Raw genomic sequence first — 115343 nt, forward strand, 5'->3', positions numbered from 1 at the left:
CGGAGCTGAACAGCAGGCGGCCGCCGTACTGCGCCAGCTCGGCCGCTTCCGGATTGTCCGCGTCCTCGTGCTCCTTGCCCTTGACCACGATCTCCGGCTTCAGGCGCGCAATCAGGGCCGTCACGGGCTCGTCGAGGATGAAGGCCTCGTCCACCTGGCTGATGCTTTGCACGCTCTCCAGGCGCATGCCCTGGGGCACGTGGGCGCCGTCGCCCGCCATGCGGTCGGAGTACACGGCCACCACCAGGCGGTCGCCGCATTCGCGGGCGAAGCGCAGCAGGCGCAGGTGGCCCGGATGCAGGACATTGAAGTTGCCCGAGACCAGAACAGTTTTTGCAGACATAGCGTTCTATTTTTTCCTGGTTAGAGACCCTTGCGGCGGCGGATTTCCGCGATGGCGCCGCGCACGTCCTGGAAGTCGATGCCCTTGAGTTCGCTGATATCGAACTCCCACCACTTGAGCTCCAGCAGCTCGGCGATCACGTCCGCCTCGAAGCGGTAGCGCAGCACGCGGGCGGGGCTGCCCACCACGATGGCGTAAGGCGGCACGTCCGCCACCACCACGGCGCCCATGCCGATCACGGCGCCGTCGCCGATCTTCGTGCCGAAGCGGATGCAGGCATTGTCGCCGATCCACACATCGTTGCCGATTTCCGTGGTGGGGTTCTTCGGCGCCAGGTTCACGCCCTCGTCCACGATGGATTCCCCGAACACGTTCTGCGTGCCGCGGTACTGGAACTCGTGGATCGAGAGCCAGTCGGTGGGGTGGGAGAAGGCGCCGATGGACACGCGCGAGCCGAAGGTGCAGTAGCGGCCGATGCGGCTGTTCGTCACATAGGAGAAGCAGCCCAGGCCGAAATACTTGCCCAGGGTGCTGCGGCTCACGGTCGAATGCTTGTCCAGCACCAGGTTGCCCGGCGACTCCACATTGAAGACGCCCGCGCCCGGGTTCAGGCGCACATAGGGCTGGTCCTGGACGAAGACTTCGAAGCTGGGGTTGTTCTGCGTGATCAGCATGGCTTAGCGCGGGGCGATGGGGCGCAGCCAGTCGGCGTGCTCCACGAGATAGGGCAGCCTGCCGCCCGCGCCCAGGCGGGACACGCTGGCCGGGTCGCTGGTGTCCTGTTCGGCCACCACGCGCGCCAGGCGCTGCAGCTCCTCCACCGACTCGTCGTAGGGAATGATGAACTCGTTGAGCGGGGAATCGAGCGCCAGTTCTGGCGACATGTACAGGTAGGAGCCGATGATGGGCGAACCCTTCTGCTGGTAGGGCGCGCGGTAGCCCAGGGAGGAATGGCCCACCTGGATATCCTTGGACTGCGGGATGAGCTGGGTCATCTTGAAGGTCTTCAGCCCGCCCAGCATCATGAAGAAGGACATGCCGTTGGTGCCCGTGACCACGCGGCCGCACAGGTGGATGAAGGGGATCACCAGCTCCATCGGCAGGTCCACCGGGGTGGTGCCCTCGATGGGCATGGTGTGCAGGCCGTTGAAGGGATTCAGGCCGCCCACATTGGTCAGCACGGTGTAGCCCAGTTCGTTCAGGCGGGCGGCCAGGGCGGCCCAGAACTCGTAGGGGAACTTGGAGGCGGAATTGTTGATCGGGCACAGCAGCACCGTGCGGCCCAGGCGCACGCCGCATTCGCGGCTCAGCTGCCAGGCGCGCTCTTCCATCTCGGGGCTGATGCGCGGCGCTTCCCAGCGCGCGTTCCAGGGCAGGCGCATGATGAAGCGCGCCATGTCCGTTTCGCTGATGCCGCCCCGGCCCGCGTACTGGGTCAGGTACTTGATGCCGTCGCCCGCACGGAAGCCGCGGTCGATCCAGCAGGCGCTGATGGGCATGTTCAGTTCGAAGCGTTCCTGCGGAATGTAGTCGCTGCGCAGGAAGGCGCGCATCATGTCGTCCGTCATGACGACGATCTTCAGGAAGCGGTGGCTGTACATGCGCGCCAGCGGCGCGTGCTTTTGCGTCACCACGAGGATGATGCCGTGGCCGTGGTGCTCCACGAAGGCCTCGGCCAGGCCCAGCACTTCGGCGGTTTCGCCGATGTTGTAGCCGCACAGCAGGATCCAGGCGGGCACGCCGGGAATGCGGATATTGTCTTCGACGATCTGGTCCAGCTGGGCGTGCAGGGCGGCGAAGGCGTTCTGTCCGGCGTCCGCCGGTGCGGTATGTTCCTGTCCCGTATCAGACATGGGAATTCTCCTGGTTGGGCAGTACGAAGCGCAGGCCGCTGCCCGCCAGGCGGGCGGCGATGCGGCGCGCGATCGCGGGATTCATGGGCAGCAGCAGGCTGGCGCCGGCCGGCACCTGGTCCACGCCGAGGATCGGCAGGCCCATATGGCTCTTGCCGATGCGCTGGCTGTCTTCGTCCACGAAGAACTGGATCTTGCCGGGCACTTCGCTGGCCAGCCAGGTGGCCGAGATGGACGAGCCGAAGATGCCCACCACGCCCTCGGCCTCTTCGGCCGCCTGCTTGAGGCCCGCGAACAGCTGGAGGTGGCCGCCCGCCAGGGCGGCCAGCTGGGCCGCGTCGGCCGCAGGCGCCGCGCCGCGCGGCTGCAGCAGCAGGGACAGCTCCTTGGGCACATTGGTGTCCGAGATGGCGAGCAGGTCGAAGCCCGCGGGCGACAGCAGGGCCACCAGGGACTCCACCGAGAAGTGCGAGACATGGTCGGCAATCAGCAGATCGAAAGGCGATTCCTTGACGTTCGGCACCTGGAGGAAGATGCGTCCGCCCGGCTTCAGCCTGGCCGCCGCTTCGCGCAGCAGGCTCACGGGGTCCACGATGTGTTCCAGCAGGTGGATGGCCACCACCAGATCGAACTGGCCTTCCAGCGTATCGAGCCCGCCGCAGTGCAGGCGGGTGTTGGGAATGGCCTCGATCACGGCGCGGTTCTTGTCGTCGAACTCCGTGCCCGTCAGTTGCCAGCCGGGCTGGGCGGCGCTGAACTTGCCGAGGAAGGCGCCGTTGCCGCAGCCGATCTCCAGCAGGCGGCCGGCGGCGGGCAGCGGGGTTGCGCGGCCGAGCCAGGCAATGATCTGCTCCGAGCGCGCCAGGCCGCCGCCGTCGGCCGTGAACACGGCCTGCTCCGCGCCGCCGCTCTGGGCGTAGATGGCGTAGCTCTGGTAGATGGCCGTGGTCTGTTCCAGGTAGGCGGCATCGATCTGCTTCTGGATCAGGCCGCAGGCGCCGCAGACGGCAAGCTTCAGGGGATAGTTCCAGGGCCTGCAGTCCGAGGTCACGGAGGTGAAGGCCGCGGGCGCGCTGACCGGCTGGAGGGCCGGGCGGTGGCAGGCGTGGCAGGTATTCGGCATAAAGGTCGTCAGTGAATTGTGCAGGGCCGGGCCGGGCGGGGCCGAGGCGTCCTGCGTGGCTTCGATCAGGCGCAGCGCGTCGGGACGGCCCGCGAACCAGCGCTGCGCAAACTCGTAAAAGGACAGCTCGCCCTCGCCGCCCAGCTGATAGAGCCCGCCCTGCCGGGCCGCGATCAGCAGGCGCAGGCCATCCACGGCCTGTTCCAGCGGCAGGGGCGAGAGCAGCTTGTTGGTGAAGGCCCGCACGGGCTGGCCCGCCGCCGCGGCCGCCTCCCATTGTTGCAGGAAAGGCGTGCGGGGGCCGATCACCTTGCCTATCCGCAGCACGGCGGCCTGGCCGGGCGCCTTGTCCAGCAGCGCCTCTTCCACGGCCAGCTTGAAGCGGCCGTAGTTGGACACGGGCGAAGGAGGCTCGTCCCGCGCCACGAAGGCCTTGCGGCCGTCGAACACGGCCGTGCTGGACAGGAAGACGAGGAAGCAGCCCGCCGCCAGGCAGTCGTCCGCCAGGCTCAGGGTGTTGCGCACATTGAGGCGTTCGCACTCCTCCGCCTCCGCTTCGCAGCGCGCCATGCTGGACACGGCGGCGCACAGCACCACGCTGCCGAACTGTTCCAGGGGCAGCGCGTGGCGGCCTGCCGCCAGGTCGAAATGCAGCACCGCGCCGCCGCAGCGCTCCGCGTGGCGCGAGGTGGTGGCCACGGCCACGCCCTCGCGGCGCAGCCGCCCGGCCAGCGCCTCGCCGATGGGGCTGTCGCCCCCCACGATCAGGACGCTTTGCTGGCGGGCGGACGCGTGCGGCATGCTCAGCCCTGGCGCGTGAGCAGGATGCCCAGTGCGGTGTTCACGGCGGTCTGGATGCGCGCGGCCTCGATGGCGCCGTTCTTGATGTCCTCGTGCATGGAGGTCATGTACCACATGCAGGTCATCAGCTTGCTGGTCAGCATTTCCTGCAGGGCCGGACGGTCCACCAGGAACTTGCCCTGCAGGTGGGCGTCGCACAGCAGCTGCAGCCATTCCACATTGGACTCGATGCGCACGCGGTTGTTGCGCTGGTCCTGGCCGCCGTGGATGCGGAAGTAGCTCAGCGCCTCCGGCAGGTAGACCACGTCGGCCCGCGTCATCACCTGCAGCCAGGTGGCCACGTCGGACAGGCTGGTGTACTGGCGGCCCAGGAAGACGCCGAACTGGCCGTCCAGCAGGCTGCGGCGGAACATGGCCGTGGTGGGCTCGCCCACCAGGTTGGTGCCGTTGCGCAGGATCATTTCGGCGAAGGACACGCCGTTGATGGCGGTCGGCTGCTCGAACAGGCGCTCGGTGCCCGTCAGCGGCGGCAGGAAGTTGCCGTCCGCGTCGATCAGCTGGCGGAAGGAGGTCACCAGGCCCACGTTCGGGCCGCTGGCCATGGCCAGCATCATGCGGTTGATCTTCTCCGGATGGTAGAGGTCGTCATCCATCAGGAAGTTGACGAACTCGCCGCGCGAACCGTGGAAGCAGTTCATGAAGTTGTCCATCACGCCGCAGCCGGGGGCCCGCAGGTAGCGGATGCGCGGGTCGCGCGCCACCAGGGGCGCCAGGCGGCGCTCGGTGTCGTCGTTCTCGCTGTTGTCGCTGATGACCACTTCCAGGTTTGGATAGTTCTGGGCCAGCACCGACTGCAGGGCCAGTTCGCAGTAGTCGGGGCGGTTGTGCGTGGGAATGAGCACCGACACCAGCGGCAGGTCGAGCTGCGGCGGCAGCGGCACGGCGGGCTGGGGCTCGCCCTTGAGCGCCACGCGCTCGAAGGCGTCCTCCAGGTCGCGCACGAAGCGCGGCGTGTCGAACAGGTCGCTTTCCAGGCGGGTTTCTTCCAGCTGGCGGCGCAGGGCCAGGGCGCGCGCACGGTCCAGGCCCAGGGCCACGGCCTTTTCCTCGTAGGCGTCCAGCTCGAAGGTGATGAGCTCGGGCAGGCCCACGGCGCGCAGCAGGCTGCCCGCCATGCGCGAGGAGAAGGTGCGTCCGGCGCAGGTGAGCACCGGCAGGCAGGCCCACAGGGCGTCACTGGCCGTGGTGCCGCCGTTGAAGGGGGCGGTGTCCAGGAACAGGTCGGCCACCTTGTAGCGGGCCAGGTATTCGGCCGGAATGGCGCGTTCGACGAAGATCAGGCGCTCGGCGGCCACGCCCGCCAGCTCGGCGCGGCGCAGCAGGTTGGTGTTGACCTGCTCGTTGTCGGAGAGCAGCCACAGCACGCTGCCCGGCACCCGCTTCAGGATGCGCATCCAGGCGCCGAAGAAGTCTTCCGTGATCTTGAAGTTGTTGTTGAAGGCGCAGAAGACGAAGGCGTCCTCCGGCAGGCCCAGGCTGGCGCGCGTGGGCGCCGGGCCCACTTCGCGCTGGCGGTCGTTGATCTGGAAGCAGCGCGGCAGGCGCAGGGGCTTCTCCGTGAAATACGGCTCCAGCTCCGTGGGCAGCACGAAGTCGTCCGCGATCACGTAGTCGATCTCGGGGTGGCCTGTCGTGCCCGGCAGGCCCAGCCAGGTCATCTGCACCGGCGCCGGGCGCAGGCTCAGGATGTCCGGGCGCGCGCCGCGCGTCAGGCCGTGCAGGTCGACGAGGATGTCGATTTCCTGCGAGCGGATCAGCTGGGCGACGTCGCGGTCGCTCATTTCCGCCACGCGGAAGTGGCGGTCGAAGCCGGCCACCACGCGGGCGCGGATGGCCGAGCCGTCCTCGCGGCTCCAGTCGAAGCCGTAGACCTCGACCCGGTTGCGGTCGTGCAGGCCGTACAGTTCGGCCGTCAGGATGGACACGGCATGCCAGCAGAGGTCGCCCGACATGTAGCCGATGCGCAGGCGCTCATGGCCGTAGCCGCTGCGCTTGCTCAGGTAGTCCGTGGTCAGCTTGACCTTGTCGCGGATGAAGCGCTTGGCCGAGGCCAGCTGCATGGCCGGATCGGGCGAGCCGCTCAGCATGGCCAGCGCGGAGGTCGCTTCCATCAGGTCGGGCAGGGCCACGCCGGACAGGGCGGTGTCGAACACGGGCCAGCGGCACTGCTTCTGGCGCAGGTGCACCCAGTGCGTGATCACGTCCGGCTGCTTGGGGTTCAGGCGCAGGCTGGAGGTCATGACCTCCTCGGCGCCCGGATAGTCGCGCTGGATCTCCAGCAGGCGGCCCAGGTTGTTCAGGGCCATGATGGCCTGGGCGCGCTCGGCCTCGACCTCGGTGTTGGCGTAGCTCACCACCTGGCGCCAGGCGTCCAGCGCCTCGTTCGGGCGCTGCAGGCGCTCCAGCAGGGTGCCCAGGTTGAGCCAGCCTTCGCTGAAGCGGGGATTGTGGGCCACGGCCGTGCGGTAGCAGGTCTCGGCGGCGGCGGAGTCGCCCCGGTCGCTCAGCAGCACGCCCAGGTTGAACCAGGCCGCGTAGGCGATGGGGGAATTGCTGTTGCCCAGCCAGGTGCGGTAGAGCTCGACCGCCATGCCCGACTGGCCGGCCGCCGTCAGTTCCTGGGCGGTGGAGAACAGGTCGATGATCGAGAGCTGGCCGGCGGTGGCCTGGGCCATGGCGCTGCGGTGCTTGGCGGCGGCGTCGGAGAAGAGGGAGGTCATGCAGTGCTCTCCCGCTCAGGCCTGGACCGCGTGCTGGCGCAGCAGCTCGGCGTGCTTTTCCCGGTGCAGGAAAAAGAAGTTGGTCGGAATGGTGTTCTCGTCCATGGTGCCGAAGGGCTGCAGGCGGCCCCCGTTGCTGGTATAGGCCTCGTAGCCCAGGGCGCGGAACAGGGTGAAGATCTCGTTCGGGCTGTAGCCGAACTGGGCCGACCACTTGCGCAGGATTTCGGCCAGCACGATGGGCTTGTCGCGCGCGATGGTGGCGTGGCCGCCCTTGAACACGAGCAGCTCGGCGCCTTCCACGTCGCACTTGATGAAGTCCACGCGTACGCCCGTTTCCTCGGCGAAGGCGTCCAGGGTGCGCACGGTGCACTGGGCGGTGCGCACGTCGCCGCGGCCCGTCAGGTTCACCGCCGAGGCGTTGCCCGAGCCTTCGGCCGGGTAGTAGAAGGTGAACTCGCCCGGCTGGTCGGACAGGCCGAAGTTGAAGGGCTTGATATTGCTGGTGGCGTTCAGGGCCAGGTTGGTCTGCAGGCGCTCGTAGGTATCCGGGATCGGCTCGAAGGCGTACACCGTGGTGGCGCGGCGCGAGGCGGCGATATTGATGGAGTACCAGCCGATATTGGCGCCGATGTCGAAGAAGTTGTCGCCGTCGGCCACCAGCTTCTCCATCATGTCCGACTCTTCCTTCTCGTAGTCGAAGAAGTTCAGCGTTTCCATGGGCGCCACGCGGTAGTCGCCGGGCGTGCAGGCGATGCGGATGCCGCGGTCGCGCGAGGTCATGATGACGCGCCCGTCCTCGACCTCGATCTTCTTCACATTGGTGCGCGGCAGGTAGGCCGCGTAGTCGAAGAAGACCGCGTGGTGCGCCTCGTACATGGTCTTGATGAAGGTCGGCTTGTCGATCTTGCCTTCCTGGAACTGGGTCAGCGTATCGGTGACAGAAATCATGGGGGCACTCATGGGAAGGGTTTCAGGACTGTCCGGCAGGCCAGTCCCGCAGGGTCAGCGACATCTGTTCGCGCAGGTAGTCCTGCGTACCGGCGCTGCTGATGAAGGCATTCGGGATCGCAATCCGCTTCACGGCGGGCAGGGCGGCCAGCCTGCCCTCGGACAGCAGGTCGTGCAGGCGCTCCAGGATGGCCGAGCCGAAGCCGCCGTTGGCCTGGTGCTCTTCCAGCGTGGCGATCTGGCTGTAGCGCGCGGCCAGCTCGGCCAGCTGGGCCGTGTCGATGGGATTGACGAAGGGGAAGCTGTACAGGTCCGCCGCCAGGCCGTGCTGCTCGATGTAGCGGCTGGCATAGCCCACCATGTCGCCCGTGGCGAAGACGGCGGCGCGGTGCGCGCCCTGCTTCAGCGCCAGGGCGCGGCCCAGGCTCACCTCGGGCGGCGCGGCGTGCAGGCGCGGCTCGCCCGCCTTGTTCAGGCGCATGTAGCAGGGGCCGGGATGGCTGGCGATAAAGCCCGTCATGGCCGCCACCTCGGACGGATCGCCGGGCGCCGTCACCACCAGGCCGGGAATGGTGCGCAGCATGCCCAGTTCCTCGGTGGTGTGGTGGGAGGTGCTGAGGGGGCCGTAGGCATAGCCGCCGCCCACGGCGATGATCTTCACGTTGGCCTCGTGGTAGCACACGTCGTAGCGGATCTGCTCCATCGCGCGCAGGGTGGGGAAATTGCCGATGGAGTAGCAGAAGACGGTATAGCCTTCCATGCTCAGGCCCGTCGCCAGGCCCACCATGTTCTGTTCGGCGATGCCCACGTTCAGGAAGCGCTCGGGGAAGCGCCGGGCGAAGGGCTCCAGCACGGAATAGCCCAGGTCCCCGCACAGCAGGAAGATGCGCTCGTCCCTTTCGGCCAGGGCCAGCAGGCTGTCGATAAAGGTGGTCCTCATGCTGCGTGTCCTTGCGTCAGTTCCTCGCGCGCCGCCGCGAACTGGGCGGCATCCGGCGACTTGTAGTGCCAGGCCAGCTGGTTTTCCATGAAGCTCACGCCCTTGCCCTTGACGGTGTGGGCCACCACCACGCGCGGCTTGCCGGGCTGGCGGCCCGTCTTGGCCAGGGCGGCGGACAGCTGGCCGTGGTCGTGGCCGTCCACCTCGATGCAGTCCCAGCCGAAGGCGCGGAACTTGTCGGCCAGCGGGTCGAGGTTGAGCACCTCGGCCGTGCTGCCGAAGCTCTGGATCTTGTTGTAGTCCACCACCAGGGTCAGGTTGTCCAGCTTGTGGTGGGGGGCGAAGAGAATGGCTTCCCAGTTCGAGCCTTCGTCCAGCTCGCCGTCGCTGACGACGGCGAACACATGCCAGTCCGCCTGGCGGCGCTTGCCCGCCAGGGCCGTGCCCGCCGCCACGGAGAGCGCGTGGCCCAGGCTGCCCGTCGAGAGCTCGACGCCTGGCACCTTGTGGTTGACGTGGGAGGTGAAGTAGCTGCCGTTGTCGGTGAAGGTCTCCAGCGCGGCGTGCGGGTAGTAGCCCGTTTCGGCCAGCACGGCGTAGAGGGCGGTGCAGGCGTGGCCCTTGCTGTAGAAGAGGCGGTCGCGCTGGGGCGCCTTGGGCTGGGCCGGGTCCTTGTGCAGCACACTGCCGTACAGCACGGCCAGCACGTCGGCGACAGAGAGGGCGCCGCCCAGGTGCGATGCGCGCTTGTTAAAGCACATCTGCAGGCATTGCAGCCGGATGTTGCGGGCCAGGTCTTGGGTGGTGGTCATGATCGGTCCTGTGGCGTGGCGGCGCGGCGCGCCGTCACAGATAGCTTTCGATGGTGCGGCGGAAGCCGTCCGCCAGCGAGGTGCGGGGCTGCCAGCCGAGGGCCGCGGCGCGGGCGATGTCCGGGCAGCCGCGCGACACGGCGCTCGGCATGTAGACGTCGCCTTCCTTGCGCTCGACAAAACTGACGGTCAGGCCCTTCTCCGGATACATGCCCACCAGCAGCTGGCCCAGGCCGCGCATGCTGATCTCGCCGTCCGGGTTGCCGATGTTGTAGGCCGTGGCCGGAGCGCCGTCCAGCAGCACCTTCCAGAAGCCCGCCACCGCGTCCGCCGAATAGCAGAAGGCGCGCGTGGCCAGGCCGTCGCTCTTCAGGGCGATAGGCTCGTTGCGCAGGATGCAGGCGACGAAGTCCGCATACACGCGGCCGTCGTCCAGCAGCATGCGCGGGCCGTAGGTGTGGAAGGGGCGCACGATCTTCACGGGCACGCCGTGCTGGTGGTGCCAGGAGACGCACATGTTCTCGCCCATGCGCTTGCTCTCGGCATAGCAGGCCCGCACGTTCGTCGGGTCCACCACGCCGTAATCGTCTTCGGCGGTGGGCACGCGCGAAGGCTGGCCGTAGACTTCGCTGCTGCTGAAATACAGGAAGCCTTCGCTGCCGCTGGCGCGGGCCAGCTCCAGCAGGGCGGCCGTGCCCAGGGTGTTGGCGCTCAGGGTGCCCACCGGGTCGCTCGAATAGTATTTCGGGCTGGCCTGGCTGGCCGCGTGGATGATGTAGTGGGGCTTCTCGTCCAGCGTGAAGGGGCGGCTGATGTCCTGCTCGATGCACACCAGGTCCGGACGGCCCGCGTGGTGGGCGAAGCGGCGCTCGAAGCCCGCGCGGCTGCGGGCCATGGCCAGCACGCGGATGCCGAGCTGGCGCGTTTCGTTCAGGTAGAGCAGGCTTTCCACCATATAGGACGGCAGGAAGCCCGCCGCGCCCGTGATGCAGACGGTCTTCCCGCCCAGCTTCTCCCACTGGAGGCCGAAGCCGGCCGTGATGGCCTGCATGTCGGCGGTTTCGACGGCGTGGCGTGGCATGCGTGCTACCCGCTCAGAAGCCGACGCCGAAGAACTCTTCCAGCTTGGTGGCGGTAAAGTCCAGCATTTCGCGGGTGAGGCCGGGGAAGACGCCGATCCAGAAGGTGTCGTTCATCACGCGGTCGGTATTGGTGAGCTCGCCGGACACGCGGTAGTTGCGGCCGATCATGTAGGGCTGGCGCGTCAGGTTGCCCGCGAACAGCAGGCGGGTGCCGATCTTGTGCTGGTCCAGGTAGGTCAGCAGGTCCACGCGCGACACGTTCGCTTCCGGCTTCAGGGTCATGGGGAAGCCGAACCAGGACGGGTCCGAGCCTTCCGTCGCTTCCGGCAGGATCAGGAAGTCGGCGCAGGACTGCAGGCGCTCCTTCAGGTAGGCGAAGTTGTCCTTGCGCGCCTGGATGAAGCCCGCCGCGCGCTCGATCTGGGCCAGGCCGCAGGCTGCCTGCATGTCGGTGATCTTCAGGTTGTAGCCCAGGTGGCTGTAGGTGTACTTGTGGTCGTAGCCTTCCGGCAGGGTGCCCAGCTTCCAGCAGAAGCGCTTGCCGCAGGTGTTGTCCTTGCCCGGCGGGCAATAGCAGTCGCGGCCCCAGTCGCGGAAGGATTCGGCGATCTGCTTGAGCTCATAGTTGTTGGTGAAGACGGCGCCGCCCTCGCCCATCGTGATGTGGTGGGCGGGATAGAAGGACATGGTGCCGATGTCGCCGAAGGTGCCCACCATCTGGCCGCGGTAGGTCGAGCCCAGGGCGTCGCAGCAGTCTTCCACCAGCCACAGATTGTACTTCTTGCACAGGGCGGTGATCACGTCCAGGTTGTAGGGATTGCCCAGGGTGTGGGCCAGCATGATGGCCTTGGTCTTCGGGCCGATGGCCGCTTCCAGCTTGCTCACGTCGATGTTGTAGGTGCCCAGCTCCACATCCACGAAGACGGGCACGGCGCCGAACTGGATGATGGGGTTCACGGTGGTGGGGAAGCCCGCCGCCACGCCGATCACTTCGTCGCCCGGCTGGATGGCGCGCGCGCCCAGCTTGGGCGAGGTGAGGGTGTTGAAGGCCACCAGGTTGGCCGAGGAGCCCGAGTTCACGGTGATCAGGTGCTGCACGCCGATCAGTTTGGCCAGCTTCGCCTCGAACTGGTCGTTGAAGCGGCCCGTGGTCAGCCAGGCGTCCAGCGAGGCTTCCACCATCAGTTCCATTTCCGGGGCGCCCACCACCTTGCCTGCGGGCGGCACCACGGTCACGCCGGGCTCGAAGGCGCGCGGCTGGCTGGCCAGGGCGCCGTACTGGCGCACCAGCGCCGCGATCTGCTCGCGCAGTTGTTCTTTGCTTTGTTGCTCGCTCATGTTCAGCCTTGTTCGATTGCAGTATTTTGATAGGTGGCGATCTGGCCCAGCGTGAATGCATGCATGTCCTGGCCGGCGGCGTGCGCCTTGTGCCAGGCCACGATGTGGTCGATGGTCTGGCCGAGCTGCCAGCGCGGCTGCCAGCCCAGGCGGCTGCGCGCCTTGGAGCAGTCCAGCTTGAGGTAGGTGGCCTCGTGCGGCTGCGGTGCGCCGTCCAGCTCCCAGGCCGCGCCCTCGCCCCAGCGCTGGCACAGGCGGCCAATGATCCATTCTACCGGGCGCGCGTCCGTGTCATGCGGACCGAAGTTGAAGCCCTCGGCATAGGCCGCGCCTTCCTCGAAGAGGCGCTCGGCCAGGGTCAGGTAGCCCGACAGCGGTTCCAGCACGTGCTGCCAGGGGCGGATCGCGTGCGGGCTGCGGATCTTCACGGACGTGCCGCGGCTGATGGCGCGGATCATGTCCGGAATCAGGCGGTCTTCCGCCCAGTCGCCGCCGCCGATCACATTGCCGGCGCGGCCGGAACCCAGGGCCACGCCGTGCTCGGCATGGCGCTCCGGATTGAAATAGGACGAGCGGTAGGCGCTGGTCACCAGTTCGGCGCAGCCCTTGCTGTTGCTGTAGGGGTCATAGCCCCCCATCGGCTCGTTCTCGCGGTAGCCCCAGGGCCACTCCTTGTTATCGTAGCACTTGTCGCTCGTTACATTGACCACGGCGCGTACGCCGGGCGTGGCGCGCACGGCCTCGAACAGGTGCACCAGGCCCATCACGTTGGTGGCGTAGGTCTCCACCGGGTTGGCGTAGGAATAGCGCACCAGGGCCTGGGCCGCCATGTGGATCACGATCTCGGGGCGGGCCGCCTGCAGGGCGCTGCGCAGGGCGTCGGCGTCGCGGATATCGCCCTGCACGGACTGCATGCCGTCCGCCACGCGGGCGGTCTCGAACAGGCTGGGCGTGCTGGGCGGGGCGAGGGCGAAGCCCGTGACCTGGGCGCCGAGGGACTGCAGCCACAGGCTGAGCCAGCTGCCCTTGAAGCCGGTGTGGCCGGTCAGGAAGACGCGCTTGCCGTGCCAGAACGAGGGGTTCATGGCCAGCGTTTCCAGGGCGCCTTACCGCTCTGCCACAGGTCTTCCAGGTGCATCTTGTCGCGCAGGGTGTCCATGGGCTGCCAGAAGCCGCCGTGGAAATAGGCGTTGATCTGGCCGTCCTGGGCCAGGCGCTCCATGGGCTCCTTTTCCCAGGTGGTGGCGTCGTTGTCGATCAGGTCGATCACTTTCGGCGAGAGCACGAAATAGCCGCCGTTGATCCAGTTGCCGTCGCCTTGCGGCTTTTCCTTGAAGCTGAGGATGCGGTTGCCGTCCAGCTCGATCGCGCCGAAGCGGCCCGGCGGCTGCACGGCCGTCATGGTGGCCAGCTTGCCGTGCTGCTTGTGGAAGGCCACGGCCGCCGCGATGTCCACGTCGGACACGCCGTCGCCGTAGGTGAAGCAGAAATCCTCGTCCGGGTTCAGGTACTTCTTCACGCGCTTGAGGCGCCCGCCCGTCATGGTGCTGTCGCCCGTGTCGACCACGGTGACCTTCCAGGGCTCGGCGTTACGCGCGTGCACTTCCATGGTGTTGTACTGGATGTCGAAGGTCACGTCGGACATGTGCAGGAAGTAGTTGGCGAAGAACTCCTTGATCACATAGCCCTTGTAGCCGCAGCAGATCACGAACTCGTTGATGCCGTGGGCCGAATAGCTCTTGAGGATATGCCACAGGATGGGCTTGCCACCGATCTCGACCATCGGCTTCGGCCGGGTCGAGGTCTCTTCACTGAGCCTGGTGCCCAGACCGCCGGCGAGTATGACTGCTTTCATCTGCTTCCTTGTGTGCCTTTTATCGTTATCCCCTTTGGGGAGCCATTCATCTATTGTGAATCAGCCCGCGAGTATTCTAAACCGAAAGCAAGACCCATAGCGAAGGCTTTATCGGCGCTTGCCGAATGAAGGCATGATCGGACTGACAAGAAAAATGCCGGTAAGATCATGCTTTTCGCCACCTGCCGAGACCGTCATGCTGCACACCCCTGCCAGCTTCCAGCCCCTGCTCCTGCCCCAGGACAGCGAGGCCCCCCTGAACTTCGTGCTGCGCCAGGGCCAGCTGCTCCTGAACGGGCCGGAGCTGGCGCTGCCGGACAACGCGGCCCTGCGCCGCCTGGGCCTGGACGAAGCGGAGGCCCACCCCCTGGGCCTGTGGGACGGGCGCTACTGCCGGGTGATCGCCGCTTCGGATGAGTCGCTTCCCGACAACAGCCATGCCTGGCATGGCCTGCGCGCCCTGTTCGGGGTGAAGGACGACGCCTTCATCGGCATGGCGGGGCGGGCCAGCCAGCTGGTGGAATGGGCGCGCAGTCACCGCTACTGCGGCGTTTGCGCCACGCCGATGGAGCGTTTGAGGGGGGAGCGGGCGGCAAAATGTCCCGCCTGCGGCTTCACGGCCTACCCGCGCATTTCCCCGGCCATGATGGTCCTGATCCGCAAGGGCGACGCCGTGCTGCTCGCCATGCACGCCCAGAGCCCCTACAAGCGCTACACGGCCCTGGCCGGCTTCCTGGAAGCGGGCGAATCGGCGGAAGACGCCGTGCACCGGGAGGTCTGGGAAGAGGTGGGGCTGCGCGTGCACAATCTGAAATACTTCGGCAGCCAGAGCTGGCCCTTCCCCCATTCCCTGATGCTGGCCTACACGGCGGAATACCTGGACGGCGACATCAAGGTCGACCCGGCGGAGATCTCCGAGGCGCGCTGGTTCGGCCCCGGCGACGACTTCCCCGAAATCCCGCCCGGCGTCTCCATCGCCAGCGAGCTCATCAACGCCCACCGCCCCCGCTAGCGCCCAGCCCGTGTCCAACTCTGGTGCCAGGGAAGATTTTTGGACACGAGCTCTTCTGTAGCGGGCCTAGGGCCGAGCTCGTGTCCACTTTTCTTCCCTGGCACCAGAGTTGGACACGGGCTCGGCCGGTGAGGGAGCCGTATTTTCTGTATACTGGCCGCCACTTTTCTGTTTGGGTTTCATCATGTCTAAAGACGCATTCTCCGAAAACGACTGGCGCCGCCTGCTGCAAAGCCTGGGCGAGGACCCTGAGCGCCCAGGCCTGGCGGAAACGCCGCACCGCGTGGCCAAGGCCTGGAAGCACTGGACTTCCGGCTATGAGCAGGACCCGGTCGAGCTGCTCAAGGCCTTCGAGGATGGCGCCGAGGAGTACAACGAGCTGATCGTGGTGCGCAATATCCCCGTGTACAGCCATTGCGAACATCACCTGGCTCCCTTCTTCGGCAAGGCGACGGTGGGCTATCTGCCGAACGGCAAGATCGTCGGCCTGTCCAAGCTGACCCGCCTGGTGGACTGCTTCGCCAAGCGCCTGCAGGTGCAGGAGCGCATGACGGTGCAGATCGCCAATACGCTGATGGAGGTGCTGGAACCCAAGGCCGTGGGCGTGGTCGTGAAGTGCCGCCACATGTGCATGGAGAGCCGCGGCATCCGCACGCCGGGCGAGGAGACCATTACCTCGGCCATGCTGGGTGAGCTGCAGCCCAACCTGGCCCTGCGCACCGAGTTCCTGGCCCTGGCGCGGGACTGAGCCGTGGCAGGCGCAATCGCGTGGCAAGGCGGCGATTTCGATGCCGCCCTGGCGCAGGCCCGTTCCACCGGCCGTTCCCTCTTCCTCTACTGGGGCGCCAACTGGTGCCCGCCCTGCAACCGGGTGAAGTCGGAGATCTTCGCCCGCACTGAGTTCGCCCAGCGCATGCAGCAGCTGCTGCCTTTCTGGCTGGATGGCGACGCGCCCGGCGCCCAGGCCACGGCCGAGCGCCTGCGCCTGCGCAGCTATCCCACCCTGGTGCTGTTCACGCCCGGCGGCCGCGAAATCACGCGCCTGCCCTGCGAGCTGGATGGCGAGCTTTTCATCGAAGCCCTGGATGCCGCCCTGGACGCGTCCCGCTCCGCCGCCGAGTCCCTGCAGGCCGCCCTGGACGGCAGCCGCGAGCTGGCCCCCGAGGAGTGGACCCTGCTGGCGAATTATTCCTGGGATACGGATGAAGGCGTGATCCTGGGCCAGCGCGAGCTGGCGCCAACCCTGCAAGCCCTGGCCGCGGCCAGCACGGACGCCAGGGCCGCCGCCCGCCTGCGCCTGCATGCCCTGGTGGCCTCGGCCGCTTCGGGTCTGGATGCGGAGGCAGCCGCCTTCGTGCAGCAGGTCTGCGCCGATCCGGCCCTGGCCCGCGCGAATATGGATATCTTCGGCAACAGCGGCCACCTGCTGGCCCGCGCCGCCGGTCCGCAGCAGGCCGCTCTGGCGCAGTCCATGGCCACGGCCGCGAAGGCCTGGGCCGCCGACACCTGGCTCTCCCAGCCGGACCGCCTGACCGCCACCCGCCTGCAAATGCGCATGGCCCGCCTGGGCGCCGACCTGCCCAACATGCCGGAGCGGGTACGCGCCGCCGTCCAGGAAGCACTGGCGGATGCGGAAAGCCCCTACCAGCGCCACACCACAGTGAATACGGCAGTGAGCGCCCTGAACGACGCGGGCCTGCACGCCGAGGCGGAGGCCCTGCTGAAGGACGAGCTGGCGCGCGCCCACTCGCCTTACTACTTCATGCTGAGCCTGGCGGGCGCGGCCAGGCGCCGCGGCGACACGGCCGCCGTCCTGCACTGGTACGAGCAGGCCTGGCGCGGCGCCACCGGTCCCGCCACTCGCCTGCAATGGGCGGCCACCTGGCTGCTGGCGCTGGCCGACCTGGCGCCGGAAAGGCTGGAGGCAGCCGCCGAAAGCGTCATGCCGGATGTGCTGGCCGCGGGCGGCCTGCACCAGCGCAACCGCACCCAGGCGCAAAAGATGATGTCGAAACTGGCCGGCCAGCCCGCCCAGGGCCCGGCCGTGGCGGCCTTGCTGAAGGCCCTGCAGGCCTAGTTGGCGGAGGCGGGAGGCGCCGCTTCGGCGGGAGCTTCCGCCGCTTGCGGTTCCGCCGCCGGGATGGCCGGGGCGGGCGCGGCGGAGGCTTCGAACTGCATGTGGTCGCGCTCGGCATGGAAAACGCCGACCGGCTGTCCCGCCGCTTCGCCGCCTTCTCCCGTCAGCGAGCAGCCGTTCGTTTCCACCTGCCACACCCTGCTTCCCGAGCGCAGGCTCCAGTGGTTGTCCCCCGCCGCGAACAGCTCGAACTTGCTTTCTTCCAGCGGCATCTCGCCCAGCGGGATCTGGCGCTGGCAATCCGGCAGGCGCGTCGCCATGAGGGTGTAGCGGCCCTGCTCGCTCCAGAAATAGTCCTGCTGGCGGCGCACGGTGAGCGTGTGCTCCTGCGTGCTGTCCGCATAGAAAGTAGCCGAGTCGTTGTAGCAGCCGGCGAGCAGCAGCGGGCTCAGGAAGATCAGCAAGGCGCGCATGGTGGCGGGACGGGTTGTCATGGTGCATTGATTATAGCGGTCCCGCGCAAGGGTGCGCACGATTCCAATTTGACAAGTGGTCAACATTGCAATTGGGCTAAACTCGTTCTTTCGACAAATCCAGCGTTCCCTTCATGACCGGCCAGCCCTCGATCGACGATTCCACCTTCAAGCGCATCCTCGCCCGCAATGTCACCCTTCCCCTCGCCGCAGGCGTGGTCACGGCCGGGGTATTCGTCGCCGTCTTTGCCTTCCTGCTCAACGCCATGAGCCGGGTCGAACACAGTGAACGGGTGATCGGCAATGTCCAGGAGCTGCGCAAGCTCACGGTGGACATGGAAAGCGGCTTGCGCGGCTTCCTGCTGACGGGCGACGAGGCCTTCCTCACCTACTACAAGCTCGCCAGGCCCAAAGTGGAAGCGGCATTCGCCACCCTGGCCGAACTGTCGGAGGACAATCCCGACCAGGTGGCGCGCCTGCGCAATACGGAGGCGCAGCAGCGGCAGTGGGACGCCGTGGCGCAGGACATGATCCGCCTGCGCCGCAGCGGCGGCGATTACCTGACCCTGGTGCGCCAGGGCCGCGGCAAGACCGAATTCGACGAAGTGCGCAACCAGTTCCAGGCTTTCGTGGCCACCGAGGAGCGCATGCGCGCGGAGCGCAACAAGGATGCGCGCGACATTGCCTTCGTCACCGTGACCGTTTTCCTGATGGTGAGCCTGATCCTGAGCGGCTCCCTGGCGTGGTTCGGCCGCCGCGAGTTGCTCCGGCTTTCCGAGGCCTACGGCAAGGCCCTGCGGGAACAGACTGCGCATGCCGAAAAGGTGCAGGCCCAGGCCTGGATGCGCGCGGGTCAAAGCCAGCTGGCGGAACAGGGCATCGGACAGCACGCCCTGCCGCTGCTGGCCAATGCGCTCCTGCAGTTCCTCAGCCGCTACCTGGATGCACCGGTCGGCGCCCTGTACGTGCGCGAGCCGGAAGGCCAGTTCCGGCGCGCCGCCGCCTATGGCTTCAGCAGCGAGGACGAAGCCTTCGGCCTCGTGCAGAAACCGGGCGAAGGCTTGGTGGGCCAGGCGGCGCAGTCCAGGCGCCTGATGCAGCTGGACGATCTGCCGCCGGATTACCTGCGCGTTTCGACGGCCCTGGGCAGCGCCCGGCCGAAGCAGGTGCTCGTGCTGCCCGTGAACAGCGAGGGCGAGGTGAACGGCGTGGTGGAACTGGGGTTCATGCATCCCGTGGGCGAGCGCGAACGCGAGTTCCTGGAGCTGGTGGCAGGGAATATCGGCACCGCCATCGAGACCACGCTGGCGCGCTACCGCCTGCAGGAGGTGCTGGCGGAGACCCAGCAGCTGAACGAGGAACTGCAGGTGCAGCAGGAAGAACTGCGCACGGCGAACGAGGAACTTGAGGAGCAGTCGCGCGTGCTGGAGGAATCCCAGGCGAGCCTTGAAAACCAGAAGGCGGAGCTGGAGCAGACCAACGAGCAGCTGGCCGAGCAGGCCGTGGCCCTGGACCAGAAGAACACGGCGCTGGACGAGGCGCGCAGGCAGCTGGAGGAGAGGGCGAAGGACCTGGAGCGGGCCAGCCAGTACAAGTCCCAGTTCCTGGCCAATATGTCGCACGAACTGCGTACGCCGCTGAACAGCTCGCTCATCCTGGCCAAGCTGCTGGCCGAGAATGGCGCAGGCAACCTCAATGAGGAACAGGTGCGCTTCGCCCAGACGATCTACTCGGCCGGCAATGACCTGCTTAACCTGATCAACGATATCCTCGATATCTCCAAGGTGGAGGCGGGCAAGCTGGAACTGGCGCCCGAGGACCTGCGCCTGTCGCAGGTGGTGGAGGGCCTGGGGCAGGTATTCAGGCCGCTGGCGGAGCAGAAGCGGCTGGAATTCTCCATCGACATGGCGCCCGGCCTGCCGGAAACGATTTATACCGATTGCCAGCGCCTGGAGCAGGTGCTGAAAAACCTGCTGTCCAACGCCATCAAGTTCACGGACGAAGGCAAGGTGCAGCTGCGCGTTGTGCCCGGTCCTGATGGGCAGGTGCTGTTCTCCGTGCAGGACTCGGGCATCGGCATCCGCGAGGACCAGCACGAAGCCATCTTCGGCGCCTTCCAGCAGGCGGACGGCACAACGAGCCGCCGCTATGGAGGCACGGGCCTGGGTCTGTCGATCTCGCGCGACCTGGCCACCCTGCTGGGCGGCACCATCACGCTCGCCAGCCAGCCGGGCAAGGGCAGCACTTTCACGCTGGCGCTGCCCGTGCAGTGGGCTGCTCCCCCGGCTGCTCCCCGTACCACCACCCTGAACGCGCCGCCCGCGGCGCCCGTGCCCGTGGCGGCCCCGCCGCAAGCGCCCGCCCCGCCGCCCGCGCAAAGCCTGCCGCGCGCCTTCGACGACGACCGGGCCAAGGCTCCGCCGCCCGAGCGCACGGTGCTGGTGATCGAGGACGAACCGGCCTTCGCCCGCATCCTCTACGATCTCGCACATGAAATGGACTACCGCTGCCTGGTGGCCTTCGCCGCGGAGGAGGGACTGCAGATGGCCGAGCAGTACCAGCCGCAGGCCATCCTGCTCGATATCCGCCTGCCGGACCGCTCGGGCCTCTCGGTGCTCCAGCTGCTGAAGGACAATCCGCGCACCCGGCATATTCCGGTGCACGTGGTGTCCGCGTCAGAAGCAGGCGAGGCGGCCATGCACATGGGCGCCATCGGCTTTGCCCTCAAGCCCACCACGCGCGGCGAGCTGCTGGACGTGTTCGCGCGCCTGGAGCAGAAATTCACGCAGAAGATCAAGCGCGTGCTGCTGGTGGAGGACGACGCGCGCCAGCGCGACAGCGTGGTGGAGCTGATTGCGGACGAAGACATCCAGATCGAAGCCGTGGCGTCGGGCGCCGAGGCCCTGGCCCTGCTGCGCAGCACCATCTTCGACTGCATGATCATCGACCTCAAGCTGCCGGACATGCAGGGCAGGGAGCTGCTGGAGCGCATGGCGAACGAGGAGATCGCCTCCTTCCCGCCGGTGATCGTGTACACGGGCCGCAACCTCACCCGCGCCGAGGAGGCGGACCTGCAGAAGTATTCGCGCTCCATCATCATCAAGGGCGCCCGTTCGCCCGAGCGCCTGCTGGACGAAGTGACGCTCTTCCTGCACAAGGTGGAGTCCGAGCTCTCCAGCGAGCGCCAGACCATGCTCAAGGCCGTGCGCAGCCGCGACCGCGTGTTCGAAGGCCGCCGCATCCTGCTGGTGGACGACGACGTGCGCAATATCTTCGCCCTCACCAGCGCGCTGGAGCAGAAGGGCGCCATCGTGGAGATCGGCCGCAACGGCTTCGAGGCGCTGGAGAAGCTCGAGACGGTGCCCGATATCGACCTGGTGCTGATGGACGTGATGATGCCGGGCATGGACGGGCTGGAGGCGACGCGCCGCATCCGCGCCGACCAGCGCTTCCAGCGCCTGCCCGTCATCGCCATCACTGCCAAGGCCATGAAGGACGACCAGGAGCAGTGCCTGGCGGCCGGTGCGAACGACTACCTCGCCAAGCCCATCGACCTCTCGCGCCTCTATTCCCTGCTGCGGGTGTGGATGCCCGCCCTGGACCGCATCTGACGGCGAAGCATCATGACGCACAAGCCCGGCCACAGCAGCACCGACATCGAGCTGAGAATGCTGGTGGAGGCCATCTACCTGAAGTACAGCTACGACTTCCGGGAGTACACGGCCGCCTCCCAGAAGCGCCGCGTGCTGCATGCGATGCGCGAGATGGGCTGCGAGACCATTTCGCAGCTGCAGTCGCGCGTGCTGCATGAACCGGCCGCCTTCGCCGAGCTGCTGCAGTTCATGACGATACCCGTCACCGAAATGTTCCGCGACCCGAGCTACTACGCCGCGCTGCGCGAGCACGTGATGCCGGTGCTGAGCACCTACCCCTCGCTCAAGATATGGGTGGCCGGCTGTAGCACCGGGGAAGAGGTCTACTCCCTGGCCATCCTGCTCAAGGAGGAGGGCCTGCTGGAGCGCAGCATCATCTACGCTACGGACATCAATCCGCAATCGCTGGAGAAGGCGAAGAAGGGCGTTTTCCCGCTCGAGAACATGCGCGGCTACACGGAGAACTACCAGGCCAGCGGCGGCAGGCGCGCCTTCTCGGAGTACTACACCGCGGCCTACAACGCCGCGCGCTTCGACCGTTCCCTGTGCGAGAACGTGACCTTCGCCGACCACAGCCTGGCCACCGATGCAGTGTTCGCGGAGACCCAGTTCATCAGCTGCCGCAACGTGATGATCTACTTCAAGAAGCAGCTGCAGGAGCGGGCCCTGGGCCTGTTCCACGACTCGCTGTGCCACCGCGGCTTCCTTGGCCTGGGCAGCAAGGAAAGCATCGACTTTTCCGTCTACGGGCCGCGCTTCGAACCCGTGGTCAAGCGCGAGCGCCTGTTCAGGAAGCTGTGATGGATGCGCCCCTGGAAACGGCCCTGCAGGGCCGCCATATCGAGGCCGTGGTGATCGGCGCCTCGGCCGGGGGCGTGCATGCGCTGCTGGACCTGCTGCCCGCCCTGTCCGCCAGCTTCCCTTGCCCGCTGGTGTGCGTGCTGCACGTGATGAAGGGGCGCCAGAACCAGCTGGCCGAGGTCTTCCAGCAGCGCATGGAAATGACGGTGCGCGAAGCGGGCGACAAGGATGCGCTGCTTCCCGGTAATCTCTACTTTGCACCGCCGGGCTACCATCTGCTGGTGGAAGAGGACTTCAGCTTCTCCCTGAGCTGCGACCCGCCACTGCATTTCGCCCGTCCCGCCATCGACGTGACCATGGAGTCGATGGCGGACGCCTATGGGGATGCCCTGCTCGGCATCCTGCTGACCGGCGCGAACATGGACGGTGCGGAAGGAATGGCGGCGATCGGCAGCGCCGGCGGACTGACGGTTGTCCAGGACCCGGCCGAAGCGCAGGTGGCGGTAATGCCGAAGGAGGCCATCCGCGCCCGCCAGCCCGGCCTGGTGCTGCCGCTGGCGCAGATCCGCGCCCTGCTGCTGATGCTGGAGAAGAGGCGATGAAGAAGGAAGCGACCAAACTGCTGATAGTGGACGATCTGGCGGAGAACCTGCGCGCCCTGGAGGCCATCATCCGCGCGGACGACCGCATCGTGCTCCAGGCGGGCAGCGGCGAGCAGGCCCTGGCCCTGCTGCTCGAGCACGACGTCGCCCTGGCCATCGTGGACGTGCAGATGCCGGGCATGGACGGCTTCGAGCTGGCGGAGCTGATGCGCGGCACGGACAAGACGCGCCACATCCCCATCGTCTTCGTCAGCGCGGCAGGCAAGGAGCTCAATTACGCCTTCAAGGGCTATGAAACGGGAGCGGTGGACTTCCTCTACAAGCCCCTGGAGCCGGACGCGGTGAAGAGCAAGGTGAACGTCTTCGTGGACCTGCATTGCCAGCGCCAGGAGATCCGCCGCCGCGCCGAGGAGCAGGAGGCGCTGGTGCGCCAGCTCAACGCGGCGCAGGACGAAATGCGGCGCGCCCTGCGCATGCGCGACGAGTTCATGTCCATGGTCGCCCACGAGCTGCGCACGCCGCTGAATACCTTGTATCTTGAAACCCAGATGCGCAGGCTGCAGCTGGAGCGGAACAACATGGCCGCTTTCGGCCCCGAACAGCTGCAGCGCATGGTGGCGCGCGACGACCGCCAGATCCAGGCCATGATAAGGCTCATCGACGACATGCTGGACGTATCGCGCATCCGCAGCGGCATCCTCTCCATCCGTCCCGGCTGGACGGAGCTGGGCGGGCTGCTGCGCCGCCTGGTGGGCGACCTCGCGCGCCAGGCCAGCGACGCGGGCTGCTCCATCACCCTGCACGCGCCGCAGCCGGTCAGCGGCTGGTGGGACGAATTCCGCATCGAGCAGATCGTTATCAACCTGCTCACCAACGCGCTGCGCTACGGCGGCGGAAAACCGGTGGACGTGCACCTGAATGGCGACGGCAAGCAGGCGACTATTGAAGTCGTGGACCGGGGCCGCGGCGTGCCCGCGCATCTTCAGCCGCGCATCTTCGATCCCTACGAGCGGGGCGACGGCAACGCGGCGCCCGCCGGGCTGGGCCTTGGGCTCTACATCTCGCGCCAGCTGGCCGAGGCGCATGGCGGCTCGCTGAGCCTGCGCAGCAAGGAAGGCGAGGGTTCCGTCTTCGTCCTCACCCTGCCCTGCGGCGAGGCGCCGGAGCTGTAATGGCTTCGCGCCCGAAACTCGCGCGGCCGGGCGACGCGATCCGCGCCGCGGACCTGGCAGGCGCCGTGGACCGCCTGGTGGCCCTGGCCGGAGAGTTCTGCGACAGCGTGGGCGAGAACGCCACCTTCACCGAACAGCGCCAGATCCTGCGCCGCACCCACAGCCTGCTCAACCTCTCCGTATGGCTGGACGGCGGCCTTGACGTCCCGCTTGCGCCCGGCCAACTGCACGTCACGGCGGCGCAGGTAAGCGACGCCCTCGATTACACGGCAGCTGCCCTGCGCCGCACGCCCGCCCTGCAGGAACGCCTGGCCCTGGTGGACCTCCTGCTCGACTTCTTCCAGTCCGTGCTGGGCGGCGCGGGCGATGCCATCCTTGCTTCCGCCCAGCGGCTGAAGGCAGGCGCGGACGCACCGCCAACGCCCGCCTACCGCTTGGCGGATTTCCGCGCCCGCTCCTGGGAAGCGGCCCAGTATGTGCTGTTGCCTGTGCGCGGCCTGCGCTCGCCGGAGCTGGCCGCCCTGCAGCACGCGGTGCAACCCGTGCCGCCTTCCGCCGCCACCTCGGCGCCTGCATCGGCCAGCGTGATCGCCAAGGTGGCCGCATTGCCGCCCACCGCTTCCGCCGCGGTGGCGACGCCGCAGATCCTGCATTCCACGCGCGAGGACGGCCCCAAGCTGGCCGCGCTCACAGGCGCGGAAGTGCTGGCGCTGAAAGCCAGCGCACCCGGCGTGCGCGCCCTGCCGGTGGTGATGTACGAACTGGCCCGCCGTCCCCTGCTGCAGCTCGACCCTGAGCTGAAGGCGGCGCAGATAGAGCCTGCGCTGGCCCTGACCCTGCAGATCGTGCGCGAGGGCGGCACGGAGCCGGTGGCGGGCGCACGCGTGATCGCCTTCACGTCCTTCGAGCAGCGCGCGGGAGCCGAGGCGCTGAGCGATGCAGGCGGCATGGTGAAGCTGGACCTTCCTGCGTCCGTCAGCGTCGAGGTCCTGGTAATCTACGGCCCGCATGGCTACTGGGGCCTGCACCGCAGCCAGCTCAAGCTGGCGAAGGGCGATGTACTGGCGCTCAAGCCCGTCGATCTGGCGCAGGAGGACTATGCGGCCGAACTCTATGGCGGCTACGAAGCCGGCGCGGGCAAGGGCGTGACGGTCGGCGTCATCGACACGGGCGTGGATGGCAGCCATCCCGACCTCGCCGTGGCGGGCGGCGCGGCCTTCGTGGTGGCGGAGGAAGATGCGGGCAGTTCCGGGCCCGCGGCGGTGGATGGCGACCATGGCAGCCATGTGGCGGGCATCATCGCCAGCCGGGGCAAGGCGCCCACCGGCAAGCGCGGCGTGGCGCCCGGGGTGAAGCTCATGAGCTACCGTGTCTTCCCCAACGCCGGTGGAGGCGCCAGCAACTACGACATCATCCGCGCCATCGACCGCGGCGTGAGCGACGGCTGCGACCTGCTGAACCTGAGCCTGGGCGGCGGCGAGCGTGACGAAGCGGTGCGCGAAGCCATTCGCGACGCTTTCGAGCGCGGCACCCTGTGCTTCGCGGCGGCGGGCAACGACCGGCGCGGCCCCGTCAACTTCCCCGCCCGCTGGCCGGACGCGGTGGCCGTGTCGGCCCTCGGGCGGCGCGGCAGCTTCCCGGACGATTCTTCCGAAGCGCTCGACGTGCAGGCGCCCTATGCGCCGCTGGACGAGCAGGTTTTCGTGGCGGGCTTTTCGAACATCGGCCCCGAGGTGGACCTCGCCGGACCCGGCGTGGGCATTGTCTCGACCGTGCCGGGCAGCGGCTACGGCGTGATGAGCGGCACGTCCATGGCCTGTCCCGCTGCCGTGGGTGCGGCGGCAGCGCTGCTGGCGCGCCACCCCGAGGTACTGGACATGCCGCGCGGCGAGGAAAGGGCCCTGGCCATGCTCAAACTGGTCAATGGCGCCGCCGCTACCCTCGGGCTGGACCGCGAATACGAAGGACTGGGCCTGCTGCGCTAACGCTGGCCGCTTCTGTGGACTACACTGTCAGCATGCGCCTCATTCTCCGCCAGACCCGCCAGTCCACACTCTCCGCCGACGAGGCCGAGGGCATCGTGCGCAGCTGCGCCGACGTCCAGGTGGTGTCGCGCGACGGCAGGACCATGCTGGTGGATGCCGGCCCCTGCGGCATGGAGTCGCTGCGCGAACGCCTCAGCGGCTGGCTGGTGAGCGAAGCCGGGCCGCCCAAGCCAGTGCCGGACGCCTGCGTGCACGTGAAGCGCTGATCAGAACTGCTCCCACTCGTCCGCCGCTTCCGCCTTGCGCACGGCGACCTGGCGGCTGGGCGAAGGCGCGCGTGCCGCAACGCGAACCGGTGCAGCAAGCGATGCCGAGGCGCCCGTCTTGAAGAAGCCCACCACGCTGGCAAGGTTGGCCGCCTGTTCCTGCATGCTCTGCGAAGCCGCTGCCGCCTGCTCCACCAGCGCCGCGTTCTGCTGGGTCACCGCGTCCATCTGGCCGATGGCGAGGTTGATCTGTTCGATGCCCGAGGTCTGCTCGTGCGTGGCGGCGGTGATCTCGCCCATGATGTCCGTCACGCGCTGGATGCTGTCCACGATGTCGCCCATGGTCCGTCCGGCATCGTCCACCAGGCGCGAACCTTGGTCCACGTTGGCCACGGACGCCGTGATCAGCTCCTTGATCTCCTTCGCCGCTGCGGCGGAGCGCTGGGCCAGGTTGCGCACCTCGCTTGCCACCACCGCAAAGCCGCGCCCCTGTTCGCCCGCGCGCGCCGCTTCCACGGCGGCATTCAGCGCCAGGATGTTGGTCTGGAAGGCGATGCCGTCGATGACGGAGATAATGTCCACGATCTTGCGCGAGGACTCGTTGATGGTGCCCATCGTATCCACCACCTGCGACACGATGGAGCCGCCGCGCACCGCCACTTCGGACGCGCTGCGCGCCAGCTGGTTCGCCTGGCGGGCATTGTCCGCGTTCTGCTTCACGGTCGCCGTCAGCTCCTCCATCGAGGACGCGGTTTCCTCCAGCGAGCTGGCCTGCTCCTCGGTGCGCGAGGAAAGGTCCATATTCCCGGACGCGATTTCCGCCGAGGCGGTGCTGATGGTGTCCGTGCCCATGCGCACCTGGCTCACCACATTGAGCAGGGCGTCGTTCATGGATTTCAGGGCGGAGAGCAGGCGGCCCGTTTCATCCTGCCGATTCACTTCGATTTGCGAGGAGAGGTCGCCTGCGGCCACGGTCTCCGCCACCCCCACTGCCTCCTCGATGGGGCGCGTGATCGAGCGCGTGACGAGATAGGCCACGGCCGCGCCCACCGCCAGGGCCAGCAGGCCGAGAATGATCATGGTGGTCTGCGAGCTGTCGTACACCGCCGTGGCGTTCTCCGCCGCCTTGCGCGCTTCCGCGCCTTCCAGGTCGATCAGCGCGTCCAGCGCCTTCAGCACGGCGGCCAGGCTGGGACCCGTTTCGCGCATGAGGTATTCGGCGGCATCCTGCACCTCGCCTTCCTTGCGCAGCTGGATCAGGCGGTTGTTCTTCTCGGCGCCGGACTTGAGGGCCTCGTCCACGGCCGCCATCAGGGCTCGTTCGCGGTCGGTGCTGAGGCGCTTGCGCAGCTGTTCGCTCGCCGCCGCATACCGCTTGCGGGCCTCGGCGATCTTCTGCACTTCCGCGTCCACCGCCGCGCTGCTGGGCGTCACCAGCATGGTGGTGAGCGACAGGGCGATATTGCGCACCTGGTCCACCATCTGGTTGGCGGCCTCCATCTTCACGTTCTTGTCCTGTACGATGTCCTGCGTGTGGGCGCCGATGCGCGACATCGAAGTGAGCCCGAGTACAAGCACTGCGATAAGCAGGCCGAGGGTGGCTGCAAATCCGGCGCCAAGCCGGGCGCCGATGCGGAGGTTGGCAAGCGTCATGTCGTCCCCAAAGGTATGCTCTGTGAGGCTATTGTCCCGAAACCCGCAGCCGATAGAAAGCACCGCCCCAATCTGCCCGCAAAGTGTCGCGGGAGAGCAACATCAGGCCTTCACTGCTGGGCTGCGCCGCCGCCGCGCGGCTGGTCGTACAATGGCGAAAAACGGGGGGCAGACGTGCAACGCGATATGCCGGACACAGGGGAACGCAGGGAATGGCTGCTGAAGCGGAACTGTTCGCTCACGCCGCGCCAGACCATTGCCGCCTGGTCGATCCTGATGGGGCTCTCGGCCGGCACAGGTATCTTCTTCGCCCTGCATGGCGCGTGGCTTGTACTGGCTTATTCCGCGCTCGAAATGGCGGCCGTCAGCGTGGCCTTCCTAGTCTACTGCCGCCATGCCGCCGACCACGAACATATCGTGCTGGAGGACGGCTCCCTGCTGATCGAGAAGGCCGTGGGCGGCAAGGTGCTCGCCACGCGGCTCGACCTGTACTGGATGCGCATCGAAGCGCCGGGCGAACTGATCACCCTTGAGGCGCGCGGGGTGAAAGTGGACGTGGGCGGCTACCTGCCGGAAGCGAGCCGCCGCCGCTTCGCCCGCCAGCTGCGCGAGGAGGTCAGCGCACGCGGCATGCCGCCCCGCTGATCAGGGCATGAAGGCAATCTCCGGGTAGTCCGCCATTACGGCGGCCAGTTCGGCCTTGGCGGACGCCGCATCGTCCTTCAGGTAGGGCAGGAAGAAGGCCTTGACCAGCGCCGCCGTCATGGCGATGCCGCGCTGGCCGTCGATGCTGCCGTAAGGGCGGTTCTTGTTGAGCTCCGGGTGGATTGCCCCGTCCTCGAAATTCGCGTGCAGCATGCCGCGCACGCGCAGGCGGCAGGGCGCGGCAGACTTCGAACTCACGTCTTTCCATATCCCTTCGCGCCGGTGTTCCGACTTGCTGTGGGACCAGCGCTCCATCCATCCTCCGCCAGCGGGCGGCTCCGTGACCAGGTAGCCCAGGGGCTGGCGCGGCCTCGCGTCCAGCGTGTTGTCCGAATAGTCGCCGTCCAGGTTCATCGCCGCGACGATGCTGCTGTCGTAGTCCGCCGCCAGTGCGGAAGCGGCGCCGCCCAGCGAATGGCCGAACGCGGCGTAGCCTTTGACGTTGATGCGTCCGCCCAGGGGGCTGTTCCTGTCGCGCGCCAGCGCCTGCATGCGGCGCGCCATGGCCAGAATGTCCTGCGTCATCGTCAGGTACTCGCTCTGGTTATGGTTGCGGGCGGGCTTGGCCGCGCGCACCGCCGCAACGACGAAGCCCTGGGCGGCCAGCATTTCCAGCAGCACGGAGTAGTCCCCCGCGAGCTTGCTCATTCCGGGCGCGAAGACGAGGAAGGGATAGCGGCGCGCCGCCTCGTGCACGCCGCCATCGCGGGCAGGGTAGTACACGACTGCGGTGTGGCGCCGCATGTTCTCCATCCATTCGGTGCGGAGCTGACCAACGGCGTAGCCGCTGCCAGCGGCTTTCGCTTCCGGGGCAATGCGGTATGCCCCAACGGCCAGCGCTGCTGCAAAGGCAAGTACGGTGCGTCGTTCCATCATGTTCTCCCATCGTTATGGACGAGCATACCCAGGAGCCCGACTGCGGGTCTCGGCGGTGCGACAGAATGCAGGATGGCGGGGCTGGCCCGCAAAAAAACCTGCCGGCGGCCGGAGCCGGGGCAGGTAAAGGCTGGAGAAAACTTGTATGGATGATCAGAAGCGGTAGCCCACGCCGACGCCGACAAGGACGGGGTCGACCTTCGCCCTGCTGACCCGCGCACCGCCAAGCAGCACGTCGCTACGCAGGCCGATCTTCTTCACATCCACATTGAGCGACCAGTTCTGGCCAAGCTTCACATCGAAGCCTGCCTGCGCCGCGAAGCCGAAGCTGTCATGCTCCAGGCTGCCCTGGCCGCCCAGGAAGCGGTTGGCCGAGAAGGTGGTCCAGTTCACACCCGCGCCGATGTAGGGGCTGAAGGCGGATTGCGGCGAGAAGTGGTACTGGGCCAGCAGGGTGGGCGGCAGGTGCTTGAAGGTGCCCACTGCCTTGCCGTCCAGGAGCACATCATGTTTCTGCGGGTAGGTGAGCACCAGTTCCGCCGCGAACTGCGGCGTCACGAAGTAGCTGATATCCACCTCGGGAATGGTCTTGTTGCTCACGCCGATGCGGTTGGCCGCGCCGGCGCCGCCCACGGGGTCAGACTTGTCCGCCGGGTCGATATGCACGGCGCGCACGCGCACCTGCCAGGGCGTAGTTTCGGCCGAGGCGTGCGTGCCGGCCATGGCGGCGGCAAGGGCGATTGCTGCGAGTACTGCGTGTTTCATCATTTCCTCTCTTTTTCATCAATTGGCAAGCGCAGTCTATTGATCTGTCTCAACAAAAACTTTGATCCAAGTCAAAATTGACTGATTGATTACGCCCGGCCAAAAAGCGGAGTAAGATAGCTGCGCTTGGCACCCGGACAACCCACTCTCAGGAGACAAGAATGAAGTTGAACGTCAATGGACAGGTACGTGAATTCGAGGCGGAGGAGGACACGCCGCTGCTCTGGGTGCTGCGCGAGCAGTTGGGGCTGACCGGCACCAAGTACGGCTGCGGCATCGCCCAATGCGGCGCCTGCACCGTGCATATCGACGGCGAAGCCACCCGCAGCTGTGTGCGTCCCGCCTCCACCGTGACTCCCGAGCAGAAGATCGTCACCATCGAAGGCCTGTCCCCGGACGGTTCGCATCCCGTGCAGAAGGCATGGGCGGCGCTGGACGTGCCGCAGTGCGGCTTCTGCCAGTCCGGCATGATCATGGCCGCCACTGCCCTGCTGAAGGAAAAACCGAAACCAACGGATGCGGATATCGACGCGGCCATGACCAACATCTGCCGCTGCGGCACCTACAACCGCGTGCGCAAGGCGATTCACGTCGTTGCGCGCGGCGGCGACCCGAAGACGGCCGGCCTGGCCATCGAGCACGTGGAAGGGAGCAAAGCATGAGCGCCAAACTCGCCTCTCCGTCGCGCCGCAGCTTCATGGGCCGTTCCGCCGCCGCTGCGGCGGGTCTCATGGTCGGCTTCCACATTCCCTTCGAGGCCATGGCGCAGGATGCAATGCCGCCCGAAGTCAACGCCTGGGTAGTGGTGAAGCCGGACGACACCATCGTCATCCGCATTGCCCGTTCCGAAATGGGCCAGGGCACCCTGACCGGCCTGGCCCAGCTGGTGGCCGAGGAACTGGACGCCGACTGGAGCAAGGTCACTACCGAATATCCGACCCCCGGAACCAACCTGGCGCGCAACCGCGTCTGGGGCAGCTTCTCCACGGGCGGCAGCCGTGGCGTGCGCGAGTCGCACGACTATGTGCGCAAAGGCGGCGCTGCCGCCCGCGCAATGCTGGTGCAGGCAGCGGCCACACAGTGGAATGTGCCTGCGGGCGAATGCTTGGCTGCGAACAGCACCATCACGCACACCCCGAGCGGCCGGAAGGTGACCTACGGCCAGGTGGCCGCCGCAGCGGGCAAGCTGCCGGTGCCCACGGACGTGAAGCTCAAGGACCCGAAGGACTGGAAGATCGCGGGCAAGCGCCTGGCGCGCCTGGATACGGTGGACAAGACCACCGGCAAGCAGGTCTACGGCATGGACCTCAGGATGCCGGGCATGCTGAACGCCGCCATCAAGGACTGCCCCGTCTTCGGCGGCAAGGTGAAAAGCTTTAACGCGGACGCCATCAAGGACAAGCCTGGCGTGAAGAAAGTGCTGCAGGTGGGCGACAGCGCGGTGGCGGTGGTTGCCGACACCTGGTGGCGCGCCCGCACGGCGCTCGAAGCGCTGCCGATCGAATGGGACAAGGGCGCGAACGTCAAAACCTCCAATGCCGACGTGGCAGCGATGCTGAAGGAAGGCCTGGATGCAGGCGGTGCGGCAGTCGGCAACAGTAATGGCGACGCCCGTGCGGCGCTGGCAGGGGCAGTGCGCAAGATCGAATCGGTCTATTCCTACCCGCACCAGAACCACGCGACCATGGAGGTGATGAACGCCACTGCGCGCTGGACGCCTGAGCGCTGCGAGGTCTGGACCCCAACCCAGAACGGCGAAGCGGCGCTTGCCGCCACGTCGGAAGCGGCCGGCCTGCCCCAGAAGCAGTGCGATGTCTACAAGGTGCACCTGGGCGGAGGCTTCGGCCGCCGCGGCGCCACGCACGACTGGGTGCGCCAGGCGGTGCTGATCGCAAAGGAAATGCCAGGCACGCCGGTCAAGCTGATCTGGACGCGCGAAGAAGACATGATGCACGGCCGCTACCATCCAACGACCCAGTGCAAGCTCAGCGCAGGCCTGGATGCGAAAGGCAACCTGACAGCGCTGCACATGCGCATTTCGGGCCAGTCCATCCTTGCGGACGTGATTCCGAGCGCGATCAAGGACGGCAAGGATCCGGCAGTATTCCAGGGCCTGAATCCCCCGGGCCCGGAATCCTCTTTCGCCTACAGCGTGCCGAATCTGCTGATCGACCACGCCATGCGCAATCCGCCTGTTCCTCCCGGATTCTGGCGTGGCGTGAACCTGAACCAGAACACGATCTATGTCGAATGCTTCCTCGACGAGATCGCCCACGCCACGAAGCAGGACCCGCTAGCCTTCCGCCGCAAGCTGATGAAGGACAGTCCGAAACACCTGGCAGTGCTGAACGCGGTGGCCGAGAAGGCTGGCTGGGGCAAGCCTGCGAAGAAGGGCGTCTACCGTGGACTGGCGCAGGCAATGGGCTTCGGCAGCTACGTGGCCGCCTGCGCCGAGGTTTCGGTGAGCAAGGACGGCAAGCTGAAGATCCACCGCATCGTTGCCGCCACCGATCCGGGCCACGTGGTGAACCCGCAGCAGGTGGAGGCGCAGATCGAAGGCTCCTTCGTCTACGGCTTGTCCGCCGCGCTCTACGGCGCCTGCACGCTGAAGGAGGGCCAGATCGAGCAGACCAATTTCGACACCTACCAGGTGCTGAAGATGGACGAGATGCCTGCGGTGGAGTCCATTCTCATGCCGTCGGGCGGCTTCTGGGGCGGTGTCGGCGAGCCGACCATCGCCGTGGCGGCGCCCGCCGTGCTGAACGCCATCTTCGCTGCCACGGGCAAGCGCATTCGCGACCTGCCCCTGAAGAACCACAGCCTGAAGAAGGCCTGAGGACTGGCGCGAAAGCGATGATCCGTTCAGCCCTGGCGCTGGCCTGCCTGCTTGCCGCAGGAAGCGTGGGTGCGCAGCCCACGCTGGCCGTGCGCGATGGCGGCATTCCCGACCCCCTGCCGGGCGCCTCGGCAGGGGATGCTGCCCGTGGCCGCGCCATCGTCGCCAACCGGCAGCTCGGTCTCTGCCTGCTGTGCCATAGCGGGCCGATTCCCGAGGAGCGCTTTCAGGGCGACCTTGCGCCGGACCTCGCGGGCGCTGGATCGCGCTGGAACGCCGCGCAGCTGCGCCTGCGCATCGCCGATTCAAGCCGCATCAATCCCGAGACCATCATGCCCGCCTACTTCCGCAGCACCGGCCTGGCGCGCGTAGCGCCCGCGCACCAGGGCAAATCCATCCTGAGCGCCCAGCAGATCGAGGACGTGGTGGCCTACCTGCTTACCCTGCGCGGGGAGGCGAAGCCATGATCGGCCGCCGCGAGGTTCTCGCAGGGCTGGTGCTGACGGCGTTTGTGCGGCCCGCCTCAGCCACGCCGGAACGCATGGCCGCCGCCATCGCAGCCTTCTCCGGCAACGCAACACCGAAACCGGGCCGCATTCACCTGGAGATCGCGAAGCTGATCGACAACGGCAACACAGTGCCCATCACAGTGACAGTCGAAAGCCCGATGAGCGCTGCCGACCACGTGACCGATATCGCCATCTTCAACGAACGCAATCCCGAAACGGAAGTCATTCGCTGCATGCTCGGCCCCCGCGCGGGCAAGGCTGAAGTCTCCACACGCATCCGCCTCGCCACTTCGCAGAAGCTTGTTGCCATCGCCCGCATGAACGACGGCAGCTGCTGGACGCATACGGTGGACGTGATCGTGGCGCTGGCCGCCTGCCTGGAAGGGGAGGCGCCGTAATGGCCCGCGCCCTGATCCACATGCCTGCTACGGCGAAGAAGGGCGAGATCATCGAGATCCGTGCCCTGATCGCGCATCCCATGGAAACGGGCTACCGCCCCGGCAGCGATGGCAAGCTGCTGCCGCAGGACGTGATCCGCCGCTTCAGCTGCAGCTACAACGGCGAACGCATCTTCGCCGCCGAGCTGCATCCCGCCATCTCGGCCAATCCCTATATCGCCTTCTTCACTGTCGCCACCGACAGTGGAACGCTAGAATTCAGCTGGGCAGGCGACAAGGGCTTCGCGCAGACCGAGCGCATGTCCCTCACGGTGAGCCCCGCATGAAGCGCGTAGTGACGGCTCTCGCGCTTGCGGCGGCCGTGTGCGCCCATGCGCAGGACCCGCGCCGCTCCGGCGCCGAGTTCATGAGCGAATCGACAAAAGCCATGCAGCGCGACGACCTGCAGAACCCTGCCATGCTGTGGGTCGCCAATGGCGAAACCCTGTGGAATGCGAAGGCGGGAAAGGCGGACAGGAGCTGCGCCGCCTGCCATGGCCCCGCGAAACAGAGCATGCGCGGCGTAGCGGCGCGCTACCCGGCCTTTGACAAGCAGGCAGGCCACGTCGTCAATCTCGGCCAGCGCATCAACCAGTGCCGGGTGGGCGCGCAGAAGGCCGCCCCGTTCAAGCCCGAATCCGAAGAGCTGCTTGGGCTGGAAGCCTTCATCGCCTTGCAGTCGCGCGGCATGCCGATAACCCCGCCGAAGGACGCAGCCACAAGCGCCGCAGCGGACCGCGGCCGCAAACTGTTCGGGCAGCGTATCGGCCAGCTCAACCTGTCCTGCGCCCAGTGCCACGACAGCAACTGGGGCCGGAAACTGGCGGGCGCGCCGATCCCGCAAGGGCATGCGGGCGCCTACCCCATCTACCGCCTTGAATGGCAGGGCATGGGCAGCCTGCAGCGCCGCCTGCGCAACTGCATGAACGGTGTGCGGGCCGAAGTGCCGCCCTTCGGCGCGCAGGACCTTGTCGATCTCGAAACCTGGCTGGCCTTGCGCGCGCAGGGCATGCCGCTTGAAGCACCTGGAGTCCGTCCATGAAAGGAGTCCCGATGATACGAACGACGCTATGCATGCTCCTGCTGCCCCTGGCAGGCATCGCCGCAGCGGCCGACGCCAACCTGGCGCCGCGCCTTGCCGCCACATGCAGCGGCTGCCACGGCACAAACGGCAAAACGGTCGGCAACGCGCTGCCCGCGCTGGCAGGCCAGCCGCGCGATGTGCTCGTGGCCAAGCTCAAGGCCTTCAAGGCGGGCAGCGCGCCATCCACCATCATGAGCCAGCTCGCGAAAGGCTATACGGACGAGCAGCTGGAACAGATCGCAGCGTGGTTCGCCACGCAGCGCAAATAGGAGCGCGCCATGGAACGCCGCCAATTCCTTCTCGCTTCCGCCCTCGCCGCCACCGGCTGCGCCAGCGTAGCGGTGCCCGCAAAGCCTCACGTCGTCGTCATCGGCGGCGGCTACGGCGGAGCGACGGCCGCCAAGTACATCCGCATGTGGAGCGGTGGCGAGATCGACGTCACCATCGTGGAGCCGAACGCCACCTTCATTTCCTGCCCCCTGTCGAACCTGGTGCTGGGCGGCTCGAAAAGCATCCACGAACTCACCATGAGCCACGAATCGCTGGTGCGCAATCACGGCGTGCGCATCCTGCGCGACTCCGCCGCGCGCGTCGATACGCAGAAGCGCACCGTGGTGCTCACGGGCGGCAGCATGCTGCTGTACGACCGCCTTATCGTTTCTCCCGGCATCGAATTCCTGTGGAACGAACTGCCAGGCATGATGAGCTCCACCGCACAGGACAAGGTGCTTCACGCCTGGAAGGCCGGAGCCCAGACCATCGCCCTGCGCGCCCAGCTCGACGCCATGCCCGACGGCGGCGTATGCGCGATCACGATTCCGCTTGCCCCCTACCGCTGCCCTCCGGGACCGTATGAACGCGCCTGCCAGATCGCCTTCTACTTCAGCCGCCGCAAGCCCAAGTCGAAGGTGCTGGTGCTGGACGCGAACGAAGACGTGGTGTCCAAGGGCGCGCTGTTCAAGCGCGTGTGGAAGGAGCGCTATGGCGGCATCGTCGAATACCATCCCGGCTTCCGCACCGTGGACGTGGACGCGCCAGGCAACGCAGCGATCTCCGAACTGGGCGACAGGCAGGCGGCCGATGTGCTGAACGTGATTCCCCCGCACCGGGCGGGCGCCATCGCCACGCAAACGGGCTTGATGAAGGAAGGCCAGCGCTGGTGCGAGGTGGACTTCCGAACCTTCGAATCGGTGCTCGCGCCGAAGGTCCACGTGATCGGCGACGCCATCCAGGCAGCGCCGCTGATGCCGAAGTCGGCCCACATGGCCAACCAGCACGCGAAGGTGTGCGCAGCCGCAGTGGTCGATCTGCTTAACGGCCGCGAGCCCCAGGCCGTGCCAATGTTGACAAACACCTGCTACAGCTTTGTCAGCGACAAGGACGTGATCCATGTCGCCTCGGTCCACGCCTACAACGCGGAGAAGAAAACCCTGCTGGTGGTTCCCGGCTCGGGCGGCGTATCCGGCGGGCCCAGCGAAACGGAAGGCGTGTATGCGATGAGCTGGGCCAGGAATATCTGGTCCGACACGCTAAGCTAGCTCAGGCCCCGGATGAACGCGCTGATTACCGGCGCGTTGGTCAGGTCGATCAGGAAGCCACCGGTGGGTGGAACGATGGTGGTGGCGCGCGGCGCGGGCCCACGTTGGCGCGTGATCGCGTCCATCGCCGCCACGGCGGTGGCGGTGGAGCCTATGCCGTAACCGGCAAGGCCCGCGGTGCCCACGCCCGCTTCATGGTCGCGGCCAAGCAAAGGCCAGATCACCAGCGCTGCGAAGAGCAGCGTGAGCGCAATGTTCACAAGCAGAATGAGAAGCATCGGTCCCGCCACCTTGGCCAGGTCGGCCAGGTTCAGCGAGGCGAGCGTCACGGCGAGGAAGAGCGGCAGAAGCACCGCCGCCCAGCGGCCGATAACGCTGCCATCCAGCCAGCGCCACCCAGCGGCGTCGTGAATGGCGCGAATGATAAAGCCGAGGAGCAGCGCCCCCATATAGGCAGGCAGCGCAAGGCCTGCCTTGTCCAGGCCGAAACTGACCCACGCACCGGCCTTGATGCAGAAGGCGATGAGCAGGCCGTGAAGCAGCGCGCTACGCCCCAACGCAGCAAGGGCGCGCGCATCACCGAGGAAGCTGGCCACACTGGTCCGCGCCGTGTCGCCCGCGGCCGGAGACTGAACGGCGCGGCCGCGCAGCAGCCAGGCTCCCAGCGGACCGGAAAGCAGCGCACCCGCCACGAGGCCGAAGGTGGCCGCCGACGCGCCGATGGCGGCTGCCGACTCGAGGCCCGCCTGCTCGAAGCGTGGGGCGAATCCGAGCGCCGTGCCATGGCCCCCGACCAGCGTGAGCGAACCGCAGGCCACGCCCAGCAGGGCAGGCGCGCCGATGGCCGATGCGACGGCAACACCTGCGGCATTCTGCAGCGCAGCCAGGACGGTGGTGCCGACCAGGAGCACCACGAGCATGCGTCCACCGCCAAGCAGCGTTCGCAGCGGCGCGCCGAGGCCCACGCAGGTGAAGAAGCCGATCAGCAGCGGCAGGTTCAGGTTTTTCGCGGGACGCGACAGCCATTCCGTATCCGGCGTCACCAGCCAGGTCCACCAGCCTTCGCTCACCTTCGACCCGAAAGATACCGTGCCCCAGCCCGCGAGCTGCACCAGCAGGCAGAGAAGGCTGAACAGAAGTCCTCCCACCACCGGCACCGGGATATTGAAGCGTGCAAGGACAGGAACGCGGCGGAGAACGAATTCACCCAGAAGGAGGACCGGGACGGCCAGCAGGAGCAGGAACCACGGAGAGAGAGGCGCAGTCATAGTAGCCAGGGCAGGAACGGAATCCGGCCAGTATTCCCGAGCGTCCTGGCGATGTCAAACCGCGGCTGACCTTTGGCAAAAAGCGGAAGAAGCCAAAAAATATGACCGGCAGCCGCGGGCGCACGTCTACAATAGGCCGAATTTTGAAACCACCTGTCACCTGAATGAGCCACGCCGCCAACGTTCCGCCCCGAATCCGCCGCAGCCAGACTTTGGCGCTGGTGCTGCTTGTAGTTTGCGGCGTCATCAACTACCTGGACCGCGCCACCTTGGCCGTCGCCAACGAATACATTCGTGCCGACCTTGGCCTCTCCCTCGGTCAAATGGGCCTGCTGCTCTCGGCATTCTCGTGGAGCTATGCGCTGTGCCAGCTGCCAGTTGGCGCGCTGGTGGACAAAATAGGACCGCGCTGGCTGCTCGGCATGGGCCTTGTGGTGTGGTCTCTGGCGCAGGCTGCGGGCGGCCTTGCATCGACCTTCAGCTACTTTGTGATTGCGCGCATCGCACTCGGCATCGGCGAGGCGCCGCAGTTCCCGGCGGCGGCGCGGGTAGTAAGCAACTGGTTCCCCGCCCGTTCGCGCGGCACGCCCACAGGCATTTATAACTCGGCCTCGCCGCTGGGCGTTGCGCTTGCGCCCCTGCTGCTGCCTCCCCTGATCGCCGCATCGAGCTGGCACTGGGCCTTCTTCGTAACGGGCGCGCTGGGCCTGGTGGCAGCGCTGGTGTGGGTTTCCCTCTACCGCGACCCGGTCCGCGAGCGCATGTCCGACGATGAGCGCGCATACCTGGAGGCGGATGCGCCGGGCGAAGCCGCACCGAAAACCAGCTTCGCCGCGTGGTGCGCCCTGTTCCGGCACCGTGCCACCTGGGGCATGATGCTCGGCTTCTTCGGCTCCGTCTACCTGAACTGGGTCTATCTCACCTGGCTGCCGGGCTATCTGCGCACGGAGCGCCACATGGACCTTGCCTATGCGGGCGTGGCAGCATCCATCCCCTTCCTGTGCGGCTTCGCAGGAGCCCTCATCGCGGGCTGGACTTCCGACCGGGTGACCAGGAACGCAGCGTCGCCTGTAACGGGCCGCCGCAAAGCCGTGGTGGCATCCATGCTGGGCATGGTGGCGTTCACGATTCCGGCTGCACTCGCCGAGAGCAATGTGGTGGCGGTTGCATGCATCTCGATTGTGATCTTCCTCGCCAACGCTTCGTCGGCCTGTGCGTGGTCGCTGGCTACGGTGGTTGCCTCGCGCAGCCGCATCGCATCGCTCGGCGCGATCCAGAACTTCGGCGGCTTCCTGGGCGGCGCACTCGCGCCGGTTCTCACGGGCTACATCGCGCAGGGCTGGTCTTTCGTGCCAGCCCTGCTGACCGGCGCCGCCATCGCCTTCGCAGGCGCCATGTCGTATCAGTTCCTCGTGGTGAAGCCCATCCCCGAGAACGATTAAGACGTCTCCAGATCGCTGACGACGTAGCGCACGTAGCGATAGTCGCGGATGAAGGTGATCTGGCCATCGCGCCATTCGAGCCACATGAAGTAGCTGGGCTTCGGATCGCTGCGGTCCTCGAAAACGAGAATGACCTCGCGGTCGTCGATCCACGCAGGCGTGAGCCACAGGCCTTCGATCTTGGCGTAGATGGTGAAGAAGTGACCCACATCGTCGCGGCCTGAGCGCAGAGGATGCGCGGACTCGCGCAGCTTCACGTCATCCGCCAGCAGCGCACGCAGCCCGTCCCAATCGCGCTGATTGAACAGGGTAGCGTACTGCGCGACTGCGTCGGACGGTGGACGCGCCGCCCGGGGGGCGCTGGCCTGGGCATTGATCGTCCGAAGCTGCGCGCGCCCGCGTGCCAGATGGCCTTTCACCGCATCGACGGTGAGGTTCAGGAGGGCCGCGATCTCGGCCAGCGATTCGTCCAGCACGTCCTTCAGGATCACGACGCTGCGCTGGTGAAGCGGCAGCTCCGTGAAGTGCGACACGGCAGTCCTGACCACGTCTTGCCGCAGCAATGCCTCAGCAGGGTCTGGATTGTCCGGGTCCACGATGTCGTTGGCAGTGTCGATAGGTTCGGCGTTGCGGATCGCACGGCTGCGCAGCAGGTCCATCGCCCGGTTGTGCGCGATCCGGAACAGCCAGGGACGAAGAGGCGTGGCGTCGTCCAGCTCTGGCAGGGCTTCGAGAGCGCGGACGAGCGCATCCTGCACCACGTCCTCACCCTCGATGATGGACCCCATCAGGCGCGCGCAGTAGCGGTGCAGCTCCGGCCGCAATTCATTGGCCAGGGCTGCAAGTCCCGCGTCGCGTGTCGTTGAAGACTGTTCTGTGCTCAAGCTGGCGCTTCCTCCAGGACGTTGATGCCATCGCCGTTGATGCCGAAGGCAAGGCCTCCAGCATACTGCGGATCGTCCAGCACGGAAATCACTTTATCGCCGAACTCGCGCGGAGACATCACAGGAAAGCGCGCCAGGAACTCCTCGCGCCGGATGCTCATGGAAACCGCATAGGCTTCCGCTGCCGTATCGCCGATGCCAGTGCCGCCGACCATCTGCATCGGCAGAATGGCCTGGAACCGGATGCCGAGGCCTTCCTGCTGTGAAATGCTGTTGGCATATTTCGCCATAAACCAGAGCATGCGCTTGGCGCCGGCGTAGCCGCCGGAGAGCAGCGACCCGCCGTGCCCCGCGCCGCTCGACCCGACGAGAACGCGGCTCCCAGGCTTGAGCGGCAGCTTGAGCGCCGCCTGCAGCCAGTACAGCCCTGCTTTGACGTCGGCGTTCCAGGGAGCGGAGAAATCCTCCCAGCTCAATTGATCCAGCCGTCCCATGCGAGGTTTCGCGCCCGCATTCAGTACCAGGAGGTCCGGGCTGGTTTCCGTAAGGATGCGCTGCGCCGCCTCCCGGTCGGTGATATCCGCGCTGATGGTCGATACGCCCAGCCGGGTGCGTACCGCGTCCAGCCCGATCGCGCCGCGCGCGACCACAGTGACCTTGGCGCCCTGTTCGACCAGCGCCTCCACCAGGCCCAGGCCCAGGCCCCGGCTCCCGCCGGTCACCACTACGTGCTTGTCCCTGACGTTCATGCCTTGCCTCCTTCCGCACTGAGGCCTTCGGCGTGAAGCGCTTCCTGCACTTTCGGGCGCTCGGCGATTCGCTTCATGTATGCGCGGAGATAGGGGTAAGGCGCCAGATCGATGTTCACGAAATTCGTCCAGTTGACGATGGTGAAGGCGTAGGCGTCAGCGACGGTGAAGCTGCTGCCGGTCAGGAAAGGCTGTTTTTCGAGCAGCGCATCGAGCTCCGCGAACCGGATGGCGAGCTTCTCGTGAATTGCCTGCCGGGTGGATTCAGCCGTGGTGGACTGGAAGAGCCACGGGCTGATCGCTTTGTGCACCTCCAGCGAGATGAAGCTCAGCCATTCTTTCATGCGCTGGCGCTCCGCCGTGCCCCTGGGAGGCATCAAATGGGCTTCCGGCGCCATCTCGGCGAGGTACTGCACGAGCGCCGCCGATTCGGTATGCACTTCGCCGTCCACCTCCAGCGCAGGGGTGTAGCCGCGCGGGTTGATCTTGTAGAAATCCTCCCCGTCTGCAGTCTTGTGGGTCGCCAGATCGACCCGCACGAGTTCAAACGGAAGCGATGCCTCGCGGGCAACGATATGCGGGGCCAGCGAGCATGAGCCGGGACTAAAGTAAAGCTTCATTACGACCTCCAGAGGTTTTGACTAGGGATATAGCCAGGACGTTTGAGGCCAGCAAAAAGAGTCAACTGTCACAAATTTCTTCCGCGGACCGTCTAACAGGTATGGGGAGACCCCTGGAGCGTGTTCTTAATCTAATCGAAAGGCAAATCATGAAGATCGTCGTCATCGGCGGTACCGGGCTGATCGGCTCGAAGGCCGTCGCCATTCTGCGGCAGGGCGGGCACGAGGTGGTCGCTGGCTCACCCAGCAATGGGGTGAACAGCATAACGGGAGAGGGGCTCCGGGAGGCCATGGCCGACGCTCAAGTGGTAATTGACCTCGCCAACGCCCCGTCCTGGGAAGACCAGGCGGTGCTGGAATTCTTCCAGACGTCCAGCCGCAACCTTCTGGCGGCGGAAGCTGCGGCCGGCGTGCGGCACCATGTGGTGCTGTCCATCGTCGGAACCGACCGGATGCCCGGTAATGGCTATTTTTCCGCCAAGGTTGCGCAGGAGAAACTGGTTGAGGCTTCGGGCATTCCATACACCATCATCCGATCAACCCAGTTCATGGAATTCCTCGGCGGCATTGCCGCGTCGAATACGGATGGGAACGTGGTCAGGCTGTCGCCAGGCTTCTTCCAGCCCATCGCGTCGGACGACGTTGCCGCCTTTGTTGCCGACTTGGCCCTCGCGGCGCCGAGCAACGGGATCGTCGAGATCGCCGGCCCGGAGCGCGCGCCGTTCAATCAGTTTGTCGCCCGCTATCTGAAGGCGGTCGGCGACCAGCATGAGGTGGTGCGGGATCCGGAGGCGCGATACTTCGGCGGCCGCGTCGAGGAACATTCGCTTGTGCCCCTGGGCGAGGCGCGCCTCGGCCGCATTGGTCTCGACGAATGGCTCCGCCTCGCGAAGGCAGGGGCTGATTCCGCATCCACTCACTGAAATCGGCGGCAGATGCAATGACAAAAAAATAGGGGCATGCGCCCCTATTTTTTACCGTGAAACCGCTATGACAGCGCTTACACGTCGATATTCCCTGCGCGCAGCGCGTTCGATTCGATGAAGTTGCGGCGTGGTTCCACGTCGTCGCCCATGAGGGTGGTGAAGATCTGGTCGGCGGCGATGGCGTCTTCGATCTGCACTTTCAGCAGGCGGCGTACGGTCGGGTCCATGGTGGTTTCCCACAGCTGCTCGGGATTCATCTCGCCCAGACCTTTGTAGCGCTGCTTGGACACGGTGCGCTCGGCTTCGTCGCGCAGCCACTGCATGGCCTGGTGGAAGTCCACCACGGCGCTTTCCTTGGTGCGCTCGCCTTCGCCGCGGCGCACGAAGGCGCCTTCGCCGATCAGGCCCGTGAAGGTGGCAGCGGCCTTGGCCAGCACGGCGTAGTCCGCACCTTGCACGAAGTCGGCGTCGATGACGCTGACTTTCACGTTACCGTGATGCATACGCTCGATCACCAGCGCGTGTTTCTCGGACATTTCGTCCGAACGCACGGAGACTTTCACGCTGCTGTCGTTCATGTTCGCTGCCAGTGCCTGTGCCGATGCCTGGGCGCCGTCCACGGTGTCCAGGTTCAGCGCCACGCCGGTCATGATGGCGGTAAGCGCCGCGCGGTCGATCACGCGGGTCAGGCGGGTCATCACGGCATTGGCCAGGTTGTACTGGCGCGCCAGTTCGCCCAGCGCTTCGCCCTGGATCGGCTCCGCGCCTTCGCGCGGGGTGAGCACGGCGGTGTTGAGCGCCACGTTCATCATGTAGCCCGCTTCTTCCAGGTCGTCCTTCAGATAGCGCTCGTCGCGGCCGGCCTTCACCTTGTACAGCGGCGGTTGGGCGATGTAGATGTGGCCGCGCTCCACCAGCTGCGGCATCTGGCGGTAGAAGAGCGTGAGCAGCAGGGTGCGGATGTGGGCGCCGTCCACGTCCGCGTCGGTCATGATGATGATGCGGTGGTAGCGCAGCTTGTCGGCGTTGAATTCATCCGGGCCGATGGAGGTGCCCAGCGTTGCGATGAGAGTGGTGATCTGCTCGGAGGAGAGCATCTTCTCGAAGCGCGCCTTTTCCACGTTCAGCACCTTGCCGCGCAGCGGGAGGATGGCCTGGAATTTGCGGTCGCGGCCCTGTTTGGCCGAGCCGCCTGCGGAGTCACCCTCCACGATGTACAGTTCGGACAGCGCGGGATCCTTTTCCTGGCAGTCGGCCAGCTTGGCCGAGAGGCCCAGGCCGTCCATCACGCCCTTGCGGCGGGTGAGGTCGCGCGCCTTGCGGGCCGCTTCGCGCGCACGCGCCGCTTCCACGATCTTGCCGCAGATGATCTTGGCGTCGTTCGGCTTCTCCATCAGGAAGTCCGTCAGCGTCTTGGCCACAATCTCTTCGACCGGGCCGCGCACTTCGGAAGACACCAGCTTGTCCTTGGTCTGCGAGGAGAACTTCGGCTCCGGCACTTTCACGGAGAGCACGCAGGTCAGGCCTTCGCGCATGTCGTCGCCCGAGATTTCCACCTTGGCCTTCTTGGCGAAGTCGTTCTCGTCGATGTACTTGTTGATCACGCGCGTCATGGCGGCGCGCAGGCCGGTCAGGTGGGTGCCGCCGTCGCGCTGCGGAATGTTATTGGTGAAGCACAGCACCTGTTCGTTGAAGGCGTCGTTCCACTGCATGGAAACGTCTACCGAAATGGTGGTGCCCTGGTCCGACTGGCGCTCGCCCGTGGCCTGGAACACGGTGGGGTGCAGCACGTTCTTGGCCTTGTTGATGTACTCCACGAAGCCGCGCGTGCCGCCCTCGAAGGCGAACAGCTCTTCCTTGCCGGTGCGCTGGTCGGAAAGCTTGATGTTCACGCCGTTGTTCAGGAACGAAAGTTCGCGGATACGCTTGGCCAGAATCTCGTAGTGGAATTCCACGTGCGTGAAGATTTCTTCGTCGGCCCAGAAGTGCACGTCGGTGCCGCGCTTGTCGGTTTCGCCGATCACCTTGATCGGGGATACGGCCACGCCGTCGACCATTTCGATTTCGCGGTTCTGCGGAATGCCGCGCACGAAATCCATCTGGTGCACTTTGCCGTTCTGGCGGATGGTTACGCGCAGCAGTTTGGACAGCGCGTTCACGCAGGACACGCCCACGCCGTGCAGGCCGCCGGACACCTTGTAGGCGTTCTGGTCGAACTTGCCGCCCGCGTGCAGCTCGGTCAGCACGATTTCGGCGGCGGAGCGTTTCGGCTCGTGCTTGTCGTCCATCTTCAGGCCCACGGGAATGCCGCGGCCGTTGTCGGTGACGGAGATCGAGTTGTCCGAGTGGATGGTGACGTGGATTTCCGTGCAGTGCCCGGCCAGCGCTTCGTCAATCGAGTTGTCCAGCACCTCGAACACCAGGTGGTGCAGGCCGGTGCCGTCCGAGGTGTCGCCGATATACATGCCGGGACGCTTGCGGACTGCTTCCAGACCCTCCAGGATCTGGATCGACGAGGCGCCGTACTCTTCGGACTTGGCCTGGACTTGTGGTTCGTTTTGGCTTTCGGACATGGACTGCTTTCTCAAATAACTTGATTGAATCGGGAGCTGCTGGCCGGCGGAGTTCAGATCCGCATCGGCATCACGACGTACTTGAAGTCAGGATTGTCAGGAATCGAGATCAGGGCCGAGGAGTTCGAATCGCCCAGCGCCACGTTCACCTGCTCGCACTTGAGGTTATTGAGCACGTCCAGCAGGTAGGTCACGTTGAAGCCGATGTCGATGGCGTCGCCGCCGTAGTCGATTTCCAGCTCTTCCACCGCCTCTTCCTGGTCGGCGTTGGTGGACGAAATCTTCAGCGAGCCGGGGCTGATGATGCAGCGCACGCCCTTGAACTTATCGCTGGTCATGATGGCGGCGCGCTGCAGGGAGCGCAGCAGCTCGTCGCGGCCGATGGTGAAGTCGTTCTTGTAGCCCTTCGGGATCACGCGGGTGTAGTCGGGGAACTTGCCCTCCACCAGCTTGGAGATCAGTTCGATGTCAGCGAAGGTGAGCTTGACCTGGCTGCCCGCGATATCCAGCTGCACCGGCTCGTCGTTCTCTTCCAGCAGGCGCTGGAGCTCGATGATGGTCTTGCGCGGGATGATCACTTCCTGGCGCTCGAAGGCCTGCTCGGTCTCCACCTGGCAGAAGGCCAGGCGGTGGCCGTCGGTGGCCACGGCGATCACGTTCTTGCCGTCCAAAACAAGCAGCAGGCCGTTCAGGTAGTAGCGGATGTCCTGCTGCGCCATGGAGAAGTGCACCATGTTGAACAGGTGCTTCAGGGTCTTCTGCGGCAGGGTGAAGGAGGCGTTGAAGCTGTCCGCTTCCTGCACGGTGGGGAATTCCTCGGCGGCCAGCGTCTGCAGGGCGAAGCGCGATTTCCCGCTTTGCACGGTGAGGCGCTTGTTCAGCAGCGTCATGGACACGTCGCCCGATTCCGGCAGGGCGCGCAGGATGTCCAGCAGCTTGCGCGCGGCCACGGTGGTGCCGGTCACGTCCGCGCCGGAACCGATGTCGGCGCGGGTCGTGATCTGCACTTCGGTGTCGGTGGAGAGGAAGGAAACGCTTTCGCCGTCCTTGCGGATGAGGATATTGGCCAGAATCGGCATAGTGTGCCGACGCTCGACAATACCGCTCACGATCTGCAGTGGCCGGAGAAGCGTGTCTCGGGTGGTTTTGACCAGTTGCATAAATATCCTCGAATGAAAAGTTAAGTCAGTCTGTTAATTCTTTTGCATCTCTTGCGCTTTAGCACGACAGTTTAGCAAATCGCTACGCCACCACCTCAGCCTTTCAGGGTCTGCTCCAGCACATGCAGCTCGTGGTTGCATTCCGGGTTCTTGGTACGGTCCTGGGCGATCTTGCGCACGGCGTGCAGCACGGTGGTGTGATCGCGGCCGCCAAACAGCTCGCCGATCTCCGGCAGGCTCTTTTGCGTGAGCTCCTTGGCCAGGTACATGGCGATCTGGCGCGGGCGGGCGATATTGGCCGGGCGGCGCTTCGAATACATGTCCGCCACCTTGATGTTGAAGAAGTCCGCCACCGTCTTCTGGATGTTCTCCACGCTGATCTGGCGGTTCTGCACCGAGAGCAGGTCCTTCAGCGCTTCCTTCACGATGTCGATGGAGATGTCCTTGCCGTGGAAGCGCGAGTAGGCCAGGATCTTGCGCAGGGCGCCTTCCAGTTCGCGCACGTTCGAGCGCAGGTGCTTGGCCACGAAGAATGCCACGTCGTCGGACAGGGTCACGCCTTCCGATTTCGCCTTCTTCAGCAGAATGGCCACGCGCATCTCCAGCTCCGGCGGCTCGATGGCCACCGTCAGGCCCGAGTCGAAGCGCGAGATCAGGCGGTCGTCCATGCCCGTGATCTCTTTGGGATACGTGTCGCTGGTGATGATGATCTGCTTCTTGGCCGCGATAAGCGCTTCGAAGGCGTAGAAGAACTCTTCCTGGGTGCGGCTCTTCCCGCCGAAGAACTGGATATCGTCGATCAGCAGCATGTCCAGCGAGTGGTAGTAATGCTTGAAATCGTCGAAGCCCTTGCGCTGGTAGGCCGTCACCACGTCGCGCACATACTGCTCGGCGTGGATATAGCGGATGCGCGCGCCCGGCTGGTCGGCCATCACCTGGTTGCCGATGGCGTGAATCAGGTGGGTCTTGCCCAGGCCAACGCCGCCGTAGAAGAACAGGGGGTTGTAGGACACGCCGGGGTTGTTCGCCACCTGGATCGCGGCGGCGCGCGCCAGCTGGTTGGCCTTACCCGTCACGAAGCTCTCGAAGGTCAGGTCCGTGTTGATGCGGCTCTGCTCCCGGCCGCGCGAGTTGGCGTATTCGTTCCCCGCCGTAGCGGCGGCCGAAGGCGGCATGTCGCCCGCGCGGGATTCGGGGGTGTGCACGGCGGGCGCCGCCACGCCGTTGGCGGCAGGGGCAGCCGGCTTCTTGGCCGGGTTGGTGCGCGGGTCGAGCACGAACTGCACCTCGGTGGGCGCTTCCCAGTATTGCGAGGCGAGGGCGGTAATCCGGCTGGCGAACTGCGTCTTGACCCAATCGAGCTTGAAACGGTTGGGTGCCGCGATGCGCAACTTGCCATTCTCATAATCGAGCGGCACGAGCGGTTTTATCCACGCGCTGAATTGCTGCGGCGTCAGCTCAAGTTCCAGTTGGGCGGAACAGGTCTGCCAGAAATTATCCATGAATCGTCTATCTGCAAAAGCTGGGGGAGGCGTTCCGAACGCCACACGTAACACGCTATTCTAACTCCTAACCTGCCGAGTTATCCACAGGCATTTGCGGATTTTTGGCATCGTTCCCCGCCCGGGGAAATGGCCGGGCTGTTGACAACCGGGCCCCAAATGCTGATAATTCAGGGTTCCCCGCCCGTACTCCGTGATTTTGCAGTTTACGATCAGCGCGGATGAAGCGGGCGATGAGATTGGCAGCTTGTGCCGGAAGTGTGTGGCATAAGTGCGCGAAATGTCATTGGCACCAATAACTGAAGGGATCCGCTGGCGCGCCACAGGTGAGCCAGGCCCGATTTTGCATTTTTTTGCTTCTTTAGCGAGACCAACATGAAACGTACTTACCAACCTTCCGTTGTGCGTCGCAAGCGCACCCACGGCTTCCGCGCACGTATGGCTACCCGTGGCGGCCGTCAGGTTCTGAACGCACGCCGTGCAAAGGGCCGCAAGCGTCTGGCTGTATAAGCCTCAAGCTTGTTAGCTGATCGCGTGGACAGCTGTTTGAACGGCTCGACAGGCGAAGGTTCCCACGACTTCGCGCGCGCTCGGCGCATCGTTAAAACGGATGAATTTTCATCCGTTTTTCGTTTGCGCCCTGCCCAGAAAAGCGCGCATTTCGTGCTCTATACCCGCCAGAATCAGCTGCCACATGCGCGGCTGGGCGTGGTCGTTGCCAAACGCCTGGCGCCGCGCGCCGTCACGCGCAACACCATCAAGCGGGTGAGCCGGGAGCTGTTCCGCACCAGCAGCCTGCCCGCCATCGACTGCGTGGTGCGCCTGGCCAAGCCGGTCAACAGCAAGGCCGGTCCAGCGACCACTGCCCGGCTGAAGACGGAACTGCGCCAGGAACTGGCGCGCCTGTTCGCCTCGCAAAACAAGATCCGGCCTGCGCGATGAAAGCTGTACTCACTTTCCTGCTGCGGTTTTATCAAGTCGCCATCAGCCCGATGATGGGACCGCGCTGCCGTTTTTATCCCAGCTGCTCGAACTACGCCATCGAAGCGCTGCGCGTGCATGGCGCCGCGCGCGGCAGCTGGCTGGCCGCACGCCGCGTTTGCCGCTGCCACCCCTGGAATCCGGGCGGCCACGACCCCGTGCCCGCCGCCAAGCATTCTCCAACAGCCGCTTGCGGCTGCAACCACTCCTGACTGTACCCAATGGATATCAATAAACGCACCATCCTGTGGATCGTCTTCGCCGTTTCGCTGGTCTTCCTGTGGAACGAGTGGATGGTCTACACCGGCCAGCCATCGATGTTCGGCCCCGCGCCGGCCAAGACCGCGAGCGCGCCAGCCGCGGCCAACACCGCCGCCACCCCGGCGCCGGCTGCCCAGGCCACCGCCGCGGGCGCCGCTGCCGTGCCGGGCGCCGCCGCGCCCTTCAAGAGCGAGACCGTGACCATCACCACCGACGTGTTCAAGGTGGATATCGACACGCTGGGCGGCCAGATCAAGCGCCTTGAGCTCCTGAAGTACAAGGACGGCATCGACCCGACGAAGAACCAGCTGCTGTTCCAGCAGGGCGGCAACCGTGTCTACCTGGGCCAGACGGGCCTGGTGGGCGCGCCCGGCCTGCCGAACCACAACACCGGCTTCACCGTGCGCCCCGGCGCACGCACCCTGGGCGACGCGAACCAGATCCAGCTCGTGATGGACGCGGAGCAGGGCGGCGTACGCCTGACCAAGACCTTCACCTTCAAGCGCGGCGACTACGTGGTGGACGTGCGCCACGACGTGACCAACACCGGCGCTTCCCCGCTGGCGCCTGAGCTCTACATGCAGCTGGTCCACGACGGCAACAAGCCGGAAGGCTCGTCCTGGATGAACCCGAGCTTCATCGCGCCCACGCTGTACACCCAGGCGGACCACTACAAGAAGCTGAGCTTCGAGAAGATCGAGAAGCAGGACGCGGCCCAGAAGGAAAACCCGTCCAAGCCCGTAACGCCGGACCATCCGGTCAAGGCCGACAACGGCTGGATCGCCATCTCGCAGCACTTCTTCGTGTCGGCCCTGGTGCCGCAGCAGAAGGTCATGCACGACATCTTCACCAAGAAGGTGGACACCAACACCTACGCCATCGGCGTTGTGCAGCCGCTGGGCACCCTGGCGCCGGGCGCCACTGTGTCCAACAGCGCCAAGCTGTACACCGGTCCGCAGGAAGAGAAGGCGCTGGAGAAGGTGTCGCCTGGCCTGGAGCTGGTGAAGGACTACGGCATGCTCACCATCATCGCCAAGCCGATGTACTGGGTCATGGAGCACATCCACAGCGCGCTGGGCAACTGGGGCTGGACCATCATCGCCTTCACCATCCTGATCAAGCTGATCTTCTTCCCCCTTTCGGCCGCCAGCTACCGCAGCATGGCCAAGATGAAGGTGGTGACGCCGAAGATGACGGCCATCCGCGAGCGCTACAAGGGCGACCCGCAGAAGATGAACCAGGCCATGATGGAGCTGTACAAGACCGAGAAGATCAATCCCCTGGGCGGCTGCCTGCCGATCCTGGTGCAGATGCCGGTCTTCATCGCCTTGTACTGGGTGCTGAACGCCTCCGTGGAAATGCGCGGCGCGCCGTGGCTGGGCTGGATCACCGACCTGACCAAGCCGGACCCGTATTTCGTGCTGCCGGTGCTGTACGCGATTTCCATGTACATCACCACCAAGCTGAACCCGCAGCCCGCGGACCCGATGCAGGCCAAGATGATGATGTTCATGCCCCTGGCCTTCTCGCTGATGTTCCTGTTCTTCCCGTCCGGCCTGGTGCTGTACTGGGTGGTCAACAACGTGCTGTCGATTGCACAGCAGTGGATCATCACCAAGAAAATCGCCCCGGCCGAAGCGAAGTAAGCGGCGGCTGTTGCAGAAAAAACCCGTGCTTTGGCACGGGTTTTTTTATAATCCCATCATGAACCTCGATTCCTCCCCCATCGCCGCCATCGCCACCGCCCCCGGGCGCGGCGGCATCGGCGTCGTGCGCGCCTCCGGCAAGAACCTGAAAGCACTGGCCCAGGCCCTGTTCGGCGGCGTGGACCTGAAGCCGCGCCACGCCACCTACATCCCCTTCACGAATGCGGACGGCAGCATCATCGACCAGGGCATCGCCATCTACTTCAAGGGGCCCCATTCCTATACGGGAGAAGATGTGCTGGAGCTGCAGGGCCACGGCGGCCCCGTGGTGCTGCAGATGCTGCTGCAGCGCGTGCTGCAGGCAGGGCACGAGCTCGGCCTGCGCCTGGCCGAGCCGGGCGAATTCACGCGCCGCGCCTACATGAACGACAAGCTCGATTTGGCCCAGGCCGAAGCCGTGGCCGACCTGATCGACGCCTCCACCGAAGCGGCCGCCAAGTCGGCCTCGCAGAGCCTCTCCGGCGCCTTCTCGCAGACCATCCACGCGCTGGTCGAACGCGTGACGCACCTGCGCATGCTGGTGGAAGCCACGCTCGACTTCCCGGAAGAGGAAATCGACTTCCTCGAAAAATCCGACGCGCGCGGCCAGCTCAAAGGAATTGTGGAAGCGCTGGACGCCGTGTTCCGCCAGGCTTCGCAAGGCGCGCTGCTGCGCGAAGGCTTGAACGTGGTGCTGGTGGGCCAGCCGAACGTGGGTAAGTCCTCGCTGCTGAACGCCCTGGCAGGCGCGGACGTCGCCATCGTGACGCCCATTGCGGGCACCACGCGCGACAAGGTGAGCGAGACCATCCAGATCGAAGGCATCCCCCTCAACATCATCGACACCGCGGGCATCCGCAGCCACGATGAAGCGGTGGACGTCGTGGAGCGCATCGGCATCGAGCGCACCTGGGGCGAGGTGGGCAAGGCCGACGTCATCCTCCACATGCTGGACGCCGACCACGGCCCCACCCGTTCGGACGAATCGATTGCCGCAGGCTTCCCGGAAGGCGTTCCCGTCCTGCGCATCTGGAACAAGATCGACCTCTCGGGCCACAAGCCCGCGGTGGACACAATGGAAGACGCCACGCACATCTACCTGTCCGCCAATGCCCACCTGGGCATCGACCTGCTGCGCGCCGAACTGCTGCGCATCGCGGGCTGGCAGCAGACGGGCGAATCGCTTTATCTCGCGCGCGAACGCCACCTCATCGCCCTGAAGAACGCCGCGCGCCACCTCGACTTGGCGGGCCAGCACGCGGCGCAGACCGACCAGTCGCTCGACCTGTTCGCCGAAGAGCTGCGCCTCGCCCAGGTCCAGCTCTCCAGCATCACCGGCGCCTTCTCGTCCGACGACCTGCTGGGCGTGATCTTCAGCCGCTTCTGCATCGGAAAGTAGAGTGATTTCTTAGAGGGTCCGAGGTTATCTAAAGCCTTAGGATTTCCCTAGACACGGGGAGGAGCGGTTCTCTAAAGCGGTCCAAAGTTTCCCATGGACATCCGGCCGTTTTAGGTACACAATTTGGAACACATCTGTCCTCTAGATCGACACGTGTACCAAAAAAGGAGCTGTGTCTATGCCGCGTCAAGCGACTCCCCTAACTGATACCAAGATCAAGTCTCTTAAGGCCAAAGCTCAGCGCTATCGCGTCAGTGATATTGGTGGCTTGATGCTCGAAATAATGCCGAGTGGTTCGAAAATTTGGCGCTATCGCTACCAAGTCCATGGCGTTCGACAGCCAGCCCTTACTATAGGCCCGTATCCCGAAATTTCGTTGGGAGCGGCGCGCACCCAACGTGACACCTGGGCGGCGATGGTCGCTCGCGGGGAGTCACCAAAGCGAGCGGTTCAGATCGCGAAGTCGGCCATGCTAAACACGGTGTCTGCCTTTGGGGGGCAATGGCTTGACGAACAAATGGTTGGTAAATCGCAGAGCTACGTGACAACCATGCGCCGATTGATGACGAAGGATGTCTACCCGTCTTTAGGAAGCCTGCCGCTCTCTGAAGTTAAGCCTGCCGACATCATGGCGCTGTGTGACAAGATTAAGTCGAGAGGTTTGAATCGCCATCATTTCTCTAGACACTCTGCAGCCGTAGAGAATGCCGCTTTTCGAATTCGATCGGCGAAAGCCTTTCGCTGAATCCATGGCGACGCTTTGGATTGTAGAACATCTCAATGTAGTCGAAGACATCCTGCCTGGCCTCGTCGCGGGTCGAATAGGTCTTGCGCCGTATTCGCTCGCGCTTTAGCAACTGGAAAAAGCTCTCAGCCACGGCATTGTCGTGACAATTGCCTCGTCGGCTCATGCTTTGCACGAGGCCATGTGCCGCCAGGAAGTCGCGCCAATCGTAGCTGCTAAATTGGCTCCCCTGATCTGAGTGGACCATAACCTCTTCAGTCGGTTGTCGGCGCCATACAGCCATCAGCAAAGCGCTCATCGCCAGCTCGCGGTCGATCCGTGAACTCATCGACCATCCGATTACCTGACGAGAGAACAGGTCCAAGACAACTGCCAGGTAGAGCCATCCCTCACAGGTTCGCAGGTAGGTGATATCGGTGACCCACACCTTGTTTGGTTCAGTAACATCGAACTCCCGTTGCAGGTGGTTGGGTGCGACGACCGATGGTGGGCCGCCGCGCTTCGACTTCCGCTTGGCGTAGCCCGTTTGAGAACGTATGCCCTCAGATCGCATCAGGCGATGAACTCGGTTGATCCCGCATTGCTCACCAAGCTCCTGCAAGTCATCGTAGACCTTGCGGTAACCGTAGACCGCGCCGCTCTCCAGCCAAGACTGCTTGATATGGCCAAGCAGCCGTCGGTTCTCTTTCTCACGCGGACTTTCGGCAGTGATGCACCAAGCGTAATAGCCGCTGGGGTGAACCTTGACCATCTTGCACAGCCGCCGGACTGAATGCACGGCCTGGTGCTCGCGAATGAAGGCGTACCTTACCCGGACGTCTTGGCAAAGTACGCCGCGGCCTTTCGCAAAATATCGCGCTCCTCGGTGACGCGTTTCAGTTCGGCCTTCAGGCGCCGCATTTCCTCTGTCTGGGCGTCGTTGGCCTTGCGCTCGGCCTCGGGAACGCCGTAGCGCTTGATCCAAGCGTAGATGCTGTGAATGCTCACGCCGAGGCGCTCAGCCACCTGCGCTGCTGGATGCCCGCGATCCAGCACCTGCTTGACCGCCGCAACCTTGAATTCTTCCGTGTACCGCTTTCCGCTCATGATGACTCCTTTGCCTAAATTATGGCTCAGGAGTGTCTAGTGGTATGGTGGCGATTCACAGACTGCGGCTAGTGCCTTGCTGGTATGAAAATTTTGCACTAGAGTGTCGCAGATTACCTTTGAGCGAGCCTTGTTGGCCTAAAAATGTCGAATTCCGATGTCGTATTGACAATAAGGCAGGTCGCCGAATATTTGAAGGTAACCGAGCGGACGATTTATCGGTTAGCCGCGTCTAAAAAAATTCCGGCTTTCAAGGTCGGGGGGGCATGGCGCTTTAGAAAGGCTGACATTGAGGGCTGGATTGGGGCACAGGCTACGCAAGCGGAGGAACGTCAAGATTGATCTCTGCTTACCATGCCAAGTACTACGCCCATGAGTTGACAAGGCGGCATATCGCCGACAGCGTAGGCCGCCTCTCGCAGTCGCTTTTTGACGCGAGCGTCGATCTCAATCCGCACCAGATAGAGGCGGCACTGTTCGCCCTGCGCAACCCTCTGCAGGAAGGCGTGCTGTTGGCTGACGAGGTGGGCCTGGGCAAAACTATCGAGGCCTCGCTAGTAGTTTGCCAGTACTGGGCAGAGCGTCGCCGTCGGCTGCTGGTCATCTGCCCTGCCAGCCTACGAAAGCAATGGGCGCAGGAGCTGCAGGACAAGTTCGCCGTACCCACCGCCGTAATGGATGCAGTTTCACTGCGCACGCAGTCCGCTGGGGACACGCTCGCCACGCTGCAACGGCAGGTTGGCAAGGCAGTCGTCATAATGTCCTACCAGTTCGCCGCCAAGCTGGAAGCCGAGTTGCGGGCCGTGCCTTGGGATGTCGTAGTCCTCGACGAAGCGCACAAGCTGCGCAATGCCCACCGCGCCAGTAACCGCACCGGGCAGGCACTAAAGCGCGCATTGCACGGCCGTAAGAAACTCATGCTCACGGCTACGCCGTTGCAGAACTCGTTAATGGAGCTGTACGGGCTGTCTACGCTGATCGATGAGCACATGTTCGGCGATGAAGCTGCCTTCCGCAAGCAATTCATGAACAGCGGAACAGGGCTTGATGAACTGCGTGTGCGCCTTGCCACCTTCGCCAAACGGACACTGCGCCGTGACGTACTGGAGTACATCAAGTACACCGAGCGCAAGGCACTTACCCAGCCGTTCAACCCGACTGACGACGAGCAGGCGCTGTATGAGCGCATATCGGCCTTTCTGCAAAAGGAAGACTCTTATGCCCTGCCCAAGCAGCAGCGCCATCTCACTGCATTGATCCTGCGTAAACTGCTGGCCTCCAGTTCGCACGCTGTTGCTGCTACTTTGGTCACAATCCGCGAGCGACTGCAAGGCCTACTAACGGCAGACAAAACGGAGGACGACGGCAACCAGTTGGTCGAACAGCTCATCGCCGAAGACGATCTGGAGCAGGACTACCTGGAAGAAGAAGCCAGCGAAGCTGAAGAAGACGCCGAAGCCCCCACGGCTGCTGCAGCCGAAAACGGCAAGCCCTGCGCTGCTAAAGATGCTCAGGCAGCCCGCGTGGCGATCACCGCCGAGATCCAGGAACTGACCGCATTCATCGATGCCGCACGAGCTCTGCAGACCGACACGAAGGCACAAGCGCTGTTGAAGGCGCTCAACCTGGGTTTCGGCAAAATGACCGAGCTGCGAGCGCCACGTAAGGCCATCATCTTCACGGAATCAAAGCGCACTCAGGAATACCTGCACCGCTTCCTCTCAGCCAACGGCCATGCGGGCAAATTGGTGTTGTTCAGCGGGACGAACACCCACGAGGACTCCACCGCTATCTACCAGCGCTGGCTGGAACAGTATAAAGGTACAGATCGCGTCACCGGTTCGCCGCAGGTAGATCGCCGCACCGCGCTGATCGACCACTTCCGCAAGGACGACGGCAAAGGCGCGGAAATCATGATCGCCACCGAAGCGGCTGCCGAAGGCGTCAACCTGCAGTTTTGCGCGCTGATCATCAACTACGACCTGCCGTGGAACCCGCAGCGCGTGGAACAGCGCATCGGCCGCTGCCACCGCTACGGTCAGCGTTTCGATGTGGTAGTCATCAACTTCCTCAATACCCGTAACCAAGCCGACCAGCGAGTTCTGGAACTGCTCACTGAGAAATTCAATCTATTCTCGGGCGTGTTTGGCGCAAGCGATGAAGTGCTGGGCCGCATCGAGGGTGGCCTCGATTTTGAGAAACGCATCCTTCAAATCTACGATACCTGTCGTCAACCCGAGCAGATCGAAGCCGCCTTCAATGCCCTTCAAACAGAGCTGGAAGAAGTCATTGCCGACCGAATCAAGCACACCCAATCACAGCTTCTGGAAAATTTTGATGAGGATGTTCACGACCGGCTTAAGCTGCGACTGCAGGACGCCGAGGCGCGTCTCGACAAGCTGGGGCGCTGGTTTTGGGGCGTCACCTGCTATGCATTAGATGGCCGCGCGCATTTTGACGAACAGTCCTACGCATTCTCATTAAGCAAGCCGCCTACTGGAATATCCGCTGGCCGTTACCAGCTCATTCGAGGTTCGACGCAGCCGGACATGCTGGCGCACGCCTACCGCCTCAGCCATCCGCTTGGGGAGTGGAGCATTGACAGCGGCCTGAATGCTGCGACGCCTGTTGCCACCTTGAAGCTCGACTACAGCAAACACGGGGCACGCATCTCCGTCATCGAGCGACTGCGCGGTATGTCCGGCTGGCTGACGCTGGCGCGGGTAAGAGTCACCGCGTTCGAGACCACGGAGGCGCTGTTGTTCTCAGGCCTCACTGACGATGGTCAGGTGTTAGATCAGGAAGCCTGCGAAAAGCTGATGGCCATTCCGGCAGCTAGCAAGCCCACTCCCTTGAGCACAGCCGTGCCCGAGGCACTTCTGGCCAACAGCCAGCGTGCGATCACCGCTACCATTGCCCGAGTGCTGGAAGCCAACCAGCGCCTCTTCAATGAAGAACGGGACAAGCTGGAACGCTGGGCTGACGACAAGCTGCTGGCCGCAGAAGAAGCCCTGAAGAACACCAAGGCGCGTATCGCCCAGTTGAAGCGCGACGCCCGCAAGGCTGTCACTTTGCACGAGCAAGACGGCATCCAGCGCGAACTGTCTGAGCTGGAGCGCAAGCAACGACGTCTGCGTCAGGAAATTTTCTCCGTCGAGGACGAAATCATCGCCGAGCGTGACCAATTGATAGTGTCGCTCCAGCAGCGCTTACAAGAAAAAACAAGCAACGAGACCCTGTTTAGCGTGCGCTGGCAGGTTAACTAATTGAGCACAAGAGAAAGCATGACAAGTCCAGCCGATCAAACAAACGCTACCTCCGACCTGGGGTACAGCCCCGACCCCTTGGCCCAGCGCCGCGCCGAACTGCTGGCCCTGCTGAGCCAGACTGCGCCCGAGCTGCTGAGCGACAATCAGCAGATCAATGTCGACAAGCTTAAGGCATTACTTGGTGAAGAACACACAGCGGGCGGCGAACATTACGAACTGAGCTGGGCTGGCAAATCAGCCGCCCGCCGCGAGATCCAAAAAACGAGCAGCCACACCCTGCTGCCCGACGCCAACAACCCGGTTCAAGCGCAGCACATTTTCATCGAGGGTGAAAACCTGGAAGTGCTGCGCGTGCTGCAAAAAAGCTATTACGGCAAGGTCAAGATGATCTACATCGACCCGCCCTACAATACCGGTAACGACAGCTTTGTTTACCCCGACGACTATTCGGAAACGCTGGAGGAATACCAAAAGCGTACCGGTGAGAAAAACGAAGCGGGCTATCTGAACAAGCAAAGCCTGTGGAAGAAGAACACCAAGGAGAGCGGGCAATACCACAGCGCCTGGCTGTCCATGATGTATCCGCGTTTGTATTTGGCACGAAATCTGTTGCTTGATGATGGAGTGATCTTCATCAGCATTGATGACAATGAGGCAGCGAACTTGAAGTTGCTGTGCGATGAGGTTTTTGGTGAAGAAAATTTGCTATGTCAATTTGCTTGGCGAACTGATGGCAACTTCGATAACCAGGCTAAGTTCAAGCAGTGTCATGAGTACATTCTCGCGTATGCAAAAAATGAAAGTGCGTTTCCTCATCCATTAATAGTTGATCCCAATACTCCAAGCAACAGTAAAATTTTTAAGCCGGAAATAAGAAATACGATAGTCAAAAACGGGCCGAAGAATCCACCAAGCGAAGTCCTTCTCCCAGCAGGCTTTCCCGCAGCATTTCAAAATGGGGTGATTGAGGCCCGAAAAGATTCTTGGCCACAAGTCCTCGATGAAATAAGGGTAATAGATGGGCGATTGACTCACGCCGCAAGGGTTTTCAGTGGTTGGAGTTCAAAAGATTTGCTTGAGGCATTCATCGCCAATGGATGCAAAGAAATAGTTGACGCAAAAGATCAAGCGACGGCATTTGAGATTTCCGCAACAGGAGCAATAGAGGCGGTTAAGGTGAGAGGCGAGCCAAGCCATGTCATTTCAATTCTATCGGGATTCGGTGGGCCACAAAAAGCAACGGCAAGTCTACAGGCCCTGGAGGTACCCTTCACGGACTACCCAAAGCCAGTTTCCCTAGTGAAATATTTTTCAAATATGGCAAACGGCAACGATTTTATTGCAATGGATTTTTTCGCTGGAAGCGGAACAACGACGCAAGCAATTATGGAACTGAACTGTGACGACGGTGGATGTCGTCAATCCATATCGGTCCAAATGCCCGAACTCCTCGACGAAGACAGCGAGGCCTATAAATCCGGTTACCGTACAATCGCAGACATCACCCGAGACAGAATCGACAAGGTAATCGCTAAGCTGAAGGCAGAGCACCCGGACAAAACCGCCGACTTGGCCTGTGCGCATTTCAAGCTGGCCCCGTCCAGCTTCAAGGTCTGGCGCGGCGACGTGAACGACGCGCAGGCCCTGCGCGACCAGCTGGCCCTGTTCCAAAGCACTGAAAAAACCGGGCAGGCCCCGCAAGAGGTGGACGCGCAAACCGCCATGCTGACGGAGTTACTGCTCAAGCACGGCCTGGGCACCTTGGGTGTGCACGCCATCAGCAAGCCTCTGCAAGTGGCGGGCGTGACGGTGCATCGGGTGTTGACGCACGACGACAAGCACATGTGGCTGTGTTTTGAGCCTTACACCGAGGCGCTGAAAGAGGAAATCGTTCGCTCCCGCCCAGCGCAGGTGGTGATGCTCAACTCCTGCTTTGCGGGCAAGGATGGACATGGGGCCGACGAGATGCTGTCGAATCTACAGCTGGAGCTGGCAGGGCTGGACATTGGCCTGACGGTGATTTGAGAGAGCCATCGCCATGAGTCAAACGATGAAACTCCAGTTTTCACACCAGGACTACCAAACCAAGGCGGTGGACGCCGTCGTCAAGGTCTTCGATGGCCAGCCCCTGGCCAAGAGCGATTTTGCACTCGCGGGTCAGAATGGCAGCGTGACCTATGCGGCCAATGGCAGCATTGGCAACGCGTTACAACTCTCGGAAGAGCAAGTGTTGGCCAACGTGCAGGCAGTGCAGAAGGCTAATAGCCTGCCCGTGTCTGTCGAACTGGTGGCCTCGCTGTCGGACAACGGTAAAGAGGTGTTTTGCCCGCTGAACTTCACCATCGAGATGGAGACGGGCACGGGCAAGACCTATACCTTCATCAAGACCATGTACGAGCTCAACAAGCTCTACGGCTTTAAGAAGTTTGTGGTGGTGGTGCCCAGCGTGGCCATTCGCGAAGGCACGATGAAAAATCTAGAAATCACGCGAAGCCACTTTGCGGCCGACTATGCGAACGTTCCCTGTGTGCCGATTCTGTACAACGGCGATAAGCTCACCGAATTGCGCCACTTTGCCCAGTGCGATGCGTTGAGTGTGCTGGTGATCAACATCGACAGCTTCACCAAGGACAACAACAAGATCAAGCAAAAGGGCGAGCGTGCGTTTGCCCCCATCGAGTACATCAAAGCCGTCAACCCTATTGTCATCGTGGACGAGCCACAAAACTTTGAAACCGATGTCCGCCGTCGTGCTTTGATGGACTTGAACCCACTCTTTACGCTGCGTTATTCAGCCACCCACAAAAACCCCTACAACCTCTTGTATTCGCTCAATCCGGTGCAGGCCTATGACCTAGGGCTGGTCAAGCAGATCGAGGTGGACGGTGTGTTGGCGGACGAGGATCACAACGAGGCGTTTGTGGAGTTAATCAGCATCGACGCCAAAGCGAAGGGCATCACGGCCAAAGTGCGCCTGGATGTGAATGACAAAACTGGCCCCAAGCGCAAGGAGCTGACGCTCAAGCTGGGGGATGACCTTTACGACAAGTCGGGCAGGCGGGACGTCTATCGCGATGGATACATCCTGAACGAGTTTTTGAGTAACGATGAGATCGAATTTTCGGGCGGTCGTGTGCTGCGGGTGAGCCAGGCGCAAGGTGGCCTGGCCGATGATGTGATGAAGTTCCAGATCGAGCGCACGGTGGCCGCGCACTTTGCCAAGCTGAAAAATTTTCAGCCCATTGGCGTGAAGGTGCTGAGCCTGTTCTTCATTGACAAGGTGGCCAACTACCGCACCTTCGACGAGGAGGGCAACCGGGTGGCAGGAAAGTTTGAGGTCTGGTTTGAAGAGGCATTCAACAAATACACCAGCATGTCCAAATATCGTGGGCTGATTCCCCATGCGGCCAACGAAGTTCACGACGGCTACTTCTCGGGCGACAAAAAAGGCAAGGGTGCCAAGGCTAAAACGGTGTGGGTGGACACCTCGGGCACGGTGGCCAAGGACGACAGCACTTACCAGCTGATTATGAAAGAAAAGGAACGGCTGCTGGGCGCTGACGAGCCGCTGCAGTTCATCTTCAGCCACTCGGCCTTGCGCGAAGGCTGGGACAACCCCAATGTGTTCCAGATTTGCACCCTCAACGAAACCAAGAGCGCTATGAAAAAGCGCCAAGAAATTGGTCGGGGTCTGCGCCTGTGCGTGAACAAGAATGGTGAACGCGTTCAAGATAAGCGCGTGAATGTGTTGACCGTGATCCCGAACGAAAGCTACGAAGCCTTTGCGAAGGCCCTGCAGCAGGAGATCGAGGAAGAAACTGGCGTGAGCTTTGATAAGCGCATCAAGAACGCCCGTGCTAAGGCGCGCATCCAGCGCAAGACACTAAATCCCGAAGAAGAGGCACTGTTCCAGGCGATCTGGAACAAGATCAGCTACCAGACTCGTTATAGCGTGCGGTTGGACACTCCTAGGCTGATTGCAGAGTGTGTGAAGGCGTTGAGTGATCTGAACCAATACCCCGCAGTGAAGCCGCCAAAGATACGCGCCGATAAGGCCAAAATTGTCATGCGTGCTGAAGGTGTGCAAGGCATTCACACCGCGACGAATGACACTGACGCGGTGATGTATGGCACTACGGTGCCCGATGTGTATTCCTACATCCAGAATCGAGTGCACCTCTCCCGGACGACACTATTCGCCATCCTGGACGGATCAGGCCGCTTAAACGAGCTATTGCTTAACGCGCAGGCATTTTTGGACTTGGCAATTTCAGCCATTCGCACGTGCTTGCAAACGCTGATGGTAGAGGGTATTGAGTACCACACCATCAATGGCCGTCGCTATGAGATGAGCCTGCTAAATGAAGAGCTGGAAACGTACCTGAGCAGCGTGTACCCGCCCGCTCAGGACGACATGACGACGCCCATAGAGAAAACTTTGCTGGAAGCCCAGCCGCTGGACGAGCAAAAAGCGCCCGTTGGCGAAGCGTTTTCATGCGTTTTAAGTGACAGCGATACCGAGAGCCAGTTTGCCCATGACTGCACGGTAGATGAACGGGTCAAATTCTTCTTCAAGCTGCCAGGCAAATTCAAGATCCCGACCCCCTTGGGGACCTACAACCCCGATTGGGCTGTGGTGCTGGAGAACGACAGCCGGGTCTACTTTGTAGCAGAAACCAAGTCCACAACCGTCAAAGCCAACCGCCGCCCTGCAGAAAACCTGCAAATTGCCTGTGGGCGCAAGCATTTTGAGCTGGTCGATAACGTGACGTTCAAAGATGTCACGACGTTGGAGGAGCTGATAGCAGGAGGCAGTTAATAGCGCTTGGGATGGATGGGAGCACGTTGTTCGCGCCGAGGCGGCGCTTAGCGTGGTGAACTTCGCTTGGAGTTGGCGATGCAAGCTGCTTGAAGAAGTTGATTGCCACCCTCGTCAACCAACGGATTGCACTTTTGGTACACGCTTTGGTACACAATATGGGAGTGGGGTGTCGGAAGACTTTTATCTAAAGGCATATTGGCGTGCTCTCAACATTCTGCATCGAATAGCTAGTTCCGGCACACGATTTCGAACGTATTCTCTCCGGCATGAACGCCTTTCCGGCCGGTGACTGTGCATTCCATCGTGTTGCCGGGAAGCTGCCGGCTCAGCGAAACCTCGTTGAGCGAGCCATAGTCGCAGGTGAACCATTTCCCTTTGGGGAAGGGACCGTCCAGCGAATATCGAATCACCCAATGGTTCTTCGATTCCTTGATGGTTTCCCCCATCAGGGATCCCAGGTCTTCCGGGGGGCCGTCGATGGGGGCAGCATTGTGCAGGAACAGCGGTGATGAGACATGACCTCGCCATCCCGTTGGCGTGCCGCTCAGTCGAAGCGAGGTGCTGGCAATCTGTGCCGGGCATTCGATTTTGAAGGATGCGGCGCATGCCTCTGTGAAGCTGGCGCATAGCGCCAGCAGGTAGAACCATTTCATCATTCGATCACCGAGTAGGCGTCCGCGTTTTCGGTCGGCCGGATATAGTTGCCCCGGCTGTCCTTGCCCAGTCTTCGTATGAATCTCCTGGAGATCAGGGGTTTTGTGGCGTTGTTCTTCCACTGGTCGACTATATAGACACCATCCGCCACCTGGCTGAGATAGAACGCCGCATGATTGCCGTGAGCGAGCCCGCGCCAGCGGCCGTTGACGAAGGTGGCGATAGCGGTGCCTTCCCGCAGTGCGCGGTTTCCAGCCACAGCGGCGCCTTGCTTCCACGTTCTGGTCATGCCTGCACCCGTGAAGTGTTTAATCAGCGTCACGCATTCACCGTCGCCAATCTTTTCCTGCTTGTCCAGACGGCTCGCTTCCTTGTAGATGAACGCCATATTGTTCTCCGAAGAATGAAGAGCTTCGATTCTGGCGCGACGGCGGGTTGGAACATTGAGCCGCAACAATGGAGTTGTTGCGGCGTCTTGAGCTCACGAATTGTGCAGGGCCCTGATCATCTTCGCCTGTAACACCGCGCCGACGAGGAACAGGACCAGCAGCACCAGGTAAGCGGTCTTCAGGGCTGGCGCTTCAGGGCTCGCCAATAGTGGATTGCCAAGCGGGAGCCGCGTCGAGGTCTCCGTGATGCCGGGAATGAGGCTGAAGAAGAAGGTGGCGGAGTAGCCGATGGTGGCCACATAGGCCGCCTTGCGGCCGAACATGCCAAGGCGCTCGGCGCCGAACGCAAGGAGCAGTGTGGCCAGTGTGACCAGGGCGAATATATGCGGCGGACCGAAGCCGCCGTGTGCGAAGATGCCAAGAGCGCTCACGCAGGTGACAAGGGTCGTTACCACATAGATTCTTCCCAGCGAATTGCGCGAGGTGATCCTGCGATCGCGCCACAAGGCGGCAGCGCCGCTCGCAACGGCGACAAGGCTGATGGCGGTATGGAAGACGCCAAGTTGGGAAAGTCCGAACAGCATTTCGTTCTCCTTGAATAGTCGATGCGTGCAGTGTGCTCGCAGAGGCGCGATCCCGGTATCGGATGAATATCCGATATCATCCGTCCATGGACGATTCGATCTCCGTTTCCGATGCCCTGCTTGCCTTCGCCTTCATGGGCGACTTGAGCATGGGGCAGCCTCCCACGCATTCGCGCCGCGTCGCCTGGCTGGCCCGGCGCATCGCGCAGGACCTGGGGCTGGAAGCTGGCATCGGCGAAGAGGCAGAGCAAGTCGCGCTTCTGCGCTGGGCGGGCTGCACGGCCAACGCCAGCGATGTCGCCGGCGTGATTGCCGACGATGTGCAGGGACGGCGCGCCATGCTCGCCTTGCGTCCGCAGGAGATGCAGGTGATCGTGGCGCCCGAGGACCTCGCCCAGCAGGCGCCGCATATCGCCGCCGTTCACTGCGAAGTGGCCTCGCTCATTGTGTCCGCGCTCGGCCTGTCCCCCTCCATCAATATCGCGATGGACTTCCTCTTCGAAAAATGGAATGGCAGTGGCGTACCGGGCAGGCTGGCGGGGAATGAGATTCCCTTGCCGGTGCTGATCGTCCATCTGGCAGGAGATTGTGAACTGCTGGCGCGCGAACACGGTCTGCCGCAGGCGGCCGCATTGATCGCTCAGCGCGCCGAAGTGGTCTACCCCCGAGCCTTCGCCGAGCTGGCGTGCGCCAGTCTGCAGGCCTGGCTGCAGGAGCTCGATGCAGCTCCGCTTCCCATACCGCTTGCCCAATCGCGCAAGGTGCCGCTCTCGCTGCTGGCGGATGCGATTGACCTGAAGCTGCCCTGGCTGACGGGCTTTTCGCGCGCTTGCGCAAACACCGCTGGCGAGCTGGCCGCACGCCTCCAGCTGCCGCAGGAGGAACAAGCGCTGGTGCGCCGGTCGGCACTGTTGCACAGCCTCGGACGCGTGGCCATCCCAAACAAGGTGTGGAACCGCGAGGGGCCTCTCTCATCCTCCGATTGGGAGCAGGTGCGCCTGGGGCCCTACTGGACCGCCCGTCTCGCCAATCTGGTTCCGGCCCTGAAGAATGAGGCGGAAATGGCGTCCTACGCTTACGAGCGGCTGGACGGCTCGGGCTATTTCCGCGCCGCCTCCGGCGCCGCCACGGGGTCTGCGCTGTGCATTCTGCCGGTGGCCAACTGCTGGATCGCGCTGCAATCTCCCCGCCCGTGGCGCGCGCCCATGCAGCCTGAGGAAGCGCGGGCGCATATGGAGAAGCAGATGGCCCTTGGCCGCTTCGATGCCGCCGTCGTGGCTGCGCTGGACGGAAGAAGCGCCGCACTCGCTGCGCCGAGCAAAACCACACACAGCGTGCAGCTCTCGGCGCGCGAGCGCGAGGTCCTGCAGCGCATCAGCAAAGGCGAAAGCAACAAGGAGGCTGCCCGCCAGCTGGGCCTCAGCCCCGCCACCGTGCGCACCCACCTCGAAAGCGTGTTCCGTAAGCTTGAATGCAACAGCCGTGCTGCTGCAACACTGAAAGCTTCATTAATGGGGCTGCTCTAAGCTGCCGCAGCATTCAGTCTGATGTATTCGATATTCAAGGTAATGCATTCGTTATAGCGCAGAACAAAGTAATCACCATCGATAGGATAGAACCGTTCAGTCAGGTCAGACTGTTGGACTTGGCCACGGGGTTTGTCTACAGTGATCGGCCGACGCATCACCTCCTCCAGAACCAGCCTGTCGAGTCTTCCTTCCGGATCCACAAAGAACTCGTCCACTATTCCTGTGAACAGAATAGCTTCGCCAGCAACGTTGACAATTGCAGACACGACGACGAAGGCGGGTTCATCCTCTCTGTCTGACACTGTCAGCAGGTAGTACCACGGCGCCTGATGAAAACGGAACAGTGAGCTGAACCGCTTACCTGCCCGATCCAGCCGATATTTCGAAATCACCAGTCGGATCGCTTTCGGAATGAAGTAAGAGAAGACAATCAGAGAGATGGCGTAGCCCGCAACATTCGCAGAGTGGCCCGAAATTGCGGCCACCGCCCTTGATTGCGCGTTTGGATCAGAGATGAGCAGGCCCAGGAATGCCGCCGTATCCAGCCGCAGACTCACGGTCGCACTCGCGAGCGTAAGCCAGGCTGTGTGTAGCCCTATCGACCAGAGAACTCCTTCAGTGACGACCTGGCCGAAAGGAGAGTAGTCCAGTGAAGTGCGTTCCGCCCGTTTGATTCGCGAGCGAAAGATAAAGCCGGGGAGAAGAAGCAGGAAGATTACGATCGCAGGGAGTGCGATGTTCATCTCGCCGCCCGTCTAGGATGCCGTGTTCTTCGTGGGGATCGTGCGCGCGCGATAGACTGCTCCGCTGCTGTCTCGAATCAAGGTATCAGGCGCCCCTTCCGGAACGCTCTTGTTCGCAAGGAAGCGGCGCAGATCGGCTTTCGCCACCGGATCGGCGAGCAGTCTGGTTGCCAGTTTGCTTTTAAAGGCTTTCATCGCTTTACTGTGCCACAGGTGCGGTGCGCTGTATAGCGCTCGCGCAAACGGGCAAACGTTGCGTACGTAAGACGCGCCCGCGCCTATCGCACACATGCTTTCCATTGAAAAATTTTTGTCTCCCTCTGACAGCCGGGTTCAGTGTGCGTTTTACGTGCTCTAACGCACATAGCGCTGCCTGTTGACCTGATTTAATCCTGCTATTATTTATTCAAGCAAATGCCACTTTGCCTTGTGCAGGCCGTTGATACCGCTCATGCCTGTGCGCTTCCACCGGAAGTAATCTAAGCTACGTTGGCTTGAAGTGCTGTCTGAAAGGGGAACCTCATGGAACCGGTACAAGACAACCTGCCGATCGAAAGCGCTAGTGCGGGACTGCTGACGACAATGACGCAGCCGCCACGTAACAGCCGCATGCTGCCCGCCAAGGGATCCTGCTGGTATTGCGAAAAGCCGCTCGACAGCGTGCGCCGCTTCTGCGACCGGGAATGCAAGGACTCCTTCGACGAAGAAGCGCAGTACGACGTTTAAGCATTTTGCAGCAAGGGTTTCAGGGCCGCGAGCGCGCCCTCGAAATCGAATTCGTGCGCGGCGGCCGATACGGTCTCATACACGTTGACCCCCAGCGCCGCAGCCAGTACCGAGGCATGCTGTTCCAGCACATCGATCGCCTCGCCGTTCCCTTCATCCAGCATTTGCGCCAGGCGCCGCAGCAGGGCATCGAGCTCGGCTTGAGCGGGCATGGGCGGCGGCATCGTATCCGGCAGCACCGGGCTTTCCAGCAGCTCGCCGTCGATCATCGCCAGCAGGCGGATCAGCGCATGGTCGAGACGGCGCAACGCCGCGCCTTCGCCGCGGGCGATGACTGCATCCGCTTCCTGCGCCAGCGCATACACCTCCTGCCCGCCGATCAGCCCTGCCGCGCCTTTCAGGGTATGGATGGTGCGGCGCGCCGTTTCAACGTCGCCGCCTTCCAGCTGGATGAGCGCGTCCTGCACCGCCGCGGCGTAGTCGTGGCGGAAGCGCTTCAGGATCTGCAGGTAGATGCGGCGGTCGCCCATCAGCCGCTCCATGCCGAGGGCGGTGTCGAGCGGCACGGTGCTGGCAAGCAGGGATGCGGAAAGTCCGGCCATCGTTCCTATTTTGTCGTGAAGGACCAGTTGCGCGTAACGGCGGCGCCGTCCACGGAACCGGCGAAGCTTACATCATAAGTGGTCGCCGCGTTCAATTTCGCGAGCGGGATGATGGCTGCCGCCGAGGCGGGCGTGTTGCTGTCCGTGGACTTGGTCAGCAGGCGCGCGGCAAGGTTGCTGCCGCCGCGCGGCTTCACGGTGAAGCTGGTTACCGCGATGGTGGACGCGATATTGGCATGCACGCTGATCGGGTAGCCCACCTCGTTCTGGTTCGGCACCGGGTCGGGCGCTTCGCTGTCGCTCATGAAGTTGACCGGCACGGCCGTCTGGTCCACGCCCGGATACACCGCCACCGTTCCCCGCGCAACGCCCGCGCCATAGCCGCCGCTCGCCGCCATGGCCGCCGTGAAGTAGGTGTAGTTGCTGTTGCTGGTTGCGGCGCCCGTACCCGCCTCCTTGAACACCGGTTCGAAGATCACGAAGCGGTGGTAGATGGCGGCGATGAGTTCTTCCGCATGGTAGAAGCCCGCACGGTCGCCCGCCGCCGAGATCACTTCGCCATAGGCGTAAGGCGCTGTGACCCTGTAGCCCGCCGCGTTGAAGCGGTCGATCAGGTTCGCGCCCGTGAAGCCGGGATTGCCCGCCACCTGCGTGTGCGACACGGTATTGTTGGTCATCAGATAATTTGCATGTCCCTGGGAGGCAAGGTCCATCTGGGCGTTGCGTGCCAGCGTGGCGAGCCCGATCTGGGAGCGGCGGAAGTTGAACCAGTTGAAGCCGTCCGTCGCGGTGTTGCCGGTGGCTGCGGGCGCGCCGGGCGCGGAAGGCGTAGGCGGCGGATTGGTCGGAGGCGGCGTAACACCGCCGGAGTTCGAGGAACCTCCGCCTCCGCCGCATGCGCTCAACAGGGCAGCCAGCAGGAGGGCAAGAAAGCGGATGTGACGGGTATCGCTTGAGCGCATGATCTGCTCCAGTACTGCCGGAACAGCGTCCGGCCACGAGCCGATTCTATGCCAATTTCCCAGGCGCAGCCGTCCAGTTGCCGTACTGCCAATATTGCATGCCATAGGCTCCCGCCGCGTTAGAATAGCCTGACCAACAATTATTCAGCCCGAGCTTTGAACAAGACCCGCACCGCGCGCATGCAGCGCGCCAAATTCGCCTTGCCCAGCACGGTAACCCTGCTGTCGATTGCCTGCGGCTTCGGCAGCATCGTCATTTCGGTGGACAACGCCCACGTCGGCTTCGCCCAGGACTACCGCCTGGCGGCCGCGCTGCTGGTGCTGGCCGGTATCTTCGACGCACTGGACGGCTTCGTGGCGCGCGCCACCGGCACCAGTTCCGAATTCGGCGTGCAGCTCGATTCGATTGCGGACGTGATGAATTTCGGCTGCGCGCCCGCCATGCTGCTGTATTGCTACGGCTTCGTGCTGATGGGGCCTGCCGATCCCACGCTGTTGCGGGCGGGCGGCATTGCCGCCTTCTTCTTCGTTGCCTGCGGCGCCCTGCGGCTGGCGCGCTTTAATGTGAACGTGGGACGTACCGATCCGCGCTACTTCGTGGGCATGCCGATCACCGCTGGCGCGGCCTGCGTGGCCTCGGTGGTGGTGGCCTGGCCCGAGTCGCCGGAAACGGCCCTGCATGGCTACCTGATCGTGCTGCTGCTCTTCGTGGTGGGCAGCCTCATGGTCTCCACCATCCGCTTCCCCAGCTCCAAGCAGAAGAAAAGCGCCGCCGCCTTCGTGGTGCTGGCGCTGAACATCGGCCTGCTGGTCTGGCTGGGCTACTACTACTTCGTGCTCTTCTTCCTCGTCTACATCGTTGGCACCGTGGCGCTGAACCTGGCCTGGCGCTCCGGCTGGCGCGGCATCGCCCCGCCCAAAACCTACGACGACGAGATTTAAGCCACTTCGCTCTGGCGCGCCGCACCCAGGATATCGAACCACTGTTCGCGCTCCAGGGTGAAGCGCGTCGCCTCCACCGCTTCGGCAATGGCGGCGATGCGGCCGCTGCCCGTGAGCGGAATGGGGCGCGAGGGCAGTGCCATCATCCACGCGAACACCACGCTCGAGAAGGGGCGGTTCAATTCGTTGGCAATCTGCTGGATCTTGCCGCGGAGGGGCTGGAGCTTCGCGTTCTCCTTGTCGAACAGGCGGCCGCCTGCAAGAGGAGACCAGATCATGGGCGCCACGCCCTTGTCCTGCAGGCCGTCGAAGGTCTCGTCGAACATTGGCGCCAGGTGCAGGGGCGAGAACTCGACCTGGTTGGTGGCCAGCGGAATGCGCCGGTGCAGGCACTCGAACTGGTGGCGGCTGAAGTTCGACACGCCGAAATGCTTCACCTTGCCCGCCGCGCGCAGGGCCTTGAAGGCGTCCGCCATCTCGTCGAAGTCCATGAGCGGGTCGGGGCGGTGGATCAGCAGCAGGTCCAGGTGGTCCGTGCGCAGGGCCTTGAGCGAGTTGTCCACCGAGGCAGCGATATGCGCGGCCGTGGTGTCGTAGTGCTTGATCCCGTGGGACGGGCGGGCCGGCCCAACGAGCTTGATGCCGCATTTGCTCACGATCTGCATGCGCTCGCGCAGGGCAGGCCTGAGCGCCAGGGCCTCGCCGAAGAGGCTTTCAACCTGGTAGCCGCCGTAAATGTCGGCGTGATCGAAGCTGCTTACGCCCATGTCCAGGCACTGCTCGATCAGGGCCAGGCGCTGCTGGGGCGTCATCTCCCATTCCTTCATCCGCCACATGCCCGCCACGATACGGGACAGTTCAAGCCCGTCGTCGCTGGTACGGAGGGCGGGGCAGGGCGTCTGGCTCATGGTTCTCGCTCGTCAAATGGTGAAAGCAGGATTATAAGCGGCCCCTGCTGGAAGCGCTTCCAGCCCGGACGTTGCTCCCACAGCTAAATTTTGCCCAGACCCCTGAATTTTCTGATAACTCCATGTATGATGAGGAGATTATTTCCAGTTGGAAGCTTACGGAGGAGCAAGGTGGGTCTGTTATCAATGTTTGGTCGCAAGTCGGGCAGTGGGAAAGAGGAGGCCAGCGTCGAAGAGCTGGACAGCAGCCTGGACTACGATGCCGCAGATGCCATGCTGTGCCGCGACGAGATTACGGACAGCCGCAACCGCCTGTGCGGCTACCGCTTCACCTTCCAGCCCGCTAAGGCGGGCGGCCACGCGCCGGAAGAAGCCTTTTTCGAAGTGCTGGAAGCCACCGAGGTGCCGGCCTTTGCGGCGCGCCGCATGGCCCTGATTCCCGTCAGCGGCGAAGCCATCGCAGAAGGCCGCCATGTGCCGCTGATCGCGCCTTACACCGTTTTCCTGGCGGACTCCCTGCAGGCCACCATGCCTGCCGAGGCGCTGGCGGGCCACCTGTCCGCCCTGCGCAAGTCCGGTCCCAAGGTCGCCCTGAAGGTATCGGGCAAGCAGCTGGCGCCGCAGGCCCTGCTGTCCCAGGCCGATTTCTATTTCGTGGACCTGCATGAAGGCAGCGTCGACGACTTCCAGGTCCTGCTGGGCAAGCTGAAGACCGCCAATGCCAACGCCAAGTTCGCCGTCGACTGCGTGGAAACCTGGGACGAACAGCGCATGTGCCTGTCGCTGGGCGCCGAATTCTGCCTGGGCGGCTTCATGTCCAAGCCGGACGATATCGACCCTGAAGGCCGCCTCGACCAGGGCCGCCTGACCTCGATCCAGCTCCTGAACCTTCTGCGCAGCGATGCCGAGGTGAGCGAGCTGAGCGAAGTGGCCAAGCGCGATCCGGGCCTGACCTTCCAGCTGCTGAAGTGGGCCAACGCGCCGGGCATCGGCTCGACCACGGCGGTGACCAGCCTGAATCAGGCGATCATCGTGCTCGGCCGCAATCACCTCTACCGCTGGCTGACCGTGTCCATGTTCCGCCTGGGCACCGAGAAGGAGCGCGACGAGTCCCTGCTGGAAATCGCCCTGACCCGCGCCCGCTTCCTGGAAACGGCCGGTCCCAAGACCATGCCCAAGGCCCAGCGCGACGAGCTCTTCCTGGTGGGCATGCTCTCCCTCTTCGAGCAGCTGCTGAAGATGCCGATGGCGAAGATCCTGGACGTGATGCACCTGGCCGCGGACATCCGCGAAGTGCTGCTGAACAGCGAAGGCCCTTACGGTCCTTACCTGAAGATGGTGCTGCTGCTGGAGCGCAACCAGGTGGAAAAAGGACTGGCGCTGGCCGACCAGCTGGGCATCGAGGCGGACTCGCTGGCTGAAGCAGGCAGCGGCGCCTTCGCCTGGGCCCAGGAAGCGCTGCGCGCCTCGCAGTAAGCGGCAGGCGCCACACACAAAAAAGCCCGCGCAAGTGAACTGAACCCCAAGAGTTGGACACCAACTTTTGGGGTTTTTTCATGACGAAGTACGATGAGAAGTTCAAGCTAGCGGTAGTTCAGCAGTACCTGCGCGGCGGGGCCGGTTACAGGACGATCGCGCAAGAGCATAGGGTCGCATATGGGATGGTGCGACGCTGGGTGGAGTCGTTCCGGGCCCATGGTGTCGGAGGACTCAAGAAGAAGTTCAGCCACTACAGTGCCGAGTTCAAGCTCTCAGTCTTGCGGCACATGTGGGAAAATGAACTTTCATACGGTCAGACGGCCGCTCAGTTCAATATCCGCAATCCTGGCATTCTGGCTGCTTGGGGGCGTAGTTACGAAAATGGCGGGCTGGATGCCCTGCAGCCCGGCCAACGAGGAAAACCGAGCAAGATGGCAACCGCAACGGAAAAAACAGAAGATTCCCCCAACGATGACACGCGCACCCGCGAGGAGCTGCTGGCGGAGGTAAACCATCTCCGCATGGAGGTGGCATATCTAAAAAAGTTGCGAGCCTTGGTTCAAGCACAGCAGAAGGCGACTCCCGCCAAAAAGCGCAAGTAGTGCAGGAACTAAGGCAGCAGTATCCAATTGCCGGATTGTTGAAGCTGGCAAAGCTGCCGCGCAGCACCTTCTACTACCAGCAGAAAGTGCTTCAAGGCGGCGACAAGCACGCGCAGGTTAAAGAGCAGATCAAGACGATATTTAATCGTCACCAGGGACGTTATGGCTATCGCCGCGTCACTGCCGCGGTGCGTCAGCTGGGTCTGCTGGTCAACCATAAAAAAGTACAGCGCTTGATGGGAACGCTGGGACTGAAATCGCTGGTTCGACCCAAGAAATACCGATCATTCAGGGGCGAGGTGGGGCGTGCTGCATCGAACGAGCTGAACCGCCAGTTCCAGGCCGATGCCGCCAACCAGAAGTGGGTTACCGATGTGACCGAGTTCAATGTGGCCGGCAGGAAGCTGTATCTTTCGCCTGTGCTCGATCTCTACAACGGCGAAATCGTCGCCTTCGAAACCGCCGAGCGTCCCAAGTTCGAATTGGTCAGCTCAATGCTGAAGCAGGCACTGGCGAAACTCGGCCCCAACGACAAACCGATGCTTCATTCCGACCAGGGGTGGCAATATCGTATGCCCGCCTACCAGCGTCAGCTCCACCAACGCGAGCTGGTGCAAAGCATGTCGCGGAAGGGAAACTGCCTCGATAACGCGGCGATGGAGAGCTTTTTCGCGGTGTTGAAGACCGAGTTCTTCTACCTCAATAAGTTCAACAGCGTCGAGGAACTCAGGGCTGGGCTGAAGCGCTACATCCATTACTACAACCATGACCGCATCAAGCTCAAACTAAAAGGGCTGAGCCCGGTACAATTCCGGACTCAGCCCTTGGCTGCCTAACTAAACTGTCCAACTCTTTGGGGTCAGTTCACTCGGGCGCCGTTTTTTTATTTCTTAAAGGGGACAGACCCCTTTAGGAAACATTTCTTAAAGGGGTCTGTCCCCTTTAAGAAATTCAGAACCGGTCGGCGCTTAGCACGGTTACCTCGCCCCAGTTCAGCGCGCGGATTGGCGCCTCGATTTTGCGCAGGTCGCCGATCACCAGCCAGATCGTCTCCTCCGGCTTGATGAACTTCGCCGCTGCGCCAGCCAGCTGCGGCTCGCTCAGCGCGCGCACATTGCCCGCGTAGCGCGACCAGTAATCGTCCGGCAGCTTGAAGTTGAGGCTTGTCAGCGCGGCGTTCTCCAGCGCGTTGATGGTCTCGAAGCGGCCAGCAAGACGCGAAGTCATGTTGCGCATGATGCTCCCGTATTCCTCGCCCTTGATGGGACGTGCGCCCGCAATGTCCTTCACTTCCCTCGCCACCTCCACCATGGACTCCTTCGTCTTGTCCGTCTGCACAGGCGCGATGACGTAGAACATGCGCTGGCCGCGGTGCGTGGTCAGCTGGCCTGCGGTGCCGTAGCTCCAGTGCTTGTCCAGGCGCAGGTTGCGGTTCAGGCGCGAAGTCGCCATGCCGCCGAAGTTCTGCATCACCGGCTCTATCGCCAGGTCTTCCGGTTGGCCCTGGGCCTGCGAGATGTGGGCGGCGACGATGGTGGACTGAGGCGCATCGGGTTTGTCGATCAGGAAGATGCGCTTGCCCTGGGTGGCAGGCACGGTGGGCACCGTCTTGGAAGGCGCGCTGCCCGCCTTCCAGGCGCCGAAGGCCGATTCCAGCATGGGCTTGAGCTTCTCCATGGTGGTGTCGCCCGTGACGACGATGGTCGCGCTGCCCGGCTTGAACCACTCGGCGTGCCACTTCATGAGGTCTTCGCGGCTCAGGGTTGCCACGGTCTTCTCGTAGCCCGAGGCGGGACGGCCGTAGGCATGGCCTTCGCCGTACAGCAGCACCGGCAGGGCGCGGATGGCCAGGTTGTTCGGCTGGGCCTTCTCCTGCGCGATGCCCGCCACCCGGCGCTGGCGGGCCAGCGTGAACTGGTCGGCCGGGAAGGTGGGCGTGAGCGCCGCCTCGGCCATCAGCTTGAGCGAGGGCGCGAGATTCTGGCTGGTGGCCTGCAGGCGCACCACCGAGAGATCCGAGGTGGTGGCAGTGAGCAGGCGCGCGCCCAGCGATTCCAGCGCGTCCGACATCTGGAAGGCATTGTGGTTCCTGCTGCCCTTGTCCAGCAGGTCCAGGGTCAGCGACGCGAGGCCCACCTTGTCTGTGCTGTCGGAGGCGATACCCGCATCCACTGCCAGCGCCACGTTCACGATGGGCGCCGAGTGCCGCTCCAGCAGCACCACGTTCAGGCCATTGGACAGCTTCGCGCGCTGCATCTCGGGGAACTTCACGTCCGGCGCATCGCCCAGCGACGGCAGCACCTTGCGGTCCACGTCCGGCTTGGCGGCCGAAACCTTGGCGAAGGGCTTGACCGTCATCGTGTAATGGTTCGCCTTCAGCCACTTGTTCGCCACCGATTTCACCTCGGCCGGAGTGGCCTTGGCCGTGAGCTCCACCTGTTTCAGGTAGAAGTCCGGCGTGCCTGCATAGGTCATGCTGTTGGCCAGCACGTCGGAACGGCCGCCCATGCCGCCCAGGCGCTCGATACTGCGGGCGAAGCGCGCCAGGTCGCTGGTCTTCACGCGCGCCAGTTCTTCGGCGGTGGGACCCTTGGCCAGCAGCTCGTTCAGCACGGCGTCGATCTCGCGTTCGACGTCGGCAGGATTCACGCCGGGCTTGAGCGTTACGACGATATCGAAGGTGCCGCCCAGCTCATTGCCGTCCGCGCCTGCTTCAACCGCTGTGGCCAGCGCCTTGTCGTAGACGAGGCGCTTCTCCAGCCGCGCGCTGCGCGAACCGGCCAGCAGGCCGCCTACCAGCTGCAGGCTCTGGAGCTCGGGATCTTTCCACGCAGGCGCGTGATAGCTGCGGTAGATGCGCACCTGGGGCACGAGGTCCTCCATCTCGTCGCGCAGATTGCGGTCCAGCTGGGGAATCCAGGTCTCGGTGCGGGGCAGGGGAGGACCCGGCGGAATGGAACCGTAATATTTGTTCACCAGCTCCAGGGCGCGTTCGGGCGTGATGTCGCCCGCCAGGGTCAGCACGGCGTTATTCGGGCCGTAATAGCTGCGATACCACTCCTTGATGTCTTCCAGCGAGGCGGCATTCAGATCGTCCATGCTGCCGATGGTGGACCAGGAATACGGGTGCGAATAGGGATACATTTTCGCGACCTGTTCCTGATAAACCTTGCCATAAGGCCGGTTCTCGCCCTGCCGTTTTTCGTTCTGCACCACGCCGCGTTCCCGTTCCAGCATTTCCTTGGAAATGTAATTGGCGAGAAAACCCATGCGGTCCGCTTCGAGATACAAGGTGCGCTCCAGCGCAGATACCGGAACGTCCTCGAAGAAATTGGTGCGGTCGGTATTGGTGGTGCCATTGCGGTTATTGGCGCCCAAATCGTCCATGGCTTCGCGGAAGCCGTGGGGATAATTCTCCGAGCCGTTGAAGAAGAAATGCTCGAATAAATGCGCGAAGCCAGTCTTGCCGCGTTTCTCGTTGCGCGAACCGACGTGGTACCAGGTGTTCACGGCCACCACGGGCACGCTGTGGTCGGTATGCACGATCAGCGTGAGGCCGTTCTGGAGCACGAATTTCTTGTAGGGGATGGTGTAAGGCTTGAGGTCCACCGCCGCTGGGGCCGCCGGGGCGGCGTGCAGGGCGGGAACGGCGAAGGCTAGAGCGAGGGCAAAGGCCAGTTTTGTTTTCATTGGTCACCTTGTTGTGGTTTTGTCTCCTGAAGCGCGAGCTCAGGCTCGCGCTGGGCCATTCTACGCCCGTTTGCGCTGGGCAAGCATGCCAGTTATGAGCGTATCCATGCTAAGATTTGGCTCATGATTGCGCAGGCACTTTTCACTCCCGCCCAGCAGAAGCTGCTGGGCTTGCTATTTGTACGTGTGAACGAAGGGTTTCACCTGAACGAGATCATGCGTCTTACCGGCCTGGGCAGTGCTTCGGCCCAGCGGGAGCTCAAGCGCCTGCACGAGGCTGGGCTGATCGTGTCCGAACGCATCGGCAATGTGCGCCAGTTCCGGCCGAACAAGGAAAGTCCCGTCTACGAGGAGCTGCGCAGCCTGGTGAAGAAGACCTTCGGCCTGGTGAGTGTGCTGAATTCGGCCCTGGCGCCGATGCGCCGTTCGCTGAATGTGGCCTTCGTTTATGGTGCCACGGCGAAGGAACAGGAAATGTCCGATAACCCGGTCGAACTGCTTTTGATCGGAGAAAATACGACGTACGGCGAATTACTGAATCGCCTTCCGATTGCCGAGAGAATATTGCGGCGCCGGATTAATCCCAATTTATATTCCGTGCCCGATTTCCAGCGCCGCCTGCGAGATAAACAGCCGTTTATTTTGAAAGTGCTGGAAGACCGCAAGGTATTCGTGCTGGGCGACGACCTCGATCTTGACGAAATCGTGCGCGGTGAAATGAATCCCGCCGTCGACGAATTCATTTAGCCTGCACTATGGCGGCACGCGGGGAGAGGTAGATTTCGCGGGCGCGCGGACGGGGTTTCCGTTCGCCGGGAAAGCTCAGGGACAGGCGGGTGAACAGGCCCGGTTCCGATTCCACGCGGATGCTGCCGCCAAATGCGTTCACCACCTTCTTGCAGAAAGCCAGGCCCATGCCGGTGCCGCCGCTGCTGTGGCGGGTGCTGTAATAGGGGTCGAAGACGTGGGGCAGCACGTCGGGCGGAATGCCCTGGCCCGTATCCGCCACCACCAGCCAGTTCTGCTCGCCCTCCCGGAAGCACTCCACCGTCACGCCGCCCCGGCCCGCCGCCTTTACCGCGTGCAGGGCGTTCTTCAGCAGGTTGTAGAGCACATAGACCAGCAGGGTATCCGAGCCGTAGAAGCTGAAGTCCTCGCGCAGCAGAAGCGCTACCCGTTCCCGCTCCGCCTCCGCGAAGGGATAGCAGGCGATGGCCTCCTCGATGCACTTGCGCACCGAGTGCAGGGCGAAGTCGTCGCATTGCAGCGTGCCTGCCCGGGCCGACGCGAGCAGCATGTCCACGATGAAGTTCGAGCGCGCCACCTCGGCCTCGATATGCGTGGCGATCTCGCTCAGGTAGCGCAGCTGCTCCGGCGCGAGGCCGGGCGCCTCCGAACGCTGGTAGCCCGCGATCAGCTCCGGCAGGCTGCGCGCCAGCACGCGCGACTGGCTGCGGATCGTAGCGAGCGGGGTGCGCACTTCGTGGGCGATGGTGGCTGCCGCCGCCATCGGGTCCGCCAGCAGATTGTGCCGCACCATGGCCTGCGCGATCAGGCCCAGGCTGCAGGCGATGCACAGCACGCCGGGCGGATAGAACTCCACGCCGTAGTTGCACAGATAGTCCACCGCCGCCGCGAAGTAGATCAGGATGCTGAACAGGCAATAGCGCAGGCGTGTGCGCTCGGTGGACACGGCGACCTCCTGGCGCAGGTAAAGCAGCGCGACAGCCCGCCCCACCACGGCTACCGTCTGCGCGAGGTAGAGGGGATGCAGCACGCCCGCCATGGGGTAGTAGCCGAAGAAATAGGGATAGAGGCCTGCCACCACCCAATCGGTGCCTAGCAGCAGAACCGCCAGCACAGCCGACAGTCCGTAGCTCGCGTACACGAGGCGGCGGTCCCCGTGGCGGCGCGTCAGCTCCGTAATGAAATGGTAGAGGGCGGTCGGCAGAAAGAGAATCGGCACATAGCCCGCCTGCACGATACGCCAGGCGATATCGGCATCCTCCGTCTGGAACAGCACCGCCCATGCGGCCTGCCACAGAAAGGTTGTGATGCAGAGCAGGAAGAAGGTCACGCTCACGCGGTTCGCGCCGCGCGAATGGAGCACGTATGCGCCGTAGCTGATAAACAGAGCAGACACCACCGCTGGCAGGAGCGAATACATGCAATCTTCCTCATGAGAATCATTCACGCGGACCGATAGTAACAACGGGCTGTTGCAAAAGCCATGCACGTATCGTGGAATTCTTAGCAAGCCTTGCGTTAGATCAAAAGTGCGCTAGGCATTTACGCAAGAGTAAATATAGGCCCACCCGTTAAGGAGAAATCCCATGTTTATGCACGCATCCGACGCTCTTGCCACTGCTCCCCGCGCCGACCTGACCTTCCATCATGAACTGTCGATTTACCTGAAGGACTCGAACGCCTACGGCAACACCTACTTTGCGCGCTACTTCGAGTGGCAAGGGATCTGCCGGGAAAAGTGGTTCTACGATTGCATCTCGCGCGACATGCTGAAGAACGAAGGCGTGTTCATCACGAAGCACGCGGAACAGGAATACCTGCAGGAGACCTTCCCCTTCCAGGACATTGTCTGCGAGGTGAATACCTACGATGTAAAGCGCTGCTCGTTCTGGCTGGAGTTCCGCTTCTACGCGGACGGCAACCCGGTCTCGATCGGGCGGCAGCAGATCGTCTTCGCCAACCACGCCAAGCACATCACGGCGCTGCCGGAGCTGGTGCTGAAGCGCATCAAGCGCTACGAGCTCCGCTAACCGCCGGCCCCATGTCCAACCTTGGGGTCACACCCCCAAGGTGGACACGGGCTCAGCTGCAGTTAGTGCTGCTGTCGGGCGATCCAGTTGTTGACCTTGGTTTCCAGCAGGCTGAGGGGAAGGGTGCCGTCTTCCAGCACCACCTGGTGGAAGGCGGGGAGGCTGAAGCGCGGGCCCAGCGCTTTCTGCGCGCGCTGGCGCAGTTCCATGATCTTGAGCGCACCGATCTTGTACGCCACCGCCTGTCCCGGCCATGCCATATAGCGCTCGGTCTCGCTCTTCGCCACCTCGTCGTAGCCCAGGGTGTCCTTCATGTACTGGATGGTCTGCTCGCGCGTCCAGCCTTTGGCGTGCATGCCCGTGTCGACCACCAGCCGCACGGCGCGCAGCATTTCGTCGTTCAGGTGGCCGAAGTATTGCGCCGGATCGTCGAACAGCTGCATCTCGCGGCCCAGGGTTTCGGCGTACAGCGCCCAGCCTTCCGTGAAGGCGGTATTGCCGCCGAACTTGCGGAAGTTGGGCAGCTCCAGTTCCTGCATCAGCGCGATGTGGAAGTGGTGGCCCGGTTTGCCTTCATGCAGGAAGAGCGTGGTCATGCCCGTGCTGCCGTACTTCTTCGGATCCGTGACCACGGACCAGAACACGCCGGGACGCGAACCGTCCGCCGCGGGCGCCGTGTAGTGGTCGGAGGCAGTGTCGCGGCTCAGCTCAGGCTCCAGGCGAAGATCGAGCTTCGCCTTGGGCAGCAGGGTGAACATGGACGGCAGCTTCGTGTCCAGAACGTCGTTCAGCTTGTGGTAGACCGCCTGCACCTCATCTTCCGTTTTGAAGGGGAAGAACTTGGGCTGCTGCGCAATCCAGCCGGGCAGCCCCGCCGCAGGACCCGTATAGCCAAGCTGCGGGCCAAGGCGTGCGTACTCGGACTGGATGCGCGCCACTTCCTTCAGGCCCGTTTCGTGGATCTGCTCGGGCGTCAGCTGCGTCGTCGTGGAATCGGCGATGCGCACCTTGTACCACGCCGCGCCGTTCGGCAGGGCGCTGATGCCGGTGCTCGTGCGGCAGGCCGGGATATACGTCTGCTCCAGGTATGCCGCCAGCCTGGACAGCGACGGCAGCAGCTTGCCCACCGTTGCGCGGTAGGACTCCGTCAGGCGCTGCTTGTCTTCCGCGCTGAAGCTGGCGGGCAGTTTCCCGATGGGCGTGTAGTAGATGCTCTGCTCAGGCGCCGCGCTCACCAGCTTCTGGAACTGGGGCAGGGCGGATACCATGATGGCCTTGGGCTGCACCACGCCGCGCCGGATGCCTTCGTCCATATTGGCGATGGCCTGGTCGATCCACGCGGGCAGCTGCGAGAGCCGGTTTTGGTAGGCGTCGTAATCCTTCACGGTCTTGAGGGGCTGCGAGGCGTCGCCGCTGGAGAAGTTGGCCAGGGTGACGGGCATGCTGTCCATCTGGTTGATCGGCAGCAGGTGCTCGGGGAAGGGCTCGTAGGAGAGCAACGTCTTCAGCTCGAAAGCCAGCACCTCGTAGTTGATGCGGTCGCGCTGGGTGAGCGCGCGCTGGTCGATCTGCTTGAGCCGCGCGCTGAAGCCGCGGTAGCGGTCGAACTGGCGCTTGCGTTCCACGGGCGAGATGGCCATGCCGATCTGGTCGTCGAAGCGGTTGTCGCCGTTCTCGGTGGCGTCCACAGGCTCGAAGCGGGCCAGCGCATCGTAGTATTCGTCGGCCAGTGCGCGGAACTTCTTCGCGGCCGCTTCGGATACGGCGGCAGAGACCTTGCTGGCGGCAGGAGCCGCTGCCTGGGCGGGCAGATACGCCATCAACAGTGCGGCGCTCAATGCAGCCAGGGGCAGGCGGTGCTTCATCGGTGGTCTCCTCTAATAGTGTTGGAACGCAATCGGCGACAAGCATAAGCGATTTGCTCCGTGCTGCGATAGCGTAATTGCCGTGTGGCAAGCATTTTTGTGTCAGAATGGATATTCCTGTCTGCCGGAAGCCGAACGATGCGCCTGCCTGTCCTCTGTCTCCTGAGTTTCGCCGCTGCGGCGGCGCATGCCGATGTGGGCCTGCTGGGCGTGATGACGAACCGTGCCCTCCTCTCGGTGGACGGTGCGGCGCCCCGCATGTACGGCGTGGGCGCCACGCTTCCGGACGGCGGCAAGCTGGTCGCCGTTTCGCGCGGCGACGCCACCATCGAACACAATGGCCAGCGCTACACCGTCGCCCTCGGCCAGCCCGCCGCGCGCGCAGGGTCCGCAGGCAAATCGGAGAAGCTGGTGCTGGCGCCGGACGCGCAAGGACATTACGTGGTGCAGGGAGAGATCAACAGCGTATCCGCCCGCATGCTGATCGACACTGGCGCGAGCCTTATCGCGCTGCCCGGCCACGAAGCGGAACGCATGGGCATCGATTTCCGCAAGGGCCGCCGCGTCTATGTGAGCACCGCCAACGGCCAGACCGTGGCATGGCGCGTCAAGCTCGATACGCTGCGCCTCGGGGACATGGAGCTGCATGCGCTGGACGCCCTGGTCCATGAAAGCGGCCTGCCCATCATCCTGCTCGGGAATTCCTTCCTGAACCGCTTCGACATGCGGCGCGACGGCGACCAGATGACGCTGCAGCGCCGCTACTGAATTTCCGCCAGCCGCTTCTCGTACAGCGCCGCCACCAGGTCGGACTGCGTCACCATGCCCGCCAGGCGCTGTTCGTGATCGACCACGGGAATATGGTGGAAGCCCGAATCGGCCATGAGCGGCACGAGATCGACGATGGGCGTATCCAGCTGCGCCACCTGCGGGCGCGGCGTCATGATCTGGCCGATCACTTCGGCTTTCTCCGAATGCGTGCGTCCGCTGGGGCGCAGGAAGTGCAGCAGGCGGTCGCGCATGCTGCGGTAGTCGTCCACGCCGCCGTGCGCCAGGAAGTCGCTCTGCGTCACGATGCCGATGACGCGGCGGGCAGGATTCAGCACCGGCAGCGCGGCGATGCGGTGGCCGCGCATATCCTTCCATGCCTGGGTAAGGCCCGTGCCGTATTCGGCCGAGATCACATCCTTCGACATGATGTCGCCGCAGGTGATGACGCCGAAGCGGCGCTGGTAGGCGCGCATCTCCGTCTGCAGGAAGAGCGATTCGAGATCGTCGCGGCTGATATCCAGCACTTCGTTGTAGCGCTTGAGCACCACGTCGAGATCTTCCGGCGTGAAGCCGAGGCGCGCGGTCGGCACATTGTCCGCCGTGGCGTGGGGATGGGCGGGCGGCGCCACCACGTGCGGATAGCGCTTCCCCGTCAGGCGGTGATAGAGAATGGCTGCCGCCACCATCAGCACGGAGTCGAGCAGCACGGGGCCCAGCGCAAAGGCGAATCCCGCCGTCTGCACGGCGGGGCCGCCGATCACGATCATCAGCGCGCTCGCGCCGCCGGGCGGATGCAGGCAGCGCAGCGCGAACATGGCGCCGATGGCGAGGGCGCTGGCCAGGGCTCCCAGCAAGGGCAAAGGCAGCGCATGGCCCAGCCACTTCCAGCACGCAGCGCCCACCAGCGCGGAGATGACATTGCCGCCGATGACGGGCCAGGGCTGGGCCAGCGGACTGGCGGGAAGGCAGAACAGCAGGACGGCGGAAGCGCCCATGGGCGCCACCAGCCACACCGCATCGGGAGAGAGCAGGGCGCGGGCGCAGAGTGCGGTAATGACAAGACCGATCAGGGCGCCGGCACTGGCGCGCACGCGTTCACTTCCACTCGCCGTTGAGGGAGGAGGGATCAGGGATTTCAGCATCCCGCCATTATCCTATGCCGCGCCCGCTCCCACCAGATGCAGGGGCAGGGTGGTGGTGTACTTGATCTGCTCCATCGAAAACGCGGACGATACGCCCGTCAGGTTTGCCACCTTGATCAGCTTCTTGTAGAAGCGGTCGTAGCCTTCGATATCGGTGGTCACCACCTTCAGCAGGTAGTCCACGTCTCCGCTCATGCGGTGGAACTCCTGCACCTCGGGCAGCGCCGCCACCCCGGCTGCGAACTTCAGCAGCCATTTCTCGTCGTGCTGGCTGGTGCGCACGCTCACGAAGACGGTGACCGGAAGGCCGGTCTGGCGGCGGTTCACCAGGGCCACGCGGCCGTCGATATAGCCCTCGTCCTCCAGCCGTTTGAGCCGCTTCCAGCAGGGCGTGGTGGTAAGCCCAACCTTCTCCGCCAGGTCCGCCACCGAGAGAGTGCCGTCGAGCTGCAAGGCGCCCAGAATTGCCAAGTCGAATTTGTCGAGATTGTTCATGCTATTAAATCGCAAAAAATAAGATGAATATGCCAATACGCGTCCAACATTAGCATGAATTTGGAATGAACGCTTCGGTAGCCTTGCGTAAGCTATCTGCATGACTACGGAAATTTACCTCGATGGCAATGCCACCTCCGCCGTGCTGCCTGCCGCCATGCAGGCCGCGGTGGACGCAATGTGTGAACGCTACGGCAACCCAAGCAGCACCCATTCCACCGGCATCCGCGCGAAAGCCCTGCTGGACGGAGTGCGCAGCCGCGCCACCCGCCTCCTCGGCGCCGGCAAGGGACGCCTGATGTTCAACAGCGGCGCCACCGAAGGAATTCAGACGGCAGTGCTGTCCGCGCTGTGCGCGCTGCGTGAAAAGCGTGCGGCAGGCGAGGCCATCGGCTCCCTGCTGGTGTACGGCGCCACTGAGCACAAGGCCGTGCCGGAAAGCCTGGCGCACTGGAACCGCCTGCTGGGGCTCAACCTCACCCTGGCCAGGCTGCCGGTGGGCGCGGATGGCCGCCACGACCTGGCCGCCCTGCGCACCATGGCTGGCGACGCGGCCTTCGTCTGCACCATGGCGGCGAACAACGAAACGGGTGTGGTCTCCGACCTGGAGGGCATTGCGGCCGCGCTGGAAGGCAGCCGGGCGCTGTGGATGGTGGACTGCGTGCAGGCCTTGGGCAAGCTGGAACTGAACCTGGCCGCAACCCGCATCGATTACGCACCCTTCTCGGGCCACAAGCTGTATGCACCGAAAGGCATTGGCATGCTCTACGTGCGCGAAGGCGCGCCCTACACGCCGCTCATCATGGGCGGCGGGCAGGAGGCGGGCCAGCGCTCCGGCACCGAAAACATGGCGGGCATCGCCGCCTTGGGCGCCGTGCTGGAAGCCCTTGAAGATGGCGCCACCTTCCGCCCGCACGCCGAGCTGGCGCAGTTCCGCGACCGCGTGGCCGCGAGCCTGGAGAAGGCCTTCCCGGGCATCGTGTTCAACACGCCTTTCGCCATCGCACTGCCCACCACGATCAATTTCTCCGTTCCCGGCCTGTCCAGCAAGGAGCTGCTCGACGTGTTCGATGCTGCCGCAGTGCGCGTGAGCGCGGGCAGCGCCTGTTCCGCCGCGAAGGCTGCGCCGAGCTATGTGCTGGACGCCATGGGCCTGCCCGAATGGCGCAGCAGCAGCGCGGTGCGCCTGTCCTTCGGTCCCCTGGCCGATGAGGCCATGATTGCCGAGGCCTGCGAACGCATCGCCCGCTGCGGCGAAGCGCTGCGCACAGGCGCGGCTCCGCTGGATGGCGTCATGCAGCTCACCGCCAACGGCGCGCATACCTGGCTCGTCTTCGATGCGGCGAGCCGGCAGTGCGCGGTGATCGACTCCCAGCCCGAACTTTCGCAGCGCATCGACACCATGCTGAAAGCACGCAGCTACACCCTGGCAGCACAGCTGGCAACGCATGGCGAAGCGCCATCGCAGGATGTGCAGCTGGGCTGCAGCACGCTGCGCCGCGTGCCGCTCGATGCGCAGCGCTCCATCTATCTGCTCGGCGACAGCGCCAGGGTGCGCCATGCATTCATCGGCAATGCCGCGCCGCGGGAAGCCACGCCTTGGGTGAGCGCGGACACCTTGCTCTGTCCCGGCAGCGAGGATTGCCAGCCCTGCTGCACGAGCCTGCGCGCCGAAGCGCATCGCGCCCGGGAAGCATCGCACCTCGCCGGAGTGGAGCTCGATGGCGCAGCGCTCGACGCGCTGCTGCGCCAGCATCCGGATGCGCTGCTGATCGACGTGCGTGAAGCCTGCGAGCATGCGGCGGACAGCGCGGGGCCCGGCGGGCGCCCGGCAGTCAACGTGCCCCTGAGCCGCCTCGCTTCCGCGGCGGCGGAATGGATGGCGCACGGCGAACAGCCGCCCCTCGTCTTCTTCTGCCGCAGCGGCAAACGCAGCGAAAAGGCAGTGCAATGCCTGCGCCGCCTCGGCTATGGCGCGGCCTGGCATCTGAAGGGCGGCCTCGCCCTGGCCCAGCCCATGCCCCTTGCCGCCTGACATCACGATTTGCCTTTTGCGGCGGCCGATGGCCGCCGTTTTTTTTGCTCGCTCTTCCATATGTACGCTAGCGAACGGTGAGCAGGCGTGCGCCCACCTAAGATTGCTTGGAACATACTTGCAAGCTGCGCGGCGGGAAACCGGTCCGCCTTCCCCATGAGGCCCCTTTGAAAGAGTACATTCACCTATGGGCCGATCCTGCAATCGGCTTCAGGGAATCGGCGTCAGGCTCATTGCAACAAGGAACTGCAGACAACGAGGACCTGCCCCTGCGCGCGGAACTCTTCAGCGCGCAGCAGATGGCCAATCATGGCCGCCATCTTGCTTCATTGCATGAACTAAGCAAGCGCGGACGCGGCGACCGCCTGCTGTCGCGCCTGAGCGCGAACGCTTCCGTCATCGGCAGCACCTGCGAGGAGCTCACCGCGGCCGTCAAGGAAACGCGCCAGATCACGCCCGCCTCCGAGTGGCTGCTCGACAACTATTACCTGATCGAAGAGCAGATCCGCATCGCGCGGCGCCACCTGCCGAAGGATTACAGCAAGGAACTGCCGCGCCTGGCCAAGGGCGCGGAGCCGGGCACGCCCCGTGTCTACCAGCTGGCGCTGGAAGTCATTGCGCACGGCGACGGCCGGGTCGATCCGGAAAGCCTGTGCCGCTTCATCGAGGCCTATCAGGAAACCGCGCCGCTCAAGCTGGGCGAGCTGTGGGCCATTCCGATCATGCTGCGCCTGGCGCTGATCGAGAACCTGCGCCGCGTGGCCGCTCGCATCGCCGAGAACCGCTTCCAGCGCGACCTGGCCAACAGCTGGGCGGACCAGATGGTGGAGATCGCGGAAAAGAACCCCAGCGGCGTGATCCTGCTGGTGGCGGACATGGCGCGCTCCAACCCGCCGGTTACGAGCGGCTTCGTGGCCGAAATGGCGCGCCGCCTCCAGGGCCAGAGCCCCGTGCTCACGCTGGCCCTGAACTGGATCTCCTACCGCCTGGCCGATACCGGCGAGACCATCGAGCAGATGATCCAGACCGAGATTCAGCAGCAGGCGGCGGAGCAGGTTTCCATCGCCAACAGCATCGGCAGCCTGCGCTTCCTCGGCACGATGGACTGGCAGGAGTTCGTGGAGACCATGAGCTCCGTGGAGCAGGTGCTGCGCAGCGATCCCGCGGGCGTCTACGGGTCCATGGACTTCTCCACGCGCGACCAGTACCGGCACGTGATCGAGGCCACGGCACGCGTTTCCCAACTGAGCGAGACCGAAGTGGCGCAGCAGGCGCTGGAGCTGGCGCGCACCCACAGCGGCGGCGAGGACCCGCGTCATGGCCACGTCGGGTTCTATCTGATCGGGAAGGGCCTGCACCTGCTGCAGAAGAAAGCGAACGTGCGCCTGCCGCTGGGCGAGGCCTTGCGCCAGACCTTGCGCGCCGCGCCGCTCGCCACCTATCTGGGCTCCATCGGCGCCATTACCCTCGCGCTGACGGCGCTGATGCTGGAGCGCGCCGTTCGCGACGGCGTGGGTGACGGCGCCCTGGCAGTCCTTGCTGTGCTGGGCCTCATGGGCAGCAGCCATCTTGCGCTCTCCGTCGTGAACTGGGCGGCCACCCTGCTGACACGCCCGCACCCCTTGCCGCGCATGAATGTGAAGGAGTGCATACCTTCCGATGCGCGCACGCTCGTCGTGGTCCCCACCATTCTTTTCAGTCCGGAGAACGTGGCGGAACTGTGCGAGCAGCTGGAGGTGCGCTTCCTCGCCAACCGGGATCCCAACCTGCGCTTCTGCCTGGCCACGGACTTCGCCGACGCGCAGAGCGAAACGCTGCCCAACGACGAGGCCCTGCTGGAACGGGCCCGCTCCGGCATCGCGCGCCTGAACGCCAAGTATGCGGAGCAGGGCGAAGGCCAGCCCTTCCTGCTGCTGCACCGGCCGCGGCTCTGGAACCCGTCGCAGCGCGCATGGATGGGCCATGAACGCAAGCGCGGCAAGCTGGAAGACCTGAACCGCTTCCTGCGCGGCGGCGCGCGCGACAAGTTCTCCCTGGTGGAAGGCGACGTCGCCGGACTGGGATCCGTCAAATACGTGATCACCCTCGACACGGATACGCAGCTGCCGCGCGACGCGGCGCGCCAGTTCGTGGCCACCATGCGGCATCCCCTCAACCAGCCGCGCATCGACCCGCGCCGCAATTGCGTGGTGGATGGCTACGGCATCCTGCAGCCGCGGGTCGCGGTAAGCCTGCCAAGCGAGAACGCGTCGCTGTATGAACGCCTGTGCGGCGGCGAGCCGGGCATCGATCCCTATACCCGTACCGTCTCCGACGTCTACCAGGATGTGTTCGCGGAAGGCTCCTTCATCGGCAAGGGCATCTACGACGTGGACATGTTCGAGCAGGTGCTGGGCGGACGTTTTCCCGACAACCGCATTCTCAGCCACGACCTGCTGGAGGGCTGCTACCTGCGGGCCGGTCTTCTCAGCGATGCGCAGCTCTACGAACAGTATCCCGCCCGCTACAGCGACGACGTGAGCCGCCGCGAGCGCTGGATACGGGGCGACTGGCAGCTTGCGGGCTGGCTGGTGGGCCGCGTGCGGCGCGCCAGCGGCGAGCGCGAGCCCAATCCCCTGTCCGCGCTTTCTCGCTGGAAGCTGTTCGACAACCTGCGCCGCAGCCTCGTAGCGCCGGCGCTCACGCTGTCCCTGCTGCTGGCCTTCGCGGCCTTGCCGCACCCATGGTTCTGGACTTCCGCCGTCCTCACCATCATCTTCCTCCCGCCGCTGCTGGCCGCGCTGCACGGCATGGCGAAGAAGCCTGCCGATACCTTGTGGCGCCAGCACCTGCCGGCCTCCCTGCGGCGCAGCGGCCTGCATTTCGCCCATGGCCTGCTGATGCTGGTCTTCCTTCCATACGAAGCCTGGTTCAGCCTCAATGCCATTGCCCGCACGCTCTGGCGCATGCTCGTGTCGCGCAAGCGGCTGCTGCAATGGCGTCCGTCGGCGCTGGCACGCTCCAGGACCACCATGTCCGGCAGCTGGCGCACCATGTGGATCTCGCCGCTGCTGGCGCTGGCCGCAGGCGCGGCTTTTGCGCTGCGGCGGCCGGAGGCCTTCGACGCCGCCCTGATATTCCTCCTGGCGTGGTTCCTCGCCCCTGTTGTGGCATGGTGGATCAGCCGTCCCATCGAGCGCCTGCAGGCGAAGCTCGACCTGGAGCAGACCCGCTTCCTCAAGAAGCTGGCGCGCAAGACCTGGGCATGGTTCGACACCTTCGTTGGACCGGACGACAACTGGCTGCCGCCGGATAACGTGCAGGAGCATCCCTCGCTGGTCATCGCCCACCGCACCTCGCCCACCAATATCGGCGTGTCCCTGCTGGCGAACCTCACGGCGCACGATTTCGGCTATATCACCGGCGGTCAGCTGGTCACCCGCACCGCCAACACCCTCGCTACCATGGCGCAGATGGAGCGCTACCAGGGACACTTCTACAACTGGTATGACACGCAGTCCCTGAAGCCCCTGCACCCCATCTATATCTCCACGGTGGACAGCGGCAACCTGGCGGGCCATCTCCTGACCCTGCAGCCGGGCCTCGCCGGCATCTGCGATGAGCCCATCGCCGGGCCGCAACTGATGGACGGCATCGCCACCACCTGCCATGTGCTGCAGGAGACCATGGCAGGCGGCAGCCCGCCCCTGCCCGGGCTGCAGGCCCTGATGGACGCGCTGGCGCCGGATGCCTTCCTCTATCCCGCCAACCTGCTCGACCTGCACGCCTGGCTGCAGCGGGCGGTTGCGGCGGCCGAAGGCTTCCTGGCCGATCCCTCGCTCGCCACCGATATCGCCGCCCATATGTGGGCCACCGCGCTGGCCGCGCAGTGCCATGCAGCGCTGGAAGAGCTGCTGTGGCTCGCGCCATGGGCCAATGCCGCACCGGAGACCGTGCCGGATGCGAACCTGCGCCGCATTCCCACCCTGCGCGAACTGGCCGCCTATCCGCCCGCATCCGCCGCGCCTTCCGACCTGGCGCCGGGAGAGCGCGAACGCCAGCAGCAGCTCAACGTGCTGCTGGAGCTGGGCGCCGAACGAGCGCGGAGCCGCATCCAGCAACTTGAGGCCCTGGGCCAGCAGGCTCACAGCTTCGCGCAGATGGAATACGGCTTCCTCTACAACCGCACCACCAAGCTGCTCACCATCGGCTACAACGTGAGCGAGCGGCGCCTGGATGCCAGCGCGTATGACCTGCTCGCATCCGAAGTGCGCCTGGCCAGCTTTGTCGCCATCGCGCAAGGCCAGCTGCCGCAGGAGCACTGGTTCGCGCTGGGCCGCCAGCTCTGCATCGTGCACGGGCATCCCGTGCTGCTGTCGTGGAGCGGCTCCATGTTCGAATACCTGATGCCGCTGCTGGTGATGCCCACCTACGACAGCACCCTGCTGGACCAGACCTACCGCTCGGTGGTGGCAGCCCAGATCGAATACGGCAAGCAGCGCAACGTGCCCTGGGGGATCTCCGAATCCGGCTACAGCATCGTGGACGCTGCGATGAACTACCAGTACCGCGCATTCGGCGTGCCGGGCATCGGCCTGAAGCGGGGCCTGGGCGACGACCTGGTGATCGCGCCCTATGCCACCATGATGAGCCTCATGGTGGCGCCGGATGCGGCCACGCAGAACCTGCAGAAGATGGCGGAGCTGGGCTTCATGGGCCGCTACGGCTTCTACGAGGCGATCGACTACACGGCGGCGCGCCTGCCCCGCGGCCAGACGCACAATGTCATCAAGTCCTTCATGGTGCACCACCAGGGCATGGGCCTGCTGGCGCTGAACTACCTGCTCAACGACCGGCCCATGCAGCGCCGCTTCGAGTCCGATCCCATCCTGCAGTCCGCGCTGCTGATGCTGCAGGAGCGTACGCCGCAGGTGGGCGCCTTCTACTCCACCAGCGCCGAGCAGGCCGCCATCCGCGCCACCACGCCGGAGCAGGCCATGCCCATGCGCATACTGAACCAGCCCAATACCACGGTGCCGGAAACACAGCTCCTTTCCAATGGCCGCTATCACGTCATGGTGACGGCGGCGGGCGGCAGCTACAGCCGCTGGAAGGACCTGGCCGTCACGCGCTGGCGCGAGGACAGCACGCGCGACAACTGGGGCATGTTCTGCTACGTGCGCGATGTGGAAGACGGCGCTTATTGGTCCACCACCTACCAGCCGACGCTGGCGGAGCCGGAGCGGCAGGAAATCATTTTCTCGGAAGGCCGCGCCGAATACCGCCGCAGCGACCGGGGCATCGAGCTTTACACCGAGATCGTGGTCTCGCCGGAGGACGATATCGAGATGCGGCGTACGCGCATCAGCAACAAGTCCGAACGCACGCGCACCATCGAGATCACCAGCTTTGCGGAAGTGGTGATGGCGCCGCATGCGGCCGACGCCGCGCATCCCGCCTTCAGCAAACTGTTCGTGCAGACAGAGATCATCCAGGATGAGAGCGCGATCCTGTGCACGCGGCGCCCGCGCGGCAAGGGCGAACATACGCCATTCCTGCTTCACCTGATGACGGTGCACGATGCGGAAGTGAGCCATGTCAGCTTCGAGACCGACCGCTCGCGTTTCATCGGCCGCGGCAACACTGCGCGCGCACCGCGCGCGATGCTGGAGCCGGGCGAGCTGTCCGGAAGCCAGGGTTCGGTGCTGGACCCAGTGGTGGCCATCCGCTACCGCATCACCCTCAAGCCCGACCAGGCGGCAGTGGTGGACGTGGCCACCGGCATGACCGATACGCGGGAAGCCGCGCAGTACCTGATCGACAAATACCAGGACCGCCACATGGCGGACCGCGTCTTCGAACTCGCCTGGACCCACAGCCAGGTGGTGCTGCGCCAGCTGAACGCCAGCGAGGCGGACGCACAGCTCTACGGCCGCCTGGCCAACCACGTCATCTACCCGAACCCCGCGCTGCGCGCGGAGGCCAGTGTGCTGATCAAGAACCAGCGCGGCCAGTCCGGCCTGTGGGCCTACGCCATTTCCGGCGACCTGCCCATCGTGCTCTTGCAGATCAAGGACGCCCAGAATATCGAACTGGCGCGCCAGCTGGTGCAGGCCCACGCCTACTGGCGCCTGAAAGGCCTCGTCGTCGATCTGGTGATCTGGTACGAAGACCTCTCCGGCTACCGCCAGGCCCTGCACGACCAGATCATGGGCCTCATCGCGTCCGGCATCGACGCGCAGGCCATCGACCGCCCGGGCGGCATCTTCGTGCGTCCGCTGGAACAGATATCGCCGGAAGACCGCATCCTCCTGCAGACGGTGGCGCGCGCCGTGCTGCTGGACAGCCGGGGCACGCTCGCCGAACAGATCAAGCGCTCCGGCCCGCCGCCGCTGCGCATGCCGCCTTTGCTCTCCGATGCGCGCGGCGAATACGACGACGCCGGCCCAACGACGCGGCTGCCGCACGGCCTCATTCTCGAAAACGGCCTCGGCGGCTTCACGCATGACGGACGCGAATACGTCATCGTGACGGCCGAGGGCCACCGCACGCCCGCGCCATGGTCCAACGTGCTGGCCAACCCGCAGTTCGGCAGCGTTGTATCGGAAAGCGGGCAGGCCTATACCTGGCACGAGAACGCGCACGAATTCCGTCTCACGCCCTGGCACAACGACCCCGTTTCGGACCTGAGCGGAGAAGCCTTCTACATGCGGGACGAGCAGAGCGGGCATTTCTGGTCGCCTACCGCGCTGCCAGCGCGTGGAGCGGGCCACTACGTCACGCGCCACGGCTTCGGCTACAGCGTGTTCGAACACACGGAAGTCGGCATCACGACAGAGATGACCAGCTATGTGGCGCTGGAAGCGACGGTCAAGTACACGGTCATCAAGGTGCATAACGACTCGCCGGTGGCGCGGCGGCTGTCCGTTACCGGCTATGTGGAGTGGGTGCTGGGCGACATGCGTTCGAAATCCGGCATGCATATCGTGACCGAGCAGGACCCGGTCAGCGGCGCCATCTTCGCGCGCAATGCCTACAACACCGAGTTCTCCGGCCGCGTGGCCTTCTTCAGCTGCGATGCGGCGACGCGCACCGTGACGGCGGACCGCACCGAGTTCCTGGGCCGGAACGGCAGCCTGGCGGCCCCCGCGGCGCTGAAGCGGGCCCGCCTGTCCGGCAAGGTCGGCACGGGCCTCGACAGCTGCGCGGCCATCCAGGCGCCCTTCGAACTGCAGCCCGGCGAGCGCCGCGAGATCGTCTTCGTCCTCGGCCTGGGCGGGCGGCGCAATGCGGACGCCACGAACATGGTGCAGAAGCACGGCGGCGCCGGCGCCGCTTCCGATGCGCTGCAGGCGGTGCGTGCGCACTGGAATGAGACCCTCGGCGCCGTCCAGGTGCAAACGCCCGATCCTGCGCTCGACGTCATCGCCAACGGCTGGCTGATGTACCAGACCATCGCCTGCCGCCTGTGGGCGCGCAGCGGCTACTACCAGTCCGGCGGCGCCTTCGGTTTCCGCGACCAGCTGCAGGACGCGATGGCGATGGTCCACACCGAACCGCAGCTGCTGCGCGACCATCTCGTGCTCTGCGCCGCGCACCAGTTCCTGGAAGGCGACGTGCAGCACTGGTGGCATCCGCCTTCGGACCGCGGCGTGCGCACCCATTGCTCGGACGACTATCTCTGGCTGCCGCTGGCGGCAGCGCGCTATGTCGCCACGACCGGCGACCTCTCGGTGCTGGACGAGATGGCGCACTACCTCGAAGGCCGGCCCGTCAAGCCGGACGAGGACTCCTACTACGACATGCCCGCCCGCTCAGCGCAATCGGGCGACCTGTACGAGCACTGCGTGCGCGCCATCCGCAACGGCCTGCGCTTCGGCGTGCACGGCCTGCCCCTGATCGGCTCCTGCGACTGGAATGACGGCATGGACAAGGTGGGCGAGGAAGGCAAGGGCGAGAGCGTGTGGCTGGCCTTCTTCCTCTACGAAGTGCTGCAGCGCTTTGCCGAAGTGGCGGTGCTGCGCGGCGACGATGCCTTCGCCGCCGAGTGCCGCGAGGAGGCGCGCAAGCTGGCGGCGAACGTCGAACAGAATGCCTGGGACGGCCAATGGTATCGCCGCGCCTACTTCGACGACGGCACGCCGCTCGGCTCGCACGAGAACGAGGAATGCCAGATCGACTCCATTTCGCAGAGCTGGGGCATCCTGTCCGGCGCGGCGGACCCCGAGCGGGTGCGCGGGGCCATGCAGCAGGTCGATGCGCGCCTCGTGCGGCGCGACTATGGCCTGATCCAGCTGCTCGACCCGCCCTTCGACAAGGCCGACCTGAATCCGGGCTACATCCGCGGTTATGTGCCGGGCGTGCGCGAGAACGGCGGCCAGTATACCCACGCTGCCATCTGGACCGTGATGGCCTTCGCGAAGATGGGCGACACCGAGCGCGCCTGGGAGCTCATGCGCATGATCAATCCTGTCTCGCACGGCAGCAGCGCGGAGGCGGCGGCCTTGTACAAGGTGGAGCCCTATGTGGTGACGGCGGACGTGTATGCCGTGTCGCCGCACATCGGGCGCGGAGGGTGGAGCTGGTACACGGGGTCTTCGGGATGGATGTACCGCCTGATACTCGAATCGCTGCTGGGGCTCACACGCAAGGCGAACACCCTGGCGCTGGCCCCGCGCATCCCTGAAGGCTGGCCCGGCTTCACCCTGAGCTACCGCTTCGGCCGCAGCCGCTACACCATCCGCGTCACACGCGGCGAACCATGCCTGCTGGTGGACGGCACGGCGCGCGACATCATCGAATTGACCGACGACGGCGCCGACCACACCGTCGAGCTGACAATGTAGGGGACAGACCCCGTACGGGGTCTGTCCCCGGTGTCCCAGTCCGCCACCGGCCTACAGTCCGACAGCTTGCGCCGCCCCTAAAAGCGTCGCGACGCCGAGCACAGAGAAGATCAGCGCCGCCAGCCCATGCACCAGCTTGAGCGGCACCGCGTTCGCCGCCCGCTCCCCGATATACACCGCAGGCACATTCGCCAGCATCATGCCAAGCGTGGTCCCCGCCACCACGCCCACGATGTCCTCGAAGCGTGCGGACAGCGCCACGGTGGCGATCTGCGTCTTGTCCCCCATCTCGGCGAGGAAGAAGGCGACCACCGTCGCCACGAACACGCCATAGCGTGGAGGTCTGGCCTCGGCATCATCGAGCTTGTCCGGCACCATGATCCAGGCGGCCATGGCCAGGAAGCCAAGGCCCAGCACCCAGCGCAGCACGTCGGGTCCGAGCAGGGAAGTGATCCAGGCGCCGACCGCCGCCGCAAAAGCGTGATTGGCAATAGTGGCAACAAAAATACCGGCAACAATGGGAAGAGGGCGGCGGAATTGAGCGGCCAGCACAAAGGCCAGCAGCTGCGTCTTGTCGCCGATTTCGGCCAGCGCAACGATGCCGGTCGAAACAAAGAATGCATCCATGGGTTTGAAAGGGAGGGCCGGAAGGTTAACCAGTGATCCACAGGCGGCTCCGGCCCAATAGCGGCCGCCCAGGGATCAATGGTCTCGCCAAGCCTGTCGGCCAGCTGCGCCACGGCCTGCGGGCCGATGATGTTGACACAGCTACTTCCGGGGACGGAAGGCGGCTACTCCCCAAAGAACAGCCGCATCATAGCATGGCGGCGCAGATTCTGCCCGGCGTGCGCCCACTATGCTATGCTCCACCGCGCCCGCCACGAGCGGGCGTTCCCACGACCGAATATCAGAGAGCCCATGCGAACAACCTTCACTTTGCGGCGCTTCGCCGCCACGCTGGCACTGGTCGGGATGGCCCTCAGCGCCCACGCGCAGGACCCCCTGAGCTATGCCCGCTACGACCAGGTGCGCACCACCGACCTGCACCTCGACCTGAAGGCGGATTTCGCCAGCAAGACTCTCTCCGGCTACGCCGAACTGACCCTGACCTGGATCGACAAGTCGGCCCGCAACCTGGTGCTCGACACGCGCCAGCTCAGCATCTCCCGCGTGCAGGTCCTGAAGGACGGCCGCTGGCGTCCCGCTTCCTACATGCTGGACAAGTTCGACGCGAAGAAGGGCCAGGCCCTTCGCATCGCCCTTCCGGGCCAGCCCGAAAAGGTCCGCATCTATTACCGCACCGCCCCCACCGCCAGCGCGCTGCAATGGATGACGCCCGCCCAGACCCTGTCCGGCAAGCGCCCCTTCATGTTCAGCCAGTCCGAGACCATCAACGCCCGGTCCTGGGCGCCGGTGCAGGACACGCCCGCCGTGCGCTTCACCTACAGCGCCCGCGTGAGCGCGCCTTCCGGCATGCGCGTTGTGATGAGCGCCGAGAACGACCAGAACGGACCGGGCAAGGACGGCTGGACCTTCCGCATGCCGCAGCCCATTCCATCTTACCTGCTGGCGATTGCCATCGGCGAGATCGGCGTGCGCAATATCGGCCCGCGCTCCGCCGTCTACGCCGAGCCGAAGCGCCTGGACGCCGCCGCCTTCGAGCTGGCGGATACGGAAAAGATGATCGCCGCCGCCGAGGCCCTGTACGGTCCATATCGCTGGGGGCGCTACGACATGATCGTGCTGCCGCCTTCCTTCCCCATCGGCGGCATGGAAAACCCGCGCCTGACCTTCCTCACGCCGACCATGATCGCGGGAGACCGCAGCCTGAACGACCTGATTGCGCATGAACTGGCGCATTCCTGGTCCGGCAACCTCGTGACCAACGCGTCGTGGAAGCACTGGTGGCTGAACGAAGGCTTCACCACCTATGTCACCACGCGCATCCTGGAAGTCCTGTACGGCACGGAAGTGGCGGATATGAACCTGCAGGTGGAACAGGAGGAAGCCCTCGCCTCGCTGAAGGAGATCCCCGCCGCGAAGCAGGCCCTCGTTCCGCGCGAGCCGGACGTGAACCCGGACAGCTATACGGACGAAGGCCTGGCCTATCCGAAAGGCGCCTGGTTCCTGCGCACGCTGGAGCAGCGCGCCGGCCGCGAAGCCTTCGATCCCTTCCTGCGCGCCTGGTTCGACCAGCACGCCTTCCAGTCCGCCACCACCGAGCAGTTCGTGGCCTTCCTGCGCGCCAACCTGCTGTCGAAGCATCCGGACATCATGCCGGAAGCGGAGCTGGATGAATGGCTGCACGGCCCGGGCATCCCGGCAACGGCCAGGCGCGTGGTCTCCAGCCGCTTCGCGGCAGTGGACGGTCAGCGTGACGCCTGGCTGAAAGGCGAAGTGCAGACGGCCGACCTGAGCGCCCGCGGCTGGAGCGCTGCGGAATGGATGCACTTCCTGAACGATATCGACAGGAAGGCCAGCACAGCCCAGCTCAAGGAGCTGGACGACACCTTCAGTCTGCGCCGCAGCAGCAACAACGAGATCGCCTTCCGCTTCTACCTCGCTTCCGTGCATGCGGGCTACCGGGTGCGCGACGAGCTCAATGCCTTCCTGCTCAGCGTTGGGCGCCAGAAGTTCGTGGTGCCGCTCTACACGGCGCTGCTGCAGAATCCAAACGAGGCGGCGTGGGCGCGCTCAGTGTATGCGAAGGCCCGTCCCCGCTACCACCCCGAGACACAGAGCTCGGTAGACAAGCAGATGAAAAAGTAAAACGATGGAGACCAAGATCATGTACCTGAAAAAGCCTCTCGCAGCGATGCTGCTGTTTGCCTTCGCCGCCGTGGGCGCGCCAGCGATGGCCGCCCCGGAAGGCGCTGCCGCCGCCTCCGCTGTCACGGCGCCGGCCTTCGACCTCGACGCCGACGTCAACAAGGTGCTCAAGACCTTCGACGTGCCCGGCATCGCCATTGCCATCGTCAAGGACGGCAAGGTCGTGGCCACCAAAGGCTACGGCGTGCGCAAGCTGGGCGAGGCGGCTCCCGTCACCGGCAAGACCCTGTTCGAAATCGCCTCGAACTCCAAGGCATTCACCGCAGCCGCCCTGGCCATGCTGGTGGACGAAGGCAAGCTGAATTGGGATGACCCGGTCAACAAGCACCTGCCGGGCTTCCAGATGGCGGATGCCTACGTCACCAATTCCATGACCGTGCGCGACCTGCTGACCCACCGCAGCGGCCTGGGCCTGGGCGCGGGCGACCTGCTGTGGTGGCCCACCACCACCTTCAGCACGGACGAAATCATCGACCGCCTGCGCTACGTGAAGCTGGCCACCAGCTTCCGCAACAGCTACGCCTACGACAACCTGCTCTACATCGTGGCCGGGAAGATCATCGCCCAGAAGGACGGCAAGACCTGGGAAGAGTCCATGCGCTCCCGCATCCTGGATCCGCTGGGCATGAGCGGCACCACCACCAGCGTGGCCGACATGCTGAAGGCGGCGGACTTCTCCGCCCCGCACAGCCGCATCAACGACAAGATCTCCGTCGTGAAGCCCATGCCCGTGGCGAATGCCGTGGGCGCGGTGGGCATCAACACCAATGCGGAAGACATCGCGAAGTGGATGATCGCCCTGCTCAACGAGGGCAAGCTGGAAAACGGCAAGCGCCTGTTCAGCGAAGCGCAGAGCCGCGAGATGTGGACGGCGCAGACGCCGATGAAAGTGCCGAATCCGAAAGGCGTGCTGGCGGCCACGCGGCCCAACTTCAACGCCTATGGCCTGGGCTTCAACCTGCGGGATTACCGCGGCCGCAAGCTCGTGATGCACGGCGGCGCGCTGCAGGGCTTCTACTCGCGCGTGCTGATGGTGCCGGAGGAGAAGCTGGGCGTCGCCATCTTCACCAACGCCGAAAACAGCGGCTCGATGAACGCCCTGCAATGGCGCATCCTCGACCACTATATGGGCGCCGCGCCGACGGACTGGATCAAGGCCGTGGCGGACCAGGAAGCGGAGATGCACAAGAAGGAGCTGGAAAAGCAGGGCAAGGCGGTGGCCGCACGCGCGGCCAAGTCCCAGCCATCGCTGCCGCTGGCCTCCTATGAAGGCGACTACAACGACGCCTGGTACGGCAAGGTAAGCATCAAGCGCGAGGGCAAGAAGCAGGTCATGGTCTTCACCCGCACGCCGGACCTGGTGGGGGAACTGGAACACTTCCAGCACGACACCTTCATCGTGCGCTGGAAGGAGCGCAACTTCAATGCCGACGCCTACGTGACCTTCTCGCTGAACCCGGACGGCAGCATCGAGCGCATGAAAATGGCCCCGATTTCCTCCGAAACCGATTTCAGCTACGACTTCGCGGACCTGGCCTTCACCCCGGTGAAAGGCAAGTAAACCTGTAACAGTGAGTTTCAGAGAGAATGTTCAATGTGCAATTGCAGCATAATGGCGTCCGTTGTCAAAAATATCGGATTCCCTGAATGACTGAGCTGCTCCTGTCCATTGCCGCTGTCTGCGGTTCTCTCGCTCTCGGCGTGCTGGCCTTCGCGGCTTTCATGAGCCGCCTCCAGACGCGGGACTGAAAAAAAGGCCGGGATTCATTCCCGGCCTTTTGCTTCTTACTTCGGTTTTACGAACTTCAGCGTCATGCGGTCGCTTTCGCCGATCGCCTGGTACTTGGCGCGGTCGGTATCCTTGTTCGTGTAGGTCGGCGGCAGCGCCCACACGCCTCCCTTGTGATCCGCCGTATCCTTCGGGTTGGCGTTCACCTCCGACTTGCCGGCCAGTTTGAAACCCACGCTCTCCGCCAGCTTCACCACGTAAGCCTCGTGCACATAGCCCGAATCCGGCTCCGCTGGGCGCGAGGCGGGCAGGCGGTGCTCCACCACCCCGAACACGCCGCCCGGCTTCAGCGAGTCGTACACGCTGGCAAAGAGCTTCTTCATGTTCGCTTCGCCGGTCTCGGTCCAGTTATGGATGTTGCGGAAGGTGAGCACCATGTCTGCGCTGCCGCGCGGCGCGTAGCTGTAGACGCCTGCCGCGGGTTCGAAGGCGCCCAGCTGCACCTTGGAAAAGGCGGGGTTGGCGTCGAGCTTCTGCTGGAAACGTACCGCGCCGCGGCGCACGTTCTCGTTGCTCGAACCCGGCGTATTCCCGGCAGCAATCAGCTTGCCCTGCTCCTTCAGGTAGGGGCCCAGGATCTCCGTATACCAGCCGCCGCCCGGCGACAGCTCCACCACCGTCATATTGGGGCGGATGCCGAAGAAAGTCAGGGTCTCGTAGGGGTGGCGGTACACGTCGCGCTTCACGTTCTCCGGTGTGCGCTGGCTGCCTGCGATGGCTGCCTTCAGCGCCTCGTCGGCCAGGGCCGCGCCGGAAAAACTGCAGGCCAGCAGGGCGGCCGCAAAGACTCGTTTCATGCTCTTCTCCATGTGATGTGGGGGAATGCCGCCCCGATGATGGTGTAACTCACGGTTGCGGTCAAGTGTCCGCACCGGACACCGTGCGGACACTTTGCGGACAGGCGGACAGCCATGTCCGCCCCGGCGTCCAGCGCTGGCGGGCTTGCTTTCTCTTGCGTTTGTGGCACATTAATTGCGTTAGTCGGCACGCTGCTCAGGTACTTACATCACCCCTGGAGATAATATGGAACGACGCGCATTTCTCAATTTCGGCGGTCTTGCCCTCGGCGGCCTGCTGCTCCCCCCATTCGGCCGCGCCATCGCCGCCGAGGAACTGCTCAAGCCCGCCGACGTGAGATTCAAGAAGATGCTGGCCGATACCGCCATGGGCGCCGCCACGCAGGCTGGCGCCAGCTACTGCGACGTGCGCATCGGGCGCTACCTGAACCAGTTCATCACCACGCGCGACCTGAACGTGGAGAATGTCACCAATACCGAGTCGGCGGGCGTGGGCGTGCGCGTGATCGCCAACGGCGCTTACGGCTTCGCGGCCACCAACGACATGTCGCCGGACGGCGTGGCTGGCGCCGCGCGCCAGGCGGTCGCCATCGCCAAGGCGAATGCCAAGCTGCAGTCCGAAACCGTGCAGCTCGCACCAACGCCGGGCGTCGGCGAAGTATCCTGGAACACGCCATACACCAAGGACTGGCGCACGGTGCCTATCAAGGAAAAAGCCGAGATGCTCATCGCGGGCAACAAGGCTGGCATGGAAGGCGGCGCCTCCTTCATGCAGTCGCTGCTCTTCCAGGTGAACCAGCAGAAGTACTTCGCCTCGACGGACGGCTCCTATATCGACCAGGACCTGCACCGCCTCTGGATGCCTTTCGTGGCCACGGCTGTGGACAAGGCGAGCGGCAAGTTCCGCTCGCGGAACGGCCTGTCCACGCCGGTGGGCATGGGCTACGAATACCTGGACGGCCGCAAGGAGGACAAGCTGAAAGCGGCGGGCGGCGTCACCACCCTGTACCGCAAGTCCTACGACCTGATCGAAGATGCGCGCGCCGCAGGCAAGCAGGCCAAGGCCAAGCTCACCGCCAAATCCGTGGAGCCGGGCAAATACGACCTGGTGCTCAGCCCCGAACATATGTGGCTCACCATCCATGAATCCGTGGGCCACCCCACGGAGCTGGACCGCGTTCTCGGCTACGAGGCCAATTACGCGGGCACCAGCTTCGTTACCCTGGACAAGTGGCAGAGCAAGAAGTTCAAGTACGGCTCGGACCTCGTGAACATCGTCGCGGACAAGACCGAACCGGGCTCCCTGGGCGCCGTGGGCTACGACGACGAAGGCGTGAAGTGCAAGCGCTGGGACATCATCAAGGACGGCGTTCTGGTGAATTACCAGGCCACCCGCGACCAGGCGCACATCATCGGCGAGAAGGAATCGCACGGCTGCTCGTACGCGGACAGCTGGAGCAGCGTGCAGTTCCAGCGCATGCCCAATGTCTCCCTCAAGCCCGGTGCGAAGAAGCTCACGCCGGACGAAATGATCAAGGACGTGAAGAAGGGCATCTACATCGTGGGCGACGGCTCGTTCTCCATCGACCAGCAGCGCTACAACTTCCAGTTCGGCGGCCAGCTGTTCTACGAGATCAAGGACGGCAAGATCACCCGCCAGCTGGAAGACGTGGCCTACCAGGCCAACACCCAGGAGTTCTGGAACGCCTGCTCCGCCATGTGCGACGAGCGCGACTGGCGCATGGGAGGCTCCTTCTTCGACGGCAAGGGGCAGCCATCGCAGGTGAGTGTCGTGTCGCACGGCTCGAGCACCACGCGCTTCAACGGCATCAATGTGATCAACACCGCACGCAAGATCGGCTGAGGGGAGGAACGATGAAGATTCTGAATCAGGACGAGACCCGCCGCATCAGCGACAAGGTGCTGTCGCTCTGCAAGGCCGACGAATGCGTGGTGACGATCAACGGCGCCCGCACCGGCAATGTGCGCTATGCGCGCAATGCCGTATCCACGGCGGGCCTGGTGGAGGATACGCAGCTGAGCGTCTCCGTCGCCTTCGGCAAGAAGCAGGGCACGGCGAGCATCAACGAATTCGACGACAAGTCGCTGGAAAAGGTGGTGCGCCGCGCCGAAGACCTGGCCCGCCTGGCGCCGGAGAATCCGGAATTCATGCCCACGCCGGACAAGCAGGCCTTCCGCGCATCGAGCACCTTCAGCGAGAAGACGGCCGCCATCGATCCCGAGTACCGCGCCCAGGTGGCGGCCTACAGCATCGAGCAGAGCCGCAAGAACAAGCTGGTGGCGGCAGGCTTCTTCACCGACCGCACCTCCTTCGAGACCGTGGCCAACTCGCGCGGCGTGTTTGGCTACCAGCAGCAGACCGGCGTGGACTTCACCTGCACCGTTCGCACCGAGGACGGACGCGGCTCCGGATGGGTGAGGCGCGACGCCAACGACGTCGCCCGCTTCGACCCGCGCGCCGCTTCCGATATCGCCATCGAGAAGGCCTTGCGCTCCGTCGATGCCAAGGCGCTGGAGCCGGGCCGCTACACCGTGATCCTGGAGCCCGCCGCATCGTCGGACCTCATGGCCTACATGTTCTTCGACTTCGACGCGCGCAGCGCGGACGAGGGGCGCAGCTTCCTTTCCAAGAAGGGCGGCAAGAACCGCCTGGGCGACAAGCTGTTCGACGAGCAGGTGAACATCTGGGCCGACCCCTGGGACAAGGATGTGCCGGTGCTGCCGTGGGACAGCCAGAACCTGCTGGCGCGCGAACGCATGGACCTCATCAAGGACGGCAAGGTCGCCAACATGAACTACTCGCAGTACTGGGCGAAGAAGCAGGGCAAGCGCGCCGTCGGCCAGCCGGGCAACATCATCATGGCGGGCGGCAGCAAGTCCACCGAGGAGCTGATCGCCGGGACCAAGAAGGGCATTCTCGTCACGCGCACCTGGTATATCCGCATGGTGGACCCGCAGTCCGTGCTGCTCACCGGCCTCACGCGCGACGGCACCTTCTACATCGAGAACGGCAAGATCAAGCATCCGATCAAGAACTTCCGCTTCAACGAAAGCCCCGTGACGATGCTGAACAACATCGATGAACTGGGCCGTCCGGAAGTGCTGTCGGGAGATGAAAGCCCCTTCCAGATGCTGATTCCCTCGATCAGGGTGCGGGACTTCAACTTCACTTCGCTGTCCGACGCGGTTTAACAGGAGAGCAAGTGGAACGCCGCACCTTCCTCAAAGTGAGCGCCGCCGCGGGCGGCGCCCTTCTGATTCCCGTTTTCGGCGAGGCCATCGCCGAAGAGCAGCTGATCAACCCCATGGCCGTGGCCTTCAAGAAGTCGCTGGCCGATGCGGCCATGAACGCGGCAACGAAAGCCGGTGCAAGCTATTGCGACGTGCGCATCGGCCGCTACCTGAACCAGTTCATCACCACGCGCGACCTGAACGTGGAGAACATCGTCAACACGGAATCCAGCGGCGTGGGCGTGCGCGTCGTCGCCAACGGCGCCTACGGTTTCGTGGCCACCAATGTGATGACGCTGGACGCCGTGGCCGATGCGGCGCGCCAGGCGGTAGCCATTGCCAAGGCCAACGCCCGCCTGCAGTCCGAGCCGGTGCGCCTGGCGCCGGTGAAGGGCGCCGGCGAAGTCGCCTGGGCTACGCCTTTCACCAAGGACTGGCGCACCGTGCCCGTCAAGGAAAAGGCTGAAATGCTCATTGCGGCAAACAAGGCTGGCATGGACGCCGGCGCGTCCTTCATGCAGTCCATGCTCTTCCAGGTGAACCAGCAGAAGTATTTTGCATCCACCGACGGCTCCTATATCGACCAGGACTTCCACCGCCTGTGGGTGCCGTTCACCGCCACGGCGGTGGACAAGGCCAGCGGCAAGTTCCGCACGCGCGACGGCCTCTCGTCGCCAGTGAGCATGGGCTACGAATTCCTCGACGCGAAGCCGCAGCACAAGATCCGCGCGGCGGGCGGCGTGACCACGCTGTATAACGGCTCCTACGACTTGGTCGAGGATGCGCGCGCGGCGGGCAGGCAGGCAAAGGAAAAGCTCACGGCCAAATCCGTTGAGCCGGGCAAGTACGACCTGGTGCTCAGTCCCGAACATCTCTTCCTGACGATCCACGAGTCCGTGGGCCATGCCACGGAGCTGGACCGCGTGCTCGGCTACGAAGCCAACTACGCAGGCACCAGCTTCGCCACCCTGGACAAGTGGGAGTCGAAGAAATTCCAGTACGGCTCGAAGATCGTCAACTTCGAGGCGGACAAGAACACTCCGGCCTCCCTCGGCTGCGTGGGCTACGACGACGAAGGCGTGCCAGCGAAACGCTGGGATATCATCAGGGACGGCGTGCTGGTGAACTACCAGGCCACGCGCGACCAGGCTCACATCATCGGCGAGAAGGAGTCGCATGGCTGCTCCTTCGCCGACAGCTGGAGCAGCGTGCAGTTCCAGCGCATGCCCAATGTCTCGCTCAAGGCGGGCAGGAAGAAGCTGGCGCCGGACGAAATGGTGAAGGACGTAAAGAAGGGCATCTACATCCTGGGCCGCGGCTCCTATTCCATCGACCAGCAGCGCTACAACTTCCAGTTCGGCGGCCAGCTGTTCTACGAAATCAAGGACGGAAAGATCACCCAGCCCCTGGGCGACGTGGCCTATCAGGCGAATACCCAGGATTTCTGGAATGCGTGCACCGCCATGTGCGATGAGCGCGACTGGCGCATGGGCGGCTCCTTCTTCGACGGAAAGGGACAGCCATCGCAGGTGAGCGCCGTGTCCCACGGTTCCTCCACCACGCGCTTCAACGGCATCAACGTGATCAACACCGCCCGCAAGATCGACTAAGGAACGCACCCATGAAACTGCTGAACCAGGAAGAAGCACAGACTATCGCGCGGAAGGTGATGGCGCTGTCCAAAGGAGACGAATGCCGCGTGGCCATGAGCGGCAGCCGCAAGGGCAACGTGCGTTATGCGCGCAACAGCGTGTCCACTGCGGGGCAGGTGCAGAACACCCAGCTGTCCGTCAGCGTCGCCTTCGGCAAGCGCCAGGGAACGGCCACGATCAACGAGTTCGACGACAAGTCGCTGGAAAAGGCCGTGCGCCGCGCGGAGGAAGTGGCGCGCCTCGCGCCGGAGAACCCGGAGTTCCTGCCCGCCATCGGCAAGCAGGATTTCAAGCCGTCCGCCACCTTCAACCCGAACGCCAGTGCCTTCGATCCTGAATACCGCGCCGAAGTGGCGTTCCAGAGTATCGACGCCGCCCGCAAGAAGGGCCTTGTTGCCGCAGGCTTCTTCTCCGACCACACGGGCTTCGAATGCATCGCCAACTCGAATGGCGTTTTCGGCTACCAGGAGCTGGCCAGCCTGAACTTCACCCTTACCGCGCGCACCGAGGACGGCAGCGGTTCTGGCTGGGTAAGCCGCGCCGCCTACGATCCGAAGCAGTTCGATGCGCGTTCGGCGTCCGAGGTGGCAATCGAGAAGGCGCTGCGCTCGGTCGAAGCCAAGGCGCTGGAGCCGGGCCGCTACACCGTGATCCTGGAGCCGAACGCTTCCTCCGACCTGCTGAACTTCATGTTCGGCGCCTTCGACGCGCGTGCGGCGGACGAGGGACGCAGTTTCCTCGCCAAAAAAGGCGGCGGCAACCGCGTCGGCGACAAGCTGTTCGACGAGCAGGTGAGCGTCTGGGCCGATCCGTGGGACCCGAACGCGCCCGTGCTGCCATGGGACCAGAGCTCGATGATGGCACGCGCCCGTACGGACCTTATCCGCGACGGCAAGGTGGCATCGCTGGAATACAGCCGCTTCTGGGCCCAGAAGCAGGGCAAGGCGGCCACCGCGAGCCATGGCAACATCATCATGGCGGGCGGCAGCAAGTCCACCGAGGAGCTGGTGGCCAGTATGAAGAAGGGCATTCTCGTCACGCGCACCTGGTATATCCGCATGGTCGATCCCCAGTCCGTGCTGCTGACAGGCCTCACGCGCGACGGCACGTTCTATGTGGAGAACGGGCAGATCAAGTACCCAGTGAAGAACTTCCGCTTCAACGAAAGCCCGGTCGCCATGCTGAACAACATCGAGGAGCTCGGCAAGCCCATGCTGATCGGCGAAGCGGACTCCCGTTTCCGCATGATGGTGCCAGCGATGAAGGTCCGGGAGTTCAACTTCACCTCGAAGTCGGACGCGGTCTGACGCCATGGCGGCATACGATTTCTACTTCACGCGCCTGAGCTACGAGTCGGGCGACTGGGATGTGGACATCCGTATGCCCAGCAATGTGCTCAATTCCCTGGTGGAGTACACCACCCTACGCGTGGATACCGTGGAGCGCATTGTTGCGCTTTCCGATCCGAAAATGCTGGAAGCTCCGTTCTGCTACCTGGCAGGCCACAAGCTGGTGCAGTTCACGGCGGCGGAGCGCCGGAACTTCGAACGCTACGTGAAGGGCGGCGGCTTCGTATTCGTGGACGACTGCAACCACGATATCGACGGTCTGTTCGCCAAGTCCTTCGAGGCCGAGATGGCGAAGATCTTCGGCCCAAGGGCGCTGCACAAGATCCCGAACAGCCATCCGGTCTATTCGAGCTTCTTCCAGTTCGACGGCCCGCCCAATACGAGCGTGGAGCTGAACGGCTGGGGCGATGATCTCGTGCACGACTATCTGCGTGCAATCGAGATCGGCGGCCGGGTGCGCGTCCTGTACAGCAACAAGGACTACGGCTGCGAGTGGGATTACGATTTCCGGAACAAGCGGTGGCTAGCGGTGGACAACACACGCTTTGCTGTCAATATCATTCAATATGCGCTGGGAGCATGACGTGTCCGAGAGCGGGTGGAACGAAAACGAGATCGCGGGCCTGACCGCGAAAGTGGCCGCACTGAAGGCCAGCATGGGCAAGGTCATTATCGGCCAGCAGGAAGTGATCGACTCGCTTGTGATCTGCCTGCTGGCAGGCGGGCATGCGCTGGTGGAGGGAGTGCCGGGCCTGGGCAAGACCCTGCTCGTCAAGTCGCTGGCGCAGGCGACCAGCATGCAGTTTCGCCGCGTGCAGTTCACGCCCGACCTTATGCCGTCCGACATCGTGGGCACGGAGATCCTGGAGGAGGACACGGCCACGCGCAAGCGAGAGTTCCGCTTCCAGCAGGGCCCCGTCTTCACGCAGGTGCTGCTGGCGGACGAAATCAATCGTGCGCCGCCCAAAACGCAGTCCGCGCTGCTCGAGGCCATGCAGGAGCGCGCGGTGACGTTCGCGGGCCAGACGCACGCCCTGCCAAAGCCGTTCTTCGTGCTCGCCACGCAGAACCCCATCGAGCAGGCGGGCACCTATCCGCTTCCCGAGGCGCAGCTCGACCGCTTCCTCCTGCGCATCGACGTCGGCTATCCCAGCGAGGACGAAGAGATCGCAATGGTGGCCGCCACCACGCACGCAGGCCTGAACGATGCACCTGCCGCCATGGACGTGGCCACGCTGCTGCGGCTTCAAGCGCTGGTGCGCGAGATCCAGATCGGGGACCATCTGCTGCGCTACGCCACGAGGCTGGTGCGGGCAACGCGCCCGGCGGAAAGCACTGTGCCGATGGTGCAGAAGCATATCGGCTGGGGAGCTGGCCCGCGTGCGGGGCAGGCGCTGGTGCTTGCCTCCAAGGCGCGCGCGCTGATGCAAGGCCGCCTCGCCGTGACGCGCGATGATATCGCCGCCATGCTGCTGCCGGTGCTGGCCCACCGTGTGCTGCGCAACTTCGAAGCCGAAGCGGACGGCGTTGCTATTGCCGACGTCCTGGCTGCCCTGCGCGAGCATATCCGCCCAGACTAGGCATGCTGGATACCTCGGCGCTGCTCGCGCATTCCGCGAACCTGGACCTCGTCATCCGCCACGTGCTGGCGGGACTGGGCCACGGCATCCATGCGGGCCGCGAACGAGGCGCCGGTGTCGAGTTCTCCGAATACCGCGCCTACGCGCCCGGCGACGAATGGCGCCGTGTGGACTGGAAGCTGCTTGCCCGCGCCGACCGCTACTACGTGCGCGAGGCGGAGCGGGACAGCCATGTCGCCGTCTGGCTCTGGCTCGACGCCAGCGCCTCGATGGCCGAGCCAAGCCGTTCCGTTGAGGGTTTGGACAAGCTCTGGTTCGCGCGCACGGCGCTGGCCTGCGTCGCCGCCATTGCGCAGCGCCAGGGCGATGCTTTCGGCCTCATCGTGTGCTCCGATGGCAAGGCCGAGTTCACGCCCGCCTCGCGCGGACCGCGCCAGCTCCAGCGCGTGCTTTCCGCGCTGTCGCGCACCAGAGCGAGCGGACGGCTGCCCAGCGAGGCGGCAACGCGCGGCGCCATGCAGTTCCTTCACGCTCCTGCCATGGTGTTCGCCGCCAGCGACTTCCTGGACTGGCCTTCTCCTCTGGGCGAATCCCTGCTGCGCCTGCGCAGGATGCGGCACGACGTGCGGCTGCTTGCCCTGCAAACGGAGGCCGAAGCCACGGGCGGTTTCAGGAACGGCGCAGCCTACCGCGACCCTGAACTGCCGGAAGGCCTGCACCGGTTCGACAAGGAAGGGCGCGAGAGTTATGTGGCATCCCTCTCCGCGCACATGACTGCCGTGTCTGCAGCATGCCGGAAGAACGACGTGCCGCTGGCGATGGCCTGCATCGAGCAGCCGCTGGCGCAAGTGCTGCGGCAGTGGCTGCGGACGGAGCGGCTGCGATGATTTCCATGCTTCAGCCGCTGTGGTGGTTTGCACTGCCCCTCCTTGCTCTACCCCTGTGGTGGCATATGCGGCGGCGCGAGCGTACGAAGACCGAGGCGCTGGCCACTGCCCGCTTCCTGCCGCAGGCGGCGCCGCAGCAGCAGCGCGTGCCGCAGTGGATCGACAGGCTACTGCTCCTGCTACGCCTTCTGCTCCTTTTGAACCTTATCGCATGGCTCGCGGTCACCGTGTTCCCCTGGCGGGGTGATACCGTGCTTGTGCACGAAAATCTGGGACGCGATGTGGTGGCGCGCGAGAGCGCGGCGGCGGGCATGGCTTCCGCCAGCGTCGTCGTGCTGCCGCCCGATCCGCTGGCATGGCTGGAAGCCCACCGGTTTGAGTTCCGGCGCAACGCCAGGCTGCTGATCCTCGCGCCCGGACTGCCCATGCCTGCCCGCCGTCCGGAGCCCGGCCTCGCGCTGACTATACGCGTTCTTCCTCCCGCCGGTACCGAGCCCCTGCGGCCCGCGGTGCGCCATCTGGTGCTGGCGACAACCGGCGAGCGCGAGCCGCAGTGGCGCGCGATGATCGCCGCATTCGCGGCCGCAGGCGAGCGCCATGAGATCGCGCAGGCGCCAACGCCGGAAACGGAGCTGGTGATCTGGGACCGCCCGGGCGATCCGCCTGCCGGATGGCGGGCGCCCCTGTGGTGGCGTACCTCGGCGCCGCCTGCCGGCGCTATGGCCGTGGCCAGCGCCGGCATCCGGCTTGCAGTGGCGGATACTTCTCAGGGCCGCAGCTGGAGCTCACCCGACTGGCCCGCACAGGACCCGGATAAGGCGCGAGCGATCTACGAAGCCTGGCGGCAGCTGGCCTTTGAACCCGCGCCATACCGGATGCCTTCTGCCGAATTCAGGGCCTCAGGCAGCGCCACCGCGCCGGAGGCCCGGCCGTCGGCGTGGCTCGCCCTGTCCATGCTTGCGCTGTTTATCCTGGAAAGAGTTCTGGCTCATGCGCGCCGAAACTGACTTCAGCGCCTCCATACTGGCGGCGCTCCACACCGCCGTGGTGCGCCGCCGCGCTCCCGGCTGGGTGCTCGCATGCCTGCCGCCTCTGTGCGTCCTGCGATTCACGCTGGTATGGCAAGGCTGGATCACGGGCGCCGCCGGTGCGCTCCTGCTGGCGGCGCTTGCGTGGATAGGATGCGATAAGGCGCAGCTTCGTAAGCGCGTACGGCGGGAATGGACTTCCTGGCTGGACGCCGCCTACCCGCAGCTCGAGGACAGCAGTGCGCTGCTGGCGACGGCGCCAGCGGGCGCTGTCGCTCGGCTACAGCGCAGCCGCATCGTGGCCCGCGCCGAAGAACAGCTCGACGCCGCCGCGTGCAGGCGGCTGGTGTCCAGGCATATAAGGCTCAACCTCGTTCCCTTTGCGCTGGCGGCTTTCGCCGCGCTGACCCTTGCGGTGCTGGGCGCCGCGCCGAAGGCCTCCCGCCCGCAGCAAGCGTCTCCCGCCGGCGTGAAGACGGTAACGCCCGTGGCGGAACTGGTCTTGCATATCGCTCCGCCGTCCTACACCGGTGGCAAGCCGTACTCCACGCAGCCGCGCGACTTGCAGGTGCCGCAGCATTCATCCCTGCGCTGGTGCGCGCAAGGCGCGGAAGCCCGTGTGGAGATGAGCGATGGAAGCAGCCTCGCAATCCGTGCGGGCGAGTGCGCTGGCTGGGTGGCGGACCAGTCGGTGTTCTGGCGCAGCGGAGGCCAGGCTTCGCAGCGCTTCAATATCCGCGTGCTGCCGGACCAGGAGCCTGTAGTGACTGTTGTGGCGCCCGCGGAAGCGGTCACCGTATTGCCGAAGGAAGCCCAGTCGGTCAGGCTTGCCGTGAACACGAGAGACGATTACGGCATCGAACGGGCGACCTTGCACCTGACGCTTGCGCGCGGCAGCGGAGAGAACATCCGTTTCAGCGACCGTGAAGTGCCCCTGCCGCGCGGCGCCGATCCGCGAGTGCGAAACTGGCAGAAGGTGTGGACGCTGGCGGAACTCGGCATGGAACCGGGCGATGAGCTCTATTTCTTCGTCCGTGCAAGCGATAACGCCCCGGAGCATCCGCACACCGTGCAGACGCCAACCTACACCCTGCGCCTGCCGGGGCCGCAGCAGGAATCGCTGGACGCCACGGCGCTGCCCAGCATGGTCAAGCCCGAGAACCTGCGCAGCCAGCGCCAGATCATCATCGACACGGAACAGCTTCTGGCCGACATGCAGGCGAAGAAGCTGAGCGCCGCAGTCGTGCGCGAACGTAGCGAAGGCATTGCGGCCGACCAGGCGCAGTTGCGGCGCCGCTATGGCCAGTTCCTCGGCGAGGAATCCACGCTGTTTGCGGATACCGATCATGATGAGCATGACCACAAGCCCATGAGCGCCAACACCAACCTCGCGGCGCAGTTCGGCCATGCGCACGACATGGAAGACAACGCAACGATCTTCGACCCGCAGACGAAGACGGTACTGCGCCGCGCCATCACCGCCATGTGGGACGCGGAGAAGGCGCTTGCGGCCATTACGCCGAAGTCCGCGCTGGCGCCGGAGTACAAGGCGCTCGACGCCATCAAGGAGCTGCAGCAGGCGGAGCGGATCTACCTGCACCGCACTGCCTTCGCTCCGCCAGCCATCAAGGAAGAGAAGCGCCTGAGCGGCGACGCTGTCGGTGCCCAGAGCTACAAGCGCAGACAGGCGGCTGCGCAGGACCCGATTCCTGCCGAAGTCCGTGAACTGGTCCAGCAATTGTCCGGCGACGCGCCGCTGCCCGCGCTCTGGCGCAAAACGGCGAACGAGGCGTTTGCGAAACTGGCGGACGACGAATCCCGGCTGGCGGCGCAGGCCGCCGCGCAGGACGTGGCCGATGGCTGCGCCGCCTGCCGCGCGCCGCTGCGCGCATGGCTGCGCAGCACCCTCACCGAGCCGCCAGTGCTCCTGCAAGGGCGGACCGCAGTGCGAACCCGGTTCGGCACAGCGCTGCAGGAGGCGCCGCGATGAACCCCATGCTGCTGTCCATCGCAGCGCTTGCCGTGGGAGCGCTCAGCGCCTGCCTCTACCTGCTTCGCCGCCGCTGGCCCGATGCTGCGCTGGCGCTGATGGCAAGCGTAGGCCTCGCTGCGCTGATCGCGCCGCAGCCGGGCGTGCTTCCGGCGCGCACGTTCACACTGCACACGGAAGAGGGCAGGCAGAGCCCGCCGTCAACGGCGGAAAGCTTTGTTGTGGAGGGCCATGGCCTGCGCGCGGCAGAGTGGCACGATCTTCCGGCACGGCCCATCCGGTGGCGCGAGCCGAAAGCGGAGATGCTTTGGCTGCAGTTCCCGCGTACCGTCGCACTCGGGCGGCAATTCGAACTGATGGTGCGGCGTGCCGACGCGGAAGCCGGATGGCGCCTGCAGCTGCTGGCCGAGAATGGGCGGACCCTGGCCGAAGCGACGGCACGTGCGCCTGCTAACGAGCTTTCGCTGGCCTGGCTGCCGCCCGTCTCGGAAGACATGGTACTGAAGGCCAGGCTGCTCTCCGCCAGCGGCAGCACTATCGCCGAAGGGCCGGTGCCGCTGCGCGTGACCGAACCGGTACGCTTGCAGCTGCGGGGCCGCTTCGCCGCTCCATCCTTTGACCTTCGGGTTCTCAGCCAGCTGCTCGCGGACAGCGGCGCGGTGCTGGACTGGCAGACGCAGCTCGGCAAATCCGTGGCGCGCTCTGAACTGCCCTCGGAGCCGCTTTCGGCGCCGAACGGCATGATCGTGGATTCGGCATGGTTCGAAGGGCTCGGCGCCAGCGCGCGGGCCGCCCTGCTCGATGAGGTGGGCGAGGGGATGCCGCTTCTGGTGCTCGGCGCCAGCGCCGCCCAGCAGCAGGTGTGGCAGCGCGCGGTCGCCCTGAAGCTGGCAGCTGGCGAAAAGGACGATATGCGGCAGGTGGGCAATCAGCAGGGCAGGCTCGCGATGCCGCTGGCGCCCCTTGCGCCTGTGGGGGAAGGCCCCTGGACATCGGTAGCAAAGGATGCAGAGGGCAGGCCTTGGCTGTGGCAGCGCAGCTGGAAGAAAGGCCGCATCACCTGGCTGGGCTTGAGCGACTGGCACCGCTACGCCATCAGCCAACCCGCGCCGCTTGCTTACTGGTGGCAGTCCGTGCTGGACATCGCATTGCGCGAATCCTCGCAGGAGCGGGGCTGGCGATTTACGGACCCGATGCCTGTGCCGGGCTTGCGCACGGAATTATGCGCAGACGGTTTTGCAGCGGGTACTCCAGTCACGGTCGATGGGGTGGCCGTGCCGCCGCTGCAGCGGCGGCCCGAGAAGGCGGGTTCGGTGTGTACAGCAGTCTGGCCTGCGAAGGCAGGCTGGATGCAGGTCGCGGCAGATGGCCAAGCCGCAAAGCTGCACGTATTCGGTGAGGCCGACTGGCCCGCATGGCAACGCGCGCTGCGGCACGACGCCACTGCCCTGTATGCCGCGCGTTCGCGAAGCCAGCCGGCTCCTGTAAGGGAAGAGAAAACCGGGCAGCTTCTGCAGCTTGCCCGTTCGCTTGAAGCGTGGATGTGGGCGGCGATTATGGCCGCTTCCATGCTCGCGCTCTGGTGGCGCGAGCGGCGTTGACTCAGCTCCCTGCCCACCCGCTAACGTAAGCGGGCACGGGGCCCGTGAAGCCCGGTTCCGGAACAGCTTCGAGCCGCTGCTGCGCCATCGGCAGCACGCCCGCCCAGACCGGAATGGACATGTCTTCCTCATCGTCCTTCGGGCCGCCGGTACGCGCCTTGCACGCCGCTTCGTCCAGCGAAATGCGCAGCACGGTCGTTGCCGCGTACTCCTTGTCGTTCCCGGGCCGCACCTCCTGCTGGCGGCCGGGTGCGAGGTGTTCCATGAAAGCTTCCAGCGCCGGGTGTTTCTCGGCGTCCGGCACCAGCTCGAAGCGGCCGTAGACCATGGCGGAACGGTAGTTCATCGAGTGGTTGAACGCGGAACGGGCCATGACCAGGCCATCCACATGCGTCACCGTCACGCAGGCATCCTGCTCCATCAGGCGTTTCAGCATCCTGCTGCCGTTCGAGCCGTGAATGTAGAGATGCTCGCCGATCCGCCAGCACGCGGTTGGGATGCAATGCGCGCCATGCTCGTCCGCAAACGCGACATGGCAAACGTAGGCAGCGTCCAGAATGGCGTGCAGCAGCGCGCTGTCGTAGGAGGCGTTATGGGCGGCGCGGCGGACCTGGGTGCGGCCGGAAGGTGCGTTCATGGTTCCTTTTCCTTGGTGAGTGAGATCGCAATATAATGTGCTGCTGGCACCTGAGAAAGGTCCAGAACCATCCAATATCTTGGAGCCACGATGGATTACGCCCTGCTCATCTCCACCTTTACGCGCGAGAACGGACACCGGACCTGGCCGCGCCAGCGCCTGCTGCACGAGTGCCTGCGTTCCGCCATCCGCGACGGCACGCTGGCGCCGGGAACGCGCCTGGTTGCGACGCGTACCCTTGCCTCCGAACTTGGCGTGGCGCGCAACACGGTGCTCTACGCCTACGAGCAGCTGGCCAGCGAGGGCTTCGTGACGACGGACAAGCGCGGCACCATCGTTGCCACCATCGTGCCGGAGCAGGGCAGGAAGCGCGCTCCCGTGCCGCAGGCCGGCCTCTCCCAGCGCGCGCAGAACCTGCGCCGCCTGCACGCGCCTGCCAGCGTGGGCGGCGCCTTCGTGCCTGGCGTGCCGGACCTGGACAGCTTCCCCATGGCGCTATGGCGACGCATGCTGGACCGCGCCTGGCGTACGCTCGAGCCGCGCAAGCTCAATTACGGCAACCCCGCCGGTGAAATGACGCTGCGCGAGGCCATTGCGGACCATCTGCGCGCCTCGCGCGGCGTGGTGTGCGAAGCCGCCCAGGTCTTCATCACGGACGGAAGCCAGAGCAGCCTTGACCTGTGCGCCCGCGCCTGCGCCGACCAGGGAGAAACCGTGTGGGTGGAAGACCCAGGCTACGGCGGCGCTGTGGCCGCCTTCCGTGGAGCGGGCCTGAAACTGGAAGGCATTCCGGTGGACGAGGAAGGCATTGCGCCGCAGCCTGCGGACTGGAAGCGCCGCAAGCCGCGCCTGATCTACACCACGCCTTCGCACCAGTACCCGGTAGGCACGGTGCTTTCGCTTCAGCGCCGCATGGCCCTCATCGATGGCGCCCGCGCGGCCGGTGCGCTCATCATCGAGGACGACTACGACAGCGAGTTCCGGCACGACGGCCCGCCGCTGTCCGCGATGCAGGGCCTGGCGCCGGATGCGCCGGTGCTCTACTGCGGCACTTTCAGCAAGACCATGTATCCTGGCCTGCGCATCGGCTTCCTGGTGGTGCCACCCGAACTGGCTGAGCCGATGGCGACCATGCGCGCGCAGTCGGCCAGCAGCGGCCGCGCGGCGGAGCAGCTGGCTCTCGCGGAGTTCGTGCGCAGCGGCCAGTTCGCCCTGCACCTGCGGCGCATGCGCAGGATCTACGCGCAGCGGCGCGACGCGCTGGTGGAAGCCCTGGAGAGGCACCTGGGCGGCATCGCGGAAGTGCATGGCGCTTCGGCGGGTATGCACCTTTCCCTACGCTTCCGCGATGCGCGCATTTCGGATGTGGAAATCGGCCGCCGCGCCAGGGAAGAGGGCATCATGGTCAATGCGCTGAGCGCGCACGCCGTGGGCGGTGAGGCAGGATGGAATGGCTTGATGCTGGGCTACGCGCAGATACCTGCGGAGCAGATGGACGGACTGGTGAAACGGTTGGCGGCGATCATTCACCTGGCGGCATTCACCGCCAACCGGAAGGCTAATTAAAACGCCGTATCAAAGCGCACATACATGGAGCGGCCGTTCACGCCGAACGGGCAGGTCTCCCAGCAATGCGTGAAGCCCAGCTGCGGGAACGGAGCGGCCTTCACCTTGTCCCACTCGGTCGGGAAGGTGTCGAACACGTTGTTCACGCCGAAGGTCAGGCTGGTCTTCTTGCTGAAGGAATAGCGCACGGTCATGTCGAGCAGCCACTTGGCATCCCAGGTCTGCACGAAGTCGCCCGTGAAGCCCTGGCCCTTCACTTCGCCGTAGTAGTTGGCGCGGGTGTTGAAGTTCCATGGACCGCGGGTGTAGTCCGCAGCCAGCACGTGGTGCTGGCGCGGCTGGCCGTGTTCGATCAGCGTCACCTGCGCCTGGTCGAACAGCTGTTCGCCGGTGAGGATGCTGGAGGTCGAATGGCGGCCGGTCACCTCGGTCTTGTTGAAGCCCAGCTGGCCGGACAGCACCAGGGTGGCGCCAGGCATCTTGTTGGTGTGCTCGGCCACGATATCCAGGCCACGGGTCTTGGTATCGACCGCATTGGTGAAGAACTGGGCCTGGCCCACCTTCAGCGGCACCAGCACGTTGGCGATCGGGCCGCCGCCCGCTTCCGGAGCGATATTGCTGGAGAAGACGATGCGGTCCTTGATCTTGATCTGGTAGATGTCCGTGGTCACCGAGAAGTTCGGAGCCGGGCGCAGCACCAGGCCCACGCTGGCGTTACGCGAGGTCTCTTCCTTCAGCGGCTTGATGCCCAGGGCGCGGGTCACGGCGCTGTCCTGGCGCGCGGTCAGGGTTTCGGTCAGCACGCCAGCCGCATTCAGGTTGGTGGACACGGAGCTGTAGAACTCCTGCTGCACGCCCGGCGCACGGAAGCCGCTCGACACGCTGCCGCGCACGCCCACCTGCTTGGACGGATCCCAGCGGGCGCTGAACTTGCCGGTGGTGGTGTTGCCGAAGTCCGAATATTTCTCGTAG

94 protein-coding genes and 1 riboswitch (2 of these 95 running past the window's edge) are annotated in these 115343 nt (G+C 64.5%); of the genes, 53 read left to right on the forward strand and 41 right to left on the reverse strand.

The features are described from left to right. The 12 genes in view from LSQ66_RS23025 to rfbF are tightly spaced (at most 34 nt apart) and all read right to left on the reverse strand, a layout consistent with a single transcriptional unit that may run on beyond the window. Positions 1-343: the beginning of a PfkB family carbohydrate kinase gene (locus LSQ66_RS23025; RefSeq protein ID WP_231767496.1), read on the reverse strand. Its footprint begins 1094 nt before the window's first position; only the first 343 of its 1437 coding nucleotides appear in the window; the start codon lies at positions 341-343; its stop codon lies off the left edge, out of view. 20 nt (positions 344-363) lie between these two features. Next, the gene (locus LSQ66_RS24830) at positions 364-1017 is read right to left on the reverse strand and encodes a CatB-related O-acetyltransferase (protein WP_269449113.1); all 654 of its coding nucleotides are present in this window, start codon (positions 1015-1017) and stop codon (positions 364-366) included. A gap of 3 nt (positions 1018-1020) precedes the next feature. Beyond that, positions 1021-2196 carry a hypothetical protein gene (locus LSQ66_RS23035; protein ID WP_231767497.1) on the reverse strand — a complete coding sequence of 392 codons (1176 nt, stop codon included), beginning with the start codon at positions 2194-2196 and terminating at the stop codon, positions 1021-1023. Further along, positions 2189-4120, reverse strand: a complete 1932-nt coding sequence (locus LSQ66_RS23040; RefSeq protein WP_231767498.1) for a sugar nucleotide-binding protein — start codon at positions 4118-4120, stop codon at positions 2189-2191. The genes LSQ66_RS23035 and LSQ66_RS23040 overlap by 8 nt, the downstream gene beginning before the upstream one ends. Before the next feature lie 2 nt (positions 4121-4122). After that, the gene (locus tag LSQ66_RS23045; protein WP_231767499.1) at positions 4123-6900 is read right to left on the reverse strand and encodes an O-linked N-acetylglucosamine transferase family protein; all 2778 of its coding nucleotides are present in this window, start codon (positions 6898-6900) and stop codon (positions 4123-4125) included. Between the two features lie 15 nt (positions 6901-6915). Next, a complete protein-coding gene (locus tag LSQ66_RS23050; RefSeq protein ID WP_231767500.1) occupies positions 6916-7851 on the reverse strand; it encodes an FkbM family methyltransferase in 936 nt (311 codons plus the stop codon). Between the two features lie 22 nt (positions 7852-7873). Further along, entirely contained in the window at positions 7874-8791 is a 918-nt protein-coding gene (locus LSQ66_RS23055) for a transketolase family protein (protein WP_231767501.1), read from the reverse strand. Continuing rightward, entirely contained in the window at positions 8788-9603 is an 816-nt protein-coding gene (locus tag LSQ66_RS23060) for a transketolase (protein ID WP_231767502.1), read from the reverse strand. Before LSQ66_RS23060 ends, LSQ66_RS23055 begins: the two co-directional genes overlap by 4 nt. 34 nt (positions 9604-9637) lie before the next feature. Further along, entirely contained in the window at positions 9638-10684 is a 1047-nt protein-coding gene (locus tag LSQ66_RS23065; protein WP_231767503.1) for an NAD-dependent epimerase/dehydratase family protein, read from the reverse strand. A gap of 13 nt (positions 10685-10697) precedes the next feature. After that, positions 10698-12023 (reverse strand): lipopolysaccharide biosynthesis protein RfbH, encoded by a 1326-nt coding sequence (gene rfbH, locus LSQ66_RS23070; protein ID WP_231767504.1) that lies wholly within the window; start codon positions 12021-12023, stop codon positions 10698-10700. A 2-nt stretch (positions 12024-12025) separates the two neighbouring features. Then, positions 12026-13108: a CDP-glucose 4,6-dehydratase gene (rfbG, locus tag LSQ66_RS23075; RefSeq protein ID WP_231767505.1), complete on the reverse strand. Its 1083-nt coding sequence runs from the start codon at positions 13106-13108 to the stop codon at positions 12026-12028. Next, complete coding sequence (gene rfbF, locus LSQ66_RS23080; RefSeq protein ID WP_231767506.1) at positions 13105-13878, reverse strand: glucose-1-phosphate cytidylyltransferase; 774 nt, start codon at positions 13876-13878, stop codon at positions 13105-13107. Before rfbF ends, rfbG begins: the two co-directional genes overlap by 4 nt. Positions 13879-14074: 196 nt before the next feature. On the opposite strand from rfbF, the gene nudC reads away from it, so the two are divergent. From nudC to LSQ66_RS23095, 3 genes are all read left to right on the forward strand, one after another. Beyond that, positions 14075-14890, forward strand: coding sequence for an NAD(+) diphosphatase (gene nudC / locus LSQ66_RS23085; protein ID WP_231767507.1), 816 nt, complete (start codon positions 14075-14077; stop codon positions 14888-14890). 184 nt (positions 14891-15074) lie between these two features. Continuing rightward, positions 15075-15638: a GTP cyclohydrolase I FolE gene (gene folE / locus LSQ66_RS23090; RefSeq protein WP_231767508.1), complete on the forward strand. Its 564-nt coding sequence runs from the start codon at positions 15075-15077 to the stop codon at positions 15636-15638. Positions 15639-15641: 3 nt separating this feature from the next. Further along, positions 15642-16967, forward strand: coding sequence for a thioredoxin family protein (locus tag LSQ66_RS23095; protein WP_231767509.1), 1326 nt, complete (start codon positions 15642-15644; stop codon positions 16965-16967). Here LSQ66_RS23095 and LSQ66_RS23100 read toward each other — a convergent pair. Further along, the gene (locus LSQ66_RS23100) at positions 16964-17461 is read right to left on the reverse strand and encodes a hypothetical protein (protein ID WP_231767510.1); all 498 of its coding nucleotides are present in this window, start codon (positions 17459-17461) and stop codon (positions 16964-16966) included. The two genes, LSQ66_RS23095 and LSQ66_RS23100, sit on opposite strands and share 4 nt — an antisense overlap. A gap of 113 nt (positions 17462-17574) precedes the next feature. Between LSQ66_RS23100 and LSQ66_RS23105 the strand changes: the two genes are divergently transcribed. From LSQ66_RS23105 to LSQ66_RS23130, 6 genes are read left to right on the forward strand one after another with little or no spacing between them, the layout of a single operon-like run. Next, positions 17575-21051, forward strand: coding sequence for a response regulator (locus tag LSQ66_RS23105; protein WP_231767511.1), 3477 nt, complete (start codon positions 17575-17577; stop codon positions 21049-21051). Between the two features lie 12 nt (positions 21052-21063). Beyond that, positions 21064-21894 carry a CheR family methyltransferase gene (locus tag LSQ66_RS23110; RefSeq protein ID WP_231767512.1) on the forward strand — a complete coding sequence of 277 codons (831 nt, stop codon included), beginning with the start codon at positions 21064-21066 and terminating at the stop codon, positions 21892-21894. Beyond that, complete coding sequence (locus tag LSQ66_RS23115; RefSeq protein WP_231767513.1) at positions 21894-22496, forward strand: chemotaxis protein CheB; 603 nt, start codon at positions 21894-21896, stop codon at positions 22494-22496. The genes LSQ66_RS23110 and LSQ66_RS23115 overlap by 1 nt, the downstream gene beginning before the upstream one ends. Further along, a complete protein-coding gene (locus LSQ66_RS23120) occupies positions 22493-23668 on the forward strand; it encodes a hybrid sensor histidine kinase/response regulator (protein WP_231767514.1) in 1176 nt (391 codons plus the stop codon). The genes LSQ66_RS23115 and LSQ66_RS23120 overlap by 4 nt, the downstream gene beginning before the upstream one ends. Continuing rightward, on the forward strand, positions 23668-25653 hold the full coding sequence (locus LSQ66_RS23125; RefSeq protein WP_231767515.1) for a S8 family peptidase: 1986 nt from the start codon (positions 23668-23670) through the stop codon (positions 25651-25653). Before LSQ66_RS23120 ends, LSQ66_RS23125 begins: the two co-directional genes overlap by 1 nt. 32 nt (positions 25654-25685) lie before the next feature. Continuing rightward, a complete protein-coding gene (locus LSQ66_RS23130) occupies positions 25686-25919 on the forward strand; it encodes a hypothetical protein (RefSeq protein WP_231767516.1) in 234 nt (77 codons plus the stop codon). Here LSQ66_RS23130 and LSQ66_RS23135 read toward each other — a convergent pair whose 3' ends face one another. Continuing rightward, a complete protein-coding gene (locus LSQ66_RS23135; protein WP_231767517.1) occupies positions 25920-27572 on the reverse strand; it encodes a methyl-accepting chemotaxis protein in 1653 nt (550 codons plus the stop codon). Positions 27573-27746: 174 nt separating this feature from the next. On the opposite strand from LSQ66_RS23135, the gene LSQ66_RS23140 reads away from it, so the two are divergent. Further along, positions 27747-28217, forward strand: coding sequence for a DUF2244 domain-containing protein (locus LSQ66_RS23140; protein WP_231767518.1), 471 nt, complete (start codon positions 27747-27749; stop codon positions 28215-28217). Here the strand turns inward: LSQ66_RS23140 and LSQ66_RS23145 are convergent, their stop codons facing one another. Together LSQ66_RS23145 and LSQ66_RS23150 are read right to left on the reverse strand one after the other, a co-directional pair. Further along, entirely contained in the window at positions 28218-29153 is a 936-nt protein-coding gene (locus tag LSQ66_RS23145) for an alpha/beta hydrolase (protein ID WP_231767519.1), read from the reverse strand. Between the two features lie 153 nt (positions 29154-29306). Next, entirely contained in the window at positions 29307-29921 is a 615-nt protein-coding gene (locus LSQ66_RS23150; RefSeq protein WP_231767520.1) for an OmpW/AlkL family protein, read from the reverse strand. 158 nt (positions 29922-30079) lie between these two features. On the opposite strand from LSQ66_RS23150, the gene LSQ66_RS23155 reads away from it, so the two are divergent. From LSQ66_RS23155 to LSQ66_RS23190, 8 genes are read left to right on the forward strand one after another with little or no spacing between them, the layout of a single operon-like run. Continuing rightward, positions 30080-30580, forward strand: coding sequence for a (2Fe-2S)-binding protein (locus LSQ66_RS23155; protein ID WP_231767521.1), 501 nt, complete (start codon positions 30080-30082; stop codon positions 30578-30580). Further along, positions 30577-32754, forward strand: coding sequence for a xanthine dehydrogenase family protein molybdopterin-binding subunit (locus LSQ66_RS23160; RefSeq protein ID WP_231767522.1), 2178 nt, complete (start codon positions 30577-30579; stop codon positions 32752-32754). The genes LSQ66_RS23155 and LSQ66_RS23160 overlap by 4 nt, the downstream gene beginning before the upstream one ends. 17 nt (positions 32755-32771) lie before the next feature. Continuing rightward, positions 32772-33221: a sulfur oxidation c-type cytochrome SoxX gene (soxX, locus tag LSQ66_RS23165; RefSeq protein WP_231767523.1), complete on the forward strand. Its 450-nt coding sequence runs from the start codon at positions 32772-32774 to the stop codon at positions 33219-33221. Next, on the forward strand, positions 33218-33661 hold the full coding sequence (locus tag LSQ66_RS23170) for a SoxY-related AACIE arm protein (RefSeq protein WP_231767524.1): 444 nt from the start codon (positions 33218-33220) through the stop codon (positions 33659-33661). Before soxX ends, LSQ66_RS23170 begins: the two co-directional genes overlap by 4 nt. Continuing rightward, entirely contained in the window at positions 33661-33987 is a 327-nt protein-coding gene (gene soxZ, locus LSQ66_RS23175; protein ID WP_231767525.1) for a thiosulfate oxidation carrier complex protein SoxZ, read from the forward strand. The genes LSQ66_RS23170 and soxZ overlap by 1 nt, the downstream gene beginning before the upstream one ends. Beyond that, a complete protein-coding gene (soxA, locus tag LSQ66_RS23180; RefSeq protein WP_231767526.1) occupies positions 33984-34742 on the forward strand; it encodes a sulfur oxidation c-type cytochrome SoxA in 759 nt (252 codons plus the stop codon). The genes soxZ and soxA overlap by 4 nt, the downstream gene beginning before the upstream one ends. A gap of 11 nt (positions 34743-34753) precedes the next feature. Continuing rightward, entirely contained in the window at positions 34754-35053 is a 300-nt protein-coding gene (locus tag LSQ66_RS23185; protein WP_231767527.1) for a c-type cytochrome, read from the forward strand. Positions 35054-35062: 9 nt separating this feature from the next. Beyond that, positions 35063-36322: an NAD(P)/FAD-dependent oxidoreductase gene (locus LSQ66_RS23190; RefSeq protein ID WP_231767528.1), complete on the forward strand. Its 1260-nt coding sequence runs from the start codon at positions 35063-35065 to the stop codon at positions 36320-36322. Here LSQ66_RS23190 and LSQ66_RS23195 read toward each other — a convergent pair. After that, positions 36319-37590 carry a sodium/glutamate symporter gene (locus tag LSQ66_RS23195; protein WP_231767529.1) on the reverse strand — a complete coding sequence of 424 codons (1272 nt, stop codon included), beginning with the start codon at positions 37588-37590 and terminating at the stop codon, positions 36319-36321. The genes LSQ66_RS23190 and LSQ66_RS23195 overlap by 4 nt on opposite strands. A gap of 164 nt (positions 37591-37754) precedes the next feature. On the opposite strand from LSQ66_RS23195, the gene LSQ66_RS23200 reads away from it, so the two are divergent. Then, positions 37755-39032 (forward strand): MFS transporter, encoded by a 1278-nt coding sequence (locus LSQ66_RS23200; protein WP_231767530.1) that lies wholly within the window; start codon positions 37755-37757, stop codon positions 39030-39032. On the opposite strand, the gene LSQ66_RS23205 is transcribed toward LSQ66_RS23200, so the two are convergent. The 3 genes from LSQ66_RS23205 to gstA are packed head-to-tail and all read right to left on the reverse strand — an operon-like array spanning position 39029 to position 41285. Continuing rightward, entirely contained in the window at positions 39029-39916 is an 888-nt protein-coding gene (locus tag LSQ66_RS23205) for a sigma-70 family RNA polymerase sigma factor (protein WP_231767531.1), read from the reverse strand. The genes LSQ66_RS23200 and LSQ66_RS23205 overlap by 4 nt on opposite strands. Continuing rightward, on the reverse strand, positions 39913-40665 hold the full coding sequence (locus LSQ66_RS23210) for an SDR family NAD(P)-dependent oxidoreductase (protein WP_231767532.1): 753 nt from the start codon (positions 40663-40665) through the stop codon (positions 39913-39915). The genes LSQ66_RS23205 and LSQ66_RS23210 overlap by 4 nt, the downstream gene beginning before the upstream one ends. Next, on the reverse strand, positions 40662-41285 hold the full coding sequence (gene gstA, locus LSQ66_RS23215) for a glutathione transferase GstA (protein ID WP_231767533.1): 624 nt from the start codon (positions 41283-41285) through the stop codon (positions 40662-40664). Before gstA ends, LSQ66_RS23210 begins: the two co-directional genes overlap by 4 nt. Before the next feature lie 149 nt (positions 41286-41434). Here gstA and LSQ66_RS23220 point away from each other — a divergent pair, with 149 nt between their 5' ends. Then, the gene (locus LSQ66_RS23220; protein ID WP_231767534.1) at positions 41435-42208 is read left to right on the forward strand and encodes an SDR family oxidoreductase; all 774 of its coding nucleotides are present in this window, start codon (positions 41435-41437) and stop codon (positions 42206-42208) included. Positions 42209-42285: 77 nt separating this feature from the next. On the opposite strand, the gene gyrB is transcribed toward LSQ66_RS23220, so the two are convergent. From gyrB to dnaA, 3 genes are all read right to left on the reverse strand, one after another. Then, a complete protein-coding gene (gene gyrB / locus LSQ66_RS23225) occupies positions 42286-44784 on the reverse strand; it encodes a DNA topoisomerase (ATP-hydrolyzing) subunit B (protein ID WP_231767535.1) in 2499 nt (832 codons plus the stop codon). 53 nt (positions 44785-44837) lie between these two features. After that, positions 44838-45944 carry a DNA polymerase III subunit beta gene (gene dnaN, locus LSQ66_RS23230; RefSeq protein WP_231767536.1) on the reverse strand — a complete coding sequence of 369 codons (1107 nt, stop codon included), beginning with the start codon at positions 45942-45944 and terminating at the stop codon, positions 44838-44840. Between the two features lie 95 nt (positions 45945-46039). Further along, positions 46040-47446 carry a chromosomal replication initiator protein DnaA gene (dnaA, locus tag LSQ66_RS23235; protein ID WP_231767537.1) on the reverse strand — a complete coding sequence of 469 codons (1407 nt, stop codon included), beginning with the start codon at positions 47444-47446 and terminating at the stop codon, positions 46040-46042. 375 nt (positions 47447-47821) lie between these two features. On the opposite strand from dnaA, the gene rpmH reads away from it, so the two are divergent. From rpmH to LSQ66_RS23265, 6 genes are all read left to right on the forward strand, one after another. After that, positions 47822-47956, forward strand: a complete 135-nt coding sequence (gene rpmH, locus LSQ66_RS23240; RefSeq protein WP_040378179.1) for a 50S ribosomal protein L34 — start codon at positions 47822-47824, stop codon at positions 47954-47956. A gap of 36 nt (positions 47957-47992) precedes the next feature. Continuing rightward, positions 47993-48388, forward strand: coding sequence for a ribonuclease P protein component (rnpA, locus tag LSQ66_RS23245; protein ID WP_269449114.1), 396 nt, complete (start codon positions 47993-47995; stop codon positions 48386-48388). Beyond that, entirely contained in the window at positions 48385-48639 is a 255-nt protein-coding gene (gene yidD / locus LSQ66_RS23250; protein ID WP_231767538.1) for a membrane protein insertion efficiency factor YidD, read from the forward strand. The genes rnpA and yidD overlap by 4 nt, the downstream gene beginning before the upstream one ends. Before the next feature lie 9 nt (positions 48640-48648). Continuing rightward, positions 48649-50334, forward strand: a complete 1686-nt coding sequence (gene yidC / locus LSQ66_RS23255; RefSeq protein WP_231767539.1) for a membrane protein insertase YidC — start codon at positions 48649-48651, stop codon at positions 50332-50334. Positions 50335-50392: 58 nt separating this feature from the next. After that, positions 50393-51772: a tRNA uridine-5-carboxymethylaminomethyl(34) synthesis GTPase MnmE gene (gene mnmE / locus LSQ66_RS23260; RefSeq protein WP_231767540.1), complete on the forward strand. Its 1380-nt coding sequence runs from the start codon at positions 50393-50395 to the stop codon at positions 51770-51772. Positions 51773-51950: 178 nt separating this feature from the next. Then, positions 51951-52517 carry a tyrosine-type recombinase/integrase gene (locus LSQ66_RS23265; protein ID WP_231767541.1) on the forward strand — a complete coding sequence of 189 codons (567 nt, stop codon included), beginning with the start codon at positions 51951-51953 and terminating at the stop codon, positions 52515-52517. On the opposite strand, the gene LSQ66_RS23270 is transcribed toward LSQ66_RS23265, so the two are convergent. After that, positions 52453-53603 (reverse strand): IS3 family transposase gene (locus LSQ66_RS23270; RefSeq protein WP_231766978.1). Its coding sequence is split into 2 segments (ribosomal slippage): positions 52453-53363 and positions 53363-53603, totalling 1152 coding nucleotides; the frame shifts between segments, so codons are not numbered across the junction. The genes LSQ66_RS23265 and LSQ66_RS23270 overlap by 65 nt on opposite strands. A 144-nt stretch (positions 53604-53747) precedes the next feature. On the opposite strand from LSQ66_RS23270, the gene LSQ66_RS23275 reads away from it, so the two are divergent. From LSQ66_RS23275 to LSQ66_RS23290, 4 genes are read left to right on the forward strand one after another with little or no spacing between them, the layout of a single operon-like run. Next, positions 53748-53945, forward strand: coding sequence for a helix-turn-helix domain-containing protein (locus LSQ66_RS23275; protein WP_231767542.1), 198 nt, complete (start codon positions 53748-53750; stop codon positions 53943-53945). Further along, a complete protein-coding gene (locus tag LSQ66_RS23280) occupies positions 53942-56869 on the forward strand; it encodes an SNF2-related protein (RefSeq protein WP_231767543.1) in 2928 nt (975 codons plus the stop codon). The genes LSQ66_RS23275 and LSQ66_RS23280 overlap by 4 nt, the downstream gene beginning before the upstream one ends. An 18-nt stretch (positions 56870-56887) precedes the next feature. Beyond that, the gene (locus LSQ66_RS23285) at positions 56888-58897 is read left to right on the forward strand and encodes a site-specific DNA-methyltransferase (RefSeq protein WP_231767544.1); all 2010 of its coding nucleotides are present in this window, start codon (positions 56888-56890) and stop codon (positions 58895-58897) included. 25 nt (positions 58898-58922) lie between these two features. Then, a complete protein-coding gene (locus tag LSQ66_RS23290) occupies positions 58923-61691 on the forward strand; it encodes a restriction endonuclease (RefSeq protein WP_231767545.1) in 2769 nt (922 codons plus the stop codon). Between the two features lie 230 nt (positions 61692-61921). Here the strand turns inward: LSQ66_RS23290 and LSQ66_RS23295 are convergent, their stop codons facing one another. The 3 genes from LSQ66_RS23295 to LSQ66_RS23305 form a co-directional block, all read right to left on the reverse strand. Further along, positions 61922-62350 (reverse strand): STY0301 family protein, encoded by a 429-nt coding sequence (locus LSQ66_RS23295; RefSeq protein WP_231767546.1) that lies wholly within the window; start codon positions 62348-62350, stop codon positions 61922-61924. Next, positions 62347-62736 (reverse strand): BPSL0067 family protein, encoded by a 390-nt coding sequence (locus LSQ66_RS23300; protein WP_231767547.1) that lies wholly within the window; start codon positions 62734-62736, stop codon positions 62347-62349. Before LSQ66_RS23300 ends, LSQ66_RS23295 begins: the two co-directional genes overlap by 4 nt. A 93-nt stretch (positions 62737-62829) precedes the next feature. Next, positions 62830-63321 carry a DUF2306 domain-containing protein gene (locus tag LSQ66_RS23305; protein ID WP_231767548.1) on the reverse strand — a complete coding sequence of 164 codons (492 nt, stop codon included), beginning with the start codon at positions 63319-63321 and terminating at the stop codon, positions 62830-62832. A 62-nt stretch (positions 63322-63383) separates the two neighbouring features. Here LSQ66_RS23305 and LSQ66_RS23310 point away from each other — a divergent pair, with 62 nt between their 5' ends. Continuing rightward, the gene (locus LSQ66_RS23310; protein WP_231767549.1) at positions 63384-64847 is read left to right on the forward strand and encodes an HD domain-containing phosphohydrolase; all 1464 of its coding nucleotides are present in this window, start codon (positions 63384-63386) and stop codon (positions 64845-64847) included. Here the strand turns inward: LSQ66_RS23310 and LSQ66_RS23315 are convergent. Then, the gene (locus LSQ66_RS23315; protein ID WP_231767550.1) at positions 64844-65593 is read right to left on the reverse strand and encodes a hypothetical protein; all 750 of its coding nucleotides are present in this window, start codon (positions 65591-65593) and stop codon (positions 64844-64846) included. The two genes, LSQ66_RS23310 and LSQ66_RS23315, sit on opposite strands and share 4 nt — an antisense overlap. Positions 65594-65605: 12 nt before the next feature. Next, positions 65606-65788: a hypothetical protein gene (locus tag LSQ66_RS23320; protein WP_231767551.1), complete on the reverse strand. Its 183-nt coding sequence runs from the start codon at positions 65786-65788 to the stop codon at positions 65606-65608. A gap of 327 nt (positions 65789-66115) precedes the next feature. On the opposite strand from LSQ66_RS23320, the gene LSQ66_RS23325 reads away from it, so the two are divergent. Then, positions 66116-66319 carry a hypothetical protein gene (locus LSQ66_RS23325; protein ID WP_231767552.1) on the forward strand — a complete coding sequence of 68 codons (204 nt, stop codon included), beginning with the start codon at positions 66116-66118 and terminating at the stop codon, positions 66317-66319. On the opposite strand, the gene LSQ66_RS23330 is transcribed toward LSQ66_RS23325, so the two are convergent. Together LSQ66_RS23330 and LSQ66_RS23335 are read right to left on the reverse strand one after the other, a co-directional pair. Then, positions 66316-66921, reverse strand: coding sequence for an Hpt domain-containing protein (locus LSQ66_RS23330; RefSeq protein WP_231767553.1), 606 nt, complete (start codon positions 66919-66921; stop codon positions 66316-66318). The genes LSQ66_RS23325 and LSQ66_RS23330 overlap by 4 nt on opposite strands. Positions 66922-66926: 5 nt before the next feature. Beyond that, positions 66927-67883, reverse strand: a complete 957-nt coding sequence (locus LSQ66_RS23335; protein WP_231767554.1) for a CAP domain-containing protein — start codon at positions 67881-67883, stop codon at positions 66927-66929. 180 nt (positions 67884-68063) lie between these two features. On the opposite strand from LSQ66_RS23335, the gene pssA reads away from it, so the two are divergent. Further along, entirely contained in the window at positions 68064-68825 is a 762-nt protein-coding gene (gene pssA / locus LSQ66_RS23340; RefSeq protein ID WP_231770184.1) for a CDP-diacylglycerol--serine O-phosphatidyltransferase, read from the forward strand. On the opposite strand, the gene LSQ66_RS23345 is transcribed toward pssA, so the two are convergent. Continuing rightward, the gene (locus LSQ66_RS23345) at positions 68822-69733 is read right to left on the reverse strand and encodes an aldo/keto reductase (RefSeq protein ID WP_231767555.1); all 912 of its coding nucleotides are present in this window, start codon (positions 69731-69733) and stop codon (positions 68822-68824) included. The two genes, pssA and LSQ66_RS23345, sit on opposite strands and share 4 nt — an antisense overlap. A 186-nt stretch (positions 69734-69919) precedes the next feature. Here LSQ66_RS23345 and LSQ66_RS23350 point away from each other — a divergent pair, with 186 nt between their 5' ends. Beyond that, positions 69920-71209: an EAL and HDOD domain-containing protein gene (locus LSQ66_RS23350; protein WP_231767556.1), complete on the forward strand. Its 1290-nt coding sequence runs from the start codon at positions 69920-69922 to the stop codon at positions 71207-71209. An 80-nt stretch (positions 71210-71289) separates the two neighbouring features. Further along, a protein-coding gene (locus LSQ66_RS23355) for an IS3 family transposase (RefSeq protein ID WP_231765893.1) occupies positions 71290-72650 on the forward strand; the annotation gives its coding sequence in 2 pieces (ribosomal slippage) (positions 71290-71769 and positions 71772-72650; 1359 coding nt in all). Between the two features lie 115 nt (positions 72651-72765). Here LSQ66_RS23355 and LSQ66_RS23360 read toward each other — a convergent pair. Then, the gene (locus LSQ66_RS23360) at positions 72766-75504 is read right to left on the reverse strand and encodes a M16 family metallopeptidase (protein ID WP_231767557.1); all 2739 of its coding nucleotides are present in this window, start codon (positions 75502-75504) and stop codon (positions 72766-72768) included. A 123-nt stretch (positions 75505-75627) separates the two neighbouring features. Between LSQ66_RS23360 and LSQ66_RS23365 the strand changes: the two genes are divergently transcribed. Continuing rightward, positions 75628-76251, forward strand: coding sequence for a winged helix-turn-helix domain-containing protein (locus tag LSQ66_RS23365; protein WP_231767558.1), 624 nt, complete (start codon positions 75628-75630; stop codon positions 76249-76251). Here LSQ66_RS23365 and LSQ66_RS23370 read toward each other — a convergent pair. Beyond that, positions 76244-77671, reverse strand: coding sequence for a sensor histidine kinase (locus LSQ66_RS23370; protein WP_231767559.1), 1428 nt, complete (start codon positions 77669-77671; stop codon positions 76244-76246). The two genes, LSQ66_RS23365 and LSQ66_RS23370, sit on opposite strands and share 8 nt — an antisense overlap. A 166-nt stretch (positions 77672-77837) precedes the next feature. On the opposite strand from LSQ66_RS23370, the gene LSQ66_RS23375 reads away from it, so the two are divergent. Next, positions 77838-78281 (forward strand): acyl-CoA thioesterase, encoded by a 444-nt coding sequence (locus tag LSQ66_RS23375; protein ID WP_231767560.1) that lies wholly within the window; start codon positions 77838-77840, stop codon positions 78279-78281. A 62-nt stretch (positions 78282-78343) separates the two neighbouring features. Here LSQ66_RS23375 and LSQ66_RS23380 read toward each other — a convergent pair whose 3' ends face one another. Beyond that, complete coding sequence (locus tag LSQ66_RS23380; RefSeq protein ID WP_231767561.1) at positions 78344-80146, reverse strand: DUF885 domain-containing protein; 1803 nt, start codon at positions 80144-80146, stop codon at positions 78344-78346. Positions 80147-80284: 138 nt separating this feature from the next. Here LSQ66_RS23380 and LSQ66_RS23385 point away from each other — a divergent pair, with 138 nt between their 5' ends. Beyond that, positions 80285-80914, forward strand: a complete 630-nt coding sequence (locus LSQ66_RS23385) for a retropepsin-like aspartic protease family protein (protein WP_231767562.1) — start codon at positions 80285-80287, stop codon at positions 80912-80914. On the opposite strand, the gene LSQ66_RS23390 is transcribed toward LSQ66_RS23385, so the two are convergent. Together LSQ66_RS23390 and LSQ66_RS23395 are read right to left on the reverse strand one after the other, a co-directional pair. After that, a complete protein-coding gene (locus tag LSQ66_RS23390; RefSeq protein ID WP_407659545.1) occupies positions 80908-82059 on the reverse strand; it encodes an HPP family protein in 1152 nt (383 codons plus the stop codon). The genes LSQ66_RS23385 and LSQ66_RS23390 overlap by 7 nt on opposite strands. Positions 82060-82071: 12 nt before the next feature. After that, a complete protein-coding gene (locus LSQ66_RS23395) occupies positions 82072-82554 on the reverse strand; it encodes an Lrp/AsnC family transcriptional regulator (RefSeq protein ID WP_231767564.1) in 483 nt (160 codons plus the stop codon). A gap of 100 nt (positions 82555-82654) precedes the next feature. Here LSQ66_RS23395 and LSQ66_RS23400 point away from each other — a divergent pair, with 100 nt between their 5' ends. Both LSQ66_RS23400 and LSQ66_RS23405 read left to right on the forward strand, forming a co-directional pair. Next, positions 82655-84589, forward strand: a complete 1935-nt coding sequence (locus tag LSQ66_RS23400; RefSeq protein ID WP_231767565.1) for an aminotransferase class V-fold PLP-dependent enzyme — start codon at positions 82655-82657, stop codon at positions 84587-84589. A 233-nt stretch (positions 84590-84822) separates the two neighbouring features. Continuing rightward, on the forward strand, positions 84823-93414 hold the full coding sequence (locus tag LSQ66_RS23405; protein WP_407659546.1) for a GH36-type glycosyl hydrolase domain-containing protein: 8592 nt from the start codon (positions 84823-84825) through the stop codon (positions 93412-93414). Positions 93415-93465: 51 nt separating this feature from the next. Here LSQ66_RS23405 and LSQ66_RS23410 read toward each other — a convergent pair whose 3' ends face one another. After that, entirely contained in the window at positions 93466-94041 is a 576-nt protein-coding gene (locus LSQ66_RS23410) for a TMEM165/GDT1 family protein (protein ID WP_231767566.1), read from the reverse strand. 15 nt (positions 94042-94056) lie between these two features. Further along, positions 94057-94226, reverse strand: a riboswitch (yybP-ykoY riboswitch). 106 nt (positions 94227-94332) lie between these two features. On the opposite strand from LSQ66_RS23410, the gene LSQ66_RS23415 reads away from it, so the two are divergent. Both LSQ66_RS23415 and LSQ66_RS23420 read left to right on the forward strand, forming a co-directional pair. Further along, positions 94333-96183, forward strand: coding sequence for a M1 family metallopeptidase (locus tag LSQ66_RS23415; RefSeq protein WP_231767567.1), 1851 nt, complete (start codon positions 94333-94335; stop codon positions 96181-96183). Positions 96184-96202: 19 nt separating this feature from the next. Then, the gene (locus tag LSQ66_RS23420; protein WP_407659651.1) at positions 96203-97804 is read left to right on the forward strand and encodes a serine hydrolase; all 1602 of its coding nucleotides are present in this window, start codon (positions 96203-96205) and stop codon (positions 97802-97804) included. Between the two features lie 224 nt (positions 97805-98028). Here the strand turns inward: LSQ66_RS23420 and LSQ66_RS23425 are convergent, their stop codons facing one another. Further along, entirely contained in the window at positions 98029-98829 is an 801-nt protein-coding gene (locus LSQ66_RS23425; protein ID WP_231767569.1) for a class I SAM-dependent methyltransferase, read from the reverse strand. A 226-nt stretch (positions 98830-99055) separates the two neighbouring features. Between LSQ66_RS23425 and LSQ66_RS23430 the strand changes: the two genes are divergently transcribed. Genes LSQ66_RS23430 through LSQ66_RS23475 form a run of 10 tightly spaced genes read left to right on the forward strand, consistent with a single transcriptional unit; the run spans position 99056 to position 112168 of the window. Beyond that, the gene (locus LSQ66_RS23430) at positions 99056-100693 is read left to right on the forward strand and encodes a TldD/PmbA family protein (RefSeq protein ID WP_231767570.1); all 1638 of its coding nucleotides are present in this window, start codon (positions 99056-99058) and stop codon (positions 100691-100693) included. Positions 100694-100704: 11 nt separating this feature from the next. Beyond that, positions 100705-102042, forward strand: coding sequence for a TldD/PmbA family protein (locus LSQ66_RS23435; protein WP_231767571.1), 1338 nt, complete (start codon positions 100705-100707; stop codon positions 102040-102042). A gap of 11 nt (positions 102043-102053) precedes the next feature. After that, on the forward strand, positions 102054-103691 hold the full coding sequence (locus LSQ66_RS23440) for a TldD/PmbA family protein (protein ID WP_231767572.1): 1638 nt from the start codon (positions 102054-102056) through the stop codon (positions 103689-103691). Positions 103692-103702: 11 nt separating this feature from the next. After that, positions 103703-105040, forward strand: coding sequence for a TldD/PmbA family protein (locus tag LSQ66_RS23445; RefSeq protein WP_231767573.1), 1338 nt, complete (start codon positions 103703-103705; stop codon positions 105038-105040). Positions 105041-105044: 4 nt separating this feature from the next. Further along, positions 105045-105665 (forward strand): DUF4159 domain-containing protein, encoded by a 621-nt coding sequence (locus LSQ66_RS23450; RefSeq protein WP_231767574.1) that lies wholly within the window; start codon positions 105045-105047, stop codon positions 105663-105665. 1 nt (position 105666) lies between these two features. Beyond that, a complete protein-coding gene (locus LSQ66_RS23455) occupies positions 105667-106662 on the forward strand; it encodes an AAA family ATPase (RefSeq protein ID WP_269449115.1) in 996 nt (331 codons plus the stop codon). Positions 106663-106664: 2 nt separating this feature from the next. Continuing rightward, positions 106665-107549: a DUF58 domain-containing protein gene (locus LSQ66_RS23460; protein ID WP_231767575.1), complete on the forward strand. Its 885-nt coding sequence runs from the start codon at positions 106665-106667 to the stop codon at positions 107547-107549. Further along, entirely contained in the window at positions 107546-108556 is a 1011-nt protein-coding gene (locus LSQ66_RS23465) for a BatA domain-containing protein (protein WP_231767576.1), read from the forward strand. Before LSQ66_RS23460 ends, LSQ66_RS23465 begins: the two co-directional genes overlap by 4 nt. Further along, positions 108540-110567, forward strand: a complete 2028-nt coding sequence (locus LSQ66_RS23470) for a DUF4175 domain-containing protein (protein ID WP_231767577.1) — start codon at positions 108540-108542, stop codon at positions 110565-110567. Before LSQ66_RS23465 ends, LSQ66_RS23470 begins: the two co-directional genes overlap by 17 nt. Beyond that, positions 110564-112168, forward strand: coding sequence for a hypothetical protein (locus LSQ66_RS23475; protein WP_231767578.1), 1605 nt, complete (start codon positions 110564-110566; stop codon positions 112166-112168). Before LSQ66_RS23470 ends, LSQ66_RS23475 begins: the two co-directional genes overlap by 4 nt. A 1-nt stretch (position 112169) precedes the next feature. Here LSQ66_RS23475 and LSQ66_RS23480 read toward each other — a convergent pair whose 3' ends face one another. Then, the gene (locus tag LSQ66_RS23480; protein ID WP_231767579.1) at positions 112170-112805 is read right to left on the reverse strand and encodes a pyridoxamine 5'-phosphate oxidase family protein; all 636 of its coding nucleotides are present in this window, start codon (positions 112803-112805) and stop codon (positions 112170-112172) included. A gap of 90 nt (positions 112806-112895) precedes the next feature. On the opposite strand from LSQ66_RS23480, the gene pdxR reads away from it, so the two are divergent. Then, a complete protein-coding gene (pdxR, locus tag LSQ66_RS23485; RefSeq protein ID WP_231767580.1) occupies positions 112896-114371 on the forward strand; it encodes a MocR-like pyridoxine biosynthesis transcription factor PdxR in 1476 nt (491 codons plus the stop codon). On the opposite strand, the gene LSQ66_RS23490 is transcribed toward pdxR, so the two are convergent. Then, positions 114368-115343: the 3' portion of a TonB-dependent receptor plug domain-containing protein gene (locus tag LSQ66_RS23490; protein WP_231767581.1), read on the reverse strand. It continues 1463 nt past the right edge of the window; only the last 976 of its 2439 coding nucleotides appear in the window; the start codon falls outside the window, past its right edge — the gene reads right to left on this strand; its stop codon occupies positions 114368-114370. The genes pdxR and LSQ66_RS23490 overlap by 4 nt on opposite strands.

It is taken from the genome of Massilia endophytica (assembly GCF_021165955.1).
GTDB classification, from domain to species: domain Bacteria; phylum Pseudomonadota; class Gammaproteobacteria; order Burkholderiales; family Burkholderiaceae_D; genus Rugamonas; species Rugamonas endophytica.

What these genes read in the sequence shown, in the direction of transcription:
- LSQ66_RS23185 (WP_231767527.1), top strand. Translation starts at nt 34,754, where the DNA reads ATGATACGAACGACGCTATGCATGCTCCTGCTGCCCCTGGCAGGCATC.
- LSQ66_RS23370 (WP_231767559.1), bottom strand. Translation starts at nt 77,671, where the DNA reads ATGTATTCGCTCCTGCCAGCGGTGGTGTCTGCTCTGTTTATCAGCTAC.
- LSQ66_RS23475 (WP_231767578.1), top strand. Translation starts at nt 110,564, where the DNA reads ATGAACCCCATGCTGCTGTCCATCGCAGCGCTTGCCGTGGGAGCGCTC.
- LSQ66_RS23465 (WP_231767576.1), top strand. Translation starts at nt 107,546, where the DNA reads ATGATTTCCATGCTTCAGCCGCTGTGGTGGTTTGCACTGCCCCTCCTT.
- LSQ66_RS23345 (WP_231767555.1), bottom strand. Translation starts at nt 69,733, where the DNA reads ATGAGCCAGACGCCCTGCCCCGCCCTCCGTACCAGCGACGACGGGCTT.
- LSQ66_RS23195 (WP_231767529.1), bottom strand. Translation starts at nt 37,590, where the DNA reads ATGACTGCGCCTCTCTCTCCGTGGTTCCTGCTCCTGCTGGCCGTCCCG.
- LSQ66_RS23150 (WP_231767520.1), bottom strand. Translation starts at nt 29,921, where the DNA reads ATGATGAAACACGCAGTACTCGCAGCAATCGCCCTTGCCGCCGCCATG.
- LSQ66_RS23060 (WP_231767502.1), bottom strand. Translation starts at nt 9,603, where the DNA reads ATGACCACCACCCAAGACCTGGCCCGCAACATCCGGCTGCAATGCCTG.
- LSQ66_RS23220 (WP_231767534.1), top strand. Translation starts at nt 41,435, where the DNA reads ATGAAGATCGTCGTCATCGGCGGTACCGGGCTGATCGGCTCGAAGGCC.
- rfbF (WP_231767506.1), bottom strand. Translation starts at nt 13,878, where the DNA reads ATGAAAGCAGTCATACTCGCCGGCGGTCTGGGCACCAGGCTCAGTGAA.
- LSQ66_RS23035 (WP_231767497.1), bottom strand. Translation starts at nt 2,196, where the DNA reads ATGTCTGATACGGGACAGGAACATACCGCACCGGCGGACGCCGGACAG.
- LSQ66_RS23330 (WP_231767553.1), bottom strand. Translation starts at nt 66,921, where the DNA reads ATGGCCGGACTTTCCGCATCCCTGCTTGCCAGCACCGTGCCGCTCGAC.
- LSQ66_RS23305 (WP_231767548.1), bottom strand. Translation starts at nt 63,321, where the DNA reads ATGCTGTTCGGACTTTCCCAACTTGGCGTCTTCCATACCGCCATCAGC.
- LSQ66_RS23300 (WP_231767547.1), bottom strand. Translation starts at nt 62,736, where the DNA reads ATGGCGTTCATCTACAAGGAAGCGAGCCGTCTGGACAAGCAGGAAAAG.
- LSQ66_RS23400 (WP_231767565.1), top strand. Translation starts at nt 82,655, where the DNA reads ATGACTACGGAAATTTACCTCGATGGCAATGCCACCTCCGCCGTGCTG.
- soxX (WP_231767523.1), top strand. Translation starts at nt 32,772, where the DNA reads ATGATCCGTTCAGCCCTGGCGCTGGCCTGCCTGCTTGCCGCAGGAAGC.
- pssA (WP_231770184.1), top strand. Translation starts at nt 68,064, where the DNA reads ATGCAGCGCGCCAAATTCGCCTTGCCCAGCACGGTAACCCTGCTGTCG.
- LSQ66_RS23380 (WP_231767561.1), bottom strand. Translation starts at nt 80,146, where the DNA reads ATGAAGCACCGCCTGCCCCTGGCTGCATTGAGCGCCGCACTGTTGATG.
- LSQ66_RS23360 (WP_231767557.1), bottom strand. Translation starts at nt 75,504, where the DNA reads ATGAAAACAAAACTGGCCTTTGCCCTCGCTCTAGCCTTCGCCGTTCCC.
- LSQ66_RS23480 (WP_231767579.1), bottom strand. Translation starts at nt 112,805, where the DNA reads ATGAACGCACCTTCCGGCCGCACCCAGGTCCGCCGCGCCGCCCATAAC.
- LSQ66_RS23265 (WP_231767541.1), top strand. Translation starts at nt 51,951, where the DNA reads ATGCCGCGTCAAGCGACTCCCCTAACTGATACCAAGATCAAGTCTCTT.
- LSQ66_RS23435 (WP_231767571.1), top strand. Translation starts at nt 100,705, where the DNA reads ATGAAGATTCTGAATCAGGACGAGACCCGCCGCATCAGCGACAAGGTG.
- folE (WP_231767508.1), top strand. Translation starts at nt 15,075, where the DNA reads ATGTCTAAAGACGCATTCTCCGAAAACGACTGGCGCCGCCTGCTGCAA.
- gyrB (WP_231767535.1), bottom strand. Translation starts at nt 44,784, where the DNA reads ATGTCCGAAAGCCAAAACGAACCACAAGTCCAGGCCAAGTCCGAAGAG.
- LSQ66_RS23055 (WP_231767501.1), bottom strand. Translation starts at nt 8,791, where the DNA reads ATGAGGACCACCTTTATCGACAGCCTGCTGGCCCTGGCCGAAAGGGAC.
- LSQ66_RS23145 (WP_231767519.1), bottom strand. Translation starts at nt 29,153, where the DNA reads ATGATGGAACGACGCACCGTACTTGCCTTTGCAGCAGCGCTGGCCGTT.
- LSQ66_RS23310 (WP_231767549.1), top strand. Translation starts at nt 63,384, where the DNA reads ATGAATATCCGATATCATCCGTCCATGGACGATTCGATCTCCGTTTCC.
- rpmH (WP_040378179.1), top strand. Translation starts at nt 47,822, where the DNA reads ATGAAACGTACTTACCAACCTTCCGTTGTGCGTCGCAAGCGCACCCAC.
- LSQ66_RS23375 (WP_231767560.1), top strand. Translation starts at nt 77,838, where the DNA reads ATGTTTATGCACGCATCCGACGCTCTTGCCACTGCTCCCCGCGCCGAC.
- LSQ66_RS23420 (WP_407659651.1), top strand. Translation starts at nt 96,203, where the DNA reads ATGTACCTGAAAAAGCCTCTCGCAGCGATGCTGCTGTTTGCCTTCGCC.
- LSQ66_RS23365 (WP_231767558.1), top strand. Translation starts at nt 75,628, where the DNA reads ATGATTGCGCAGGCACTTTTCACTCCCGCCCAGCAGAAGCTGCTGGGC.
- LSQ66_RS23210 (WP_231767532.1), bottom strand. Translation starts at nt 40,665, where the DNA reads ATGAACGTCAGGGACAAGCACGTAGTGGTGACCGGCGGGAGCCGGGGC.
- LSQ66_RS23275 (WP_231767542.1), top strand. Translation starts at nt 53,748, where the DNA reads ATGTCGAATTCCGATGTCGTATTGACAATAAGGCAGGTCGCCGAATAT.
- LSQ66_RS23295 (WP_231767546.1), bottom strand. Translation starts at nt 62,350, where the DNA reads ATGATGAAATGGTTCTACCTGCTGGCGCTATGCGCCAGCTTCACAGAG.
- LSQ66_RS23445 (WP_231767573.1), top strand. Translation starts at nt 103,703, where the DNA reads ATGAAACTGCTGAACCAGGAAGAAGCACAGACTATCGCGCGGAAGGTG.
- LSQ66_RS23130 (WP_231767516.1), top strand. Translation starts at nt 25,686, where the DNA reads ATGCGCCTCATTCTCCGCCAGACCCGCCAGTCCACACTCTCCGCCGAC.
- LSQ66_RS23350 (WP_231767556.1), top strand. Translation starts at nt 69,920, where the DNA reads ATGTTTGGTCGCAAGTCGGGCAGTGGGAAAGAGGAGGCCAGCGTCGAA.
- LSQ66_RS23460 (WP_231767575.1), top strand. Translation starts at nt 106,665, where the DNA reads ATGCTGGATACCTCGGCGCTGCTCGCGCATTCCGCGAACCTGGACCTC.
- LSQ66_RS23100 (WP_231767510.1), bottom strand. Translation starts at nt 17,461, where the DNA reads ATGACAACCCGTCCCGCCACCATGCGCGCCTTGCTGATCTTCCTGAGC.
- LSQ66_RS23065 (WP_231767503.1), bottom strand. Translation starts at nt 10,684, where the DNA reads ATGCCACGCCACGCCGTCGAAACCGCCGACATGCAGGCCATCACGGCC.
- LSQ66_RS23135 (WP_231767517.1), bottom strand. Translation starts at nt 27,572, where the DNA reads ATGACGCTTGCCAACCTCCGCATCGGCGCCCGGCTTGGCGCCGGATTT.
- LSQ66_RS23050 (WP_231767500.1), bottom strand. Translation starts at nt 7,851, where the DNA reads ATGATTTCTGTCACCGATACGCTGACCCAGTTCCAGGAAGGCAAGATC.
- pdxR (WP_231767580.1), top strand. Translation starts at nt 112,896, where the DNA reads ATGGATTACGCCCTGCTCATCTCCACCTTTACGCGCGAGAACGGACAC.
- soxZ (WP_231767525.1), top strand. Translation starts at nt 33,661, where the DNA reads ATGGCCCGCGCCCTGATCCACATGCCTGCTACGGCGAAGAAGGGCGAG.
- LSQ66_RS23105 (WP_231767511.1), top strand. Translation starts at nt 17,575, where the DNA reads ATGACCGGCCAGCCCTCGATCGACGATTCCACCTTCAAGCGCATCCTC.
- dnaA (WP_231767537.1), bottom strand. Translation starts at nt 47,446, where the DNA reads ATGGATAATTTCTGGCAGACCTGTTCCGCCCAACTGGAACTTGAGCTG.
- LSQ66_RS23315 (WP_231767550.1), bottom strand. Translation starts at nt 65,593, where the DNA reads ATGAACATCGCACTCCCTGCGATCGTAATCTTCCTGCTTCTTCTCCCC.
- LSQ66_RS23190 (WP_231767528.1), top strand. Translation starts at nt 35,063, where the DNA reads ATGGAACGCCGCCAATTCCTTCTCGCTTCCGCCCTCGCCGCCACCGGC.
- nudC (WP_231767507.1), top strand. Translation starts at nt 14,075, where the DNA reads ATGCTGCACACCCCTGCCAGCTTCCAGCCCCTGCTCCTGCCCCAGGAC.
- LSQ66_RS23040 (WP_231767498.1), bottom strand. Translation starts at nt 4,120, where the DNA reads ATGCCGCACGCGTCCGCCCGCCAGCAAAGCGTCCTGATCGTGGGGGGC.
- LSQ66_RS23200 (WP_231767530.1), top strand. Translation starts at nt 37,755, where the DNA reads ATGAGCCACGCCGCCAACGTTCCGCCCCGAATCCGCCGCAGCCAGACT.
- LSQ66_RS23115 (WP_231767513.1), top strand. Translation starts at nt 21,894, where the DNA reads ATGGATGCGCCCCTGGAAACGGCCCTGCAGGGCCGCCATATCGAGGCC.
- LSQ66_RS24830 (WP_269449113.1), bottom strand. Translation starts at nt 1,017, where the DNA reads ATGCTGATCACGCAGAACAACCCCAGCTTCGAAGTCTTCGTCCAGGAC.
- gstA (WP_231767533.1), bottom strand. Translation starts at nt 41,285, where the DNA reads ATGAAGCTTTACTTTAGTCCCGGCTCATGCTCGCTGGCCCCGCATATC.
- soxA (WP_231767526.1), top strand. Translation starts at nt 33,984, where the DNA reads ATGAAGCGCGTAGTGACGGCTCTCGCGCTTGCGGCGGCCGTGTGCGCC.
- LSQ66_RS23155 (WP_231767521.1), top strand. Translation starts at nt 30,080, where the DNA reads ATGAAGTTGAACGTCAATGGACAGGTACGTGAATTCGAGGCGGAGGAG.
- yidD (WP_231767538.1), top strand. Translation starts at nt 48,385, where the DNA reads ATGAAAGCTGTACTCACTTTCCTGCTGCGGTTTTATCAAGTCGCCATC.
- LSQ66_RS23425 (WP_231767569.1), bottom strand. Translation starts at nt 98,829, where the DNA reads ATGAAACGAGTCTTTGCGGCCGCCCTGCTGGCCTGCAGTTTTTCCGGC.
- LSQ66_RS23110 (WP_231767512.1), top strand. Translation starts at nt 21,064, where the DNA reads ATGACGCACAAGCCCGGCCACAGCAGCACCGACATCGAGCTGAGAATG.
- LSQ66_RS23415 (WP_231767567.1), top strand. Translation starts at nt 94,333, where the DNA reads ATGCGAACAACCTTCACTTTGCGGCGCTTCGCCGCCACGCTGGCACTG.
- LSQ66_RS23320 (WP_231767551.1), bottom strand. Translation starts at nt 65,788, where the DNA reads ATGAAAGCCTTTAAAAGCAAACTGGCAACCAGACTGCTCGCCGATCCG.
- LSQ66_RS23290 (WP_231767545.1), top strand. Translation starts at nt 58,923, where the DNA reads ATGAAACTCCAGTTTTCACACCAGGACTACCAAACCAAGGCGGTGGAC.
- mnmE (WP_231767540.1), top strand. Translation starts at nt 50,393, where the DNA reads ATGAACCTCGATTCCTCCCCCATCGCCGCCATCGCCACCGCCCCCGGG.
- LSQ66_RS23450 (WP_231767574.1), top strand. Translation starts at nt 105,045, where the DNA reads ATGGCGGCATACGATTTCTACTTCACGCGCCTGAGCTACGAGTCGGGC.
- LSQ66_RS23390 (WP_407659545.1), bottom strand. Translation starts at nt 82,059, where the DNA reads ATGCTGAAATCCCTGATCCCTCCTCCCTCAACGGCGAGTGGAAGTGAA.
- LSQ66_RS23120 (WP_231767514.1), top strand. Translation starts at nt 22,493, where the DNA reads ATGAAGAAGGAAGCGACCAAACTGCTGATAGTGGACGATCTGGCGGAG.
- LSQ66_RS23335 (WP_231767554.1), bottom strand. Translation starts at nt 67,883, where the DNA reads ATGCGCTCAAGCGATACCCGTCACATCCGCTTTCTTGCCCTCCTGCTG.
- LSQ66_RS23395 (WP_231767564.1), bottom strand. Translation starts at nt 82,554, where the DNA reads ATGAACAATCTCGACAAATTCGACTTGGCAATTCTGGGCGCCTTGCAG.
- LSQ66_RS23410 (WP_231767566.1), bottom strand. Translation starts at nt 94,041, where the DNA reads ATGGATGCATTCTTTGTTTCGACCGGCATCGTTGCGCTGGCCGAAATC.
- rfbG (WP_231767505.1), bottom strand. Translation starts at nt 13,108, where the DNA reads ATGAACCCCTCGTTCTGGCACGGCAAGCGCGTCTTCCTGACCGGCCAC.
- LSQ66_RS23470 (WP_231767577.1), top strand. Translation starts at nt 108,540, where the DNA reads ATGCGCGCCGAAACTGACTTCAGCGCCTCCATACTGGCGGCGCTCCAC.
- LSQ66_RS23385 (WP_231767562.1), top strand. Translation starts at nt 80,285, where the DNA reads ATGCGCCTGCCTGTCCTCTGTCTCCTGAGTTTCGCCGCTGCGGCGGCG.
- LSQ66_RS23285 (WP_231767544.1), top strand. Translation starts at nt 56,888, where the DNA reads ATGACAAGTCCAGCCGATCAAACAAACGCTACCTCCGACCTGGGGTAC.
- rfbH (WP_231767504.1), bottom strand. Translation starts at nt 12,023, where the DNA reads ATGAGCGAGCAACAAAGCAAAGAACAACTGCGCGAGCAGATCGCGGCG.
- dnaN (WP_231767536.1), bottom strand. Translation starts at nt 45,944, where the DNA reads ATGCAACTGGTCAAAACCACCCGAGACACGCTTCTCCGGCCACTGCAG.
- LSQ66_RS23125 (WP_231767515.1), top strand. Translation starts at nt 23,668, where the DNA reads ATGGCTTCGCGCCCGAAACTCGCGCGGCCGGGCGACGCGATCCGCGCC.
- LSQ66_RS23045 (WP_231767499.1), bottom strand. Translation starts at nt 6,900, where the DNA reads ATGACCTCCCTCTTCTCCGACGCCGCCGCCAAGCACCGCAGCGCCATG.
- LSQ66_RS23430 (WP_231767570.1), top strand. Translation starts at nt 99,056, where the DNA reads ATGGAACGACGCGCATTTCTCAATTTCGGCGGTCTTGCCCTCGGCGGC.
- yidC (WP_231767539.1), top strand. Translation starts at nt 48,649, where the DNA reads ATGGATATCAATAAACGCACCATCCTGTGGATCGTCTTCGCCGTTTCG.
- LSQ66_RS23325 (WP_231767552.1), top strand. Translation starts at nt 66,116, where the DNA reads ATGGAACCGGTACAAGACAACCTGCCGATCGAAAGCGCTAGTGCGGGA.
- LSQ66_RS23170 (WP_231767524.1), top strand. Translation starts at nt 33,218, where the DNA reads ATGATCGGCCGCCGCGAGGTTCTCGCAGGGCTGGTGCTGACGGCGTTT.
- LSQ66_RS23160 (WP_231767522.1), top strand. Translation starts at nt 30,577, where the DNA reads ATGAGCGCCAAACTCGCCTCTCCGTCGCGCCGCAGCTTCATGGGCCGT.